The organism is Knoellia koreensis, from assembly GCF_013041615.1.
Lineage (GTDB): Bacteria > Actinomycetota > Actinomycetes > Actinomycetales > Dermatophilaceae > Pedococcus > Pedococcus koreensis.
This window is the reverse complement of the sequence record NZ_JABEPQ010000005.1, coordinates 169,680-285,022: the sequence shown is the minus strand read 5'-3', so window position 1 is coordinate 285,022 and position 115,343 is coordinate 169,680. Positions and strand designations below refer to the sequence as shown.

Annotated in this window: 86 protein-coding genes and 1 riboswitch (2 of these 87 cut by a window edge); of the genes, 49 read left to right on the top strand and 37 right to left on the bottom strand. The window is 71.0% G+C overall.

Annotation, left to right across the window (positions count from 1 at the left end; all coding sequences use genetic code 11):
- Nucleotides 1–381: the 5' portion of a MarR family winged helix-turn-helix transcriptional regulator gene (locus tag HJG52_RS18665; RefSeq protein ID WP_171245126.1), read on the bottom strand. The gene continues 72 nt to the left of window position 1, outside the view; the window shows 381 of its 453 coding nt (coding positions 1–381); the start codon lies at nucleotides 379–381; the stop codon falls past the left edge of the window.
- Nucleotides 382–524: 143 nt separating this feature from the next.
- Between HJG52_RS18665 and HJG52_RS18660 the strand changes: the two genes are divergently transcribed.
- On the top strand, nucleotides 525–1,751 hold the full coding sequence (locus tag HJG52_RS18660; protein WP_171245125.1) for an MFS transporter: 1,227 nt from the start codon (nucleotides 525–527) through the stop codon (nucleotides 1,749–1,751).
- Nucleotides 1,752–1,791: 40 nt separating this feature from the next.
- On the opposite strand, the gene HJG52_RS18655 is transcribed toward HJG52_RS18660, so the two are convergent.
- The 5 genes from HJG52_RS18655 to HJG52_RS18635 are packed head-to-tail and all read right to left on the bottom strand — an operon-like array spanning nucleotide 1,792 to nucleotide 8,015.
- The gene (locus tag HJG52_RS18655; RefSeq protein ID WP_346767841.1) at nucleotides 1,792–3,243 is read right to left on the bottom strand and encodes an FGGY family carbohydrate kinase; all 1,452 of its coding nucleotides are present in this window, start codon (nucleotides 3,241–3,243) and stop codon (nucleotides 1,792–1,794) included.
- Nucleotides 3,222–4,763, bottom strand: coding sequence for a mannitol dehydrogenase family protein (locus HJG52_RS18650; RefSeq protein ID WP_171245124.1), 1,542 nt, complete (start codon nucleotides 4,761–4,763; stop codon nucleotides 3,222–3,224). The genes HJG52_RS18655 and HJG52_RS18650 overlap by 22 nt, the downstream gene beginning before the upstream one ends.
- A gap of 20 nt (nucleotides 4,764–4,783) precedes the next feature.
- On the bottom strand, nucleotides 4,784–5,701 hold the full coding sequence (locus HJG52_RS18645; RefSeq protein WP_171245123.1) for a carbohydrate ABC transporter permease: 918 nt from the start codon (nucleotides 5,699–5,701) through the stop codon (nucleotides 4,784–4,786).
- Nucleotides 5,698–6,657: a carbohydrate ABC transporter permease gene (locus HJG52_RS18640; RefSeq protein ID WP_171245122.1), complete on the bottom strand. Its 960-nt coding sequence runs from the start codon at nucleotides 6,655–6,657 to the stop codon at nucleotides 5,698–5,700. The genes HJG52_RS18645 and HJG52_RS18640 overlap by 4 nt, the downstream gene beginning before the upstream one ends.
- A complete protein-coding gene (locus tag HJG52_RS18635) occupies nucleotides 6,657–8,015 on the bottom strand; it encodes an extracellular solute-binding protein (protein ID WP_171245121.1) in 1,359 nt (452 codons plus the stop codon). Before HJG52_RS18635 ends, HJG52_RS18640 begins: the two co-directional genes overlap by 1 nt.
- Before the next feature lie 137 nt (nucleotides 8,016–8,152).
- On the opposite strand from HJG52_RS18635, the gene HJG52_RS18630 reads away from it, so the two are divergent.
- From HJG52_RS18630 to HJG52_RS18600, 7 genes are all read left to right on the top strand, one after another.
- Complete coding sequence (locus tag HJG52_RS18630; RefSeq protein ID WP_171245120.1) at nucleotides 8,153–9,094, top strand: sugar-binding domain-containing protein; 942 nt, start codon at nucleotides 8,153–8,155, stop codon at nucleotides 9,092–9,094.
- A gap of 168 nt (nucleotides 9,095–9,262) precedes the next feature.
- Nucleotides 9,263–10,288, top strand: coding sequence for a LacI family DNA-binding transcriptional regulator (locus tag HJG52_RS18625; protein ID WP_171245119.1), 1,026 nt, complete (start codon nucleotides 9,263–9,265; stop codon nucleotides 10,286–10,288).
- 83 nt (nucleotides 10,289–10,371) lie between these two features.
- Nucleotides 10,372–11,646, top strand: coding sequence for a sugar ABC transporter substrate-binding protein (locus HJG52_RS18620; RefSeq protein ID WP_171245118.1), 1,275 nt, complete (start codon nucleotides 10,372–10,374; stop codon nucleotides 11,644–11,646).
- A 2-nt stretch (nucleotides 11,647–11,648) separates the two neighbouring features.
- A complete protein-coding gene (locus HJG52_RS18615; protein WP_171245117.1) occupies nucleotides 11,649–12,632 on the top strand; it encodes a carbohydrate ABC transporter permease in 984 nt (327 codons plus the stop codon).
- A 15-nt stretch (nucleotides 12,633–12,647) separates the two neighbouring features.
- A complete protein-coding gene (locus tag HJG52_RS18610) occupies nucleotides 12,648–13,469 on the top strand; it encodes a carbohydrate ABC transporter permease (protein ID WP_171245116.1) in 822 nt (273 codons plus the stop codon).
- 35 nt (nucleotides 13,470–13,504) lie between these two features.
- The gene (locus HJG52_RS18605; RefSeq protein ID WP_171245115.1) at nucleotides 13,505–15,154 is read left to right on the top strand and encodes a glucoamylase family protein; all 1,650 of its coding nucleotides are present in this window, start codon (nucleotides 13,505–13,507) and stop codon (nucleotides 15,152–15,154) included.
- 95 nt (nucleotides 15,155–15,249) lie between these two features.
- Nucleotides 15,250–17,115, top strand: a complete 1,866-nt coding sequence (locus HJG52_RS18600) for a glycoside hydrolase family 3 protein (RefSeq protein WP_171245163.1) — start codon at nucleotides 15,250–15,252, stop codon at nucleotides 17,113–17,115.
- A gap of 88 nt (nucleotides 17,116–17,203) precedes the next feature.
- Here the strand turns inward: HJG52_RS18600 and HJG52_RS18595 are convergent, their stop codons facing one another.
- A complete protein-coding gene (locus HJG52_RS18595) occupies nucleotides 17,204–18,262 on the bottom strand; it encodes an SGNH/GDSL hydrolase family protein (RefSeq protein WP_206071105.1) in 1,059 nt (352 codons plus the stop codon).
- A gap of 330 nt (nucleotides 18,263–18,592) precedes the next feature.
- Here HJG52_RS18595 and HJG52_RS18590 point away from each other — a divergent pair, with 330 nt between their 5' ends.
- The 4 genes from HJG52_RS18590 to HJG52_RS18575 all read left to right on the top strand — a co-directional run bounded on the left by HJG52_RS18590 (nucleotide 18,593) and on the right by HJG52_RS18575 (nucleotide 22,189).
- A complete protein-coding gene (locus HJG52_RS18590) occupies nucleotides 18,593–19,159 on the top strand; it encodes a hypothetical protein (RefSeq protein WP_171245114.1) in 567 nt (188 codons plus the stop codon).
- Nucleotides 19,156–20,409, top strand: coding sequence for a JmjC domain-containing protein (locus HJG52_RS18585; protein ID WP_171245113.1), 1,254 nt, complete (start codon nucleotides 19,156–19,158; stop codon nucleotides 20,407–20,409). Before HJG52_RS18590 ends, HJG52_RS18585 begins: the two co-directional genes overlap by 4 nt.
- 90 nt (nucleotides 20,410–20,499) lie before the next feature.
- The gene (locus HJG52_RS18580; protein ID WP_206071103.1) at nucleotides 20,500–21,450 is read left to right on the top strand and encodes a sucrase ferredoxin; all 951 of its coding nucleotides are present in this window, start codon (nucleotides 20,500–20,502) and stop codon (nucleotides 21,448–21,450) included.
- A gap of 31 nt (nucleotides 21,451–21,481) precedes the next feature.
- A complete protein-coding gene (locus tag HJG52_RS18575; RefSeq protein WP_346767840.1) occupies nucleotides 21,482–22,189 on the top strand; it encodes a M50 family metallopeptidase in 708 nt (235 codons plus the stop codon).
- A 15-nt stretch (nucleotides 22,190–22,204) separates the two neighbouring features.
- Here HJG52_RS18575 and HJG52_RS21085 read toward each other — a convergent pair whose 3' ends face one another.
- Nucleotides 22,205–23,833: a metallophosphoesterase gene (locus HJG52_RS21085; RefSeq protein ID WP_171245112.1), complete on the bottom strand. Its 1,629-nt coding sequence runs from the start codon at nucleotides 23,831–23,833 to the stop codon at nucleotides 22,205–22,207.
- A gap of 58 nt (nucleotides 23,834–23,891) precedes the next feature.
- Here HJG52_RS21085 and HJG52_RS18565 point away from each other — a divergent pair, with 58 nt between their 5' ends.
- Together HJG52_RS18565 and HJG52_RS18560 are read left to right on the top strand one after the other, a co-directional pair.
- On the top strand, nucleotides 23,892–24,569 hold the full coding sequence (locus HJG52_RS18565) for an HAD-IA family hydrolase (RefSeq protein WP_171245111.1): 678 nt from the start codon (nucleotides 23,892–23,894) through the stop codon (nucleotides 24,567–24,569).
- A gap of 50 nt (nucleotides 24,570–24,619) precedes the next feature.
- A complete protein-coding gene (locus HJG52_RS18560) occupies nucleotides 24,620–26,278 on the top strand; it encodes an FAD-binding dehydrogenase (RefSeq protein WP_171245110.1) in 1,659 nt (552 codons plus the stop codon).
- Nucleotides 26,279–26,375: 97 nt separating this feature from the next.
- Here the strand turns inward: HJG52_RS18560 and HJG52_RS18555 are convergent, their stop codons facing one another.
- Complete coding sequence (locus HJG52_RS18555) at nucleotides 26,376–28,046, bottom strand: DUF885 domain-containing protein (RefSeq protein WP_171245109.1); 1,671 nt, start codon at nucleotides 28,044–28,046, stop codon at nucleotides 26,376–26,378.
- Between the two features lie 107 nt (nucleotides 28,047–28,153).
- Between HJG52_RS18555 and HJG52_RS18550 the strand changes: the two genes are divergently transcribed.
- A complete protein-coding gene (locus HJG52_RS18550) occupies nucleotides 28,154–28,696 on the top strand; it encodes a hypothetical protein (RefSeq protein WP_171245108.1) in 543 nt (180 codons plus the stop codon).
- A gap of 94 nt (nucleotides 28,697–28,790) precedes the next feature.
- Nucleotides 28,791–30,071: an MFS transporter gene (locus HJG52_RS18545; RefSeq protein ID WP_171245107.1), complete on the top strand. Its 1,281-nt coding sequence runs from the start codon at nucleotides 28,791–28,793 to the stop codon at nucleotides 30,069–30,071.
- Between the two features lie 3 nt (nucleotides 30,072–30,074).
- Here the strand turns inward: HJG52_RS18545 and HJG52_RS18540 are convergent, their stop codons facing one another.
- Complete coding sequence (locus tag HJG52_RS18540; RefSeq protein ID WP_430413358.1) at nucleotides 30,075–30,710, bottom strand: bacterial proteasome activator family protein; 636 nt, start codon at nucleotides 30,708–30,710, stop codon at nucleotides 30,075–30,077.
- A gap of 138 nt (nucleotides 30,711–30,848) precedes the next feature.
- The gene (locus HJG52_RS18535) at nucleotides 30,849–32,483 is read right to left on the bottom strand and encodes an ABC transporter permease (protein ID WP_171245105.1); all 1,635 of its coding nucleotides are present in this window, start codon (nucleotides 32,481–32,483) and stop codon (nucleotides 30,849–30,851) included.
- 55 nt (nucleotides 32,484–32,538) lie between these two features.
- On the opposite strand from HJG52_RS18535, the gene HJG52_RS18530 reads away from it, so the two are divergent.
- Nucleotides 32,539–33,573, top strand: coding sequence for a hypothetical protein (locus HJG52_RS18530; RefSeq protein WP_171245104.1), 1,035 nt, complete (start codon nucleotides 32,539–32,541; stop codon nucleotides 33,571–33,573).
- A 136-nt stretch (nucleotides 33,574–33,709) separates the two neighbouring features.
- Here HJG52_RS18530 and HJG52_RS18525 read toward each other — a convergent pair whose 3' ends face one another.
- From HJG52_RS18525 to mobA, 7 genes are all read right to left on the bottom strand, one after another.
- Nucleotides 33,710–36,547, bottom strand: coding sequence for an ABC transporter permease (locus HJG52_RS18525; protein ID WP_171245103.1), 2,838 nt, complete (start codon nucleotides 36,545–36,547; stop codon nucleotides 33,710–33,712).
- Between the two features lie 11 nt (nucleotides 36,548–36,558).
- Nucleotides 36,559–37,278: an ABC transporter ATP-binding protein gene (locus HJG52_RS18520; RefSeq protein ID WP_171245102.1), complete on the bottom strand. Its 720-nt coding sequence runs from the start codon at nucleotides 37,276–37,278 to the stop codon at nucleotides 36,559–36,561.
- Nucleotides 37,275–37,928 (bottom strand): PadR family transcriptional regulator, encoded by a 654-nt coding sequence (locus HJG52_RS18515; protein WP_171245101.1) that lies wholly within the window; start codon nucleotides 37,926–37,928, stop codon nucleotides 37,275–37,277. Before HJG52_RS18515 ends, HJG52_RS18520 begins: the two co-directional genes overlap by 4 nt.
- Before the next feature lie 186 nt (nucleotides 37,929–38,114).
- Nucleotides 38,115–38,477, bottom strand: a complete 363-nt coding sequence (locus HJG52_RS18510; RefSeq protein WP_171245100.1) for a DUF1304 domain-containing protein — start codon at nucleotides 38,475–38,477, stop codon at nucleotides 38,115–38,117.
- 66 nt (nucleotides 38,478–38,543) lie between these two features.
- Entirely contained in the window at nucleotides 38,544–39,806 is a 1,263-nt protein-coding gene (locus HJG52_RS18505; protein WP_171245099.1) for an MFS transporter, read from the bottom strand.
- Between the two features lie 230 nt (nucleotides 39,807–40,036).
- Nucleotides 40,037–41,014, bottom strand: coding sequence for an NAD(P)H-quinone oxidoreductase (locus tag HJG52_RS18500; protein WP_171245098.1), 978 nt, complete (start codon nucleotides 41,012–41,014; stop codon nucleotides 40,037–40,039).
- Nucleotides 41,011–41,631 (bottom strand): NTP transferase domain-containing protein, encoded by a 621-nt coding sequence (gene mobA, locus HJG52_RS18495; RefSeq protein ID WP_171245097.1) that lies wholly within the window; start codon nucleotides 41,629–41,631, stop codon nucleotides 41,011–41,013. Before mobA ends, HJG52_RS18500 begins: the two co-directional genes overlap by 4 nt.
- A gap of 86 nt (nucleotides 41,632–41,717) precedes the next feature.
- On the opposite strand from mobA, the gene HJG52_RS18490 reads away from it, so the two are divergent.
- The gene (locus HJG52_RS18490; RefSeq protein ID WP_171245096.1) at nucleotides 41,718–43,184 is read left to right on the top strand and encodes an alkaline phosphatase PhoX; all 1,467 of its coding nucleotides are present in this window, start codon (nucleotides 41,718–41,720) and stop codon (nucleotides 43,182–43,184) included.
- A gap of 149 nt (nucleotides 43,185–43,333) precedes the next feature.
- Nucleotides 43,334–43,528 (top strand): hypothetical protein, encoded by a 195-nt coding sequence (locus HJG52_RS18485; protein WP_171245095.1) that lies wholly within the window; start codon nucleotides 43,334–43,336, stop codon nucleotides 43,526–43,528.
- A 2-nt stretch (nucleotides 43,529–43,530) separates the two neighbouring features.
- Here HJG52_RS18485 and HJG52_RS18480 read toward each other — a convergent pair whose 3' ends face one another.
- The 3 genes from HJG52_RS18480 to HJG52_RS18470 are packed head-to-tail and all read right to left on the bottom strand — an operon-like array spanning nucleotide 43,531 to nucleotide 46,677.
- Nucleotides 43,531–44,292, bottom strand: a complete 762-nt coding sequence (locus tag HJG52_RS18480; protein WP_171245094.1) for an IclR family transcriptional regulator — start codon at nucleotides 44,290–44,292, stop codon at nucleotides 43,531–43,533.
- Nucleotides 44,293–44,296: 4 nt separating this feature from the next.
- Nucleotides 44,297–45,007, bottom strand: coding sequence for a response regulator (locus HJG52_RS18475; RefSeq protein WP_171245093.1), 711 nt, complete (start codon nucleotides 45,005–45,007; stop codon nucleotides 44,297–44,299).
- Nucleotides 45,004–46,677: a sensor histidine kinase gene (locus tag HJG52_RS18470; protein WP_171245092.1), complete on the bottom strand. Its 1,674-nt coding sequence runs from the start codon at nucleotides 46,675–46,677 to the stop codon at nucleotides 45,004–45,006. The genes HJG52_RS18475 and HJG52_RS18470 overlap by 4 nt, the downstream gene beginning before the upstream one ends.
- A 103-nt stretch (nucleotides 46,678–46,780) precedes the next feature.
- Between HJG52_RS18470 and HJG52_RS18465 the strand changes: the two genes are divergently transcribed.
- From HJG52_RS18465 to HJG52_RS18450, 4 genes are read left to right on the top strand one after another with little or no spacing between them, the layout of a single operon-like run.
- Nucleotides 46,781–47,800 carry a Bug family tripartite tricarboxylate transporter substrate binding protein gene (locus HJG52_RS18465; protein ID WP_171245091.1) on the top strand — a complete coding sequence of 340 codons (1,020 nt, stop codon included), beginning with the start codon at nucleotides 46,781–46,783 and terminating at the stop codon, nucleotides 47,798–47,800.
- Nucleotides 47,797–48,312 carry a tripartite tricarboxylate transporter TctB family protein gene (locus HJG52_RS18460; RefSeq protein WP_171245090.1) on the top strand — a complete coding sequence of 172 codons (516 nt, stop codon included), beginning with the start codon at nucleotides 47,797–47,799 and terminating at the stop codon, nucleotides 48,310–48,312. Before HJG52_RS18465 ends, HJG52_RS18460 begins: the two co-directional genes overlap by 4 nt.
- Nucleotides 48,312–49,916, top strand: coding sequence for a tripartite tricarboxylate transporter permease (locus HJG52_RS18455; RefSeq protein WP_171245089.1), 1,605 nt, complete (start codon nucleotides 48,312–48,314; stop codon nucleotides 49,914–49,916). The genes HJG52_RS18460 and HJG52_RS18455 overlap by 1 nt, the downstream gene beginning before the upstream one ends.
- 6 nt (nucleotides 49,917–49,922) lie before the next feature.
- Nucleotides 49,923–50,315 (top strand): universal stress protein, encoded by a 393-nt coding sequence (locus HJG52_RS18450; RefSeq protein WP_171245088.1) that lies wholly within the window; start codon nucleotides 49,923–49,925, stop codon nucleotides 50,313–50,315.
- A 70-nt stretch (nucleotides 50,316–50,385) separates the two neighbouring features.
- On the opposite strand, the gene HJG52_RS18445 is transcribed toward HJG52_RS18450, so the two are convergent.
- Both HJG52_RS18445 and HJG52_RS18440 read right to left on the bottom strand, forming a co-directional pair.
- A complete protein-coding gene (locus HJG52_RS18445; protein WP_171245087.1) occupies nucleotides 50,386–52,956 on the bottom strand; it encodes an efflux RND transporter permease subunit in 2,571 nt (856 codons plus the stop codon).
- Nucleotides 52,957–52,959: 3 nt separating this feature from the next.
- Nucleotides 52,960–53,649: a TetR/AcrR family transcriptional regulator gene (locus tag HJG52_RS18440; RefSeq protein ID WP_171245086.1), complete on the bottom strand. Its 690-nt coding sequence runs from the start codon at nucleotides 53,647–53,649 to the stop codon at nucleotides 52,960–52,962.
- A 245-nt stretch (nucleotides 53,650–53,894) separates the two neighbouring features.
- On the opposite strand from HJG52_RS18440, the gene hutH reads away from it, so the two are divergent.
- Both hutH and hutU read left to right on the top strand, forming a co-directional pair.
- A complete protein-coding gene (gene hutH, locus HJG52_RS18435) occupies nucleotides 53,895–55,460 on the top strand; it encodes a histidine ammonia-lyase (protein ID WP_171245085.1) in 1,566 nt (521 codons plus the stop codon).
- 47 nt (nucleotides 55,461–55,507) lie between these two features.
- A complete protein-coding gene (hutU, locus tag HJG52_RS18430) occupies nucleotides 55,508–57,166 on the top strand; it encodes a urocanate hydratase (protein ID WP_171245084.1) in 1,659 nt (552 codons plus the stop codon).
- Nucleotides 57,167–57,202: 36 nt separating this feature from the next.
- Here the strand turns inward: hutU and HJG52_RS18425 are convergent, their stop codons facing one another.
- Nucleotides 57,203–57,703: an aminoacyl-tRNA deacylase gene (locus tag HJG52_RS18425; protein ID WP_346767839.1), complete on the bottom strand. Its 501-nt coding sequence runs from the start codon at nucleotides 57,701–57,703 to the stop codon at nucleotides 57,203–57,205.
- A 145-nt stretch (nucleotides 57,704–57,848) separates the two neighbouring features.
- Here HJG52_RS18425 and HJG52_RS18420 point away from each other — a divergent pair, with 145 nt between their 5' ends.
- The 7 genes from HJG52_RS18420 to HJG52_RS18390 all read left to right on the top strand — a co-directional run bounded on the left by HJG52_RS18420 (nucleotide 57,849) and on the right by HJG52_RS18390 (nucleotide 67,168).
- Nucleotides 57,849–59,603: a metallophosphoesterase gene (locus HJG52_RS18420; RefSeq protein ID WP_171245082.1), complete on the top strand. Its 1,755-nt coding sequence runs from the start codon at nucleotides 57,849–57,851 to the stop codon at nucleotides 59,601–59,603.
- 103 nt (nucleotides 59,604–59,706) lie between these two features.
- Entirely contained in the window at nucleotides 59,707–60,945 is a 1,239-nt protein-coding gene (locus tag HJG52_RS18415; RefSeq protein ID WP_240978196.1) for an allantoate amidohydrolase, read from the top strand.
- Entirely contained in the window at nucleotides 60,942–62,288 is a 1,347-nt protein-coding gene (locus tag HJG52_RS18410; protein ID WP_171245081.1) for a formimidoylglutamate deiminase, read from the top strand. The genes HJG52_RS18415 and HJG52_RS18410 overlap by 4 nt, the downstream gene beginning before the upstream one ends.
- Nucleotides 62,285–63,469 (top strand): imidazolonepropionase, encoded by a 1,185-nt coding sequence (hutI, locus tag HJG52_RS18405; protein WP_171245080.1) that lies wholly within the window; start codon nucleotides 62,285–62,287, stop codon nucleotides 63,467–63,469. The genes HJG52_RS18410 and hutI overlap by 4 nt, the downstream gene beginning before the upstream one ends.
- Before the next feature lie 119 nt (nucleotides 63,470–63,588).
- Nucleotides 63,589–64,575: a DUF4331 family protein gene (locus tag HJG52_RS18400; protein WP_171245079.1), complete on the top strand. Its 987-nt coding sequence runs from the start codon at nucleotides 63,589–63,591 to the stop codon at nucleotides 64,573–64,575.
- 173 nt (nucleotides 64,576–64,748) lie between these two features.
- Nucleotides 64,749–66,128, top strand: a complete 1,380-nt coding sequence (locus tag HJG52_RS18395; RefSeq protein ID WP_206071101.1) for a hemolysin family protein — start codon at nucleotides 64,749–64,751, stop codon at nucleotides 66,126–66,128.
- Nucleotides 66,128–67,168 carry a CNNM domain-containing protein gene (locus HJG52_RS18390; protein ID WP_171245077.1) on the top strand — a complete coding sequence of 347 codons (1,041 nt, stop codon included), beginning with the start codon at nucleotides 66,128–66,130 and terminating at the stop codon, nucleotides 67,166–67,168. Before HJG52_RS18395 ends, HJG52_RS18390 begins: the two co-directional genes overlap by 1 nt.
- Before the next feature lie 49 nt (nucleotides 67,169–67,217).
- Here HJG52_RS18390 and HJG52_RS18385 read toward each other — a convergent pair whose 3' ends face one another.
- A complete protein-coding gene (locus HJG52_RS18385) occupies nucleotides 67,218–67,496 on the bottom strand; it encodes a DUF4235 domain-containing protein (protein ID WP_171245076.1) in 279 nt (92 codons plus the stop codon).
- Nucleotides 67,497–67,592: 96 nt separating this feature from the next.
- Nucleotides 67,593–67,695: riboswitch (TPP riboswitch) on the top strand.
- A gap of 84 nt (nucleotides 67,696–67,779) precedes the next feature.
- Between HJG52_RS18385 and HJG52_RS18380 the strand changes: the two genes are divergently transcribed.
- From HJG52_RS18380 to HJG52_RS18360, 5 genes are all read left to right on the top strand, one after another.
- Complete coding sequence (locus HJG52_RS18380) at nucleotides 67,780–68,490, top strand: ECF transporter S component (protein WP_171245075.1); 711 nt, start codon at nucleotides 67,780–67,782, stop codon at nucleotides 68,488–68,490.
- Nucleotides 68,491–68,515: 25 nt separating this feature from the next.
- Nucleotides 68,516–70,783, top strand: coding sequence for an ATP-binding cassette domain-containing protein (locus HJG52_RS18375; RefSeq protein ID WP_346767838.1), 2,268 nt, complete (start codon nucleotides 68,516–68,518; stop codon nucleotides 70,781–70,783).
- A gap of 239 nt (nucleotides 70,784–71,022) precedes the next feature.
- Nucleotides 71,023–88,569, top strand: a complete 17,547-nt coding sequence (locus HJG52_RS21435; RefSeq protein WP_171245074.1) for a DUF7507 domain-containing protein — start codon at nucleotides 71,023–71,025, stop codon at nucleotides 88,567–88,569.
- Between the two features lie 52 nt (nucleotides 88,570–88,621).
- Nucleotides 88,622–89,050 carry a hypothetical protein gene (locus tag HJG52_RS18365; RefSeq protein ID WP_171245073.1) on the top strand — a complete coding sequence of 143 codons (429 nt, stop codon included), beginning with the start codon at nucleotides 88,622–88,624 and terminating at the stop codon, nucleotides 89,048–89,050.
- 48 nt (nucleotides 89,051–89,098) lie between these two features.
- Nucleotides 89,099–91,192, top strand: a complete 2,094-nt coding sequence (locus HJG52_RS18360; RefSeq protein WP_171245072.1) for an elongation factor G-like protein EF-G2 — start codon at nucleotides 89,099–89,101, stop codon at nucleotides 91,190–91,192.
- Between the two features lie 93 nt (nucleotides 91,193–91,285).
- Here the strand turns inward: HJG52_RS18360 and HJG52_RS18355 are convergent, their stop codons facing one another.
- Nucleotides 91,286–92,329, bottom strand: coding sequence for a LacI family DNA-binding transcriptional regulator (locus HJG52_RS18355; RefSeq protein WP_346767837.1), 1,044 nt, complete (start codon nucleotides 92,327–92,329; stop codon nucleotides 91,286–91,288).
- 151 nt (nucleotides 92,330–92,480) lie between these two features.
- Between HJG52_RS18355 and mmsA the strand changes: the two genes are divergently transcribed.
- The 3 genes from mmsA to HJG52_RS18340 all read left to right on the top strand — a co-directional run bounded on the left by mmsA (nucleotide 92,481) and on the right by HJG52_RS18340 (nucleotide 96,538).
- Nucleotides 92,481–94,106 carry a multiple monosaccharide ABC transporter ATP-binding protein gene (gene mmsA, locus HJG52_RS18350; RefSeq protein WP_171245156.1) on the top strand — a complete coding sequence of 542 codons (1,626 nt, stop codon included), beginning with the start codon at nucleotides 92,481–92,483 and terminating at the stop codon, nucleotides 94,104–94,106.
- A complete protein-coding gene (gene mmsB, locus HJG52_RS18345) occupies nucleotides 94,094–95,350 on the top strand; it encodes a multiple monosaccharide ABC transporter permease (RefSeq protein ID WP_171245071.1) in 1,257 nt (418 codons plus the stop codon). The genes mmsA and mmsB overlap by 13 nt, the downstream gene beginning before the upstream one ends.
- Nucleotides 95,351–95,440: 90 nt before the next feature.
- Entirely contained in the window at nucleotides 95,441–96,538 is a 1,098-nt protein-coding gene (locus HJG52_RS18340; RefSeq protein ID WP_171245070.1) for a substrate-binding domain-containing protein, read from the top strand.
- 350 nt (nucleotides 96,539–96,888) lie between these two features.
- On the opposite strand, the gene HJG52_RS18335 is transcribed toward HJG52_RS18340, so the two are convergent.
- The 9 genes from HJG52_RS18335 to HJG52_RS18295 form a co-directional block, all read right to left on the bottom strand.
- Nucleotides 96,889–97,521, bottom strand: coding sequence for a DNA-3-methyladenine glycosylase 2 family protein (locus HJG52_RS18335; RefSeq protein ID WP_171245069.1), 633 nt, complete (start codon nucleotides 97,519–97,521; stop codon nucleotides 96,889–96,891).
- A gap of 5 nt (nucleotides 97,522–97,526) precedes the next feature.
- A complete protein-coding gene (locus HJG52_RS18330) occupies nucleotides 97,527–97,913 on the bottom strand; it encodes a DUF488 domain-containing protein (protein ID WP_171245068.1) in 387 nt (128 codons plus the stop codon).
- Nucleotides 97,914–97,939: 26 nt separating this feature from the next.
- Nucleotides 97,940–98,083 (bottom strand): hypothetical protein, encoded by a 144-nt coding sequence (locus tag HJG52_RS18325; protein ID WP_171245067.1) that lies wholly within the window; start codon nucleotides 98,081–98,083, stop codon nucleotides 97,940–97,942.
- 75 nt (nucleotides 98,084–98,158) lie between these two features.
- Complete coding sequence (locus tag HJG52_RS18320) at nucleotides 98,159–99,259, bottom strand: glycosyltransferase (RefSeq protein WP_171245066.1); 1,101 nt, start codon at nucleotides 99,257–99,259, stop codon at nucleotides 98,159–98,161.
- A complete protein-coding gene (locus HJG52_RS21430; RefSeq protein ID WP_171245065.1) occupies nucleotides 99,259–99,714 on the bottom strand; it encodes a DapH/DapD/GlmU-related protein in 456 nt (151 codons plus the stop codon). Before HJG52_RS21430 ends, HJG52_RS18320 begins: the two co-directional genes overlap by 1 nt.
- A 161-nt stretch (nucleotides 99,715–99,875) precedes the next feature.
- Nucleotides 99,876–100,394 carry an SRPBCC family protein gene (locus HJG52_RS18310; protein ID WP_171245064.1) on the bottom strand — a complete coding sequence of 173 codons (519 nt, stop codon included), beginning with the start codon at nucleotides 100,392–100,394 and terminating at the stop codon, nucleotides 99,876–99,878.
- Nucleotides 100,391–100,786 carry an ArsR/SmtB family transcription factor gene (locus tag HJG52_RS18305; RefSeq protein ID WP_171245063.1) on the bottom strand — a complete coding sequence of 132 codons (396 nt, stop codon included), beginning with the start codon at nucleotides 100,784–100,786 and terminating at the stop codon, nucleotides 100,391–100,393. The genes HJG52_RS18310 and HJG52_RS18305 overlap by 4 nt, the downstream gene beginning before the upstream one ends.
- A gap of 212 nt (nucleotides 100,787–100,998) precedes the next feature.
- Nucleotides 100,999–101,829, bottom strand: a complete 831-nt coding sequence (locus HJG52_RS18300) for an aldo/keto reductase (RefSeq protein ID WP_171245062.1) — start codon at nucleotides 101,827–101,829, stop codon at nucleotides 100,999–101,001.
- A gap of 37 nt (nucleotides 101,830–101,866) precedes the next feature.
- Nucleotides 101,867–102,175, bottom strand: coding sequence for a putative quinol monooxygenase (locus HJG52_RS18295; protein WP_171245061.1), 309 nt, complete (start codon nucleotides 102,173–102,175; stop codon nucleotides 101,867–101,869).
- A gap of 265 nt (nucleotides 102,176–102,440) precedes the next feature.
- On the opposite strand from HJG52_RS18295, the gene dnaK reads away from it, so the two are divergent.
- The 6 genes from dnaK (at nucleotide 102,441) to HJG52_RS18265 (ending at nucleotide 108,139) form a co-directional block, all read left to right on the top strand.
- A complete protein-coding gene (dnaK, locus tag HJG52_RS18290) occupies nucleotides 102,441–104,333 on the top strand; it encodes a molecular chaperone DnaK (protein WP_171245060.1) in 1,893 nt (630 codons plus the stop codon).
- Nucleotides 104,330–104,914, top strand: a complete 585-nt coding sequence (gene grpE / locus HJG52_RS18285; RefSeq protein WP_171245059.1) for a nucleotide exchange factor GrpE — start codon at nucleotides 104,330–104,332, stop codon at nucleotides 104,912–104,914. The genes dnaK and grpE overlap by 4 nt, the downstream gene beginning before the upstream one ends.
- 47 nt (nucleotides 104,915–104,961) lie before the next feature.
- Nucleotides 104,962–105,984, top strand: a complete 1,023-nt coding sequence (locus HJG52_RS18280) for a DnaJ C-terminal domain-containing protein (protein ID WP_171245058.1) — start codon at nucleotides 104,962–104,964, stop codon at nucleotides 105,982–105,984.
- Between the two features lie 51 nt (nucleotides 105,985–106,035).
- Nucleotides 106,036–106,497 carry a heat shock protein transcriptional repressor HspR gene (locus tag HJG52_RS18275; protein ID WP_171245057.1) on the top strand — a complete coding sequence of 154 codons (462 nt, stop codon included), beginning with the start codon at nucleotides 106,036–106,038 and terminating at the stop codon, nucleotides 106,495–106,497.
- A gap of 194 nt (nucleotides 106,498–106,691) precedes the next feature.
- Nucleotides 106,692–107,783, top strand: a complete 1,092-nt coding sequence (locus tag HJG52_RS18270; RefSeq protein ID WP_171245056.1) for a glycerophosphodiester phosphodiesterase family protein — start codon at nucleotides 106,692–106,694, stop codon at nucleotides 107,781–107,783.
- An 83-nt stretch (nucleotides 107,784–107,866) separates the two neighbouring features.
- Complete coding sequence (locus tag HJG52_RS18265; protein ID WP_171245055.1) at nucleotides 107,867–108,139, top strand: ribonuclease E inhibitor RraB; 273 nt, start codon at nucleotides 107,867–107,869, stop codon at nucleotides 108,137–108,139.
- 30 nt (nucleotides 108,140–108,169) lie between these two features.
- Here the strand turns inward: HJG52_RS18265 and HJG52_RS18260 are convergent, their stop codons facing one another.
- Nucleotides 108,170–109,666: a glycoside hydrolase family 3 N-terminal domain-containing protein gene (locus tag HJG52_RS18260; RefSeq protein ID WP_346767836.1), complete on the bottom strand. Its 1,497-nt coding sequence runs from the start codon at nucleotides 109,664–109,666 to the stop codon at nucleotides 108,170–108,172.
- 267 nt (nucleotides 109,667–109,933) lie between these two features.
- Between HJG52_RS18260 and HJG52_RS18255 the strand changes: the two genes are divergently transcribed.
- Both HJG52_RS18255 and clpB read left to right on the top strand, forming a co-directional pair.
- Entirely contained in the window at nucleotides 109,934–111,121 is a 1,188-nt protein-coding gene (locus HJG52_RS18255) for an ROK family protein (RefSeq protein WP_206071097.1), read from the top strand.
- A gap of 151 nt (nucleotides 111,122–111,272) precedes the next feature.
- On the top strand, nucleotides 111,273–113,873 hold the full coding sequence (gene clpB / locus HJG52_RS18250; protein ID WP_171245054.1) for an ATP-dependent chaperone ClpB: 2,601 nt from the start codon (nucleotides 111,273–111,275) through the stop codon (nucleotides 113,871–113,873).
- 86 nt (nucleotides 113,874–113,959) lie between these two features.
- Here clpB and HJG52_RS18245 read toward each other — a convergent pair whose 3' ends face one another.
- On the bottom strand, nucleotides 113,960–114,796 hold the full coding sequence (locus HJG52_RS18245; protein ID WP_171245053.1) for a C40 family peptidase: 837 nt from the start codon (nucleotides 114,794–114,796) through the stop codon (nucleotides 113,960–113,962).
- 72 nt (nucleotides 114,797–114,868) lie between these two features.
- On the opposite strand from HJG52_RS18245, the gene HJG52_RS18240 reads away from it, so the two are divergent.
- Nucleotides 114,869–115,343: the 5' portion of an LppX_LprAFG lipoprotein gene (locus HJG52_RS18240; protein ID WP_171245052.1), read on the top strand. The gene runs 227 nt beyond the window's last position; only the first 475 of its 702 coding nucleotides appear in the window; it begins with the start codon at nucleotides 114,869–114,871; its stop codon lies beyond the right edge, outside the window.

The following is a 115,343-nucleotide window of genomic DNA, read 5'->3' as shown; positions in this document are numbered from 1 at the left end:
GGTCAGCGCCTCCTCGAGCACCCGGTCGTGGGTGGGGCGGGCGGCCTTGTGCAGCTTCGACCCGGCCGGGGTCAGCTCGGTGTAGATGCCGCGCCGGTCGTCGGCGCACAGGACCCGGCGCAGCAGCCCGCGGTCCTCGAGCCGGTTGACCAGACGCGTGGTGGCGCTGGGGGACAGGGCCGCGGCGCGGGCCAGCTGGCTGATCCGCATGTGCCACCCGTCCTGGCGCGACAGCGCGTCGAGCACGGTGAACTCGACCACCGACAGCTGGTGCCGGCTGGTCAGCTCGCGCTCCAGCGCGGTCTCGATGAGCCCGTGCAGTGCGGCCAGCGTGCGCCAGCCCTGGGCGCGCACCTCGATGGCGTCGTCGGCGATTCCCATGGTGGTCCTTCCGCAGTCATACCCCACCATCATAGCCCGCATTTGCAATAACCCGCGCGTGCAACTAACTTGAGTCCGCGCCGATAGTTGCACACGCGGCATACCGGCTCAGGAAAACTCCACCCACCACCCAAGGACACGTCATGCCACTCGGACTCCTCGCCCTCGCCCTCGGGGGCTTCGGCATCGGACTCACCGAGTTCGTCATCGCCGGGCTGCTCCCCGAGGTGGCCACCGACTTCCGCGTCGACGAGGCCGCGGCGGGCTGGCTGATCTCGGGCTACGCGCTCAGCGTGGCCGTCGGCGCGATCGGCCTCACCGCGGCGGTCACGCGCTTCAACCGCAAGCACGTCCTCACCGCACTCATGGTGCTGTTCATCGCCGGCAACCTCGTCTCGGCCATCGCCCCCACCTACGAGGTCATGCTCCTCGGACGCATCCTCGCCGCCCTCACCCACGGTGCCTTCTTCGGCATCGGTGCCGTCGTCGCCGCGAATCTCGTTGCGCCCGAACGCAAAGCCGGCGCCATCGCCATGATGTTCGGCGGGCTCACGACGGCCAACGTGCTCGGCGTCCCCTTCGGCACCCTGCTCGGGCAACAGCTCGGGTGGCGCTCGACGTTCTGGGCCATCACCGGCATCGGCATCCTCGCCCTCGTCGGCATGGCGACCCTCGTCCCGTCACAGCCGGCGGACCGCAACGGCGCCGGGCTGCGCGGTGAGGTCGGGGCCTTCCGGTCCGGTCAGGTGTGGCTGTCGCTGCTCGTGACGGTGCTCGGGTTCGGCGGCATGTTCGGTGCGTTCACCTACAGCGCCTACACGCTCACCGCGGTCTCCGGCTTTGCCAGCGCGACGGTCCCGTGGCTGCTGGTGCTCTTCGGCCTTGGCATGTTCGCCGGCAACTGGGCGGGGGGCAAGGCGGCCGACCGGTCGGTGCCCGTGACCCTCACCGTCGTGCTCGCGGCCCTCACGGTGGCCATGACCGTCTTCGCGCTCACGGCGTCGTCGCCGGTCATGGCGGTGGTGTCGCTCGTGCTGATGGGTGGGTTCGGCTTCGCGACCGTGCCCGGACTCCAGATGCGGATCATGCGGTACGCCGGGTCGGCGCCAACGCTGGCCAGTGGCGCCAACATCGCTGCCTTCAACGTCGGCAACGCCGCGGGTGCCTGGCTCGGTGGCCTCACCATCACCGCCGGGCTTGGGTACGCCTCGACCCTGTGGGACGGTGCGGCGCTCGCCCTCGGTGCCCTCGTGGTCCTCGTGGTCGCCGACCGCCTCGCCGCGCGCCGCCACGCGAACTTTGGGCCAAACTTCGCCAGTGCCGGGAACCTTCCACAGCAGGACGAACATCTCCCCAAAGTTCACGTCTGAGCACGGCGCGCTGACGTCAACGATCTTCCATTTGGGTGACTTACCGACGGTGGAGGGTGTCGCGGAGGGTGGCGTAACGGGCCAGGACCTCGGCTCCCCCCTGCGCGGCGTCGCCTTTCGGCGGGTCGAGGGTGGCCTCGTCGGCGACCGACCAGTCGGGCGGCTCGTCCGCGCCCGACAGCACCCAGGCCGCCTGGCGCGCTGCGCCGAGCCCGACGTACTCGCCCGGAGCGGGGACGACCACCGGCACCCCGAACAGGCCCGGCGCCACCGCCCGCACGGCCGCTGACGCGGACGCCCCACCGATGAGGACCACGCGCTCGACGGGCAGCCCGAGGTGGCGCAGGTCGTCGACCCCGGCCACGAGGTTGGCGAGCATGCCCTCGACGGCGGCGCGGGCGAGGTTCTCGGGGGTCGCGTTGGTGCGCGTCAGCCCGCCGAGAGTGCCGGTGGCGTCGGGGAGGTTGGGGCTGCGCTCACCGTCGAGGTAGGGCAGCAGGGTCAGCCCGCCAGCACCCGCCTCGGCCGCGAGAGCGAGCCGGTCCAGTCCGGCCAGGTCGGTGCCGAGCAGCTGGGCGGCGGCAGTGAGGACCCGCGCCGCGTTGAGGGTTGCCATGAGCGGCAGGTGCGCTCCCGAGGCGCTGGCGAACGACGCGATCAGCCCGCGCTCGTCGCGCACCGGCTCCGCGGCGTCGGCGAAGACCGCACCGCTGGTCCCCAGCGACACCACCACGTCACCGCGCTGCAGCCCCAGCCCGAGCGCGGCCCCGGCGTTGTCACCGGCCCCCGGGCCCACCACCAGGCCGGCCTCCGTCCGGCCGGCGACCTCGTGCGGGCCCACCACGTGCGGCACCCCGAACTCGCGGCCGAGCGCCATCCGTTGCAGGTCTGACCGGTAGGCGTTGCCCACCGAGTCGAAGTAGCACGTGCCCGACGCGTCACTGCGATCGGTCACCCAGCGCTCGAACCCGTTGCCCTGCTTCAGGATCTGCCCGGTCAGCCAGTCGTGCGGCAGCACCACGTCGGCGACGCGGGCGGCGTTGTCCGGTTCGTGCTCGGCGAGCCAGCGCACCTTGGTGATGGTGAAGCTCGGCAGTGGCGACATGCCCACCGCGTCGACCCACGCGCTGACGCCGCCGAGCTCGTCGGTGAGGTCACGGGCGGCCTGCGCGGAGCGGGTGTCGTTCCACAGCAACGCATCCCGGATCACCTCGCCGGACTCGTCGAGCGCCACCATGCCGTGCTGCTGGCCGCCCACGGCGATCGCCTGTACCCCGTCGAGCAGGCCGTCCTTGGTCGCCTCGAGGTAGGCGTCCCACCACCGGGCGGGGTCGACCGACGTGCCGTCGGGGTGTGCGGCGCGGCCGGTGCGCACCACCTCCCCGGTCGCGGCATCGACGACCACCACCTTGCAGGACTGCGTCGAGGAGTCGACGCCGGCGACGAGTCGGGGCGCCTGTGGGTCGTTGCTCACCTGGTCTGGTTGCTCCACGCCTCGAGCGTTTCACGGGCGCCCTTCTCGTGCAGGCTTTTCAGCGCCGCGAGGTATGCCGTGGTGAACCGTTCGACGTCGGCCAGGTCGCCGAACAGGTCGCGGTCGCGCAGGAAGGCCAAGGGGTCGTCCTTCTGGGCGGCAGCTGCGGCCATCACCTTGTCCTTCAACCGGTCGACCACGTCGATGGCGTTGCCCTGCTCGTCCACGCCCTCGGCATACCTCGCCCACGAGGCGACCACGAGCGCACTGAGCTCGATCTCGCCACCGGTGCGCAGGTTCTCCCTGATCACCGGGACGAGCCATTTCGGGATGCGGTCGGAGGACTCCGCGCACAGCCGCGCGAGCGTGTCGCGCACCTCGGGGTTGGCGAAGCGCTCGACCAGCTGGCGTCGGTATCCGTCGAGGTCGACACCCGGCACCTCCGGCAGCGTCGGTGACCCCTCGCGTTCCATGTAGGCGAGCAGGAACGTGGCGAACAGCGGGTCCTGGGCCACTTCGTGCGCATAGCGGTACCCCGACAGGTAGCCGAGGTAGGCCAGGGCCTGGTGGCTCGCGTTGAGCAGCCGCAGCTTCATCAGCTCGTAGGGCACGACGTCGTCGACGAGCTGCACGCCGGCGTCCTCGAACGGCGGGCGACCGGCCTCCCCGAAGGCGTCCTCCAGCACCCACTGCGTGAATGGCTCGCAGACCACCGGCCAGCCGTCCTCGACCCCGAACTCCTCGGCCAGCCGCGCGATGTCCTCGGGCGTGGTCACCGGTGTGATGCGGTCGACCATGCAGTTGGGGAACGGCACGTACGACTCCATCCAGTCGGCGAGCTCGGGATCCTTGAGCCGGGCGAACGCCGTCATCATCCGCTTCGCGACGTCGCCGTTGTCGGGCAGGTTGTCGCAGCTCATCACCGTGAACGGTGCCCGCCCCTGACGCCGGCGCCGGTCGAGTGCGGCCACGATGAACCCGAAAACCGTTGTGGGAGAGTCGCCACCCGTGAAGTCGGCGGCCAAGTCGGCCTGGATCGACGGGTCCTTCGCGTCGAACTCACCGGTCACCTGGTTGACGAGGTAACCGCCCTCGGTGATCGTCAACGACACGATGCGGGTGCGCTCGTCGGTCAGCCGGTCCACGACCGCGCCGGGGTCGTCGGGGGCGAACATCACCTCGGCGATGCTGCCGATGACCCGCGGCTCGAGCCGCCCGTCCGGGTGCTTGACCACCAGTGTGTAGAGGCCGTCCTGCGCCCGGAGGGTGTCGATAATGCGCCGGTCGTGGGGGAGGGCGCCGACCCCGCACAGGGCCCAGTCGAGTGCCTCCCCTTGGTTCATCAGCGCGTCCAGGTACATCGCCTCGTGTGCCCGGTGGAACCCGCCGACCCCGAAGTGGACGATGCTCGCCGCCAGCTTCGAGCGGTCGTATGCCGGGACGGCCACTCGCGCGTCGAGGTCACCGATGGTCTTGTCGGACAACGGAACTGGTGCGGCGCGGGGGCCAGCCTTCGCGCCCGCCGGGGACGGCGGCATACTCTCGTCGGCTCCTTCGCTCACTTGACGGCACCCATCGACAGGCCCTGCACCAGCTTGTCCTGGGCCGCGAAGCCCGCGGCCAGCACCGGCAGCGACACGACGAACGAGGCCGCGCACACCTTGGCGAGGAACAGGCCCTGGGAGGTCACGAACCCAGTCAAGAACACCGGGGCGGTCCCTGCCACCGTGCCGGTGAGGACGCGGGCGAGCAGCAGCTCGTTCCAGCTGAAGATGAAGCAGATCAGCGCAGCCGCCGCGATGCCCGGCATGACGACCGGGGCCACGATGTCACGCAGCGTCCGGGTGAGGGAGGCACCGTCGACCGAGGCGGCCTCGAGCATCTCGACCGGCACCTCGGCGAGGAACGAGCGCAGCATCCACACGGCGATGGGCAGGTTCATCGACGTGTAGAGCAGGATCAGCCACCAGATGTTGTCGAGGATGCCGACCTTCTGCGCGAACAGGTAGAGCGGCAGGATGCCCGCGACGATGGGCAGCATCTTGGTCGACAGGAAGAAGAAGAGGACGTCCGTCCACTTCTTCACCGGGCGGATCGACAGGGCGTAGGCCGCGGGGAACGCCAGCAGCAGCACGAGCGCCGTGGAGATCACGCTGGCCGTGAGCGAGTTGAGCAGCGGCGGCCACGGACCCGCGTCGAAGAACGCGCGGTAGCCGTCGAGCGACAACGGCGCGAAGACGTCCGGCGGGTTCTTGGCCGCGTCCTCCTCGCTGTGGAACGACGTGAGGATCATCCACAGCACGGGCAGCGCGAACAGGATGCCGACCACCCAGGCGGCGGCGGTGAGCAGCACCCCGCTGCGCGGCGGCTTGGCGTGCCGGATCTCCTGTGTGGGACCGGATCCCGGCACCGTGCCGGAGCGGCGGGCCGACCCGGTGGGCGTGCCCTCGGTCTCGGACTGGGCGGCGGTGCTCATCGTCCCTCCTCCTTGAACAGGCTGAACGCGGACCGCAGCGCCAGCGTGGCGATGATGATGGTGCCGATGACGACGACGACGCCGGCGGCGGACGCCCGGCCGTAGTCCTGGGCGGTGTAGAAGGTCTGGTAGATGAAGTACGGCAGGTTGGCCGTGCCGAGGCCACCGGAGGTGATGGTGAAGACGGCGTCGAAGTTCTGCACGACGTAGATCGCGCCGAGCAGTGCGGACAGCTCGATGTACTGGCGCAGGTGCGGCAGCGTCATGTTGGTGAAGATCTGCCACGAGCTGGCGCCGTCGATCCGTGCCGCCTCGACGACGTCGAGCGGGCGAGATTGCAAGCCTGCCAACAGGATCAGCATCATGAACGGTGTCCACTGCCACACCAGCGCGGCGATGATCGCGATGAGCGGGTTGTTGGTGATCCAGTCCGGCTGCGGCGCGTTCTCGCCGAAGACCGCCCGCAGCAGCCCGTTGAACAGGCCGTACTCGGGGTTGTAGAGCGCGTGCTTCCACAGCAGCGCGGCGGCCACCGGGACGATCAGGAACGGCGTGATCATCAGCGTGCGCACGATGCCCTGCCCGCGGAACTTGCGGTCGAGCAGCAACGCGATCAGCAGGCCGAGCACGAGGCTCACGAAGACGACGCTGACGGTGAGCAGGATCGTCACCCACACGGCGTTCCTCGTGTTGGTGTCGGTGAAGACGCGCACGAAGTTGTCGAACCCGGCGAACCCTCGCTCGTCCGGGTAGTACGCATTCCAGTTCATGAAGGAGATGACCAGCGTTGCGAGGAAGGGCAGCTGGGTCATGAGGATCACGAAGATCAACGCGGGCAGGAGGGGTGCGCGCCGCGACCAGTCGCCGGCCTTGCGCAGGGCAGGAGACGGGGTATGCCGCGTGGCCGGCTCGCGGGCGGCCGCCGGCTCCGGCGAGACCGAGGTGTCGGCAGCCATCACTGGTCCTTCCTCTTCTGGTAGCGCTCGGCGACGTCCTCGGCGAGCTTCTGCCCCTTGTCGAGTGCCTCGTCGACGGTGGTCTTCCCGGCGATGGCGGAGCTGACGTCCTGGCTCACCTGGGTGCCGAGGTCGGGGAACTCGGGGATGTCGACGAACTGGATGCCGATGGCGGGTCGGGGCTGGACGCCGGGGTTCTCGGGGTCGGCGGCCTCGATCGCGGCCTTGGTGGGTTCGGCGAAGGCTGAGGCGACCTTGAGGTAGTCGGCGTTCTCGTAGGTGGAGGCCCGCTTGCCGGCCGGCACCTTGGTCCACCCGAGCTGGCTGCCGACGAGCTCCTCGTACTTCTTGCCGCTGGCCCAGGAGATGAACTTCCAGGCGTTGTCCTTCTTGGTGCTGGCCTGTTGGATCGACCACGACCAGGCGTAGAGCCAGCCGGCGGAGTCGGTCTTGACGACCGGCGCCGGTGCGTAGCCGAACTTGCCCTTGAACTTCGACCCGTCGGCCTCGAGCGACCCGGCGGCCGAGGTGGCGTCGTACCACATGGCGACGTTGCCCTGGATGAGGTTGTTGAGGCACTCGGTGAAGCCGGCCTGCGGTGCGCCCTTCTCGCCGTGCTTGCGGACGAGGTCCACGTAGAAGTTGGTGGCCTCCTTGAACTCCGGAGCGTTGACACCCGGTGTCCAGTCCTGGTTGAACCACGTGCCACCGAAGGTGTTGACGACGGTGGTGAGGGGTGCGAAGAGCTGGCCCCAGCCGGGCTGGCCGCGCAGGCAGATGCCCTTCATGCCCGGCTCGGCCCCGTCGACCTTGGCGGCGATGTCGGCGACCTGCTGCCACGTCGGCTTGGCCGGCATCGTGATGCCCTTGGCCGCCAGGACGTCCTTGCGGTACATGAGGAACGAGGACTCGCCGTAGAAGGGCTCGCCGTAGACCTTGCCCTCGCTCGACAGCGAGGTCGTCATCGGCTTCAGGATGTCGGACTGGTCGAACTCGCTGTCCTGGGCGATGTAGTCGTCGAGTGGCGCGATCCACTTGGCCTTGGCGTAGATCGGGATCTCGAAGTTCGACAGCGAGGCCACGTCGTACTGGCCGGACTGGCTGGAGAACTCCTGGCTGATCTTGTCGCGCACGTCGTTCTCGGGCAGCACGGTGAAGTTGACCTTGATGCCGGTCTCCTTGGTGAAGTTGTCGGCGGTCAGCTGCTGCAGGTCGACCATCTGCGGGTTGTTCACCATCAGCACGTTGATGCTGTCCGAGCCGCCGCCCCCGGCTCCGCCGCCCCACCCGGCGCAGCCGGTGAGTGCGAGCGCGCCGGCTGTCGTCGCCGCCAGCACCGCGATCTTCGTGGTTCGCACGCGTCCTCCTCCGTCGCCAGTGACGGCGCCCGATGTGCTGCGCTTGACACGGTGCTCATATGAGCGCCACCATGCGCAAACGAGTAGTTCGAGTAAATCGGTGCCGGGTGGCGCTGTCAACGCCGAGAAGGTGGTCCGTGATCGACGAAGGCCCTGCCGAGCTGGTGCTCCAGGCAGCCGTGGCGCGCCGGCACTACCTGCAGAACCGGTCCAAGGTCGAGATCGCCGACGAGCTCGGCATCAGCAGGTTCAAGGTCGCCCGGCTGCTCGAGGCCGCCCGCGAACGAGGCCTGGTGCGCATCGAGATCGTGCGCCAAGGGGCGCTGGACGTCGACCTCTCGGCGCAGCTCCAGGAGCGCTACGGCCTGGGCCACGCCGTCGTCGTCGAGACGGCCGACCAGGACGCCGGAGCCGTGCGGGCCCAGCTCGGACGCGCCGCTGCCGACCTGCTCGCCGAGGTGCTCACCGACGGCGACGTGCTCGGCCTGCCGTGGTCGCGCAACGTCCACGCCATGGTGGGCGCGCTCGCCCGGTTGCCGCGCACCGAGGTGGTGCAGCTGACCGGTGCGATCGCGCTGCCGGACTTCGACAGCAGCGCCGTCGACATCGTCCGCCGCGCGGCCCGTCTCTCCGGCGGCAGGGCGCACGTCTTCTACGCGCCGTTCGTCCTCGACACCAAGGCCAGCGCCGACGCCCTGCGTCGCCAGCCGGCGGTCAGCCAGGGCCTCGAGGCCGCGGCCCGGGTGACCCACGCGGTCGTCGGCATCGGCCTCTGGGCGCCGGGGGAGTCGACCATCCACGACCTGCTCGACGCCGACGAGCAGGCCGAGCTGACCCGCGCCGGAGTCGTCGGCGAGCTCGCCGGCGTGTTCTTCGACAAGAGCGGAAAGCCGTTGCGCCCCAAGGTCGCTGCGCGCCTCATGACCATCGACCCGCAGGTCCTGAGTGGGTTCCGCGAGGTGATCGCGGTGGTCTCGGGTGAGGCCAAGGCACCGGCTGTGAAGGCCGCTCTCGAGGGCGGCCTCGTCCAGGGCCTCGTGGTGGACGCCCCGCTCGCCCAGGTGCTGCTCGCCGACTGAGGCGACACTCCCGCAAAACCCGCACTACGCGGCATACCTCGGGCTGATGAACCGACGTATGCCGTGCAACGAGGGTCTTGTCGTGCCCTTGCGCGACCCCGCGTCGCTGTGGCACGGTGGGGAACCGCACTAGATGTAAGCGCTTTCAAAGACGAGAGGCGGCTGGCCATGGCGGGCACCCAGGGGCAGAAGGGCGGGGCGACGATCTACTCCGTCGCCGAGCGCGCCGGTGTCTCGATCGCCACCGTCTCCCGGGTGCTGCAGGGCTCGGACAAGGTCTCCGCGAAGACCCGGCAGCGGGTCATGACCGCCGTCGAGGAGCTGCGCTACATGCCGCTCGGCGCCGCCCGCAGCCTCGCCGTCCGCCACCACGAGGCGCACGGGCTCCTGCTGCCCGAGCTCTCCGGTCCCTACTACTCCGAGCTGCTCATGGGTTTCGAGTCCCGCGCAGCAGAGCTCGGCCAGAGCGTCGTCCTCATGCTCGCCGAGGGCAAGGACGACGTCGGCCGTGCGGTGCGCAGCCTCGCCACCCGCGTCGACGGCATCGCGCTGCTCGCCTCGGCTGCCATCCCCGACTCCGTCCCGGAGACACTTGCCGGCAGCAAGCCGGTCGTCGTCATCGCCGGCGAGGCCAAGCCCGACGTCGAGGCCATCACGACCGAGAACGCCGCCAGCGCCAAGGCGCTCACTGCGCACGTCCTCGCCCACGGGCGTCGGCGCCTCGTCTTCGCCGGTGACCCCGACTCCGGTCCCGACATCAGGGACCGGTATGCCGGGTTCGTCGCCGCCCACGAGGACCTTCGCCTCACCGCGGCCGCACCCGTGCGCACCGACCTGCGCGAGAGCGCCGGTGCCGAGCTGGCCGACCGCGTCCTGGCCGGCGAACTCACGACCGACGCGCTCGTCTGCGCCAACGACGAGCTCGCCCTCGCCGTCATGAAGCGGCTGCGCCAGGGCGGGCGCACCGTTCCGGACGACCTGGCCGTCGTCGGCTGGGACGACGTGATGACCGCGAGGTACGTCGAGCCCGGCCTCACCACTGTGCGACAGCCGGTCCGCGAGCTGGGAGCCCTTGCGGCAGAACGACTTCACGCCCGAATCACCAGCGCAGACATCGTCGACGAGACCCAGGTCCTGCCCACCCAGCTGGTGCTGCGGGCCTCGTGCGGCTGCACGCCCGACCCGCTCGCCTGACCGACCCACGGCCCCGCGCTCGAGGTGAGCACGCGGCATACCGACCATCCCACCCCAGCCCCCCAAGGAAAGAGAGACACCCGATGAGACGCACATCCGCAGCAGCGGTGGCGACCCTGACGGCCGCTGCGCTCGCCCTGAGCGCGTGCGGTCGCGACAACGGCGGCGGTGCCGGCAGCAGCGAGACCGCCAAGGACATCTCCAGCGGCAAGGCCACCGGCACGCTCACCGTCTGGGCGATGGGCAACGAGGGCGACATCCTGCCCGACCTCATGAAGGACTTCGAGGCGGCCAACCCCGGCGTCAAGGTCAACGTCACCGCCATCCCGTGGGACTCGGCCCACGACAAGTTCACGACCGCGATCACCGCTGGCACGACGCCGGACGCCGCCATGGTCGGCAGCACCTGGATGGGCGAGTTCGCCGGGCTCGACGCGCTCGACCCGGTGCCGCCGTCGATCGACACCTCGGCCTACTTCGAGGGCGCGCAGAAGACCAACGAGGTGAACGGCACCAACTACGGCGTGCCGTGGTACGTCGAGACGCGGCTCATCTTCTACCGCACCGACCTGGCGAAGAAGGCCGGAGTCACCGAGGCCCCCAAGGACTGGGAGGGCCTCAAGTCGATGGCAAAGGCCATGCAGGACAAGGCCGGAGCGAAGTTCGGCATGGGCTTCCAGGCCGGTGGCCAGGGCTCGTGGCAGTCGATCATGCCGTTTGCGTGGTCCGACGGGGCGAAGCTCACCAAGGACGACGGCAAGGCATACAACTTCGACAGCCCGGAGATGCTCGAGGCCGTGAAGTACTACCAGAGCTACTTCACCGACGGCATCTCCGACAAGGCCGCCCCGGCCCAGCCGACGACGGAGCCGGACTTCAAGAGCGGGCGTGTGCCGATGTTCATCTCGGGCCCGTGGATGATGTCCGCCGTCGAGAAGGTCGGCGTCAAGAAGGACCAGTACGACGTCATGCCCGTGCCGGCCAAGACGACCTCGTCCTCCTTCGTCGGTGGCTCGAACTTCGCCGTCTTCAAGAAGTCGAAGAACCGCGACAGCGCATGGAAGCTCGTGCAGTGGCTGAGTGACCCCAAGGTGCAGGCCAAGTGGTACGGCATGTCCACCGACCTGCCGTCGGTGAAGTCGGCGTGGGACGACCCGGCGCTGTCCGGCGACCCGAAGCTGAAGAAGTTCGGCACCGCACTGGAGACCGCGCAGGCGCCGCCGAGCTTCCCCACCTGGGAGCAGGCCGTGGCTGGCTTCGACACCGAGATGGAGAAGGTGACCAAGCAGGGCGCCGACCCCGCGGCTGCGCTCAAGAGCGCCCAGCAGCAGGCCGAGTCGGTCGGCACCGGGCAGTAACGATGTCCTCCACCACCGAGGTGACCCCCTCCGGGGCGACGGGCCGCGGCTCGTCGCCCCGGGGGAAGGGTGGGGACACCCGGCCGGCGTCCAACCCCGGCGCCGGTGCCAGCCGCCGGCGCCAGGGCCTGGCGGCGTGGACGCTCGCGCTGCCGTTCTGCCTGCTGTTCCTCGTCTTCACGGCGTGGCCGGTGATCCAGTCGCTGTTCATGAGCTTCACCGACACCCGGTCGCGCGACCTGCGCACACCGTTCGCGGTGGACATCGTCGGGCTCGACAACTTCACCAAGGCGTTCTCGGACCCGATCTTCCGCAAGTCGATGCTCAACACGGCCTACTTCGTCGTGGTGGGCGTGCCGCTCACCATGGCGATGGCGCTGGCGGCGGCGGTGGCCCTGGACAAGGGAATCACCAAGCTGCGTGGGCTGTTTCGCCTCGGGTTCTACACGCCGGTCATCACCTCGATCGTGGCGGTGGCCGTCGTGTGGCGGTTCCTGCTCGAGCGCGACTACGGCCTCATCAACACGGTGCTCGGCTGGGTCGGCATCGACGGACCCAACTGGCTCGGCGACCCCAACTGGGCCATGCCCGGCCTCATCCTCATGGCGTCGTGGCGCAACTTCGGCACCGGCATGATCATCTTCCTCGCCGGGCTCCAGGCGGTGCCGTGGATGCTGCACGAGGCGGCCGCGATCGACGGCGCCGGTGCGTGGCAGCGGTTCCGGCACATCACCCTGCCGCTGCTGCGCCCCACGCTGCTGTTCGTGTCGGTGACCACCGCGATCGGCTACCTGCAGTTCTTCGAGGAGCCGTTCGTCATGACCAACGGCGGGCCGCTCAACAGCACCATCTCGATGTCCATGTACACGTACAAGCAGTTCGGCTTCGGCAACTACGGGCTCGCGTCGGCGATGAGCTACATCATCTTCGTCATCGTCGCGATCGTGACCGCCATCCAGTTCCGGCTGCTGCGCGAGAACACCTGAGGACGTGAGACTTCCATGACTCGCACCCGTTCCCAGTGGTGGCTGTATGCCGTCCTGACCATCGTCCTGCTCGCGGTCATCGCACCGTTCGTGTGGATGGTGCTCGGCAGCTTCAAGACCCAGGGCGAGCTGCTCCAGACGCCGCCGACGTGGTGGCCGCAGACCGCGACGCTCGACAACTACACGCGGCTGTTCTCCCGGCTCAACTTCTCGCAGTACTTCGTCAACTCCACGATCGTCGCCGTCGCCGTGACCGCGGGCAACCTCCTGTTCTGCTCGATGGTCGGCTACGCCCTGGCGATGCTGGACTTCCCCGGGCGGCGCACGCTGTTCCTCGTCGTGATGGGCACGCTGCTCATCCCGGGCGTCGTGACGTTCGTGCCGTTGTTCGTCCTCGTCACCAACGTCGGGCTCGCCAACAGCCTGCCCGGCCTGATCCTGCCGTTCCTCGTGAGCCCCTTCGGGGTGTTCCTCATGCGGCAGTACATCAGCGGGCTGCCACGGGACCTGCTCGACGCGGGCCGGGTCGACGGCGCGAGCGAGCTGCGCATCTTCGCGCGGATCTTCCTGCCACTGTGCGGGCCTGCACTGGCAACGCTGGGGATCCTCACGTTCCTCGGCTCGTGGAACAACTTCCTGTGGCCCCTCGTCGTCGCGCAGGAGGAGAGCAAGTACACGCTCCCCGTCGCGCTGGCGCTCTACTCCAAGGGGCAGAACTCGACGCAGTACGGCCTGCTGCTGGCCGGCGCGACCGTCGTCGTCATCCCCGTCCTCGCGATCTTCCTCGCCTTCCAGCGTCGCTTCATCGAGGGAATCGCCACCACCGGCATCAAGTGAAACCGCACCTGTCGCACCAGATCGGAGACTCACCCATGGCCCCCCACCTGTCCGTCCCCTCATCCCTCCCCGCGCCCACCCGCCGCCAGCTCCTCGTCGGAGCCTCAGCCGCAGCGGCCGTCGGCCTCGCCACCCCACGGGCGGCGAGCGCGTCCACGCTCGCCAGCCCACCGGCATACCTCAAGGGCAGTCAGGGGTATGCCGTGGAGTCCAGTCGGGTGCGCCGGTGGGCCACCGACACGTGGCGCAGCCTCGTCGCGATGACCGACCCGAAGACCGGCCTGCCCGCTGACAACATCCCCGAATCCCTTGCGGCACAGGACCGTTCGGGTTACACGTCGCCGACGAACATCGGCGGCTACCTGTGGTCGGCGATCGTGGCGCGCGAGCTCGGCATCATCAGCCGCGGTGAGTGCACGCGTCGGCTGCTGCAGACGCTGCGCACGGTCGAGCGGATGGAGCACCACACCCCCAGCGGCATGTACTACAACTGGTACGACGAGGCCACGGGTGAGGCGCTGCGCACCTGGCCGGGCAGCGGCGACAAGGTCTACCCGTTCTGCTCCAGCGTCGACAACGGCTGGCTCGGTGCCGCGCTGCGCGTCGTCATGGGCGCCGACACCGCCGCCGGCGTGCACGCCAAGCGGATCTTCGAGCGGATGCGGTGGGACGCGTTCTACAACCCCGGCGATGACCCGGCCCACCCGGTGCGCCCCGGTGGCCTGATCCACGGCGGCTTCTTCCCCTACGACCACAACCGTCCCGGTGGCGTCTACCGCGGCACGCACATCGGCGGCGAGGACGTCTGGCTCACGACCCACCACTACGACACGACGGTGTCGGAGACGCGGATCACGAGCTACCTCGGCATCATCACCGGCCAGATCCCGGGCAAGCAGTACTTCGGGATGTGGCGGACCTTCCCGGCCAGCTGCGACTGGTCGTGGCACGAGAGCCAGCCGGTGGGGGAGAACCGCACCTACTACGGCATCGAGGTCTACGAGGGTGCGTACGTCTACCGCGGCATGAAGATCGTGCCCGGCTGGGGTGGCTCGATGTTCGAGGAGCTCATGCCCGACATGTTCGTGCCCGAGGCGAGCTGGGCGCCGCGGTCCTGGGGCGTCAACCACCCGCTCCACGTGCGGGCGCAGCGCGAGCACGGGCTGCTCGAGGCCAAGTACGGCTACTGGGGCTTCTCGCCGTCGAGCAACCCCGCCGGGGGATACCGCGAGTACGGCGTCGACGCGCTCGGCATGGGCCCCGGCAACGAGCCGGGCAACCCCGGCAACGGCTACTTCTCCGACCAGGAGATGACCAACTACGACATCGGGTTCGGTGACTGCCGCCCCGCCACCAACCCGACGCCGACCTTCGGTGACGGCGTGGTGACGCCACACGCGTCGTTCCTCGCGCTCATGCATGAGCCGCAGGAGGCGTACGCCAACCTCGTCGGCATCGAGGACGAGCTCGGCGCCTACGGGCGCGGCGGCTTCTTCGACGCAGTGGCGGTGAAGTCCGGCCAGATCGCGCGGCGCTACCTGTCGCTTGACCAGGCGATGGTCATGGGCGCGATCGGAAACGTCATGGGCGACAACGTGATTCGGCGCGCCTTCGCCACGCGGGACGCTGAGCGCGCGCTGCGCCCGGTGATTGGTGTGGAAGAGTTCGGCGCCGGGCCCGTCTGAGACCCGCCCAGCTGGGTGCGCCCCCAGAACCCCCCTGATCCGGGGGCGCACCCGCTTCACCAACCGAGCCAGGGGCAGTGGACCGAAAGGGAGAGATGCAGCCCGCGCGCAAGACCTCGCCGGAGGGCGTGGAGTACCGGGACCTCAACGGCAACGGTGTCATGGACCCGTTCGAGGACCCGCGGCTGACCGTCGAGGAGAGGGTGGCCGACCTGCTGCCGCGTTTGTCCTTGGAGGAGAAGGTCGGTCTGATGTTCCACACGGTCATCGAGGCGGGCGCCGATGGCACGGTCAAGGAGGCGCCGGGCGCGATCAGCAAGTCGCCCACGAGCGAGGTCGTGCTGGGCAAGCACCTCAACCACTTCAACGTCCATGCGCTCGACGACGCCCGCATGGCGGCCCGGTGGTACAACGCACTGCAGGCGATCGCCGAGCAGTCACCCCACGGCATACCGGTCACCATCTCGACCGACCCGCGGCACGCGTTCATCGAGAACGCGGGGGCGTCTTTTGCCGCCAAGGCCTTCTCGCAGTGGCCGGAGGCGCTCGGGCTCGCGGCGCTGCGTGACGCCGACCTCGTGCGGGAGTTCGGCGACATCGCGCGGCAGGAGTACGTCGCGGTCGGCATCCGGATGTCGCTGCACCCGACCCTCGACCTGGCCACCGAGCCCCGCTGGGCGCGCCAGTCCGGCACCTTCGGGCAGGACCCCGACCTCGTGACCGAGCTCGGCGTCGCCTATCTCCTTGGCTTTCAAGGGGACTCGCTCGGCGCGGACTCCGTCGCGTGTGTCAGCAAGCACTTCCCCGGCGGCGGGCCGCAGAAGGACGGCGAGGACGCGCACTTCCCCTACGGTCGCGAGCAGGTCTACCCGGGTGACCGGTTCGCCGACCACCTCAAGCCGTTCCCGCCGGTCATCGAGGCCGGGACGGCGGCGATCATGCCCTACTACGGCATGCCCATCGACCTCGAGATCGACGGCGAGAAGATCGAGGAGGTCGGCTTCGGCTACAACAAGCAGATCGTGACCGGTCTGCTGCGCGAGAAGCTCGGCTTCGACGGCGTCGTCCTCAGCGACTGGGAGCTCGTCAACGACAACCATGTCGGCGACCAGGTGCTGCCAGCCCGCGCATGGGGTGTCGAACACCTGACCCCGCACGAGCGGGTGCAGCGGATTATCGAGGCCGGCACCGACCAGTTCGGTGGCGAGGAGTCGGTCGAGCTGCTGCTCGACCTCGTGCGCGACGGTCGGGTCAGCGAGGCGCGGATCGACGAGTCGGCCGCCCGCCTGCTCGCGGTGAAGTTCCGCCTCGGTCTCTTCGACAACCCCTATGTCGACGAGGAAGCGGCCGCAGTCACCGTGGGGCGCAAGGACTTTCGCGACGCCGGGTATGCCGCGCAGGCCAAGTCCGTGACCGTGCTCCAGAACGGAACGGACGGGCTCGCGCCGGTGCTGCCGCTCGCGCCCGCGGCCGCGACTGGGGAGGGTGCCCGTCGCCGGGTCTACGTCGAGAACCTCGCGCCCGAGGCGGCAGCCGGTCTGGGCGAGGTCGTCGACCGGCCAGAGGACGCCGACGTCGCGGTGGTGCGGCTGCTCGCGCCGTTCGACCCGCGGTCCGACCTGTTCCTCGAGTCGTGGTTCCACCAGGGCTCGCTCGACTTCCAGCCGGGGCTGGTCTCGCGGCTCGCGCGCATCGCCGCAGCCTGTCCCCTGGTCGTCGACGTCGTGCTCGACCGGCCCGCCGTGCTGACCCCGCTGCTGCCATTCGCCTCGGCAGTGGTCGGCAGCTACGGCACCAACGACCACGCCCTCGTGGACGCACTCACCGGCACGATCGCGCCGGTCGGCAAGCTGCCGTTCGACCTGCCGCGGTCCATGGAGCAGGTGCGCCGTCACGCCGAGGACGTCCCGGGCTACGACGACCCTCTGTTCCCCTTCGGCCACGGCCTTACCCTTCGGTGACGTTCGCGCAAAACGGGGGTTGCGTGCATGAAACGGGGCTTCCTGACCCTTGTTTCATGCACGCAACCCCCGTTTTACGGAATGGGGCTCAGCGGGTGGCGAGCTCCGCCTGCGCCTTGGCCTGGCGGGCCGACCACTGACGGTCGGCCGCGTCGATGCTGGCGCGGCTCGACAGGTCGACGCCGGCCTTCGCAGCGGCGGCCTTGGCCCGCGGGGTCGTGAGGTCCGGCGCGCGGAAGACCTCGGGCGAGATGGTGCGGTCGGCCGCGGCATACTGACGCTGCTTGGCGGCCTGGCCGGCGCCGGCCCGCTCGGCCTTGCGCAGCGTCGCAGCGTTCACCGTGAGCGCCGTCCCGGTGAGGGCCGGCGCGACGAGCGGCGCGTAGCCGTCCCGGTGCCCGGCGACGTTCGGGTGGTAGCTCTCGCTGACCGGGTTGGACAGGCCGTTGATCCACTCGGGACTGTCGCAGACGGCGTGCCCGATGAACCGGCTCGTGGGGTTGCTGAACGTGAATCCGCGCGCCGACGCGGCCGCCGAGATCTTGCTGTTGAGCAGGTCGGCGGTCTGGTTGAGGCGGCTCTCCTCGTCGGGGGAGAACCAGGTGAACGCGTTGCAGTCCTCGCCCATGAAGATGCGTGGGTAGCCGACGACGACGACCTTCGCGTAGGGCGCGCGGCTGCGGATCGAGGAGTACAGCGTCGACAGCCGGCCGGGCAGCGTGTTGTTGATGATGCCCTGGGCGGTGTTGATGGCTCCGTTGCAGTCGCTCATCCAGCCCGGCTGCGCGCACTCGGTGATCACGTCGGCAAAGCCGGCGTCGTTGCCGCCCACCGAGATCGTGACGTGCGTCGTGGCGGAGGTGAGCGCGGACAGCTGGGTGTTGGTCACGTCCGCGACCTTGGCGCCGGAGCAGGCGCGGAAGTTCAGCGGCAGCCCCTTCGAGCTCGCGACGAGCGAGGGGTAGGCGTAGACAGAGCGCTGGCAGCTCGTCCCGTCGTTGATGTAGGTGCGGGTCCCCGTGCCCGAGGAGTACGAGTCGCCTAGTGCCACATAGGAGTTCGCGGCCTGTGCTGGTGCGGCCGCCACGGTGAGTGCGGCCGCGACCCCCAGGATCGCCGTCACTCCGAACATCCGGGTCATCGCCATTGACATCTCCCTGCTGCTGCGTCGATGCGTGCTTCGCCCCGGGCGGGGCCTTCGCACCCTAGGAGCGCGGTGCCGGGCCGCGACAGGGTTCGTGGGGATGCCCATGCCAAGTCCTTACCTTTGCCAGACACGGCAGTCCGGGTATGCCGCGTGGTCGGCCGGGCGCCCCGGGTGAACGCCCGGGTGCGCGGCCGACCGGGGCCGGTCGACTCGGTGAAATCTGCGCCTGACCTGCGCCAATGGCTCGCTCAGGATGCGAGTCGCCGCGGGAGGGAATAGGAAAGGGAGGCGGCGTGACGTACGCGCTGCTCAGACACAAGGGAGACAAGGATGAGCGAGACTCCGACGACGCCCGGTCTTGACCCGGAGCAGAGCGGCGAGGGCGTGGCCGACGGCGGCGCCAACACCGGTGGATACGACGGCGGTGCCGATGGTGGTGCTGGCGGCGGTGCCGGTGGCGCCGATGGCTCCGGTGGTGAGGGCACCGCGGATGGCGGCGCGAACCCCGGTGGTCACGACGGCGGTGCCGATGGCGGCGCTGACGGTGGAGCTGGTGGCGCGGGCGGTTCCGGTGGCTCGGACGGCTCCGGTGGTGAGGGCACCGCGGATGGCGGCGCGAACCCCGGTGGTCACGACGGCGGTGCCGATGGCGGCGCTGACGGTGGAGCTGGTGGCGCGGGCGGTTCCGGTGGCCAGGACGGCGGTGCCGATGGTGGCGCCGGCGGCTACGGCGACAGCGGTTCGAGCGGTGACTCCGGCTCGGACAGCGGCTACGGCGACTCCGGTTCGAGCGGTGACTCCGGCTCGGGCAGCGGCTACGGCGACAGCGGCTCGAGCGCTGACTCCGACAGTGGCAGCGAGTCGAGCAGCGGCACGGGCAACGACCAGGGCCTGTGACGTCAACCGCCACACCTGAGCACCGGGTGCCTGCCGTCGACGGCGGGCGCCCGGTGCTGTCGCGACTGGTCCGGGTCGACGGCGAGGAGTTCGCCGACCGGATCTGGTCGCGTGAACCGCTCCTCAGCCGCGCCGATGAGCTCGGTGGGGCAGCGGGATTCGACGACCTCTTCTCGGCGGATGCCGTCGACGAGCTCGTCGCGGGCCGCGGTCTGCGCACGCCGTTCCTGCGCATGGCCAAGGACGGCACGACGCTGCCCGACCGCAGCTTCACCCGCGGTGGCGGCATCGGCGCCGCCATCGCCGACCAGGCCAGTGACGACGCGGTGCTTCGGCACTTTGCCGAGGGCTCGACGCTGGTGCTCCAGGGTTTGCACCGCACGTGGGGTCCGGTGCTGGAGTTCTCACAGCGGCTCGCGGCTGAGCTCGGTCACCCCGTGCAGGTCAACGCCTACATCACCCCACCCCAGAGCACGGGCTTCGCGGACCACTACGACGTGCATGACGTGTTCGTCCTGCAGATCGCGGGCGAGAAGCGTTGGCGCATCCGCCGTCCCGTCCACGAGCTGCCCCTGCGGGACGAACCGTGGACCGACCACCGGGCCGCGGTCGAGGCCGCAGCCCGGGAGGCGCCGGTCATCGAGGAGACGTTCCGTCCCGGCGACTGTCTCTACCTGCCGCGCGGCTGGCTGCACTCGGCGACGGCGCTCGGCGGCACCAGCATCCACCTGACCATTGGTGTCCACTCCTGGACCCGCCGGCACGTCGCCGACCGCCTCGTCGAGACCGCGGTGCGCGCTGCCAGCCGCGGACCGGGGCTGCGCGGTTCGCTGCCTGTCGGCGTCGACCTCGTGCGTGATGGTGCCGGTGCCGACGACGTGGAGCAGGTGCGCGCCGCGCTGGTCGAGGCGATCCAGGCCGTCGACGCGACCGACCTCGCGGCCGCTCTGGCCGCCCAGGCGCGAGCGGCGCAGCGTCCGGCGCCACTGGCCCCCCTGGCGCAGGCGGAGGCGGCCCGGGCCCTGACCGACGACACCGAGCTCGCCCTGCGTGACCACGTCGCGGCACGGCTCGAACCCGTGGCCGGCGGCCGCACGGTCATACGCAGCCGCACCGGCGTCGTGCCGGTGGAACACGCAGACCTCGCCTCGGTCGGAGCCCTGCTCGACACCGGTCGTGCGCGCGCCGGCGACCTCGGCATCGAGCTCGCCCGGACCTTGCTCACCAGTGGCGTCGTCGTCCCGGCCTGACCTCCGGCTCCGACCACGCCGACTGATGCGACCGCGACGCCGGGTCGGCTCGCTGTCGGCGTCACCAGCCGGCCGTGATGGACTCGGGTCGTGAGCGAGGTGACTGCTGGACAGGAGGCTGGGACGGAGCCAGCGTTCCGGTGCGCCACCGCTGCGCGCGAGCGCCGCGACCCGATGCTCGGTACGGCGGCTCCCGGCCGTCGCTGGCTGCTGGTCGAGTACCCCGCGGGCTGGGCGCGAGCGGCCCTCGACAGCCCCGACTTCCCACCGGGTGCGGCGCAAGAGCTCGAGCAGGCAGCGCTGTCCGTGCGCGGACGGGTCGTCCTCATCCGTCGTCCCGGGCGCCAGCCGAAGGATGCACCTCGGCGGTGGGGTGTGGTGGACCACGGGGGCGCCCAGCAGTGGGGCTGGTGGCGCGATGCCGACGACCTGACGGAGGCAGCCCGCGTGCTGCGCGCGGGTCCTGCTCCCACGAGCGGTGACGCGCAGGGCGAACCCGACCAGGCGGCATACCCGCTGCTGCTCGTCTGCACCCACGGGCGCCACGACGCCTGCTGCGCCATCCGCGGCCGTCCCGTCGCGGAGGCCCTGGCCCGACGGTGGCCGGAGCGCACCTGGGAGTGCTCGCACATCGGTGGCGACCGGTTCGCTGCCAACCTGCTCGTCGTGCCGGACGGCACGGTCTACGGCGGCCTGGACCCGGAGTCGGCTGTCCAGGTCGTCGACCGACACCTGGCCGGGCACGTGGATCCCGTTCACCTGCGCGGGTTTTCAGCGCACCCGCCGGTGGTGCAGAACGCGCTCGCTGCCGTCCTGCGCAGCCATGGTCCGGGAGCGCCCGACGACGTGACCCCGGGTCGCGTCGACCAGACCGGGCCCGACGAGTGGGTGGTCGAGGTCATGGGGCGTGGCGCGTCGCCGCCGCGCACCGTCGTGACCGTCACCCGTTCGACCCAGCCGCCCGCACAGCTCACCTGCCGTGGCGCAGCCGACACGACGGCATACGTGTATGCCGTGCGGCTGGGTCAGGACGGGCGCTGACCGACACAGGTCGGCCCTCTAGCCTGCCGACGTGGATGCGGTGCGCGAGGTGTGGGCGGCGGTGACGACGACGCAGGCACGTCCGGCGACCGGTGTCGTGCTCGTCGCAGCCGCCCTCGCCGCGGCGCTCGTGGTCGTCGGTGGCGTCTGGCCGGTCACGCGCCGCCTCGTGACGATCGCGCACGAGGGCGCGCACGGTGTGGCGGCGCTGGTGTCGGGGCGTCGGCTGAGCGGCATCCGGCTGCACTCCGACAGCTCGGGACTCACCGTGTCTCGCGGTCCGCGGACGGGTCCGGGCATGGTGTTGACGTTGGCGGCCGGCTACCCCGGCCCTGCGCTCATCGGGCTGGGTGCCGCGTGGCTGCTCTCCCGAGGGTATGCCGTGGCCGTTCTGTGGGTGCTCCTGCTCGCGATGGCGTTGCTGTTGCTGCAGATTCGCAACTTCTACGGGTTGTGGCTTCTGGTGGCGACGGGCGTGCCGCTGTTCCTTGTCTCGTGGTACGCGACCGGGCAGACCCAGTCGACGGTGGCATACGTCATCACGTGGTTCCTCCTGCTCGCGGCCGTGCGCCCGCCGTGGGAGCTCCAGAGTGAGCGTCGACGAGGAGGCGCGCGCGGGTCGGACGCCGACCAGCTCGCCGGCCTCACCCGCGTGCCCGGCGTCGTGTGGGTCGGGCTCTTCCTTGCCGTGAATGCCGCGTGCCTGGCCCTCGGGGCGAGCTGGCTGCTGGCCGCCTGACTACACCGGCCGAGGTCAGTTGGCCGGTGCGGTGACGCGTTCGGTGCTGCGCGGGGCGGTGGCCGAGCAGGTGCGCGGCTGCGCCGGGGCCTTGAGCTTGTCACCGGCCACGGTGGTCTGCGGCAGCTCGGCCTCGATGCGGGCGCCGTTGACGAGGGTGACGTCGTCGTAGGCGGGGCGGCCCTCGATGACATTGCGGAACTGGTAGCGCGTGAGGGACGCGAGCCGGCAGTCCTCACCGAACGCGGCGATGTCGAACGACGACGGCTGCCCGGTGAGCTCGGCGCCGTCCTCGCCCTGGGCGACGAAGTGGCTGAAGGGGCCGCCGCCGGTGAAGGTGCCGACACCGACGCGGTTGCCCTCGAGCTCGGCCTTGTGCAGGTGGCCGTTGACCCGTATGCCGCCATGCTGGTCGACGTCCTCGACCGCTGCCGGCTCGTGCGAGACGAGGACGTCGGGTGACGGACGGTCACCGAAGGCCCGGACGAACGCTGCGGCGGCGGGCTTCTGCTTGGCGGCGTTGTTGCGGTTGTCGTCTCCGAACCACCGCGGGTCGTTGAACCCCGCGATCCGCAGCCCGGCGATCGACTCGACCTGGTAGGTCGTGGCGTTCGGTTGCAGGAGAACGACATTCGGCACCTTGGCCAAGCGGTCGAGCAGGGCCTGGTCGGCTTCGGAGGTGGCGTCGTGGTTGCCCCGGACGAACAGGTAGGGGACGCCGAGGGAGCGGATGCCACTGAAGACCCCCGCCGCCTCGCCCTCGGAGGCGGTGCCGAAGTTGACGAGGTCACCGGAGTCGACGACAGCGTCGACGTCCTCCTGCTCGATGATGGTCTTCATCAGCGGGTACTGGTTTGCGCCGTGGACGTCCGACACGAACAGGATGCGTGCCGCGACCGGACGGCCCAGCGCCTGCGGTGCGTACTTCTCCTGGAGGGCAGCCGACAGCGCCAAGAGGTTCTTGAGGTACGGCGTCGTCTGCTCGGCCCGCTCCTCCACCCCGGCGAGCAGGTCGGCGTTGCGTTGCACCGTGCCCAGGATGCCAGTGGTCCTGAACGACTCCAGCTGCTCCGGGTGGTAGGTCACCGCGATCGAACCGAAGGTCGCGACCCCGGCGACGAGCCATGCACCGGCGACCAGGCCGACGGCTCGGCCCCACCGAAGGCGAGCCGGGTCGCCCCGCCGCCACACGGCATACCCGAGGAGCACGACGAGTCCGACGACCAGCGCACCGGCGGCGAACCGCAGCCCCATCGCGATCGCCGCGTCCCGCGCGGCCTTCTCGAGCTCGAGCGGGCCGGGCTCCAGGTCGCGCACGGAGACCCCAGGACGCGACAGCAGCTCGGTGATGCGCTCCTTGACCTGCACCTGGGCGAGCACACCGGGGGCAGGCACCGGGCCGGCGAACCGCATCCGGATGTCACCGAAGATCGTCGGCGACTGGATGCTCGACGCGTCCGTGGGTGCGATCGAAAGTCGAAGCGTGGCACCGTAGTTCAGCGTTCCGACCGATGTGGGGAAGAGGGTCGTCGCCGCGACGCCACCGGCCGTGCAGGCGACCGCGAGCCCGAGGAGCGCGGCCAGCCGCACCAGCCACCTGCGCACGCGCGAGCGGCCGGCCGGTGTGGGGTCGGTGGCGCTCACCGGTCCACCGTAACCACCGCTCGTCGGGCGGCGTCGCGGCCCTCATAGGGTGGAACGCATGCCGGGCGCACCCAACCCCTTTGCCGACCGCTCCTTTGCCGCCGTCCTCTTCGACATGGACGGCACGCTGCTCGACTCGACGCCGGCGGTGGTGCGCAGCTGGATCACGTGGGCGCAGGAGGAGGGCGTCGACCCGCGTGACCTCGCCGGCCACCACGGCGTGCCGGCCAAGGCGATCGTGGCGAAGTTCGTTGCGGCAGAACGCGTCACGGAGTCGTTGGCCCGCATCGAGGCGCTCGAGGTCGCCGATATCGCTGACGTCGTGCCCCTGCCGGGTTCGCGTGCGGCCAGCGCTGCACTCACCGTCGGTGACGCACAGCACTGGGCCATCGTCACCTCGAGCACCGCCCCACTCGCCGCCGCCCGGATCGCCGCAGCCGGGCTGCCCACCCCTGACGTGCTCGTCACCGCGAGCGATGTCGAGCGTGGCAAGCCCTACCCCGACCCGTGGCTCCTTGCGGCGCAACGGCTCGGTGTCGACCCGGCTGACTGCCTCGTCGTCGAGGACGCACCCGCCGGGCTCGAAGCCGCCCGCGCCGCGGGGTGCGCGACGCTCGCCGTCACCACGACGACATCGCGCGCAGACCTCGTCGCCGACGCCGTGGTCACCGACCTCGGCGAGGTCACCTTTGCGGTCGTCAACGACCGCGTGCAGGTGGGTATGCCGCGGGGGTGAGCCCGCGGCATACCGGCCCGTGGGGTGCCGCGCTGGCCTAGGTTGGGCCCATGGACGCTGACGTCATCGTCGTGGGTGCCGGTCTCGCCGGGCTCGTCGCTGCTGCCGAGATCGCCGATGCCGGGCGCACGGTGGTTGTCGTCGACCAGGAGAGCGCGGCCAACCTCGGCGGCCAGGCGCACTGGTCGTTCGGTGGGCTCCTGTTCGCCGACAGCCCCGAACAGCGGCGGATGGGCATCAAGGACAGCGCCGAGCTGCTGTGGCAGGACTGGCAGGGGACGGCGGGCTTCGACCGGCTGGACGACCAGGACCGGTGGCCGGTGCAGTGGGCCAAGGCGTACGTCGACTTCGCCGCGGGGGAGAAGCGCGCCTGGCTGCACGAGCAGGGGATGCGGTGGTTCCCGGTCGTGGGCTGGGCCGAGCGGGGCGACGGTGACGCCGGCGGGCACGGCAACTCCGTGCCGCGGTTCCACATCACGTGGGGGACCGGACCTGGGGTGCTCGAGCCCTTCCTCCGACGGGTGGGCGAGCACGTCGCGACTGGCCGCGTCGAGCTGCGGCACCGGCACCGTGTCGACGAGCTGGTGACGAATGACGGTGCTGTGACTGGGGTTCGGGGCAAGCGACTGTCCGACGACCCGGCGGAGCGCGGGCGTCCGACCAACCGGGACGAGGTGGGCGACTTCGAGCTGACCGCCCAGGCGGTCCTCGTCACCAGCGGCGGGATCGGCGCCAACCACGACCTCGTCCGCGCGGCCTGGCCGACGGACCGGCTGGGGGAGCCGCCGGAGCACATGATCACCGGCGTGCCGGCCTACGTCGACGGCCGCATGCTCGCCATCACCGAGTCGGCCGGTGGGCGCGTGGTCAACCGCGACCGCATGTGGCACTACGTCGAGGGCATCCACAACTGGGACCCCGTCTGGCCCGACCACGCCATCCGGATCCTGCCGGGCCCGAGCTCGATGTGGTTCGACGGCAACGGTGACCGGCTGCCCGCGCCGCTCTACCCCGGCTTCGACACCATGGGCACGCTGGCGCACCTGCGCCGCACGGGGCACGACCACTCGTGGTTCGTGCTGACCCACAAGATCATCGGCAAGGAGTTCGCGCTCTCCGGTTCTGAGCAGAACCCCGACCTCACGGGGAAGTCGGTCAAGGACGTCCTCGGGCGCGCGCGCGCGGACATGCCCGCGCCCGTGCGGGCGTTCCTCGACCGGGGTGTCGACTTCGTACAGGGCGACACGGTCGAGCAGCTCGTGGCCAGGATGAACGAGCTCACGCCGGACGCGCCCATCGACGCCGCCCACCTCGATCGCCAGATCCGTGCCCGAGACAGCCAGATCGACAACGCGTTCGGCAAGGACTTCCAGGTCACGGCCATCCGCGGGGCGCGAAACTACCGTGGGGACAAGCTGATTCGCACCGCGACACCCCACCGCATCCTCGACCCCAAGGCCGGGCCGCTCATCGCGGTCCGTCTCGGCATCGTCACCCGCAAGACCCTCGGCGGACTCGAGACGGACCTCAAGGGACGGGTGCAGTCGGCCGCCGGGGAGCCGGTGCCCGGCCTGTATGCCGCGGGCGAGGTCGCCGGGTTCGGCGGCGGTGGGGTGCACGGCTACCGCGCGCTCGAGGGCACCTTCCTCGGTGGCTGCCTCTTCAGCGGCCGCACGGCCGGCCGGGCCATCGCCGCCGCCACCGCCTAGGCGACACACCAGCAAAACCCACGCCAGGCGGCATACGTCGGGGTGGTAGCCCACCGTTTGCCGCGCAACGGGGGTTTTGCGCGTGGCGGCGTTCGCCTCAGGCGAGGCGGGTCTCGACGACCTGCTCGAGCACCGTCAGCGGCATCGAGCCGGAGTCGAGCACCGCGTCGTGGAACGCGCTGACCTCGAACGCCTCGCCCTGCCGCTGCTTGGCCTCGGCCCGGATGCGCAGCAGCTCGAGCCGCCCGATCATGTAGCTCGTGGCCTGGCCGGGGTGCGTGATGTACCGGTCGATCTCGGCCTGCACACCCTCGACGGCCATGGCGCAGTGTGCGGCCATGTAGTCGACCGCCTGCTGCCGCGACCAGCCGAGGGCGTGGATGCCGGTGTCGACGACGAGCCGGCACGCCCGCATCGAGTCCATCGTCAGCATGCCGAGCCGCTCGAGCTGGCCGGAGTAGAGGCCCATCTCGTCGGCGAGCCGCTCGGTGTAGAGGCCCCAGCCCTCGGCGTAGGCGTTGAAGTTGACGTGCCGCCGGTAGTCCGGCAGGTCGGTCAGCTCGGTGGCGATGGCGAGCTGAAGGTGGTGGCCGGGGATGCCCTCGTGGTAGGCCAGCGCCTCGATCTCGTGGCGCCCCCACCGCGACGGCGGCTCGGTGTTGACGAAGAACGTGCCCGGCCGCGAGCCGTCGTCGGCCGGCGGGTAGTAGTACGCGGCAGCGCCGTGGGTGGTCGCCTGGACGATGCACTCGGCCTTCGGCAGGCGGCCGAACCACTGCGGCATCGCCTCCCGCGCCTTGGCGAACGCGGCCTCCGAGGCGGCGACGATGTCCTCGGCGCTGGTGTGCCGACCCTCGGGGTCGCTGCGCAGCCGCTCCCGGACGGCCGCCGGGTCGTCGACCCCGAAGACCTCCTGGCCGAGCGCGGCATACTCCTCGTCGAGCTTGGCGATCTGGGCGAGCCCGATGTCGTGGATCTCTTGCGCCCCAAGGGAAGTCGTCGTGTGGTGGGCGAGGAGGGCGGTGTATGCCGCGGGCCCGCCGGGCACGTGGAGCAGCCCCACGTGGTCGTCGTCGCGGGCGATGGGAGCGACCTCGTCGCGCAGCACCTCACGGAAGCGGGCGAGCCCGGGCCGCAGCGACTCCTCGATCGCGGCGCGCAGCGACTGGCGCCACTCGTCGGCGTCGAGACCTTCGGGCGCGGTGGCGGTCGTGAGCATCGGGTCGTCGTCGAGGTCGGTCGCGAGCCACTCGTCGATCTGCCCCACGACCCCGTCGACCGCAAACCGTGCCGGCACCCGGCCGTTGGCGACGCCCTCGCGGTGGCGCTCAGCCAGGTCGGACAGGTGCTGCCCCATCGCGCGGTACTTCGCGGGCAGCGCCTCGGCCACCTCCACCGTCGGCAGCGCCAGCATCGGCGCGGTGATCTGCAGGTCGACCTGGATGCCGAAGATCGGGTCGGCTGACAGCTCCGCCAACCGGCCTTCCGCGACGTCGGCCTGGCTGTCCGCGTCGAACGCGACCATGTCGCGGGTGATCTTGTCCTGGTCGGTGAGCCCGTCGTCCGGGATCGCCCGCGCGCGTTCGGCGAAGCCGCGCGCCGCTGCGATCGTCGCGTCCTCCGCGGCGCGGGTGGCGTCCTCGAACCGGTCGGCGTAGCCGTAGTCGCCCATCATGTGGGCCCACGTCGGGCTGTTCGCGAACTCCCACTCGTGGAACTCGTCGGCCAGGGTGCGGACGGCGTCGCTGCCGGAGGTCGTGTCACTCATGGGCGTGACTGTATGCCGCGTGGCCGGCTTCCCGGCACCCGCGGGCGGGGTTTCGGTCCTGGTCGAAACCATTGCCTCGGCCGATTCTTGCCTCGACCATGCGGGCGATGACGCGCAAGCCGATCCTCGTCGGTGCCAACCCGGCGGTGCAGCTGTTCGACGACGCCGGTGCGTGCACGGCATACGTCTCGTGCTGGTGGGTCGACTGGTCCACGCACGGGCGCGGAACGGCCATCGTCCTGTGGCAGCCCACGGGCGTCACCGTCTACGGCAGCGACCGGGGGCTCGGGATGTGGCTGGCCGACCACTTCGTGCGGCACTTCCCCGAGCTCGACGGGCTGCCCTGGTCGGTGCCCCTCGTGCGCCGCGCCCGCGCCAAGGTCGAGATCGACCTCGCCACGGGGATGCGGGCGCAGGCGGGCGACCTGGCCGTCGAGGTCACCGAGGTGATGGACCGGCGCACGTTCGCCACCGACGACTTCCCGCTCGGCGGGGTGCCGCACAGCCTGAGCCTCGTCCTCGGTCCGTGCGCGGACGGCGCGATCCGCCTCAAGGGCCATCGACTGCCGGGCCGCGTCACGCGTGGCGGCACACCCGAGCGGCCCAGCAGCTCGGCGTTCGTGACCGAGGCCGAGGTCTGGCAGGCCTGAGTAGGGCGCTGGCTCCTTGGGCACCCGAGGCGACCACGCGGCATACCCGAATCTCGGTTGAGGTGAGCCCCACTTCAACCGTCAGACTGTCCTGGTGACCGCCCCCGCCACCTCGACTCCGCTGCGTTCCGACCGCGACTTCCGCCGCTACTGGACCGCGCGGATGGCTTCGCTCACCGGGTCGCTCGCGACGGCGGTCGCCATGCCGGTCCTGGTCTACCGGCTCAGCAGCTCGCCCGGGCTCACCGCGCTCACGACGATGCTGGAGGCGTTGCCCTACCTGCTGTTCGGGCTGTTCTCGGGTGTCGTCGGCGACCGGTTCGACCGCAAGCGCGTCATGGTCACGGCCGATTTCGCCAACGTCGCCATCATCGGGTCGGTGCCGGTTGCGTGGTGGCTCGGGCACCTCACCGTGCCGCACGTGCTGGTGGCCGGGTTCGTGGCGCAGGCGCTGTTCACGTTCTTCGACGGCGCGAACTTCGGCGCGCTGCCGGTGCTCGTCGGACGCGACCGGGTGGGCGAGGCGAATGCCGCGGTGTGGGGTTTCGGTGGTGTCCTCGACCTCACGGTGCCGGCCGCCGTCGGTGTCGCGCTCGCGGTCATGCACCCGGCCGACGTGCTGTTCTTCGACGCCCTCACGTTCCTCGTCTCGGCGCTCCTCGTGCGCTCCATCGGCCGGGCCATGTCGCTGCCCCGCGAGCGCGCCGCCGCAGCCGCCGGCCCCGGCGGAAAGCAAGCCACCGCAAGGGTTTTCGCCGAGATCCGCGAAGGGTTGTCCTTCCTCTGGCGTCACCCCGGCGTGCGGTCCAACACCCTCATCGGCATGCTCCAGTCGATCGCCGGCGCCGGCTGGGTCGCGCTGTGGGTGCCGTGGGCCGACCGGACTCTGGGCATCGGCACGTCGGGCTGGCGGTTCGGGCTGGTGTTCTCCGTGTGGGGCGTCGGCGGCATCGCGGCGTCCGCTCTCACGCCGCGACTGTTGCGCCGTTGGACCCCCGCCAGCCTGACCCTCGCCGCCATCCCTGTGTCGGCCGTGGCCGGCATCGCGGTCGCGCTCGCCACGAACTGGGTCGTCGCCTGCGTCCTCATGGTGGTGTGGGGCCTGGCCTACCAGGTGGTCATCATCAACTCGCTGACGTACCGCCAGCAGGTCACGCCGGAGCACCTGCTGAGCCGGGTCAACACCGCCGGCCGCATGCTGTCGTGGGGCGTCGGCTGGACCCTCGGAGCCCTCGTCGCAGGCCAGCTCGCCGAACGCCTCACCGTGCCCCACGCGATGCTGGCGCTGACCTGCGTCGGGGTGCTCGCCGCGGCATACGCCTGGCTGTCGCCCCTGCCGCGCATCGCGCGCGGCGACCTCGTCCCGGCGGGGTGAGTCCTAGAGATACTGGCCGGTGGGGCCGCTCGACTCACCCGAGTCGGTCGGTATGCCGGGTGCTCCCGGCATCTGCCCGGGCGCACCTTGCGGTGCGGCGCCGGGCGGGAGCGCGCGACGCATCTGGGTGAGCTGCTGCTGGGCGGCCATCTGCTGGGCGACGAGAGCGGTCTGGATGCCGTGGAAGAGGCCCTCGAGCCAGCCCACGAGCTGGGCCTGCGCGATCCGCAGCTCGGCGTCGGTGGGGGTGTCGTCCTCGGTGAAGGGCAAGGAGATCCGCTCGAGCTCGTCGATCAGCTCGGGCGCGAGACCGTCCTCGAGCTCCTTGATCGACCGGCGGTGGATCTCCGCGAGGCGGGCGCGACCGGCGTCGTCGAGCGGGGAGTTGCGCACCTCGTCGAGCAGCTGCTTGACCATCGACCCGATCCGCATGACCTTGGCCGGCTGCTCGACCTGTGAGGCCGGGTTGGCGGGACCGTCCTGGTCCTCGTCGGGCTGGGCGACGCCCATGCCGTCCTGGGTCACGACGACGACGCGCTGGTCACCGTCGTCCGGCCGACCCGACTGCTGACCGGACTGGGGGTCCGGCTGGGAGGTCGACTGCTGGTCGTGCTGCGGCTGCGTGGGCTGGTCGCTCATGTCACCCATCCTGCCCCACGGACCGGGCCCCGGCAGGCCCGCCCGCGCGCTTCCCGCAATACGGGGGTTGCTGACACAAAACGGGCGTCATTTGGCCCCGTTTCACGCCAGCAACCCCCGTTTTGGCGCCGAGGCGGGTCAGCTTGCGCGGCGGGTCATGGTCGGTTCGCGCCGGATGGCCGCCGCTGCGATGAGACCGGCGACCACGGGCACGACAACCGCCACGAGCAGCAGCCAGGGCCACGGCACCGAGAGGTAGGGCCCGTTGGTCCGGGTCGCTCCGGTCGCCGGGTCGGTGAACTGCCCCGTCGTCAGCGGGAACGCCAGCGCGGTGCCCGCGACGAGTCCGACCGCCACCCCGCACAGGGCGCCCAGCAGACCGGTCACCGTTGCCTGGACGGCGGCGAACCGACGCCGGGTCCCGCGGGTCGCTCCGACCGCGGCCAGGGTGCCCAGGTCGCGTTGCTGCTCGGCCAGCGACAGCGCGGTGGCGATGAGGGTCACGATGAGCACCAGGGCGGCTCCGACCCCCATGAGGACCCGCATGATCGTCGCGTCGTAGCGCTGGAACCCGCGCTCGACATAGAGGCCCTCACTCTCGGCACCGAGGGTCTCGTCGACCTGCTTCTCCGTCGCCTCGTCGATGGCTCCACCGTCGGGCGCGCGAAGCAGCAGCATGGTCTGCACCGTCGGCCAACCCAGTCGGCGAGCGGTCTCCGGAGTCACGAAGGCACCGGTCTGGGCCGGCATGGCGCCGTCGCCGCGGTGGACGGCGGCCACCGGCACGACGGGCAGCTCGTCGGTGCGAGTCGTCTTGACCTGGCTGGGCGCGTAGGTGGTCTGGTCCATGACGAACGTGCCCGACGCCAGCCGCACCGACCGCTCGTTCCGCAGCGACGGGACGGCCACCGCGATGGCCCCCTCGCGCACCGCGCGAGCCTGGTCGGCAGTGAGCCCGAGCCGCGCCGCGATCTCGGCCGCGGGCAGCACCCCGATGAAGGCGTTGTCGTAGGCCATCGTGCCGAGACGGATGCAGTTCTGGCCGGACCCGGTGTCCCAGATCGACTGCTCGGCAGTGCACCCGTCGGGGACCGCGGCGACGAAGGGCTGCGGTTTCGCCGGTGTCGGGGACATCGGCCCGGCCAGCGGGTCGTCGACGCCGCGGACGACGAGCAGCGGCGTCGCGCGCACCGTGCCGGCGACTGGACGCAGGGCGGCGTCGGCCGACAGCCGGCTCTCGGCGTCCCACGTCGAGATCGTGCCTTCGCCGGGCAGCGCCTGGGGCACGTACTCGGCCCGCTGCTGCCGGGTGTCGCTGGACAGCCCGATGCTCATGATCGTGATGGCGGCCACGGCCGCGAGGATCGCGGCCACCGTCGGCGTGGCCCGGCTGCGGTGGCGGGCCGCGTCCCGCGTCGCCATGCGGATCGAGATCGGCCAGCGTGCCGACACCCTGCCCAGGAAGACGAGCAGCGCCGGGACGAGGCACAGGACTCCCAGCACCAGCCCCACCGACCCGAACCCCACGCGGTAGTCGCCGCCGGACTGCATCGGCGCCCCGGTCAGCACCGCCGCGGCACCGACTCCGGCCAGGACGACGCCCACGATGGGCAGCGTGCGCCCGAGCGGCGGGGACACCGTCTGCCCGCGCATCACGCCGATGATGTCGAGACGGCCGAGCCGCATGGCCGGGAGCTTGGCCGCCACGAGGGCGCTCACGACAGCGCACGGCACGACGATGGCCAACGCCGACCACGGCAGGTCGAGTGGCACCGCGGCATACGGCGACTGGGGGTCGACCCGCGCCCACCAGCGAAGGCCGCCCCACGTGACGGCCAGCCCGAGCGCGGCGCCCCCCCAGGGCGGACACGACGCCGAGGAGCAGCGCCTGGGCGAGCACGGTGCGTTGGAGCTGCCGGACGTCGGCGCCATTGACCGCGGCGAGCGCGAGGGTGCGTCGTTGCCGGGCCGCGCCGACCGCGAAGGCCGGTCCGACGAGCAGAGTGGTGAGGATGAAGAGGCACACGCCCCCGATGACCGCGATCATGCGGTCGGTGCGCTGGCCGGTGTCGCCTGTGTCGCGCAGCTCGCGGGCGATCTCGCTCTCCGGTGGCGGGTTCGCCAGGACGGCCCGGCTCAGGACGGTGAAGCCGTACGTGTTGAGCCGCTTCACCTCCGCCCAGTCGACCGGGTCGCCGGTGACGATCCAGGAGGCGCCCCCGAACGAGGTGGCGTCGCTGCCGAACGCCTCGGGCAGAGCGGGGATGACGAAGTCGGGTGGGAGGCCCTCGGACAGTGCGGTCGCGACCCCGACGACGGTCACCTCGTGCGCCGCGCCGCCGGAGGACAGCGTGACCGTTCCAGAGGTGGGTATGCCGGCTGCCTCACCTGCCGGGGTCACGACCACCTCGTCGGGGTTGTCACCCCAACGACCGCTGGTGAGCTTGGCCTTGGCCCCGAGGTCGACCTGCCGCGGGTCGAGGACGAGTCCGTTGACGCGAATCCTCCTGTCTCCCTTGAGCATTCGCACCTGGATGTCCTGGCTGGCGACCACGGGTTGGCCAACGAGGGTGCTGAGGGCCTTGGCGTTGGCGGCACTGTCCTGACCGGCCGCGAACCCGGGAACCTGCGTGGCAGGACGCTCCTGGCCATAAGCCAGCATGCCCATGGCATCGGGGAGCTGGGCCACCTGCCCGACGTCCGGTCCGGTGAGCAGGGCCTGGCCCGATCCCATCTGGAGCATCACTCGGTCACCCGCGTCCGTCTCGCCCGTGGCGCTCAGGGTGGCGCCGCCGGTGATGAGGGCGACGGGGATCGCGACCATGAGGAACACCAGCACCGCTCGGCCCTTGTGGCGGCGTAGGTCCCGCCGCGCCATCCGCAACGCGACCCGCCAGGACGCCACCCACCTCGACCACCTCGTGGAGGTGAGGTCCGCCGGCGCGTCACCACGCGGCATACCCGCCGTGGTTTGTGACTCCGTCACGGTCGCCATCGCGTCAGCCTGCGCGGCGCGTCATGGTCGGGGCGCGACGGATCGCGACGGCCGCGATGAGTGCCGCGATGAGGGGGACGCCGACGAGGACGAGGCCCAGGTGGAGCCAGGGGATGACGGTGATCGGGTCCTGGTGGAGCTGCTCGCCGGTCTCGGGGTTCCAGGTCACGGTGGTGAGGGGGTAGGTGATCGCGATGCCGGGGGCGAGCCCGACCGCGATGCCGACGAGTGCGCCGAGGAACGCGACCGTGGCGGCCTGCGCGGCGGCGAACCGGCGGCGGGTGCCTCGGGTGGCGCCCACGGCGGCGAGGGTGCCGAGGTCGGTCTGCTGCTCGGCCAGCGCCAAGGCGGTCGAGATCAGCGTGACGATGACCAGCAGCAGGGCGAAAGCACCAAACATGACCGCCATGAAGAGCGCGTCGTCGCGGGTGAAGCCGCGCTCGACGTAGAGCGTGTTCTCGTCGAGGACCTCGGTCAGGGCCTTCTCGTCGGCTCCACTGATGGCACCGTCCGGGTTGCGCAGCAGCAGCATGTACTGGCCGACCGGCCACCCGAGCGTCGTGGCGGTCTTGTCGCTCACGATCCCGTGGTACATGGTCGAGCCGAAGGGAAGGCCCCCAACCACGGCGGGCACCTGGTCGGTGCGGGTCACGTCCACGGCGTTGGTGATGCCCTGGGCGTCTACCTTGAAGGTGCCGGCTGCCATGGCCACCTTTCCCCCGGCGACCAGGCCGCGGTCGCGGACGAGGATGCCGCCGTTCCTGATCCGTGTCGCGTCATCGCCGGTCAGGCTGGCGAGGCGGATGATCTCGTCGGCGGGCAGGACTCCGACCGTGTACTGCGAGTTCGTCCCGAGACGGCCGCACTTCGACCGACCGTCGGGGAGGGCTTCCGCGCCGGTTATCGACTGCTCTACGGTGCAGCTCGGCGGGACGGCAGTCACGAACCGGGTGGGCGCCGAGGGGTTGGTCGGGTCGTACGGCGCCGTGACCATGCCGAACCGGACCAGGCTCAGGGTCGGCGCCACCGAGCGGACCAGGCGTTCTGCGCTGGTGAGGTCGTCCTCGGTCTGGCTGCCGTTCGCGGGGTCGCCGTTGACGTAGAGCTGGCCCATGCCTGCGGGCAGCTGCGGGCGGTAGTCACGTCGTTGCTGCTCGCTGTCGCTGGCCAGCCCGATCCCGAACGTGGTCAATGCGATTGCCCCCGCCATGATCGCGGCGACGGTGGGGACGGCGCGCGTGCGGTGCCGTGAGGCGTCCCGGGCGGCGAGTCGAGGCGCGACCGGCAGGTTCGCGGTCAGGCGGCCGGCCGTCACGAGCAGGAGCGGCACGAGCAGCAGCGCACCCACCACGAGGACGATCGCCATCAGCATCACGGGGATCTCCGACGTCCGCCGGGCCACGGTCAGCACGAGACCGATGCCGCCACCGCCGGCCATCAGCGCACCCAGCACCGGCAGGATCCGGTTCAGGCGGGGTGAGACGTTCTGTCCCTTCATGACTCCGACGATGTCGAGGCGCCCGAGCCGCATCGACGGGATGAGTGCCGCGATGAGCACGCTCACGACGGCCATGAGCACGACTGCCACGACCGCCCACACGGGCAGCTCGAAGAACCGGAACGTGGTCCACGGCCGCACCGCCACCCAGCCCCACATGACGGCGCGCAACCCGGCGAGCGCAAGCACGGCCGCCACCAGCGCGGACAGGACACCGAGGACCAGCGCCTGGGCGAGCACGGTCCGTCGCAGCTGACGGGTCTCGGCGCCGTTGCTGGCCGCGAGAGCGAGGGTGCGCCGCTGGCGGGAGGCCGCCACGGCGAAGGCCGGCGAGACGAGCAGCGTGGTGACCAGCAGGAGCATGACGCCGCCCACCGCGACGGTCACGCGCACGTCGTCGGCACTGCTGTTGGAGACCTGCTGGATCTGCGGGGGCAGCTCGGCTTCCGTCGGTGGGTGCCGCAGCACGTCAGCGCTCATCACCTGGAACCCGTAGCCGTTGAGCCGCTTGACCTCCGAGTACGGGATCGCGGTGTCCCGGAGCACGAGGTAGCTCCAGTCCATCACGCTCGCGGCATTGAACGGCGCCGCCGTCACGGCGTCCGGCTGGCCACCCCAGCTGGTGAAGTAGTCGGCCACCCCGACGACGGTGACCCGGAAGTCCTTGCCGCCGGATCGCAGGAGGGCGGTGCCCGACGTCGGCATGCCGCGGCTGACCCCGAACGACGTGGCGACGATCTCGGTGTTGTCCTTGGCCCATCGCCCCGACCGCAGCACCGCCTTCGTGCCGAGGTCGACGCTCGCCAGGTCGAGGTTCTCCACGGTCGTGATGCGCGAGCGCCGGTCGTCGAGGACGCGACGCACCGTCTCCGACCCGACGGGGACCACGACACCGCCAGTGAGCCGCTCAAGAGCGGCGGCGTTGCCGGAGGTGCCACCAGCGCCCGGGTCGAAGCCCGGCACCGGGGTGGCCTCAGGCGGCGGCTGCTCACCGTCCGCGGTGCCATAGCCGACATCGGGGTCGGCGGTCTGCCAGACCACGCGTGCGTTCGGTCCGCGCAGCATGCCCTGCGCCGTGCCCAAGGAGACCGGGATGCGTTCGGCCGCCGTCACCATCCCTGAGGTGCTGAACGCCAGTCCTCCCACGAGCAGCCCGACTGGCAGCGCCACCATGACGAACACCAGCACGGCCCGCCCGCGGTGCCGGCGCAGGTCGCGTCGCGCCATCCGCAGCGCCACCCGCCACGATGCCACCCATCGTGACCACCGCGAGGACGGGACGTCCGCGCGGGCGTCGCCACGCGGCATACCGGCCGGTGCCTCGCGCTCCACGACCGCAGCCATGGTCGTGCGCCTCAGGCCGTCGGTTCGAGGAGCGACTCGGCCACGTCGCCGCCGGTCGAGTCGACGACGACCCCGTCGCGCAGGAACACGACCCGGTCGGCCCAGGCCGCGTGCCGTGCCTCGTGTGTGACGAGGAGACCGGCGGCGCCGGCGTCACAGCGTTCGCGCAGGACGCGCAGCACACCCTCGCCGGTGTGCGAGTCGAGGGCGCCCGTGGGTTCGTCCGCGAGCACCAGGCGGCGGTCGCCCACGAGGGCGCGCGCGATGGCGACGCGCTGCTGCTGGCCGCCGGACATCTTGTCGGGGTAGCGGTCGGCGAGCTCGCCGACGCCGACGGTGTTCAGCGCGTCGACCGCCCGTCGCCGCGCCTTGCCGACCCGCTGGCCGTCGAGCTCGAGCGGGAGGGCGACGTTCTCGGCGGCGGTGAGTGACGGGATGAGGTTGAAGTCCTGGAACACGAACCCGACCCGGCGGCGACGCAGCCGCGCCAGCCCGTCCTTGCCGAGCTGCCCGAGCGCCTGCCCCTCGATGACGACGGTGCCGGTCGTGGGGGCGTCGAGACCGCCCGCGAGGTTGAGCAGCGTCGACTTGCCCGACCCGCTCGGCCCCATGACCGCGACCAGCTCGCCGGCCGCGACCTCGAGGCTGACGCCGGCGAGCGCGGTCACCTGTGCCTCGCCGGTGCCGTGGATGCGGGTGACGTCCTCCAGTCGCAGGATCGTCTCGCTCATGACCGTGCCCCCTCCGTCGTGCGATCGGTGTCGTTCTCGTATGCCGCGGGCGTGCGTCGTGCGCCCGGCCCCCGGACCGCTTCGCGCACCAGCGTCGACTCGACGTGGTCGAGCCAGCGGACCTCGGCCTCACCGGCGAAGATGAGGTTCTCCAGGACGAGGAGCCAGGCGAGGTCGATGCGGCCCTGGTCGTCGCGCTTCACGCCGGGGTTGGCGGCCTCCGGCGTGGCGTCGTCGCTGGCGTTCATGGCCTGTTGCTTGAGCCGGGTGAGGTCGCGCAGGTGGCGCATCGTCGCGGTGCGCTGGGTCTGCACGACCGTCGGCACGTCGACCCCGTCGACGGTCACCGCGAGCGCGAGCTTGATGACCAGCTCGTCGCGCGGCGTCGTCTCGCGGTCGACCGGCGAGGTCCACCAGGCGGCGACCTCGCGCCGCCCGGTGTCGGTCAGCCGGTAGCTGATCCGCCCCTCTTCGTCCGCCCCGATTCCCTCGACCAACCCGTCGCGCTCGAGTCGGCCGAGGGTCGTGTAGACCTGCCCGACGTTGAGCGGCCAGGTGCCGCCGGTGCGGGCCTCGAACTCGGCCCGCAGCTGAGCGCCGTACATCGGTCGCGTCGCCAGCAGCGCCAGCAGTCCCTGCTTGACCGACATCCGGCCCCCTCATCCCCTGGGTGCGATTGCTCCCTGTGCGGTGTCCCCTATACCCGGTATCACACTCCGGGTGAGCACAGATATACCGGGTATACAGGGGCGAGTCAACCACCCGGGTGGCTTGCTTGCGTCTGCGTGAACGGTTGCCATGGCAACCGTTCACGCAGACGCAACGAGTCGGGGACCTCAGTGGGCGAGGAGGACGGCGGCCAGGGCGAGCGCACCGGGCAGGGCCTGCACCAGCAGGATCCGACGGCTCGCCGTCGCCGCACCGTAGAGCCCGGCGACGACGACGCACAGGCAGAAGAACACCTGGAACCCGAACCTCAGGTGCTCCGGGCCGACCAGCCCCCAGACCAGCCCGGCCGCGAGGAACCCGTTGTAGAGCCCCTGGTTCGCGGCGAGTGCCTTGGTCTGCTCGGCGAACTCCGGGGTCAGCCCGAAGGCCGCGCGTCCCCGCGGGGTGGTCCACAGCACCATCTCGAGCACGACGATGTAGACGTGGATCAGGGCGACGAGGGCGACCAGCACGGTCGCGAGGATGCGCATGGCGTCAGCGTCCCAGACCCGCCGCAGCTTTTCCGCGTCATGCGGGAAAGCAGCACTTCGCTCGCTCTACTGGACCGAGTGATGCTGAAGGTTCCCGCGTGACGCGGAAAAGCTGAGGTCTGGGGTGGGGGTGGTCCGGCGCAGCAGTGGTCCGGCGCCCAGGGCCAGCCCGAGCGTCGCGGCGGCCGAGGCGACCGTGACGACGAACGCCCCGTGGTGACCGTGCGTGTCGGCGAGTCGGCCCGCGAGAGCGGACCCCACGGCATACCCGAGGCCCGTCGCGGCGGCGAGCAGCGTCATCGCGGCGCCGACCCGGGTGGCCGGCACCGCGCGCTCGCCCATCGTGAAGTTGGTGATCATGTAGGGCGCCACCGCGAAGCCGAGCACGAGCACCGCCGCGACGAGTGCGCCGAGGGATCCGACGAGCAGCAGCGGCAGGGTCAGCACGGCCAGGGCGCCAGCGCTCGCGAGCATCCGCGTCGGCAGCCCGACCCGCTCGGGGACGGCGGCCAGCGACAGCCCGGCCACGACGCTCCCCACGCCGAGCAGCCCGTGGATCAGACCAGCCGCGCCGGTGTGGCCGCTCGCGATCGAGAGCACCGACGTGCCGGTCTGCACCGAACCGAACAGCGAGCCGATGAGCAGCTGCGCTCCCATGAGCACGACGAGCGCGGGAGTCAGCAGCCGGCCGCGCGGCGCACCGTCCGGACGGGCCGCGTGAGTGAGCCGCGCGGTGGGGTGGAGAGCGAACGCGCAGCCGAAGACGAGCAGCAGCACCGCCGCGAGGACCAAGCCGGCGCCGGGCGCGGCGACCGCGATGAGCAGGCCGAGCAGCATCGGGCCGAGCACGAAGGTCGCCTCGTCGGCCGCGCCCTCGTAGGAGAACGCGGTCGCCACGAGCTGGTCGCGCCGCTCGCCGGTGCCGGCGGTGATCGGTCGCCAGCGCACCCGGGCCAGCGGACCGATCTGGGGGAGAAACAGCCCCGTGACGGCGGCCGCAGCGACGAGCGCCCGGCTGGGTGCGTCGGCCGACGCAAGCGCCACGATGGCCAAGAGTCCGAGACCACCGACGACCGACTGCACGAGCACTACCGGACGCTGTCCGTAACGGTCGGCCAGCGAGCCGCCCACGGGCGAGCTGAGGGCGTTCGCGACGGCCAGCGACCCAGCGGCGAGGCCGCCCGCGGCATACGAACCGGTGGTCGAGGCGACCAGCAGCATGGCGCCCATCTGGCTCATCGCCAGCGGCAGCCGGCCGAGGAACGCGGTGACGACGTAGAAGGGACCGGCGAGGCGAAAGAGCCTGCGGTAGGCGGTGACGGGTGACACGGGTTGCTCGTCCTGTGCGGGGCGGGGGTACGCCGAAACTGGCGTGCGCCGCACCCGCCTCCAAGGCGCACAGGGAACCCTTTGCTGCCTCCAGTCTAGGCGCTGACGAGGAGCTCTCCCAAACCTGCGGTATGCCGGTCGGTCGGGTTCGCTCGGGAAGTGTGAGGTTCGCTCGCGTCAGTAGCCCGAGCGAACCTCACGTTCCCGCTTGACGCGGAAAAGCTGTGGCGTCAGGGGAGGAGCAGGAGCTTCCCGACGTGGCCGCTGGCCTCCATCGCGCGGTGGGCGTCGGCGGCGTCGACGAGCGGGAAGGTGCGGTCGACGACGGGCTTGACCCGGCCCGACTCGACCAGCGGCCAGACGTGCTCGCGCACCGCGGTCACGATCGTCGCCTTCTCTGCCTTGGGGCGGGCCCGCAGCGACGTCGCGATGACGGCCGCGCGCTTGCGCAGCAGGATCCCCAGGTCGAGCTCGGCCTTGGTGCCGCCCTGGAGGCCGATGACGACGAGCCGGCCGCTCGTGGCGAGGACGTCGACGTTGCGCGCGAGGTACTTCGCGCCCATGTTGTCGAGCACCACGTCGGCGCCGGCCCCATCCGTGGCTTCCTTCATGACCTCGACGAAGTCCTGCTCCTTGTAGTTGATGAGGATCTCGGCGCCGAGCTCGCGGCACCGCTCCAGCTTCTCGGCGGACCCCGCTGTCACCGCCACCCGGGCCCCCACCTCACGGGCCAGCTGGATCGCCATCGTGCCGATGCCGGACGACCCGCCATGGATGAGGATCGTCTGTCCCGGAAGGAGATTCGCCGTCATGAACACGTTCGACCACACCGTCGACACGACCTCGGGCAGGGCCGCCGCCTCCACGAGCGAAACCCCCGCTGGCACCGGCAGCACCTGCCCGGCCGGCACCGTCACGTACTCCGCGTAACCGCCCCCGACCAGCAGCGCGCACACCTCGTCGCCCACCGACCAGCCCTCGACCCCGGCGCCGAGCGCGTCGATCGTGCCGCTCACCTCGAGCCCCGGGTAGGGCGACGACCCGGGCGGCGGGTCGTAGAAACCCTTGCGCTGCATGATGTCTGCGCGGTTGACGCCCGCTGCGGCGACCTTGATGCGCACCTCACCGGGTGCAGGCTGGGGCTCGTCGACGTCGGCGAGGGTGAGGGCGTCGGCGTCGCCGGGTTCGCGGATCGTGATGGCCTTCATGACTCGAGCCTATGGCGCACCCGGTCGAGGTCGCCCGGGGTGTCGACGTCGAGGCTGCCGGGGGCCGCGACGGGGACGACGTCGAGGCGCAGCCGGTCTAGCACGCGCATGAGCGGCATACCCCGTGCGTCGCCTCCCAGCGCGGTCGCCAGGGCATCGCGCCGGGATGCCGCGAGCAAGGGTTGCAGACGCCCGTCACCGTCGCGCGCGACGACGGCGTCGACCTCCGCCGAGTCGTCGGTCAGCCGCGAGACCAGTTGTGGCACAACGGATCCGGCGAAGGGCATGTCGCCGCCGGCCACGACAACCAGGGGTGTCGAGACCCGGGGGAGGGCGGCGGCGATGGCAGCCGCGGGGCCGCCACCGGGCGGGTCCTCGCGGTCCCAGTCGACGGGTCGTGCGGTCGGTCGGGGCGCGCCGACACAGCGCACCGGCCAGTGCGCCGGCAGGCCGTCGAGGGCGCGGTCGAGCAGGGTGCGGCCCGCCACCACCGCGCGGGTCTTGTCCGACCCGAACCGGCGCCCCTCGCCACCGCAGAGCACGACCGCAGTCACCACCGGAGCCGCCTCCGGGGTCGTGGGCACGCGCGCGGAGTCGGGCGCATCGTCGCTGGTCACGGGCCCATTCTGCGTCCTCGCAGCTCTTCCGTCGCCGGGAGCCAAGGCATAGCGTGTCGAGATTCGCCGATCGAAGGGAGATTCACGTGGCGATCGAACGCAGGACCATTCTCAAGGGCGGTGCCGCAGCCGCCGGAGCGGTGGCGCTGGGCGGGCCATTCGCAGGTCTCGTCGCAGGGCCGGCAGCCGCGATCGGAGGTGCACCGTTCCGCGGGCTCCGGCCCATCCCGGACCAGCGCGACGGCAAGGTGCGTCTGCACCTGCCGGAGGGCTTCTCCTACCGCTCGTTCCACGACACCGAGCAGCCGGTCACGCTCGACGACGGGACTCTGCTGCCGGGCCGGCACGACGGCATGGGTGCCTTCGCCGGGCCGGGTGGGCTCGTCACCCTCATCCGCAACCACGAGGTCAACAACCCCGGCCCCGCCTTTGGGCCCGTCGGGGACCACACCTACGACCCGATGGCTCGCGGTGGCTGCACCCACGTCGACGTGACGAACCGCGGTGAGGTCCACGCGGCATACACCGCCATCAACGGCACGATGATGAACTGCTCCGGCGGCCAGATGCCTTGGGGCGCATGGGTGACGTGCGAGGAGACGGTGAACGGCCCGGACGTCGGGCCGGACTTCACCGGCGCGTCCAACGTGCCGCTCACCAAGCCGCACGGCTACGTCTTCGAGGTGCCCGTCGACGGCCGCGCCAGCGGTGAGCCGCTCACGCGCGCCGGGCGGTTCGCCCACGAGGCGGTGTCGTTCGACCCGCGCGAGGGACGTCTCTACCTCACCGAGGACAACTTCGCGTTCCCGTCGGGCTTCTACCGCTACACGCCCTCGACCAACCCGATGGAGTCCGGTCACCTCGCCAACGACGGTCGGCTCCAGATGCTCGCGGTCAAGGGCCAGCCCAACGCGCACCTCGAGGCGCACCAGCCCAAGGGCGCGACGTATGCCGTGGAGTGGGTCGACATCGACGACCCGGACCCGACGTACCCGTACACCCCCGGTCAGACTGCGCCGACACCCAACGACACGGCGATCGTCCACGTGGGCGACCAGGGCCGGGCCAAGGGTGCGGCCGGCTTCTCGCGGCTCGAGGGGCAGGTCTACAAGAACGGCGTCGTCTACTTCACCTCCACCCAGGGTGGCGGCCCTGCGATGACCGGGCCGGACAGCTCCGCCGGCTACGGCCGCGGGTTCGGACAGGTGTGGGCCTACGACACGCGCAGCGAGAAGCTGCGGCTGGTCTATGAGTCGCCGGGCAAGCAGACGTTCGACTTCCCCGACAACATCACCGTCAGCAGGCGCGGCACCCTCGTCGTCTGTGAGGACAACAACCAGGACAACTACGTGCGTGGCCTGAACCGCGGCGGCCAGCTCTGGGACATCGCGCTCAACCGAGTCCAGAGCTCACGTACCGGGCAGCCGCGCTACGACGACGAGTTCGCCGGGTCGACGTTCAGCCCGGACGGGTCGACGTTGTTCGTCAACATCCAGGCCAGTGCCGGCCTCACCTTCGCCATCTGGGGCAAGTGGGAGCGGATGGGCGTCTGACCTCGCAGTCGTGTGGGTGACGCTGCTCCATGGCGCACCGTCACCCACAGGACTCGGGTCAACCGGTCGGTGGACCCGTCGCCGCGCGCACCCGTGCGAGGGTTGAGACACGGGCCACGCCGGGTGGCCGCGGACGAAGGGGACGGGGAATGTCGAACTACCTGAAGGTCGCGTGGACGCTGACCATGCTGGTCGCGATCTGCGGTGTGCTGGTCGGGATGGCCGACCTGCCGGTCGCGGTCCTGGTGGTCGTGGCGATCGTCAGCGGTTTCTGGTGGGCGTTCGGCCGCGGGTTCACCGGTGAGGCCGAGGAGGGCCGCGGCCGCCAGCGCAACCGCGGCTGACCTCAGGGCCGGCCGCCGATCCGCGCAGTCAGGGTCGCGGCCGCGCGAGTCACGGCCGCCACCAACCGGTTCCGCTCGCCCGCATCGACGCCATCGGTGGGGAAGGTGAGGGCCACGCCCGCCACCGGGTGACCGGTGTGGTCGATGACGGCGCGGGCGACGGAGGACAGGCCGGGGCTGACGGTTCCCTCCTCCACCGCGTGCCCGCGCGACCGGATGGTCGTGAGCTCGCGCCGCAGCGCCGTCACGCTGGGGAACCCGCGGCCGTCCCGGTCGACGAGGGTGTCCCTGTGGGGGAAGAGCGCGCGCAGCTGGGCGGCGGGCAGCGCTGCCAGCATCGCGAGGCCGCTGGCGGTGAGGGGTGCGGGCAGCCGTACGCCGACGTCGGTGACGAGCAGCGGGCGTCCCGGCGCGCGTTCCTCGATGACGTAGAGGACGTCCCGCCCGTGGAGGACCGCGAGGTGGGCGTTGTGGGTCGTGGTGTCGACGAGTCGCCCGAGGAGGGGACGGGCTATGCGTTGCAGTGGCGCCTGGCGCTGGTATGCCGTGCCGAGCTCGAAGGCGGCCACGCCGAGCCCGTAGCGGCGCTCCTCCGGCAGGTGGGTGACGAAGCCGGTGTCGGTGAGCGCGGTGAGCAGGTGGTAGGTCGTCGACCGCGGCAGGCCGAGCTCGCGGGCGATCGTTCCCGCGGGCAAAGGCTCGGTGTGCCGGGCGAGCAGGGTCAGCACCTCGAGGGCGTGCCGGGCGGCGGGTGCGTTGGGCATGCGGTCAGACTCGCCGGTAGCGACGCTCGGGGCGTCCGGTCGTGCCGTACCTGAGGTTGACCTCGGCGGTGCCGATCCCGACGAAGTACTCGAGGTAGCGGCGGGCCGAAACACGTGAGATTCCAACGGTTTCCGCCGCTTCGGATGCGGAGAGGCTGCCTTCGGCGTCGGCGAGGGCGGCCTCCACCAGGGCGACCGTCTCCGGGCTCAGTCCCTTGGGCAGCACCGCCGACGGAGCCCGCGACGACATCGCCAGCGCCCGGTCGATGTCGTCCTGCCCACGGACCTGGTCGCCCGTGAGCAGCCGGTGCCGCGCGGCATACCGGTCGAGGCGCTCGCGCAGGTCGTCGTAGCCGAACGGCTTGAGCAGGTAGTCCACGACGCCGAGCCGGATCGCGCCGCGCACCGCCTCGACCTCCTTGGCGGCGGTGATGACGATGACGTCGCACTCGAGCCCCGCGGCGCGCAGGTCGGCGAGGACGTCGAGCCCGAACCGGTCGGGCAGGTAGAGGTCGAGCAGCACCAGGTCTGGCGTGAGGTCGCGGGCCAGCGCGACGGCGTCCGAGCCCGTGTGAGCGGTGCCGACGACCTCGAATCCCTCTGTGCGAGTGACGAATCCGGTGTGCACGCGCGCCACCATGAAGTCGTCGTCGACGATGAGGACGCGCGTCGTGGGTGCGCTTCGGGTGGGCCGGTTGGTTGCGTTGTCGGTCATCGCGCCACTGCCTCGGGCACCGGTGCGACGGTGAGGTATGCCGTGAAGACGGCACCGTCGGCGGTGTTGTGGAACTCGGCCTCGCCACCGCGGCGACGGCAGACCATGCGGGTGAGGGCGAGGCCGATGCCGTGCTCATCCGCTCCCGTCGCCTTGGTCGTCACGCCCTGGTCGAAGATGGTGGCAGCGACATCATCGGGCACGCCAGAACCGTTGTCGCGCACCGTGATCCGCACGGTCGTCGAGTCGTGCGCGATCTCCACCTCGACCCAGGCGTTCGGGCGTCCGGCGGCGGCGTCGATGGCGTTGTCCACGAGGTTGCCGACGATCGTCGCGACGTCGGCCGAGTCCTCGGTCTGGAGCCGGTCGAGGTTGGTGTCGTCGCTGATGCGCAGGTCGACCCGGCGCTCGGCAGCCACCGATGCCTTCGCCATCAGCAGCACCCCCACGGCGGGGTCACGGACGCGGCTGTTGACCGACAGGTCGAGGGACTGCCGCCGCTGGCTCACCGCGTCGACGTACCGGACCACTTCGTCGTACTCCCCGATCTGGATCAGTCCGCTGATGGTGTGCAGCTGGTTGGCGAACTCGTGCCCCTGCGCCCGCAACAGCTGGGTGCTGCTGCGGAACGACCCCAGCTGGCGCTCGAGGTCCGCGAGAGCCGTCCGGTCACGCAGCGTCGTGACCGTGCCGAGTCGCCGCCCGTCCTTCTCGACCTCCATGCGGTTCATCACCAGGACCCGGCCGCGGCGGACCACGACCTCGTCGGCCAGCTCCGGGCGGGCACCCTCGTCGCCATTGTCGTTTCCCGGCTCGCCGCGGTCCCCACCGCCGGAGGCGCCCTCCGTCGCCCCACCGGACAACACGGCATACAACCGGCCCTTGATGCGCAGGTCGTCCAGGCTCATGCCGATCGCGTGCTCGGGCAGGTCGAGGAGGCGCCGGGCGACGTCGTTGACGAGGGTGACCCGCTTGGCGGGGTCGAGCGCGATGACGCCCTCGGCGATGCCGTAGAGCAGTGCCTCGCGGTGCTCGGCGAGCCCGGTGATCTCCCGTGGTTCCATGCCGAGGGTCTGGCGCTTGATGCGGCGGGCGAGGAGCCAGGACCCGAGCAGGCCGATCGCGAGCGCCGTGCCGAGGTAGACGAGCAGGTAGGACGAGGCGTCGCCCAGCCGGTTCCAGACCGAGGGGACGTCCTCACCGATCATGACCGTGCCGAGCTGGCGGCCGGTGTCCTCCTCGAGCACCGGCACCTGCGACACGAGTTGTTTGCGACCGCCGACGTCCAGGGTCCCGGACCACCCCGCCCCGTAGGCCACCTCGGGACGCGGCAACGGCAGCCGGGTGTCGTCGAGGGTGGGGTCGGTGGAGACGCGGATCTTCTCGTCGGCGTCGGCGAAGCTCACCGTGGAGACGCGGTACTGGGTCAGCACCGACTGGGCGAGGGTGGCCAGCGCCGTCCGGGTCTCCGGCACCCGCAGCGAGCTGCGCACGAGCGGGTTGGCGCCGAGCTGCTCGGCCGTCGCCGAGACGCGGCGGCCCTCGACCCGGGTGAACGTCGCCGACGACTGCGCGACCGACAACGCACCCACCGTCACCGCCACCGCGAGCACGATCACCACCTGGAGGAACAGCAGCTGTCCCGCCAGGGTCGCTCGCCGCGCACGCATGACCACTATGAACTCAACCTTCACTGCTGACGAAACGGAGACGACCGGCCGGTGGGCCGACACGATTCAATCGCTCGCCCCCGCACAGCGAAAGGTCTCAATGATGAGTTCCCGTTCCATCGTCCGATTCGCGGCCCTCGCCGCAGCCGCCGCACTCGCCCTGTCTGCCTGTGGCGCCACCAAGAACGACGCCGGTGGCTCATCGTCGTCGTCCGGCGGCGGTGACGGCAAGCCGGCCTCGGGCCTGCAGCTGATGGTGCCCAACGCACCCGGCGGTGGTTACGACACCACGGCTCGCACGGCCGCCAAGGTCATGGAGAGCCAGAAGATCACCGGCAGCGTCCAGGTCTTCAACCTGCCCGGCGCGGGCGGCACCGTTGGCCTCCAGCGGATCGTCAACGAGAAGGGCAACGGCAAGCTCGCCATGCAGATGGGGCTCGGTGTCGTCGGCGCGGCATACACCCAGAAGTCGAAGGCGACGCTGGCCGAGACGACCCCGATCGCCAAGCTCATCGAGGAGGCGGGCGCGATCGTCGTGCCCAAGGACTCGCCCTACAAGGACATCAACGCCCTCGTCGCCGCGTGGAAGGCCGACCCGAAGAAGTTCGCCGTCGGCGGTGGCTCGTCGCCCGGTGGTCCCGACCACCTGCTCCCGATGCAGCTCGCCAAGACGGTCGGCATCGACCCCAAGGACGTCAACTACGTCACCTACGACGGTGGCGGGGAGCTGCTGCCGGCGTTGCTGGGCAACAAGATCAAGTTCGGCGCCAGCGGGTTCGGCGAGTTCCTCGACCAGGTCGAGGCCGGCGAGGTGCGGGTGCTCGCGGTGACGAGTGAGGAGCCCGTCGAGGCCCTCAAGGACGTGCCGACGCTCAAGTCCTCCGGCATCGACCTCGTCTTCACCAACTGGCGCGGCATCGTCGCCCCTCCCGGCATCTCCGACAAGGACAAGCAGGTCTGGATCGACGCGCTGACCAAGATGCACGACACCCAGGCGTGGAAGGACGAGGAGAAGAAGCGCGGGTGGACCGACGCCTTCGAGACCGGTGACGAGTTCGGCACCTTCCTCAAGCAGCAGGACCAGGACGTCGCCGACCTGCTCAAGCAGCTCGGGTTGGCATGAGCCTGCAGGACTCCCGTTCCCGAGCAGGGATCAAGGACCGCGCACAGCTCGGTGTGTGCGCGGGCCTTGCCCTGCTCGGGGTGGCCCTGCTCGTCGACGCGAGCCGGATCGGCCACGCCGCGAGCAGCAACGACCCGGTGGGTCCGCGCGCCGTCCCGATCGTGCTGGGTGTCGCGTTGCTCGTGGTGTCCGCCTTCTACCTCGTCGACATCCTCAAGGGTGGCCGCGGCGAGGAGGAGGAAGGTGAGGACGTCGACCTGACCCACGGCGCCGACTGGAAGACGCTGGGCCTGCTCGCGTTCTTCTTCCTCCTCAACGCGGTGCTCATCGACTACCTGGGCTGGGTCATCAGCGGCTCGATCCTGTTCTGGGGCAGCGCATTCGCCCTGGGCAACCGGCACCACATCCGCGGCCTCGTCGTGGCCGTCGCCCTGGCGCTCATCACGTTCTACGTGTTCGCGATCGGTCTCGGCGTCAACCTGCCGGCCGGCATACTCCAAGGAATCCTCTGATGGACAACCTGAACGCCCTGCTGCAGGGCTTCGGCGACGTCCTCACGCCGACGAACCTGCTGTTCGCGTTGGCGGGCGTCATCATCGGCACCGCCGTCGGTGTGCTGCCCGGCATCGGCCCGGCCATGACGGTCGCCCTGTTGCTGCCGGTGACCTACGGCCTCGAGCCGGCGCAGGCCCTGATCATGTTTGCCGGCATCTTCTATGGCGGTATGTACGGAGGGTCGACGACCTCGATCCTACTCAACACCCCGGGTGAGTCGTCGTCGGTCGTGACGGCCATCGAGGGCAACATGATGGCCAAGGCCGGCCGGGCCGCGCAGGCCCTTGCCACGGCGGCGATCGGCTCCTTCATCGCGGGCACGATCGGCACGATGCTGCTGGTCCTCGTCATGCCGCAGATCGTGAAGTTCGCGGTCACGCTGGGCTCGCCGGAGTACCTCGCAATCATCGTCGTCGCCTTCGTCGGGGTGTCCGCGGTGCTCGGGTCATCCCGGATCCGCGGCCTCGCCTCGCTGCTCATCGGCCTGTCGATCGGGCTGGTGGGCATCGACCGCGTGACAGGGCAGCAGCGGTTGACGCTGGGCATCCCGCAGCTGGCCGACGGCATCGACGTCGTCGTGGTGGCCGTGGGCATCTTCGCGGTCGGTGAGGGCCTGTGGGTCGCCGCCCACCTGCGTCGCAAGGCCGCCGAGGTGATCCCGGTCGGGCAGCCCTGGATGGGCAAGCAGGACTGGAAGCGCTCGTGGAAGCCGTGGCTGCGCGGCACCGCGTTCGGGTTCCCGTTCGGGGCGATCCCGGCGGGTGGTGCCGAGCTGCCGACGTTCATGTCGTACATGACCGAGCGCAAGCTCTCCAAGCACCCGGAGGAGTTCGGCAAGGGCGCGATCGAAGGCGTGGCCGGCCCCGAGGCCGCCAACAACGCCTCGGCCGCGGGCACGCTCGTGCCGATGCTCGCACTCGGCCTGCCCACCAACGCGACCGCGGCGATCATGCTGGCCGCGATCCAGGGCTGGGGCATCGAGCCGGGCCCGACGCTGCTCGCCCGCGAGCCGAAGCTGGTCTGGGCCCTCATCGCCAGCCTCTTCATCGGCAACACGATGCTGCTGTTGCTGAACCTGCCGCTCGCCCCGGCCTGGGCCAAGCTGCTGCAGATCCCGCGCCCCTACCTCTACGCGGGCATCCTCTTCTTCGCGTCGATGGGTGCGTATGCCGTGCAGGGGCAGCCGTTCGACCTCTACCTCTTGCTCCTGCTGGGCCTGCTGGGCTTCGCGATGCGCCGGTTCGGTCTGCCCGTGCTGCCGATGATCGTCGGGGTCATCCTCGGCCCGCTCGCCGAGCTGCACTTCCGGCGCTCGTTGCAGCTCAGTGGTGGCGAGTGGTCGGGACTCCTCGGTGGGCCGGTGGCGTGGGTCGGCTACGGCATCGTCGTGCTGGTCCTCGCCTGGCCGCTCATCGCCGCGATCGTCCGCCGGGTGCGTGGCGACGACGGCGGCGACGGCGACGGGACGAACGGCCCGGCCGGCAGTGACGGGCGGGACCCGCTCAAGAGTGCCACCACTAATTTCGGGCGTGGTGGCAACGTTCCAGACATGGGGATGTGAGCCGAGATGACCGTTCTCGTGGGGTACGTCCCCAACAACTATGGCGAGGCCGCCCTCACCGCGGCCGTCGAGGAGGCCGGGCGCCGGCAAGAGCCGCTGCTCGTCGTCAACATGTCGCGTGACGACGTGCTCGCCGACGCGCACCGTGCCGGTGAGGAGCAGCTCGACCGGGTCCGCCGTGACCTCGACGAGCTCGGCCTGACCGCCGAGGTGCGCCGGGTCGAGCACGGCAACGACCCGGCCGAGGCACTGCTCGCCGCGGCACGGGACGTCGATGCCTCGGTGCTCGTCATCGGGCTTCGGCACCGCACGCCGGTGGGCAAGCTCATCCTCGGCTCGACCGCGCAGCGCGTCCTGCTCGACGCCAGCTGCCCAGTCCTGGCGGTCAAACCCGCCTGACCAGACAGCGACGCCCGCCGACCGAGATCCCCTCCCAGTCGGCGGGCGTCGCCGTGCGTGGCGGACGGCCTCAGACGGTTTCGTATGCCGGCCGGTCGCCGGCCGTGGCGGGCTCGCCTTCGCTGTCGTCGCCGCGCTCGGACTCGGTGCGGGCGAGGTGGCGGGTGAGGCCGGTGCCCTCGATGTCGAGGTTCGGCAGGAGCCGGTCGAGCCACCGGGGGATCCACCACGCCTTGTCGCCGAGCAGGTGCATCACCGCTGGTATCAACGTCATTCGCACGAGGAAGGCGTCGACCGCCACACCGATCGCGAGGCCCAGTCCGATGGGCCGGATCATGGTGAGGTGGGCGAAGACGAAGCCTGCGAAGACCGAGATCATGATCGCGGCGGCCGCGACGACGACCTTGTAGCCCTGCCGGAACCCGGTGCGGACGGCACGCCGCGACTCCTCCCCATGGGCTCGTGCCTCGTGCATGCCCGAGACGAGGAACATCTGGTAGTCCATCGCCAGGCCGAACAGCACGCCGATGAGCAGCGTCGGGAAGAACGGCATGATCGGGCCGGGTCGGCTGACGCCGAGCAGGTCGCCGAGCCAGCCCCACTGGTAGACCGCGACCACGGCGCCGAAGGCGGCCGCCACCGACAGCAGGAACCCGCCGGTTGCGACGAGCGGCACCAGCACCGACCGGAACACCGCCATGAGCAGCAGCAGCGACAGCCCGACGACGAGCAGCACGTAGAGCGGCAGGGCGCTCGCGAGGCGTTCGGAGATCTCGATGTTCGCCACCGTCTGGCCGGTGATGCCGAGGCTCTCGCCCTGGCCCAGGTCGGAGCCGAGCTCGTCGAGGTTGTGCACGAGGTCGACGGTGCGTTGCGAGGTGGGTCCCTCGGTGGGGACGACCTGGAAGGCGAGGGTGTCGCGGTCCGCGCTCACGCCGAACGGCACCACCTGCCGGACGCCGTCAAGGTCGGCGAGCTGCTCGCCCACACGCAGCTGCGTGGGCGTGACCTCGGCCTGGCTGATCGGGTCGTCGAGGCTGACGACGGCGACGATCGGACCGTTGGCTCCGGGACCGAAATTGTCCTCGATGGTGACGTAGGAGTGGAAAGCGCTGGAGTCCTTGGGTTCGCTGCTGCCGTCAGGCAGGCCGAGCCGCAGCGACAGGGCGGGCAGCGCCAGGAGGGCGATCAGCGCAACGGTGCCGACGATGGCCAGCCATGGGCGGTCGGTGACGACCTCGACCCACCGACCCCGTGCGCGAGGTGACCCGGCGTGCTTGCCGCCGTCCGCGGCATACCCGGCCTTGGCCCAGGCGCGCTTGGACAGCACGCGGCGACCCATCAGGCTCAGGACGGCCGGCGTCAGGGTGATGGCGACGAGGACGGTGGCGACGACGGTGCCGGCGGCCACGAGACCCATCTGGGCGAGGATCGGCAGGCCGGACACGGTGAGGGCGGCGAGGGCGATGACCACGGTGGTGCCGGCGACGACGACCGCGTTGCCGGCCGTGCCGGTGGCGAGTCCGATCGAGTGCTGGAGCTCGACACCGCCGAGGAGCTGCTGGCGGTGCCGGTTGACGATGAAGAGGGCGTAGTCGATGCCGACGGCGAGGCCGAGCATGAGGGCGAGTGCGGGCGTCATCGAGTTCATGTCGAAGAACGCGGTGGCCGCCATCGCGCCGACGATGCCGACGCCGACCCCGACGAGGCCGACCAGCAGGGGGAGGCCGGCGGCGACGAGGGTGCCGAGCATGAGCAGCAGCACGATGCCGGCGATGACGAACCCGACGATCTCCCCGACCCCGATGAGGCTGCGGGTCTGCAGGATGTCGGCGTTGTAGTCGACCCGGACACCGTCGTCGGCCAGGGCCGCGCCGATCTCGGGGACGTGGGCACGCACCTCGGGGGACAGCTGCGACACCGACTGGTCGAACTGGATCTGCAGCATGGCGGTGCTGCCGTCCTTGCTCACGAAGCGCAGGCCGTCGCTCAGGTCGAGCATGCGCTGGCCCTGCTGCACCTGGGCGCGGGCCTGCGCGATCTTCGCGTCACCGGAGTCGAGCTGCGCCTTGAGGTCGGCGTTGCCCTGGGCCCGGTTGGGGATCTGGGCGCGCAGCTCCTGGGCCTTGGCGCTGTCGCCCTGCCCGGCGCGCTCGAGCTCGGCGAGGTCGGCGCGCGCGGTCGCGAGGTCCCGGGTGGCGAGGCGCAGGAAGTCGTGGCCCTTGTCGAGCTCGGCCTGCTGCTTGTCGATCTGCGCCTGCCCGTCGCGGACCTTGGCGGCGCCGTCGTCGAGGCGGGCCTGCTGCTCGAAGGGGTTCATGACCGACTGGACGTGCGGGGCCTTCTCCCACTGCGCGAGGGTCTGGTCGATGGCCGTGCGTTGGGCCGGGGTGAAGGCGCCAGCGCGCTCGTTCTCGATCGTGATGGTCGCGATGCCGCCTGAGCTGGCGGGGATCTCCTGGCCGAGGTCGTCGATGACCTGCTGGAACTGCGCGCCCGGGATCGTGATCTGCGAGGTCGGGGGCGTGGAGAACGCAGCCATGAGGCCGCCGAGGACGCCGAGGACCAGGGCCCAGACGGCGATGGTGCGCCAGGCGTGGCGGGCGGTGAGGCGCCCGAGCCGGTAGAGGAAGGTGGCCATGGGTCAGGACTCCCGGGTGGAGGTGTCGATGGGGGTGGTGAGGTCGGCGTCGGGGGTGGCCGGCTCGGAGAACGCGGTGTAGAGGTGGCTGAACGCCTGCCGCAGGAGCTCGAGGTGGAGCCAGCGGGTGTCGTCGTCGACGACGCCTCGTGACTGGTCGAGCCACGCCAGGGTCGCGACCGTGCCGGCGGCCATGACCGAGCGCGCGACGACCTCGGCGTAGATCGGGTCGGCGGCGTCGGCCAGCCGTGCCATCACGGCCTCGGCGACCTGCGCGACCTCGGCGGCCTGCGCGTCGACGAGGAAGTAGCGGGCGGCGGGGGAGGTGGCGGCCTGCGAGAAGCAGACGACCGCCTTCTCCAGGACCTCGGCCTCGAGTGGCTCGGTGAGGATCGCCGCGAGCGACTCGCGCATGGTCTCGGTGCTCGGGCGGGCGAGGAAGCGGTCGACGAGCCCTGCGATCGCCTCGCGCATCGGTTCCTGGAGGACGAGCTCGACGCGCGGGTAGTAGTTGAACAAGGTGCGACGGGAGACGCCCGCGCGCTCGGCGATGGCGTCGGCGGTCGCGGCCTCGAAGCCGCGCTCGGCCACGATCTCCCACGCGGCCTCCTCGAGCCGGCGCGCGGTCTGCGCTCGGTTGCGGGCGCGCAGCCCCTCGGGAGCGGCGGTGGGTCGGTCCGGCGTCGTGCTCATGTCTGCACCATAGAGCAACTTTGCACGACCGTGCAACTTTTCCCAATTGGATCGTCGTCGACGTCGGTAACCCACCCAAATGGAACGTGGTTGACGTCGGTAACCCACCCAAATGGAACGTGGTTGACGACCAGGCGGCAGATCGGGCCTTCGGGCCGGGGTAGCGCGCAACTCGTCTCGCATCCGAGACGGTATGCCGCGTGCGCGGGGCGCGCACGCGGCATACCGTGCGCTGCAATGGGGGCATGACGACCACTGCACCTTCCGTCGCGACGGTCACCGTCGGCGGCAGCCCCCTCACGATCGACGACGTCGTCGCCGTGGCCCGGCACGACGCCCGCGTCGAGGTCGCGCCCGAGGCGCTCGAGGAGGTGCGTCGCACCCGGTCGGTCGTCGAGGCGCTGGCCGATGACGAGGTCGCGCACTACGGGGTGTCGACCGGGTTCGGGGCGCTCGCGACCCGCCACATCCCGGTCGACCTGCGCGCCCAGCTCCAGCGCTCGCTCGTGCGCTCGCACGCCGCGGGTGCGGGCGAGGAGGTCGAGCGGGAGGTCGTGCGCGCGCTGATGCTGCTGCGCATCGCCACCCTCGCCTCCGGTCGCACCGGCATCCGCGAGGAGACCCTCACCACCTACGTCGCCATGCTCAACGCGGGCATCACGCCGGTCGTCCACGAGTACGGCTCGCTCGGCTGTTCCGGAGACCTCGCCCCGCTCTCGCACTGCGCGCTCGCGCTCATGGGTGAGGGCATGGTCCGCGACGCGGCCGGCGAGCCGATGGAGACCGCGAAAGCCTTTGCCGCGGCAGGGATCTCGCCGGTCGAGCTGCGCGAGAAGGAGGGCCTTGCCCTCATCAACGGCACCGACGGCATGCTCGGCATGCTGGCCCTCGCCATCGCCGACCTTCGCCGCCTCGTCACGACGGCCGACATCGCGGCCGCCATGAGCGTCGAGGGACTGCTCGGCACGGACGACGTGTTCGCCGCCGACCTGCACGCCCTGCGACCCCAGCCCGGCCAGGCCAAGTCCGCCGAGAACATGCGAAAGGTCATGCAGGACAGCCCGATTCGCGAGTCGCATCGCGACCCGGCCGCCTGCACCCGCGTCCAGGACGCCTACTCGCTGCGCTGCGCCCCCCAGGTGGCCGGCGGCATGCGCGACACCCTCGACCACGCCGAGCGCGTCGCCGGCTGGGAGCTCGCCTCGACCATCGACAACCCCGTCGTCACCCCTGACGGGCGCGTCGAGTCCAACGGCAACTTCCACGGGGCGCCGGTCGCCTACGTCCTGGACTTCCTCGCCATCACCACCGCTGACCTCGCCTCGGTCAGCGAGCGGCGCACCGACCGGTTCCTCGACAAGGCCCGCAACAACGGGCTGCCTCCGTTCCTCGCCGACGACCCCGGCGTCGACTCGGGCCTGATGATCGCGCAGTACACCCAGGCAGCGATGGTGTCCGAGCTCAAGCGGCTGGCCGTCCCCGCCTCGGTGGACTCGATCCCCAGCAGTGCCATGCAGGAGGACCACGTCTCGATGGGCTGGTCCGCCGCCCGCAAGCTGCGTCGTGCGGTCGACGCCCTCGAGCGGGTGCTCGCGATCGAGCTCGTCACCGCCGCCCGCGGGCTCCAGCTCCGGGCGCCACTCCAGCCGGGTCCCGCGGCCGCCGCCGTGATCGCCGCCCTCGCCGAGGGCGGACGCGTCGACCCGGGACCCGACCGCTTCCTCGCCCCCGACCTCGAGTCGGCCTACGAGCTGGTCGTCGACGGCACCGTCGTCGCGGCGGCGGAAACCGCCACCGGCCCCCTCAACTGAACCACGCGGCATACCGAGTCTGTCGAAAACCGTTCAAGGAGAACGTCATGGAAGGTGCACGTCCCGTCCGCGCCCCGCGCGGCACCGCCCTCACGCACGCCACCCACTGGGGTGCCGAGGCCCCCTTGCGGATGCTCATGAACAACCTCGACCCCGAGGTGGCCGAGCGACCCGACGACCTCGTCGTCTACGGCGGCACCGGGCGGGCGGCGCGCGACTGGAAGTCGTTCGACGCGATGGTGCGCACCCTCTCGAACCTCAAGCAGGACGAGACGATGCTCGTGCAGAGCGGCCGCCCCGTCGGCGTCATGCAGACCCACGAGTGGGCGCCGCGGGTGCTCATCGCCAACTCCAACCTCGTGCCGGACTGGGCGAACTGGCCGGAGTTCCGTCGGCTCGAGCAGCTCGGTCTCACGATGTACGGCCAGATGACGGCCGGCTCGTGGATCTACATCGGCACCCAGGGCATCGTGCAGGGCACCTACGAGACGTTCGCCGCGATCGCGGAGAAGAAGTTCGGCGGCACCCTGGCCGGCACGCTGACCCTCACCGGTGGCTGCGGCGGCATGGGTGGCGCGCAGCCGCTCGCCGTGACGCTCAACGAGGGCGCCTGCCTCATCGTCGACGTCGACGAGTCGCGGCTGCGGCGCCGGGTCGAGCACCGCTACCTCGACGAGGTGGCCGACAACCTCGACGACGCCATCGACAAGGCCTTGCGCGCCAAGGAGGAGCGGCGCGGCTGGTCGGTCGGCGTCGTCGGCAACGCGGCCGAGGTCTTCCCCGGGCTGCTGCGCCGTGGTGTGGCCATCGACATCGTGACCGACCAGACGTCGGCGCACGACCCGCTTTCCTATCTGCCGGAAGGGATCTCGGTCGAGGACTGGCCGGAGTATGCCGCGAAGAAGCCGGAGGAGTTCACCGACCGGGCGCGCGCGTCGATGGCCAAGCACGTGCAGGCCATGGTGGAGTTCCAGGACGCCGGTGCCGAGGTGTTCGACTACGGCAACTCGATCCGTGACGAGGCCCGGCTCGGCGGCTACGACCGGGCGTTCGAGTTCCCCGGCTTCGTGCCGGCATACATCCGTCCGCTCTTCTGTGAGGGCAAGGGCCCGTTCCGGTGGGCGGCGCTCTCGGGCGACCCGAGGGACATCGCGGCGACCGACCGAGCGGTGCTCGACCTGTTCCCCGACAACGAGCGGCTGCACAAGTGGATCAAGGGCGCGCAGGAGCGAATCGCCTTCCAGGGCTTGCCTGCTCGCATCTGCTGGCTGGGTCAGGGCGAGCGCGACAAGGCCGGTCTGGCGTTCAACGAGCTCGTCCGCACCGGCGACGTGAGCGCCCCGATCGTCATCGGTCGCGACCACCTCGACACCGGCTCCGTGGCCAGCCCCTACCGCGAGACCGAGGCCATGCTCGACGGCTCCGACGCCATCGCCGACTGGCCGCTGCTCAACGCGCTGGTCAACACGTCCTCCGGCGCGAGCTGGGTCTCGCTGCACCACGGTGGCGGCGTCGGCATCGGCCGCTCGATGCACGCAGGCCAGGTCTCCCTCGCCGACGGCACCGAGCTCGCCGCGCAGAAGCTCGCCCGTGTCCTCACCAACGACCCCGCGATGGGTGTCATCCGGCACGTCGACGCGGGCTACGACATCGCCGAGCGCACCGCCGAGGAGCAGGGCGTGCGGGTCCCCATGCGCGAGGGCTGAGCCCCGCGCGTCCGCCGGAGTTGCCGGCGTCTCGGCTCAGCCCACCGGGTCGGTGACGTCGGCGACCTGCGCGCCCAGCGCGAAGATGACGTCGTCGGCGTATGCCGTGGCGGCCACACCCGGTGCGCCTCCACCGATCGAGATGTCGTGGCCGGTCATGGTCGAGTCGGCGAGCACGGGCCACGCGGTCGTCGCCCCGAACGGGGTGATCGTGCCGCGCACGTAGCCGGTGACCTCGCGTGCCTTCTCGGCATCCGGCATGGAGAGCCGGTTGACGCCGAGGTAGGTGCGCAGCTTGGGCCAGGAGATCTCGCGGTCGCCGGGCACCAGGACGAACAGGTAGTCGCCCTTGCCCCGCCGGACCACCATCGTCTTGATGACGTCGGCCGGTCGAACACCGCGGGCGGCCGCGGCCTCCTCCAGCGAGCGGACGCGTCCGTGGCGGGTGATCGTGTGGTCGATGCCGCTGTCGGCCAGGGCACGGGCGGCGCGTGCGGCGCCGTCGTCGGCGGCGTCGCCGTGGGGGAGTTCGGTCACGCCTCGATGGTAGATCGCCCCAAACCACCCCAATGGTGGAACCGCTGCGTTGCGGCTACGTGGTACCAAACGCACGTCGTCTAGTGCAGGGAGTGTCATGGGCCGCCACACCAGCCGGGTTCACCGTGCCCGCAGGACCCGACGGATGCGCCGCGGACGCTGGGGCCTGGCCCTGGTCGTCACCTGCGCCAGCGTGCTCGTCGGACTCGTCGTGCCCACGTGGGCCAGCGCGTCCAGCTGCCTCGACAACGCGATGCCCGTGCTGAAGCGGGTCAACCCCCAGACGACGTCTTCGATCGACACCATCTGGCTCGCCGAGGCCGTCTCGGCGGCCTCGCGGTACGGCTACACGCAGGACCCTGGTGTGGAGTACCAGGCCTCGTGGTTCCCCAACCCGGGTCTGCGTGGCATCCACCGGCTCTACAAGCAGGGCGACTTCCGCATGGTGCCGGCCGGGGCCCAGCTCGACGCCGCGGTCGCCGACGGGTACGTCGACCAGGGTGCCTGGTTCTACGCCTACCCGCAGGAGCAGAGCGGCTGCACGGCCGTGCGGACCTTCGAGAAGGACGGCCGGCACCGCATGGCCGCCACGGACGCCTCCCGGCGGGCGCTCGAGGCGCAGGGCTGGCAGGACCTGGGGGTGGCCTTCTGGACCGAGCCCACCGAGGCGGTCCCGCCCGCACCCTCGACCACGACACCGGCGCCGACCACGACCTCGGTCACGCCAACGCCCACCACCACCACGGCGACGGCCACGAGCACGACCACGTCGAGCACGCCGCCTGCACCGTCCAGCACGACGACGGTGCCGCCGACGAGCACCACGACCACCACGACGCCCAGCACGACGGCCACGACCACGTCGACGCCGAGTGCCACGACCACCACCACGACCATTACGCCCCCGCCGACGACCACCACCACGCCCCCGCAGCCCCCGCGCCCGGTCGGCAACGCGGCATTCACCATCGCAGTCATGCCCGACACCCAGGAGGAGACGTCACGCGGCCTGAACTGGGGGCGCTTCGACCAGCGGGCACGCTGGCTGGCCGAGAACAAGTCGGCCCTCAACCTCGCCTTTGTCGGCGCGTCCGGTGACGTGACCAACTGGGGCTGGGTGGAGCCGCAGCAGCTGTCCATCGTCAGCGACGGCATGCGTCGCGTCGAGGGCGCCGCCCTGCCCTACGCCCTCCCGTTGGGCAACCACGACACCCGCGCGGTCGGCTGGGACGGCATCCCCGGCAGCAGCGGTTACGGCGGCTCGGCCTACCAGTCCAACCCCGAGTGCCAGCAGCGCTTCCTCGTCTCCGACTGCCAGAGCGCCAAGCTGGTGCGCCACACCGAGGAGTTCAACCGGGTCTTCACCGCGGCGCGCTACCGCAACGTCGGCGGCGCCTTCGAGCCCGGCAAGGTCGACAACGTCTTCAGCACCTTCAACGCCGGGGGCAAGCGCTGGCTCGTCCTCACCCTCGAGCTGTGGCCGCGCCCGGCCGCCATCGAGTGGGCCCGCAACGTGGTCGAGCAGTACCCCGACCACAACGTCATCATCCAGACCCACAGTTACCTCAATGGCGACGGGACGATCGGCCAGGACAACGGCGGGTACGGGTCCACGTCACCGCAGTACCTCTACGACCGGCTGGTGTCGCAGTACCCCAACATCAAGATGGTCTTCTCCGGCCATGTCGGCTCGGCCGCGACCCGCACTGACCGCGGGGTCAACGGCAACACGATCTACTCGTTCCTGACCTGCATGCACGACCGCAACGCCAACCCGGTGCGCCTGATCGGCGTCGACCCTGCCGCGGGCACCATCTCGACGAAGGTCGAGGTGCCGTGGACGGGCACCGAGCTGTCGCAGTATGCCGTGACCTTCCGCGGCGTGACCTTCGTCGGCTGAGCCGGACGGTCGGCGTCGATGGCGCCGACCGTCTGGGATCCGAGACGCAAATCGGCTGGCCCGCGCTCCAGCGGCGGCGCCGGATGTGGGATCGTCCTGCGTGATGACCAGTCCACGCCGCCACCGGGCCAGCGCCACGTTCGAGTCGATGTGGTCTGCGCTGGAGCCGGTGGGCCGCCATGCACCGTCCGGTGGCTACCGCCGGTTCGCCTGGACCCGGGCGGACCACGACCTGCGTGAGTGGTTCGCCGGCGAGTGCGCGGCTCGAGGCCTGGACCTGGTCGAGGACCGGATGGGCAACCAGTGGGCCTGGTGGGGCAACCCCGACGAGGCGGCACGGGCGGGACGCAAGGGCGTCGTCACCGGCAGCCACCTCGACAGCGTGCCGGACGGGGGTGCGTTCGACGGGCCGCTCGGCGTCGTCAGCGCACTGGCCGCTGTGGATGCCTTGCGGGACAAGGGCTTCCAGCCCGATCGACCCATCGGGATCGTCAACTTCGTCGACGAGGAGGGTGCCCGGTTCGGGGTTGCCTGCGCCGGGTCGCGGGTCATCACCGGTGCCATGACGGCCCGCCGCGCCCGCAGTCTCACCGACGCCGACGGCGTCTCCATGGCCGAAGCCCTCACCGCCGCCGGCCGCGACCCGCACGACATCGGCCGTGACCCCGAGACGCTGGACCGGGTCGGCGCCTTCGTCGAGCTCCACGTCGAGCAGGGCCGGGGACTGGTCGACCTCGACCACCCCGTCGCGGTCGCCTCCGACATCTGGCCGCACGGCCGCTGGCGGCTCGACTTCGGCGGCGAGGCCAACCACGCCGGCACCACCCGCCTCGAGGACCGCCAGGACGCCATGCTCGGGTATGCCGGCGCCGTCCTCGCCGCGCGCGAGGCCGCCATCCAGCACGGCTGCGTCGCCACCATCGGCAAGGTCGCGGTCACCCCCGGTGGGGTCAACGCGATCCCGAGCCACGTGACGGGCTGGCTCGACGCGCGGGGGGCCAGCCCGCGGGCCGTCCGCCGGGCCGTCGCGGACGTCCGCGCCATGGTCGAGCAGTCCGGCGGCGAGGTGATGGAGGAGTCCTGGACCCCGTCGACGCCGTTCGACTCGGCGCTGACGGCTCGCCTGCAGACCCGGCTCGGCGGCATACCCATCCTCGGCACCGGCGCGGGACACGACGCGGGAATCCTTGCCAACGCAGGGATTCCGACCGCGATGCTGTTCGTCCGCAACCCCACGGGCGTCTCCCACTCACCCGCTGAGCACGCCGAGCTCGGCGACTGCCTCGAAGGCGTCGCCGCACTCACTGCGGTGCTCGAGGACCTCGCGGGCGACACCCCATGACCCGGACCAGCTGGTGGGCCGAGCACGCCTGGCTGCCCACCGGCGTCGCCACCGACGTCCGGCTCGAGGCCCAGGACGGTCGCCTCACCGTCGTGCGGCCGCACTCGCGGCCGCGGGAGGGCGACGTGCACCTGCCTGGCGTCGTCCTCCCCGGCCTCGCCAACGCCCACAGCCACGCCTTCCACCGGGCGCTGCGCGGACGCACCCACGGCGGCGGCGGCAACTTCTGGACGTGGCGCGAGCTGATGTATGCCGTGACGCGTCGCCTCGACCCGGACAGCTACTACGCGTTGGCGCGGGCGGTCTATGGCGAGATGGCCCTCGCAGGGATGACGGTCGTGGGGGAGTTCCACTACCTGCACCACGACCAGGCGGGGCAGCGCTACGCGGACCCGAACGCCATGGGCGCGGCGCTGGCAGCGGCAGCGCGGGACGCCGGGTTGCGGCTGACGCTGCTCGACACCTGTTACCTCGCCGGCGGCCTCACCGGTGACGGGCACCTGCCCCTCGACGACGTGCAGGTGCGGTTCACCGACGGTGACGTTGACACGTGGGCGGCCCGGGTGGCCCGGCTGGAGGCGGACGTGACCGACGCGACGACCCGGGTGGGTGGCGCGGTGCACTCGGTGCGTGCCGTGCCGAGGGACGAGCTGGCCGCCATGGGTGAGGTGACGCGAGGGCGGGTCGTGCACGCCCACGTCAGCGAGCAGCCCGCGGAAAACCTTGCGGCCCAGATGTTCTACGCCCGCACGCCCACCGAGCTGCTGGCCGACGCCGGCCTCGTGACCGACCGGTTCACGGCCGTGCACGCCACGCACCTGTCGGACGACGACGTGGCCCTGCTGGGGGAGGCAGGCGCCACAGCCTGCTTCTGCCCCACCACGGAGCGCGACCTCGCGGACGGCATCGGCCCGGCCCGCGCGCTCGCCGACGCCGGCGCCCGGTTGTCGCTCGGGTCAGACCAGCATGCGGTCGTCGACCCGTTCGAGGAGCTGCGCGGGCTGGAGATGCACGAGCGGCTCGAGAGCAACGAGCGCGGCCGGTTCACGCCCGACGAGCTGCTCGCGGCGGCGACCGTGGAGGGGTACCGCAGCTTGGGCTGGGACGACGGCGGTGTCCTCGAGGTCGGCCGGCTCGCGGACTTCGTGGCGGTACGCACCGACACGGTGGGCACCGTGGGCTCCAAGCCGGGGCAGATCGCTTACAGCGCCACCCGCGCCGACGTCGACACCGTCGTGGTGGGTGGCCGGACCATCGTCGAGAGAGGCGAGCACACGAGCCTGGGCGATGTTGCCGAGCTGCTGGGTGCCGCCCTCGCCAGCGTGAGGGAGCACCAAGGATGAGCAGCACCCTGGTCAGCGGCATCGGCGAGCTCGTCACCTGTGACGGCACGGGTGAGGACGGGCTCGGGCTGCGGCGCGACGCCGCCATCGTGGTGGAGGACGGCCTCGTGGCCTGGGTCGGGGACGCCTCGTCCGCCGGTTCGGACGCTGCCACGACCACCGACCACCGGGTCGACCTCGACGGGCGGGCGCTGGTGCCCGGCTTCGTCGACTCCCACGCCCACCTGGTTTTCGCCGGTGACCGGGGCGCGGAGTTCGCCGCCCGGATGGCCGGAGCCGCTTACGACGGTGGGGGAATCGGCGTCTCCGTCGCGGCAACGCGAGCGGCGACCGACGACGAGCTGCGCACCCTGGTCGCGGCGCGGGTCGCCGAGATGCGGGCCCAGGGCACGACGACCGTCGAGGTCAAGAGCGGCTACGGGCTCACCGTCGAGGACGAGGCACGCGCCCTGCGCATCGCTCGGGAGGTGAGCCCGGAGACGACGTTCCTCGGGGCGCACGTGGTGCCGGCCGAGTACGCCGCCGACCGCGCGGCATACCTCGCGCTCGTCACCGGCCCCATGCTGCAAGCCGCTGCCCCGCACGCGAGGTGGGTCGACGTCTTCTGCGAGCCCAACTCGGCCCACGCGTTCACCGGTGACGAGGCACGCGAGGTGCTCATCGCTGGCCGCGACGCTGGCCTCGGGCTGCGTGTGCACGGCAACCAGCTCGGTCACGGACCCGGCGTGCAGCTCGCCGTCGAGCTCGGCGCCGCGAGTGTCGACCATTGCACCTACCTGTCCGACGCCGACGTGACGGCCCTCGCCGACGCCGCCGACACCACGGTGGCCACCCTGCTGCCCGGGGTGGAGTTCTCGACCCGGTCCCCTTACCCGGACGCCGCGGCGCTGCTTGCGGCCGGAGTCTCGGTCGCCCTCGCCACCGACTGCAACCCGGGCACCTGCTACTCCAGCTCGATGCCGTTCGTCATCGCGCTCGCCGTGCGCGAGATGGGGCTGACGCCTGGGCAGGCCGTGTATGCCGCGACCGCAGGTGCCGCGAAGGCGTTGCGCCGCAACGATATCGGGCGGATCGTCGTCGGCGCGCGTGCCGACCTCACGGTGCTCGACGCACCGTCGCACGTGCACCTGTCCTACCGCGCGGGGGTGCCGATCGCGCGGGCCCTCGACCTGCCCGACTGATTGAGACCGAGCTCGACTCAGTCTGCGCAGTTCTGCGGTTGCCGCAGGCGGTCGCGGTCAGGAGGATGCGAGGGCACGGCTCCCGCTTGACCCCACCTGCGATGAACGGAGTTTGTCCCATGTCCCACCACCTCAGCGGTCCCGACCTGCGTTCACCGAAGGACGACCCGCGCCTCGACCAGACCGACCTCTTTATCTTCCCGGCGAAGACCGAGGGCCGGACGGCGATCATCCTCGACGTCAACCCCGATCCGGCTAACGCGCCGGGCCTGCACCCGGACGCCGTCTACCAGGTGCACATCGACACCGACGGAGACCTGCAGCCGGACATCACCTACCACTTCACGTTCTCCGAGCTGGACGACGCAGGCCAGACCGTCTCGGTCCTGCAGGCCAAGGGCGCCGAGGCCGGCGGGCTCGAGCCCGTTGGGCGCACCCTCGCCGACGGTCTCGTCGTCGGCATGTCCGGTGAGGTCACCGATGACACCTCCGAGGATCACCGCATCGCCGTCGCCCTGCGCAGCGACCCGTTCTTCGCCGACCTCGAGGGCATCATCGACAACTTCAACTTCACCGGCCGTGACGCCATGGCCGAGGCCAACGTCTACGGGCTCGTGCTCGAGGTGCCGGACTCCGAGCTCGGCGACGGGCCGATCGGTGTGTGGGCGCGGGTCGCGCTGGAAGGTGACAGTGGCTGGGAGTCGATCGACCGCGGCGCCAACCCCTCGGTGACGGCCTACTTCAACCAGGACAACGACGAGAAGATCGCCTACAACCAGGGCACCCCCGCCACCGACGAGGCCGACCACCTCGACCGGTTCGTCGGCGTCCTCGAGCACCTCGGCAACTGGGAGGCCGACAAGGCGCGCGAGACCCTGCTCGCGACCATCGTCCCCGACACGCTGCGCTGGGACCGCAGCAAGCCCACGGCATACCCCAACGGCCGTGCCCTCACCGACGACGTCACCAGTGCACGGCTGGCGATGATCACGAACGGCAAGATCACCAGCGACAACATCCCGCCGCACACCGACCTGTCCGACGACTTCCCCTACCTCGGGGAGCCGCACTCGGCCGTCAGCAAGGACAGCTTCCCCGAGCAGTAGCCCCGCCAGCAGCGAGCCCCCGCCCGGACCGTTGGGCGGGCGGGGGCAGCCGGGTTAGGCTGGCACCTCTTTCCACCCGTGACGATCCAGCCCTGGCGACCGGACCGTCCAGGGCGCGGGTGGACGAGCGGAGGTTGCAGGGCGCCCGTGAACACCAGTGACGGGCCGTGCTGATGGTTGTCCTCCAGCTGCTCGCCGGACTCCTGACGATCGCGGTCATCATCGCTGCCAACGGCTACTTCGTCGCGCAGGAGTTCGCCTTCATGGCGGTCGACCGTCAGCGCCTCAGCGCGGCGGCGAGCGCCGGTGACGAGGCTGCCGCGCGAGCCCTGGCCGTGACGCGCCGGACCTCTTTCATGCTGTCCGGCGCGCAGCTCGGCATCACCGTCACGGGGCTGCTGGTGGGTTTCGTCGCCGAGCCCTTGGTGGGTGCCGCGCTCGGCCAGCTGCTCGGGCACGCCGGCGTGCCGGCGGCGCTGGGCATCTCGGTGGGCACGACCGCCACCCTGCTCCTGTCCACCATCGTGCAGATGATCTTCGGCGAGCTCTACCCCAAGAACCTCGCCATCGCCGAGCCGGACCGGCTGGCGCGCCGGCTCGCCCGGTCGACGGTGGTCTACCTGCGACTGTTCGGGTGGATCATCACGGTCTTCGACGTGGCGGCCGACCGGTTGCTGCGCCTCCTGCGGATCGAGCCCCTGCACGACCTGGACAGCAGCGCCACCGCCCAGGACCTCGAGCGGATTGTCGCCGAGTCGCGGGACAGCGGTGACCTCCCGGCAGGTCTGTCCCTGATGCTCGACCGCATCCTCGACTTCCCCGACAAGACCGTCGAGCACGCGTTGGTGCCGCGATCGCAGGTCGACACCGTCGGGCCCGACACGACCCTCACCGAACTGCGCCGGCTCATGGCCCAGGGGCACAGCCGTTACCCCGTGGTCGACGGGCAGCAGGTGGTGGGACTGGTGCAGCTCGGCGACCTGCTGCGCGCCCGCGGTCACGAGGTGAGCGTCGCCGAGCTCGCCCGCGACCCCGTCGTCGTGTCCGAGTCGATGAGCCTGCCGGATGCCCTGCGTGCCCTCGAGGACGCCGGGGTCAAGCTCGCCTGCGTGGTCGACGAGTACGGCGACTTCAGCGGGATCCTCACCTTCGAGGACCTGGCCGAGGAGGTGGTCGGCGAGCTGCACGACGAGCACGACACCGACCTCGCCCCCCTCGTGGTGGCGCGGGACGGGGCGTGGGTCGTCGACGGGCAGGCACCGGTCGACGAGGTGGAGCGGGCCGTCGGCCACGACCTCCCGGAGGGCGACTACGAGACGCTCGGCGGCCTGCTCATCGCCACCGCCGGTGAGCTGCCGAGCGCCGGTCAGGTGGTGCGGGTCGACCTGCCCGGTATGCCGTGGGAGGACCCCGGCGCGCAGCGCGTGCGGGCCGTGGACCTCGAGGTCCTGGAGGTCGAGCGGTACGTGCCGAGCCTGGTCCGGCTGTCCCTCGTCACGGATGACGAGGTCGACGGCGCCATCGACGCTCCGAGCGACGGTGAGGAGGACTGATGCTCACCAACCCGTTCGTGGTCGTGGCCGTGACCGCCGCCCTCATCGTCGCCAGCGGCTTCTTCGTGGTCATCGAGTTCGCCCTGCTCGGCGCTCGCCGGCACCGGCTCGAGGAGCTTGCCGCGACCAGCGCCTCGGCCCGGGCTGCCCTGCGGGGCTCGCACGAGCTGACCGTGATGCTCGCGGGTGCCCAGCTGGGCATCACCGCCTGCACCTTCGCCCTCGGGGCGGTCACCAAGCCCGCGGTCGATGGCGCGATCCTGCCGTGGTTCGAGCCGTGGCTGCCCGACTGGGCCGCGGACGTCGTGGCCTTCGTCCTGGCCCTGCTGTTCGTGACGTTCCTGCACCTCGTCCTGGGGGAAATGGCGCCCAAGTCCTGGGCCATCACGTTCCCCGAGCGCGCGGCGCTGCTGGTCGGCCGCCCCGCGCGGGCGTTCGTGCGTCCCCTGCGCCCCCTGCTGACCTGGATCAACGACCTCGCGAACCGGTTGGTCCGGGCCTCCGGAGTCAACCCGGTGCAGCGGGCGGAGGGCGGTGGCCGCGACCCGGACACGTTGCGGCACCTCATCGAGCACTCGGTGCGTGTGGGTGCGCTCGACCCCGAGTTCCACCCGCCGCTTGCGGGAGCGATCGGGCTGGAGTCCGTGACGATGGGTGAGCTCGTGGACCCGCGCCGCCCGGTGGTGATGGTGGCGCCCGACGCCACGGTGGCCGACGTCCAGGCGCTGTCCGCCCGCACCGGACACATGCGAGTCCTGGTCGCCGGCCCCCAGAGGCCATCGCCCGGCGGAGACGGTCCCGGCGGGCAGCCGCGCGTGGTGCACGTCCGCGACACCCTGCTCGAGGACGCCACGGCGTCGGCCCGTGGGCTGTCTCGGGCCGCCCACCTCGTCGAGCAGGACCTACCGCTCCACGAGGGCCTTGCCGCCATGAAGGCTGCCCGCGAGCAGCTCGTGGTCGTCGTGGACGGCGACCGTCAGGTCGGCGTGGTGACGGTCCAGGACATCCTGACGCGGGTGGTTCCCGGTTCCGCACCGTGACCTGACCGCATACGTGCGACCTCGGGAGTGGGACCTCGGGAGTGCGACCTCAGGCGTCGCCCTGCTGCATCGCCTTGGGCAGGTGGCCGGCCGACTTCTGGTAGTACTCGGCGGCCTTCCGGGTGGCCAGCACCTTGGCCGCACCCGCGGCCAGACCGGTCAGCGCGGCGAAGGCCAGGGCGTCCTTCCACGGCGTGCGGGGGTCGCGCGGGTCGATGACCGCGTCGCGGCCGGCCTTCTTCCAGACCGTGGTGACGAGCTTGTTGGCGACGATGCCGGCGAGCACGGCCGAGCCGGTGCCGATCACGCGCCACACGAGGGGACCCATGTGTTTCTGCCTCCGAGGTGTTCAGGCTTGGTGTTCCGCGTTCGAAGTCGGGAGACCTTCCCCTCCACCCTGCCACAGGCAGGAGTACAGTGACTCGGGTAACGACAGGGGAGCGCGCAAGCGCTGAGAGTGCGGGCAACCGCAGACCCTCACACCTGATCCGGTTCGCACCGGCGTAGGGAGTCGAGTTCTCAGGCACCTGTCGGGCGACCGCGTCCCACCGGGTGCGTTCTCCCGGCCGGGGTCTCCCCGAGGTATCCACCGGATCCCACGGGAGAATCAGATGAGCACCACCAACCGATCCGCCGGCAACCCCGGCACCCAGCCCTCGGCCGGCACCTCCACGGCGTCGTCGAGCAACCCGGCGCGGTTGCGGCCGGGTAGCGTCCGCGCGTCGATGCCGCTCACCGGCTGGCGCACCGTCGACCTGTTGACCATGGTCTTCCTCGGTGCCGCGTTCGGCATCGCCTACTGGGGCTGGGGCCTGGCCTACCGGGTGCCGTCCGAGGCGCTCGGATCCGCCTTCGCCCCGATCAGCGCGCTCACCTACGGCCCGTGGCTGCTCGCCGGTGTCGTCGGCGGCCTCGTCGTTCGTCGTCCCGGGGCGGCGTTCGGCTGCGAGGTGATCGCGGCGCTGGTCTCGATGCTTCCCGGCACCGCGTGGGGGGCCGACACCCTCTACTCCGGCATCATCGAGGGCCTGGGCGCCGAGCTGGTCTTCGCGATCTTCGGCTACCGCGCCTTCGGCCTGGTGGTCGCCATGCTGAGCGGTGCGCTGAGTGGGTTCCTCGAGTCGATCTGGGAGCTCTACCGGTTCGGCTACCTCAGCACCTGGCAGGGGTCGTGGTGGGTCGTGTATGCCGCGTGCTTCGTCGTCTCGGGCGTCGTCCTCGCCGGGGTGCTCGGCTGGCTGCTCACCCGGGCCCTGGCGAGAGCCGGTGCGCTGAACGCGTTCCCGCCCGGCCAGGAGCTGCGGGAGAGCCGCGCTGTCTGACCTCCACGACCTCGCAGCCGCCGCCGTGACCACCGCGTCCGGCGGCGGCCGGGTCGAGGTCCGCGACCTCACCTGGCGTCCCTACGGGCGACGCGACCCGATCATCGCCGGGCTCGACCTCGACCTCGCCGCGGGGGAGCGGCTCCTGCTCGTCGGCCCCAGTGGCTCGGGCAAGTCGACCCTGCTCCGGGCGCTGGCCGGTGCGCTCGAGGCCACCGCCTCCGGCGACCTGTCGGGGAGCGTCACCATCGACGGCGCTGCACCGGGTGCGCGACCCGGGGCGGTCGGCCTGGTCTTGCAGGAGCCCGGCGCTGGTGTGGTGTCGGCCACCGTCGGTCGCGACGTCGCCTTCGGGCTGGAGAACATCGGTATGCCGCGTGCCGACATGCCGGCCCGCGTCACCTCCGCGCTCGCCGCCGTCCGCCTCGACCTGCCGCAGGACACCCCGACCCACGCGCTCTCCGGTGGTGAGCAGCAACGGCTCGCGCTGGCCGGGGCCCTCGCGCTCGAACCGTCGCTGCTGCTGCTCGACGAGCCGACCGCCATGCTCGACCCCGTCAACGCTGCCACCGTGCGCGACAGCGTGGAGCGGGTCGTCACCGATCGCCACCTCACCACGGTGGTCGTCGAGCACAAGCTGGGGCCGTGGGTGGCGTTCGCCGACCGGATCCTCGTGCTCGACGCCGACGGGCGCCCCGTCGTCGACGGCGATCCGGCCACGGTGCTGGCCGAGCACGGCGAAAGCCTTGCGGCACAAGGGATCTGGGTGCCGGGGTTCCCTGCGCCGCAACCACGCGGCATACCGGACGGTGTTTTCACCACGAGCGCGACTGGTGCCGGGATCGTCAGCCTCGCGGCCCGTGACGTCACCGTCGGACGGACCGTCCGGCGGCTCGACGGGTCGACCCGACGCAGCATCGCCGTCGCCGACCAGTCGTTGGAGGCGCGCGCCGGTCAGGTGCACGCGCTCGTCGGGCCCAGCGGTGCCGGCAAGTCGACGCTCCTGCTCACCCTCGGCGGTCTCCTCGACCACGACAGCGGCACGGTCGCCGCGAACCACAGCCTCGTGCCCGCGCGCCACGCCGCCACCACGAATGAGGCGGACCCGCGCACCTGGTCGACGACCGAGGTCGCCGCCCTCGTCGCCTGGGTGCCGCAATGGGCGTCCTCGACCATCGTGGCGGGCACCGTCCTGCAGGAGGTCATGACCACCGCGCGGGCGCTCGGACAGGTCGAGGACGAGCCGCTCGCCCGGGCCCGCGCACTGCTCGGCGTCGTGGGCCTCGCACACCTCGAGCAGGCCGACCCCCGACACCTGTCCGGCGGGGAGCAGCGCCGGCTGGCGATGGTGTCGGCCGTCGTCCACCAGCCGGAGGTGCTGCTCGCCGACGAGGCCACGGTCGGCCAGGACCGGCTGACCTGGGCTGCGGTGATGGGCATCGTCGAGGCGATGCGTGACCGCGGGTCGGCCGTCGTCCTCACCACCCACGACGAGGCGGTGGTGGAGCGCGCCGACCGCACCACCACCATCACCCGCCCGGCACAGCCACCGGACCCGCCGGCGCCGAGGCGGCCACTCGTCGCGCGCTGCGGGCCGCTCGCGCTGATCGGCGCGGCCGCGCTCGCGATCCCGACCGGCATCATCCCGGCCCACTGGTCGGTCAGCCTCACCGTGCTCGCCGTTCAGCTCGCCCTCGCGGTGGTGGGGCTGTCGGCCCCGGGTCGCGGCCCCGCGCCACCCCGCCGGGTGCTGGGTACTGCCTTGCGGATGGTCCCGGCCGCCATCGGCGCGGTCTCGGTCGCGTGGTCCACGTGGCTGCTCGGGTCACGCGACCTCGAGGTCGCGGCCACGGCCGGGCTGCGGGTGCTCATCATCGTGCTGCCCTCAGCGGTGCTCATCCGCTACGTCGACGCCGACGCGCTCGCCGACCACTTCGGCCAGCTGCTGCGGCTGCCCGCCCGGCTCGCGGTGGCCATCGGCGCCGGACTGCAGCGGGTGCACACGTTCGGCGACATCTGGGCCGAGATCGCCCGCGCCCGCCGGGTGCGGGGAATCGCCGCCCGCGCCTCCTCACCCCGGTCCGTCATGGCCGAGCTGTGGGCGCTGACCCTCGGGATGCTCGTGCGCTCCCTCCAGGCCGCGGCCGAGCTCGCCGTGGCCATGGACTCACGCGGGTTCGCCACGGCGCGCCGGCGCACCTGGGCGTTGCGGGCGACGTGGACCCGGGCCGACCTGCTGCTGCTCGTGGCGTCCTGCCTGCCCCTGGCGGTGGCCCTGGTCGCCTCCCGGTGACCCCGAGCACGGGTTCCGAGGGCCCCTGGTCTAGTCCTTTTGGTCAGACTTGTGGGGTTAACTCCTTGAAGCGTCACCTACCAGCCCTTGACCAGTCCTTTACCGGTGGTGCGGGACGCTAGGGTCCGTACGTTCTTGGACGCCCCCTGCGAACCGTGGATGCCGCGACGCGCAGGCATGCGCTTCCAGCAGGGAGGACGTTGGTGAGCATGTCTGTGGATCAGACAGTAGGGCGAGCGGTGCATCTGCTCGCATGGGATTCCGCGCGCGGCGTGCGCGCGCTTCGTCGTGTCGCGAGCCTGGTCTCGGTCGCGCTCGTCCTGTCGATGCTGACCTTCGTCGTGCAGGTCATCCAGAACCCCACCCCCGCCGCTGCCGATCAGAACCCGACGAGCTGCGGCACGGTCAGTGCGCTGCAGAACGGCAACTTCGAGACCCCGGTGGTCCCCAACGGCGCAGGCACCAATGTCCTAGAGGGAACCCCGGGCCTGTTCTGGAACACCACGGCCACCGACAACCTCATCGAGTACTGGCGCGGCACCATCACGACGTCCAACGGCGGGCTGTCGATCTCCCCCCAGAGCGGCAGCCAGTGGGCTGAGCTCAACGCCACCCAGGCCTCGGCGCTCTACCAGGACCTCCCGACCGTGCCGGGCACGACGATGCGGTGGTCGCTGTGGCACCGCGCGCGCAGCACCAACACCGTCTCGGGCGACCAGACCAACACCATGTCGGTGAAGATCGGGTCCACTGGCGCACCGGTCGAGCAGCGTCAGCTCACCACGTCCGATGCGGCGTGGGTCAACTACACCGGCACCTACACGGTGCCTGCCGGCCAGACGACGACGCGGTTCCAGTTCGAGGCAATCACCGGCAGTGGTGGACCGACCCTCGGCAACTTCCTCGACAACATCACCTTCGGCACGGCTCCCTGCATCATCCTCGACAAGCAGGTCGTCGACGACAACGGCGGCAACACCGTGCCGGGCGACACCCTCACCTACACCGTCAAGGCCACCAACAACGGTGGTGATGCCGCCCTCACCTCTGCCATCACCGACGCCATCCCGCCGGGCACGACCTACGTCCCGGGATCGATCACCGTCGACGGGGCTGCCAAGACCGACGGGGCAGGGGACGACCAGGCCGACTTCGGCAACAACACCGTCACCGCGAGAGTTGGCACCGGAGCCACGGCGACCACAGGCGGCACGATCGCGGCGGGGTCGTCCAGCACCATCACGTTCAAGGTCAAGGTCAACGCGAGCGCAGCCGCCGGCGCGTCCATCGCCAACACGGCGAACGCCACCTACAGCTGGGCCGGTGACAACGTCACCCGCACGTCGACGTCGCAGACCACGACCAACACCGTGCAGACCGAGGGCATCACCCTGGCCAAGTCCGCCGGGACGCCGGTCGACGCCAACGGTTCGGGCCGGCTCGACGCAGGGGACACGGTCGCCTACACGTTCGTCGTCCGCAACACCGGCAGCACCGCCCTGTCCAACGTCGTCGTGAGCGACCCCAAGGTCGGCCCGGTGAGCTGTCCCAGCACCAGCCTTGCCTCGGGTGCGTCGATGACGTGCACCAAGACCTACACGATCACCCAGCCCGACATGGACGCCGGAGCGGTCAACAACACCGCAACCGCCAGCGGGCGACCCGCCGGTGCCGTCGCCGACGTCAGCGCCACCTCGACGGCCACCACCAACCTGGCCCCGACCGGGACGCTGGTCCTCGACAAGTCCCACGGCACGATCACCGACCCCGACGGCAACGGCCTCGACGCGGGCGACCAGGTGCCCTACACCTTCAAGGTCACCAACACCGGCACGGTGACGCTCACCGGCGTGAGCGTCACCGACCCGAAGGTCGGCACCGTCACCTGCCCGACGACGACCCTCGCCCCCGGCGCCAGCACGACGTGCACCGCGAGCTACACCCTCACCCAGCCCGACCTCGACGCCGGGCGCGTGGACAACACGGCCAGCGCCAGCGGCAAGACCCCGCTGGGTGCCACCGCCACCGGCACCGACACCGACACCACGCCGCTGCCGTTCACCGGCACCCTCGACCTCACCAAGGCGGCGAACAAGTCGTCGGTCTCGCAGGTCGGTGAGTCGATCACCTACACGTTCACGGCGACCAACAGCTCGAACCGCACCATGACCGGCGTGCGGATCACCGACCCCAAGGCCGGCCTGTCGGCCCTCAGCTGCACCCCGGCCCAGCCGGCGACCCTCGCACCGGGCGTCAAGCTCGTCTGCACCGCGACCTACACGGTCACCCAGTCCGACCTCGACGCCGGGGCGGTGACGAACACGGCCACGGCCACCGGCACCCCCGCGAACGGCACTGCCGTCACCTCCGCCCCCAGCACCGCGACGGTCCCCGCGGTTGACGCCGCCGCTATCGACCTCACCAAGACGGCGCTCGGGCTCACCGACGTCGACGGCAACGGGCCCGACCAGGGCGACACCATCACCTTCGGCTTCACGGTCCGCAACACCGGCAACACGACGCTGAACGCGATCACCGTGACCGACCCGATGCTCGGCACGATCACCTGCCCGCAGACCTCGCTGGCCCCCGGGGCCACGATGACCTGCACGTCGGTCACCTACACCGTCACGCAGCCGGACGTCGACGCGGGCGCGGTCAACAACACCGCCACGGCCAAGGCCACCTCGGCGCGTGGCACCGCGGTGCAGGACCCGTCCTCGACGAGCACCTCGCTCGCCCGCACGGCCGTCATCGGCCTGACGAAGTCGGTCGCCAAGGTCAATGACGTCAACGGCAACGGCGTCACCGACCCGGGCGACACGGTCCAGTACTCCTTCACGGCCACCAACACCGGCAACACCACCCTCAGCTCCATCACGGTCAACGACCCCAAGCTGGGTGGCACCGTCACCTGCGCCGCCGGGCCGCTGGCTCCCGGTGCGTCCGTCACCTGTACGCCCGCCCAGACCTACACCGTCACGGCCGCAGACCAGACCGCAGGCAAGGTGACCAACACGGCGACGGCGTCGGCGACCTCGAGCGCCGGCACCGCGTCGTCCAACCAGGCCACCGCGACCGTCACGGTCGCCACCCCGGCCAGCCTCAACGTCACCAAGACGCAGGGCTCGACCAGTACCGTCGACCCCACCACGGGCCGCTTCACCGTGACCTACACGGTCACCGTCACCAACAGCGGCCAGACCCCGACGACCTACGGCGCGCTCACCGACACCCCGCAGTTCGCCAGCACCATCGCCATCGACGGCGTGATCTGGAGCGGACCGGTCAGCGGCTCGAGCTCGACGGCGGGACCCTGGGTGCTCGCTCCCGCGGGCACCGCGATCGGGGGCTCCACGACGCAGACGTATGCCGTGACCGTCACCGCGCACTCGACGACCACGACGGCCGCGACCGCCTGCGGCGGTCCCGGCACCGGCCTGTACAACTCCGTCGCGCTCCCCGCGGGACAGGAGAAGGGGGCCACCACCGACAACGCCGCCTGTGTCGCGCCACCGGCCGCCCCGACCACCTCGATGTCGCTGACCAAGTCGGTCGCCTCCGTCCAGGACGTCAACGGCAACGGCCTCACGGACGCCGGTGACAAGATCACCTACTCGTTCCTCGTCCGCAACACCGGCACGGTCGACCTGACCGCCACCACGGTCTCCGACCCCAAGCTGGCCGGCGCCGGGATCACCATCACCTGTGCCGACCCCGTCCTGTCGCCCGGTGAGACGACCGTGTGCGCGCCGTCCGCGGCATACACGATCACGGCCTCTGACATGGCGGCCGGCACGGTGACCAACACGGCCACGGTGACGGGCACGCCGCCGAACAACCTGCCGAAGCCCACGGCGACGTCGTCGACCAGCACCCCGACCCAGACCGCGTCGATGACCCTGGCCAAGTCGGTGGGGACCGTCAACGACCTCGACGGCAACGGGCGCGACGCGGGCGACACGGTCGTCTACACCTTCCAGGTCACCAACACCGGCAACACGACGCTCGGCAACGTCGTCGTCAACGACGCCCGCCTCGGCCTGTCCGGCTACGCCTGTGGAACCGGCAGCCTCGCGCCCGGCGCCTCGCGCACCTGCACCGCGACGTACACGTTGACCCAGGGCGACATCAACGCCGGCTCCATCACCAACACCGCGAGTGTCGTCGCCACCCCACCCGGCGGCGCCACCCCGGTGAGCGCCACCGGCACCGCGACGCTGACCACGACCGGCACCAACGGCATCGAGCTCACCAAGACCGCCTCCAGCGTCATGGACGCCAACGGCAACGGGGTGGCCGATGCGGGCGATGAGATCGAGTACTCGTTCAGCGTCCGCAACACCGGGACGACGACCCTGACCAACGTCCTCATCGACGACGCCAAGCTGAACCAGGACGACCTACTCTGCACCGCCGGCCCGCTCGCACCCGGGGCAACCGCCACCTGTCGCACCGGTGTCGCCTACATCATCACCCAGGCCGACGTGAACGCCGGCGCCGTCACCAACACCGCGTCGGTGACGGCCACGCCGCCCTACGGCACAGTCCCCACCGACACCGACTCCACCAGCACGAGCATCGACAACCTGGCCTCGATCGACCTGACCAAGACGCCCGGCCAGGTGGTCGACGCCAACGGCTCCGGTCGGGTCGACGCTGGGGACACGATCACCTACACCTTCACGGTGCGCAACACCTCCAACGTCCCGCTGACCGGTGTCGTCATCAACGACACCAAGCTCGGCCTCACGAACTACCAGTGCGGGACCGGCACGGTCGACCCCCTCACGACGATCACGTGCACCAGCCCGGCATACCGCCTGACCCAGGCCGACATCGACGCCGGACGCGTCGACAACACGGCCAGCGTCCGGGGCACCGACCCGAACAACAACACCGTCAGCGACAGCTCCACCGCCTCGGTCACCTTCACCCCGGCCGCGTCGGCTTCCCTCGTCAAGACCGGTGGGGCGGTCAACGACCTCGACGGCAACGGCCCGGACGCCGGCGACACGATCGTCTACACCTTCGCCGTCACCAACACCGGCGCGCAGTCGCTGTCCTCGATCACGGTGAGCGACCCCAAGCTCAACCTGTCGGGTTACCTGTGCAGCGCGGGCCCGCTCGCCCCGGGCGCCACCGTCACCTGTCAGGCGCCCACCCCTTACGTCCTCACCCAGGCCGACGTGGACGCCGGCCGGGTCGACAACACGGCGACGACCACCGCCGTCCCTGCCCTCGGTGGCAGTGTCACGGCCCAGGACGCCGAGACGGTCACCGTCACCCCGCGGTCGTCGCTGACCTTCGACAAGGCGTCGCGCGACGTGGTCGACGTCGACGGCAACGGCCCCGACGCGGGCGACACCGTCTCCTACTCGTTCACCGTCACCAACACCGGCGCGGCCAGCCTGAACAACATCCGGGTGACCGACGCCAAGCTCGGCCTGAACGGGTTCCTGTGCAGCGCAGGGCCGCTCGCTCCGGGCGCAAGCGTCACCTGCACGAGCCCGGCCTACACGATCACCCAGGCCGACGTCGACGCCGGCCAGGTCGTCAACACCGCGACAGCCACCGCCACGCCGAGCACCGGTGGCACCGTCACCGGCAGCGACCGCGAGGTCTCGCCCCTGACGCCGGTCAACTCGATGAGCCTCACCAAGACCGGTGGCGCGGTGAAGGACGTCGACAGCAGCGGCAGCCCCAGCCCCGGCGACACGATCGACTACACCTTCACGGTCACCAACACCGGGTCGGCGACGCTCAGCAACGTCACGGTCACCGACAGCAAGCTGGGCCTGTCGGGGTGGCTGTGCACGGCGGGGCCGCTGGCCCCCGGCGCCACCGCGACCTGCGCCGCGCCTGTCACCTACCGGCTGACCCAGGCCGACATCAACGCCGGCAAGGTCGACAACACCGCGACCGCGACGGCGGTGGCCGCGTCCGGCACGAGCCCGCGCGCCAGCGACTCCGAGACCCGACCGGTCACCCAGGTCGCCGGCATCGACCTCACCAAGACGGCCGGCGCCCCGACCACATCCGGCGGGCGTCTCCCCGGGTCCACCGACGCCGGTGACACCGTCACCTACACCTTCACGGTGCGCAACACCTCCAACGTCACGCTCACCGGCGTCACCATCGACGACCCGAAGCTGAACGTCACCGACCTGACCTGCGGCACCACCACGCTCGAGCCGGGGCAGACCACCACGTGCACCCGCACCTACACGTTGACCCAGGGCGACGTCGACGCGCTGCGCGTCGACAACACCGCCACCGTCACCGGCCAGGACCCGCGCGGTGCCGATGTCACCGACTCGGCGACCGTCTCCACCCCGGTCGCCCCCGCGAGCTCGGTCGACCTGGTCAAGACCGGTGGCACGCCGACCACGGCGGGCGGCACCGACCCCAACCGCACCGACGCGGGCGACACCGTCACCTACACCTTCACGGCCACGAACACTGGCGGCACGTCGCTGTCCACGCTCACGATCACGGACCCGACGCTCGGCCTCACCGACTACTTCTGCGCCGACGGCTCGATCGCGCCCGGGGCGACGGTCTCCTGCACGGCCACCCACTCCCTCACGCAGGGCGACATCGACGCCGGACGGGTCGACAACACCGCCACCGTCAATGGCACCTCACCGACCGGCCCGGTCACCGACACCGCGAGCACGACGGTCACCGTGCCCCAAGCCGGCTCGCTCACAGTCGACAAGCGCGACGCCGGCATCGTCGACAACGACGGCAACGGCGCCGACCAGGGCGACACCATCAGCTACACGTTCACCGTCACCAACACCGGCACGACCACGCTGGCCCCGGTGACGATCACCGACACCAAGCTCGGCCTCACCGACTTCCAGTGCGTCGCCTCGCTCGCGCCGGGTGAGTCGACCACCTGCGCTGCCCCCGCGGCATACGTCCTGACGCAGGGCGACGTGGACAACGGCGTGGTGCACAACGACGTCACGGCAAAGGGCAACGCGGCCACGGGCACCGACCCCACGGCGACCGACGCCAATGACGTCCCGATCACCAACCTGGCCAGCCTCACCCTCGCCAAGGATGCCGGACCGGTCGCCGACACCAACGGCTCCGGGCGCCTCGACGCGGGTGACACCGTGAGCTACACGTTCCGCGTCACCAACACCTCGAACGTCACCCTCACCGGTCTGACGGTCACCGACCCGCTGCTGGCGGGCGCGGGTGTCGGGATCGCTTGTCCCACAACGACTCTCGCGCCGGGGGCATCGACGACCTGCACCTCCGGCGCCTACACCCTCACGCAGGCCGACATCGACCGCGGCCGGGTGGACAACACCGCGACCGCAACCGCGCGCAACCCGCAGGGCGGCACGGTCACCGCAACCGACCCTGCGACGGTGCAGCTCACCCCGGCCAGCTCCGTCCGGCTCACCAAGTCGGCCGGCGCGATCTCCGACGGTGACGGCAACGGACCCGACGCCGGCGACACGATCGCCTACACGTTCACGGTGACCGACACCGGTGCAACCACGGTGACGAACCCGCGCATCGCCGACGCCAAGCTGGGCCTCAATGGCTTCGCCTGTGGCACGACCAGCCTCGCGCCCGGTGCCTCGACCACGTGCACTGCGACCTACACGCTCACCCAGGCCGACGTCGACGCGGGCGCGGCCACCAACACCGCCACCGTCACGGTCGACACCCCCACAGGCACGGCGACCGGCAGCGACGGCACCACGACCACCGTCACCCCGCGAAACTCGATCGTCCTCACCAAGACCGCCGGCAGCATCGTCGACGTCGACGAGGACGGCAGGCCGAGCGAGGGCGACACGGTGGAGTACACCTTCACCGTCCAGAACACCGGCGCCTCGACCCTGAGCGACGTCACCATCGACGACGCCAAGCTGGGCCTCTCCGGCTTCGTCTGCACGCCCGGCCCCCTTGCCCCGGGCGCCTCCACGACGTGCCAGGCCACCAAGGTCTACGCGCTCACCCAGGACGACGTCGACGCCGGCACGGTGGAGAACACCGCGACCGCCTCGGCCACCGCCTCCGCCGGTGCGAACCCCGCCGACACCGACAGCGAGACCCTCACCATCGACCGGGTCACGAGCATCGAGATCGACAAGACGTCCGGCACGCCGACGACGGCTGGCGGTCGCCTGCCGGGCGTCACCGACGCCGGTGACACGATCACCTACTCGTTCACGGTCACCAACACCGCCAACACCCGGCTCACCGGTGTGGCGGTGAGCGACCCGATGCTCGCCTCGGCCGGCGTCGCGATCACCTGCCCGTCGACCAGCCTCGCGCCGAACGCCTCGATGACCTGCACCTCGGCGCCCTACTCCCTGACCCAGGACGACATCGACACCGGACGCGTCACCAACACCGCGAGCGTCGATGGCACGAGCCCGACCGGTCCGGTCACCGACAGCGCCGTGGAGACCCGGGTCCTCGCCCCGACGAGCACGCTGTCGCTGGACAAGGCGGCCGGCCCGGTCGCCGACGTCGACGGCAACGGCCCGGATGCAGGCGACACGGTCACCTTCACCTTCACGGTCACCAACACCGGTGCCACGACGGTCGACACGGTCACGGTCACCGATGAGCGCATCAACGTGACGGGTATGCCGTGTGGTGCCGGCCCGTTGGCGCCGGGCGCCTCGCGCTCCTGCACCTCACCTGCCTACGTCCTGACCCAGGCCGACGTGGACGCCGGCGGCTTCCGCAACGTCGCGACCGTCTCGGCCGTGCCGCCGGGTGGTGGCACGCCCGTGACCGCAACGGACGACGCCGTCGTCACCGTCGGTTCGTCGCCGGCCGTTGCGGTGTCGAAGACCGCTGGTGCTCCGACGGTGGCGGCCGGCCGACTCGACACTGTCACGGATGCCGGTGACACGGTCGAGTTCACGATCACCGTCACCAACACCGGCAACGTCACGCTCAGCCCGGTGCGGGTGACCGACGAGCTGGTCGGCTGGTCGGGTCGCGTCTGTGGCGGCGACGACTCACTCGCCCCCGGCGAGAGCACCACGTGCACGGTCACCCACACCGTCACCCAGGCCGAGATCGATGCGGGCTCGGTGACCAACGCGGCGAGTGCTGTCGGCGCGACGCCCACCGGGACCTCGGTCACGGCCTCCGACGACGTCACCGTCCCGCTGGCCCCGACCAACGCCATCAGCTTCACCAAGAACTCCTCGGGTGTGCGTGACCTCGACGGCAACGGCCCGGACGCCGGCGACACGATCGACTACACGTTCACGGTCACGAACGACGGCTCCACGACGTTGGCGCCAGTGACCATCGACGACCCGATGCTCGGTCTCGACGACTTCAGCTGCGCCCCGTCGCTCGCACCGGGTGCCACGCTCACGTGTGAGGCCCCTGCGCCCTACGTGCTGACCCAGGCCGACGTCGACGCGGGTGCGGTGACCAACGCCGCCACCGCAACCGGTGACGCGCCGACCGGCACCGACCCCACTGACGACGCGGCGACCACGACCGCGCTCACCAACGTCGCGGCGCTGCGCCTGGTGAAGACAGCGGGTACCCCGACGGTCGCTGGTGGGGACCTGCCGACGGTCACCGACGCGGGTGACACAGTGACCTACAGCTTCACCGTCACCAACGACTCCAACCTCACCCTGACCGGGGTCGAGGTCGCCGACCCCATGCTGGGCGACGTGACCTGCGACGCGGCGACGCTCGCGCCACGCGCCTCCACCACCTGCACGGCAGCTCCGCACGTGCTGACCCAGGCAGAGATCGACGCCGGTCGCGTCGCCAACACCGCCACGGCCAGTGCGACCCAGCCCGACGGCACCGGTGTCAGCGACGCCGACACCGCGACCGTGACCATCGACGGCAGCAACTCCGTCGACCTGCGCAAGACTGCCGGCGAGCCCACCGTGGCGGCGGGAAGCGACCCGCAGCGCACCGATGCCGGCGACTCGATCACCTACGCCTTCGCGGTGACTAACACCGGCAACCAGACCCTGAGCACCGTCACCGTCGCCGACGCGCGGCTCGGTGTCACCGGGCTGGCGTGCGCACCGACCCTTGCGCCCGGTGACACGGCCACGTGCACCGCGACCTACACGCTGACCCAGGCCGACCTCGACGCCGGGGTCGTGCGCAACACCGCGACCGCGACGGCCACTCCCCCCGGCGGCGCCACGCCGGTCACCGACGATGCGACGGCGACCTCGACGCTCCCCACCAGCCCCGGCATCGCCATCGACAAGGTGGCCGGAGAGCCGACCGTGTCCGGTGGACGTCTCGGCACGACGACCGACGCCGGCGACACCATCACCTACACCCTCACCGTCACCAACACGGGCACCGTCACGCTGCGGGACGTCGAGATCACCGACGAGAAGCTCGGCCTGGCTGGTGTGCCCTGTTCGGGCGCGAGCACGCTCGCGCCCGGGGCGTCGGCCACCTGCACCTTCACCTACACCCTCGCCCAGCCGGACATCGACGCCGGCGGCGTGACCAACATCGCCAGCGTGACCGGTACCCCGCCGAGTGATGCGGCCGTCACCGCCAGTGACAGCGCGCGCGTCGACATCCCGGCCAGCAACTCGCTCACCCTGACCAAGTCGGGTTCGGCGGTGCGCGACCTCGACGGCAACGGCGCCGACGCCGGCGACACGATCGTCTACACCTTCACGGTCACCAACACCGGCTCCACCGTCCTGGCTCCGGTGACGATCGACGACACCAAGCTCGGGCTCGACGACTTCCTCTGTGTCGCGTCCCTGGCGCCCGGTGCAAGCGTCACCTGCCCGGCCCCCAGCCCGTACGTGCTGACCCAGGCCGACGTCGACGCCGGAGCGGTCGACAACACGGCGACCGTGTCCGGTGGCGCGCCGAACGGGCCCGACGCCACCGCGACCGACGACGAAACCGTGGACGTCGACAACGTCGCCGTGCTCACGCTCACCAAGACCGCGGGCGCGCCGACGACGGCGGGTGGCCGGCTCGGCGACGTCACTGACGCCGGCGACACGATCACCTACTCGTTCGTCGTGACGAACAGCTCCAACCTCACCATCGACGACATCGCCGTGAACGACCCGCTGCTCGGCGCCGTGACCTGCACCCAGCAGAGCCTCGCTCCCGGCGAGTCGACGACCTGCACGGCAGCTCCCCACGTCCTGACCCAGCGCGACATCGACGCTGGCAGCGTGAGCAACACGGCCACCGTGCGCGGCACCGACCCGGCCGGTGGCGCCGTCACCGACACCGACTCGGCGCTCGTGGTCATCGACCCGGCCAGTGCCCTCACCATCGACAAGACCGCCTCGGCCATCGACGACCGCGACGGCAACGGCCCGGACGCCGGTGACCGGATCACCTACAGCTTCACCGTGACCAACACCGGCAACACCACCCTGTCGATCGTCACGGTGAGCGACCCGACCCTGAAGCTGACCAACCTGCAGTGCGAGGCCGTCCTGTCCCCGGGCGAGTCGGTCACCTGCACCGCGCCGCACGACATCACCCAGGCCGAGGTCGACCGCGGCAGCATCACCAACACCGCCACCGCGACCGCCAACCCGCCGAACCCCGACGACCCACAGGTCAGCGCGACCGACACAGTCACCACGGCCGTCCCGGGCCGGCCCGCCGTCACCATCGAGAAGACGGCCTCGGTGCCGACCCTGACCGGTGGCCGGCTCTCGACCGTCACCGACGCGGGCGACACCGTCACCTACACGATCACCGTGGAGAACACCGGCACCGTCACGCTCGACCCGGTGCTGATCACCGACGCCAAGCTCGGTGTGGCTGACGTCGCCTGCGACGGCCAGAGCCGCCTCGCGCCCGGAGCAAGCGCGACGTGCAGCTTCCGCTACGTCCTCACCCAGGGCGACATCGACGCCGGTGGCGTGGACAACACTGCCTCCGTCGAGGGGGCGGGTCCGGACGGCACCGTCGTCGACTACGAGGACGTCGCCCGCGTCGACCTGCCGGCCACCAACGCGGTGACCCTGTCCAAGAGCGCCTCGGCCGTCGTCGACAACGACGGCAACGGCCCGGACGCCGGCGACACGATCACGTACACGTTCACCGTCACCAACACCGGCGCCACCACCTTGGCCCCGGTCACTATCAGCGACAGCCGCCTCGGCGGCACCTTCGAGTGCGTCGCCACGCTCGCGCCGGGCGACTCCGCGATCTGTGCCGGCCCCGCGGCATACGTCCTCACCCAGGCCGACGTCGACTCCGGTGCGGTGACCAACACGGCGACCGCCACCGGCGACGCCCCCGTGGGCGCCGACCCGACGGCCACCTCGAGCGCGACGGTCGATGTCGACAACGTCGCGGTCCTCGTCCTCGACAAGCAGGCGGGTGCACCCACCGCCGACCAGGGCAGGCTCGACACGGTGACCGACGCCGGTGACACGATCACCTACCGGTTCACCGTCACCAACGAGTCCAACCTCACCCTCACCGGGCTGCGCCTCAGCGACCCGCTGCTGGGCGACATCACCTGCGCGGACACCACGCTGGAGGCCCGGGCGACGACGACCTGCACGGCTACGCCGTACGTCCTCACGCAGACCGACATCGACCGTGGCCGCGTCGACAACCTTGCCACGGCCACGGCCCAGGACCCGTCGGGTGACGATGTGGGCGCGACGGACACCGTGTCGGCGCCGCTCACGGCGCGCAACGGCGTCGAGCTCACCAAGACCGCCGGCCAGCCGACTGTCGACGGTGGCATGCTCCCGACGACGACCGACGCCGGTGACACCATCACCTACACGTTCACGGTCAGGAACACCGGTTCCCAGACGCTGTCGCCCGTCACCATCGACGACGACAAGCTGGGCCTGACGGACTTCGCGTGCGCCGCGTCGCTGGCTCCCGGCGATACCGCCGAGTGCACCGCGACGCTCACCCTCGACCAGGCCGACATCGACCGCGGCTCGGTGACCAACACGGCAACCACGACGGGCACGACTCCGGCAGGCGACACGGTCGCCGCGACCGACACGATCACCACGCCGGTCGACGGGGCCGCTGCCCTGGAGTTCACGAAGTCGGCGTCGACGATCGTCGACAACGACGGCAACGGCGCCGACGCGGGCGACACGATGACCTTCACCTTCACGGTGCGCAACACCGGTGCCCGCACCCTGGGCCCGATCACCGTCGACGACGCCAAGCTCGACCTCGGCGACTTCCCGTGCATCACCACTCTCGCCCCCGGCGACACCGCCAGCTGTGAGGCGCCCACCTACGTCCTCACCCAGGACGACGTCGACGCCGGTGTCGTGGCCAACTCTGCGACGGTGACCGCAGCGGTCGCCGGCGGTGACCCGGTCGAGGACGCCTCCTCCACCAGGACCCCACTCGACAACCTCGCGACGATGACCCTCGACAAGGTCGCGGGTGTGGTGGCCGACTCCAACGGCAGCGGTCGCCAGGACGCGGACGACACGGTCACCTACACCTTCACGGTCGCCAACACCTCCAACCTGACCCTCACCGGGGTGGCAGTGACCGACCCCATGCTGGGCGCCGTCACCTGCCCGTCGACCACGCTGGCGGCTCGGGCCACGATGACGTGCACGGCCGCGCCGCACGTCCTCACCCAGGACGACATCGACCGCGGGCGCGTCGACAACACGGCCACCCTCACGGCTACGTCGCCGCAGGGCCCCGTCATCCCGGTGGACGCCACCGAGGCCGTCGAGCTCGACCCGGTCAGCTCGATGACGTTCGTGAAGAACGCCGGTGCGCTCGTCGACCTCGACGGCAACGGTCCGGACGAGGGTGACACGATCAGCTACTCGTTCACCGTCGCCAACACCGGTGCGACCACACTCGACCCGGTCACCGTGAGTGACCCACTGCTCGAGCTGACGGGTATGCCGTGTGGCAGCGCCCCGCTCGCACCCGGCCAGTCGCGCACGTGCCCGGCTCCGGAGCCGTACGTGCTCACCCAGGCCGACGTCGACCGGGGTTCGGTGACCAACACCGCCACCGGCACGGGCACGCCGCCCGCGGGCGCCGACCCGGTGAGCGCGGGCGACGACGAGACCGTGACCTTCGAGCCTCGGTCGGCGCTGACACTGACCAAGAACGACTCGGCGGTGCGCGACCCCGACGCCAACGGCGCCGACGCCGGCGACGAGATCGACTACTCCTTCACCGTCACCAACACCGGGGCCACGACCCTCGCGCCGGTCACCATCGACGACCCGCTGCTGGCCCTCGACAACTTTGTCTGCGTGGCCAGCCTCGCGCCCGGCGACACGGCCACGTGCCCGGCGCCCGCGGCATACACGCTCACACAGGACGACGTCGACGCTGGGTTCGTGCGCAACGTCGCGACGGCGACCGGCGACTCCCCGCAGGGCGTCGACCCGGAGGCCACCGACGACGTCACCACCGACCTCGACAACGTCGCCACTCTGGTGCTCACCAAGACTGCCGCTGCGCCGACCACGGCCGGGGGCCGACTGCCCGACGCCACCGACGCGGGCGACACGGTGACCTACACGTTCACGGTGGAGAACACCTCCAACCTGACCGTTCAGGGCATCGCTGTCACCGACCCCAAGCTGTCCGGCGTCACCTGTGAGGCGACGACGCTCGCACCGCGCACCAGCACGACGTGCACCGCGGCGCCCTATGTCCTCACCCAGGCCGACATCGACACGCTGCGGGTCGACAACACCGCGACGGTCGCCGGCACCACCACCCAGGGTGAGCCGGTCAGCGACGACTCGACCGAGGTCGTGACCATCGAGCCGGCCGACTCGGTCGCACTGGAGAAGACGGCCGGACCGGTCGTCGACGGCGACCGGAACGGTCCCGACGCCGGCGACACGATCACGTACACCTTCACGGTGACCAACACGGGCAGCCGCACGCTGGCCCCGGTGACGGTCGACGACCCGCGGATCGGCGCCGAGGACATCCAGTGCGCGGCCACGCTGGCGGCCGGGGAGTCGGTGGAGTGCACCGCGACCTACACCCTGACCCAGGCCGACATCGACGCCGCCACTGTGACCAACACGGCCACCGCCACCGGCACACCGCCGAGCGGTGGACCGGTCGACAGCAGCGGTTCGGAGACGTCGACCTTCACGCCCGTCAACGCGATCACCATCACCAAGAACGCCTCGGCCGTCGTCGACCTCGACCGCAACGGGCCCGACGCCGGTGACGAGATCCGCTACAGCTTCGTGGTGCAGAACACCGGCGCCCAGACGTTGTCGCCGGTCACCATCGACGACGCCAAGCTCGAGCTGGCCGGGTTCGTGTGCGCGCCGACGTTGGCCCCTGGTGAGACGGCCACGTGCGAGGCTCCCGAGGCCTACGTCCTCACCCAGGACGACGTCGACGACGGTGTCGTCACCAACACGGCCAGGGTCACCGGCGGCGCGCCCACCGGCCCGGCTGTCACGGACACCGACGGCACCACCACGGACCTCGACAACGTCGCCGCCGTGGTGCTGGAGAAGACCGCCGGTCCGGTGGTCGACGCCAACGACTCGGGCCGCCAGGACGTCGGTGACACCGTCACCTACGAGTTCACCGTGACGAACAGCTCCAACCTCACGTTGCGCCAGCTCGCGGTCAGCGACCCGCTGCTCGCCGCTGCCGGCATCTCCGTCGACTGCCCGCAGACGTCGCTGGCGCCCGGCGCGTCGATGACCTGCACCGCCGAGCCCTACGTCCTGACCCAGCCCGACATCGACCGCGGCCGGGTGGACAACCGCGCGACAGTCACCGGTGTCGACCCGGCGGGCTCCGGGGTGGAGTTCAGCGACACCGAGTCGGTCGTGCTCGATGCGGCCAGCTCGCTCACCGTCACCAAGACCGCCGGTGACGTGGTCGACGCCAACAGCTCGGGCCGGGTCGACGAGGGTGACACCATCACCTACACGTTCCTGGTCGAGAACACCGGTGTGACGACCCTCGACCCGGTCACCGTCACCGACGCGAAGCTGGGCCTGAGAGGTATGCCGTGTGGCGACGGCCCGCTCGCCCCCGGCGCGTCGCGGACGTGCACGGCCCCGGCATACGTCCTCACCCAGGACGACGCCGACGCGGGCGCGGTCACCAACTCGGCCACCGCGAGCGGTCATCCTGTCGGTGGCGGGTCACCGGTCACGTCGGAGCCCTCGTCGGTGACGACGCCACTCGGCGCCACGAGCTCGATCGCGCTGGTCAAGACCGCCGGGTCGCTGCAGGACGTCGACGGCGATGGCCGACCGTCCGTCGGTGACCGGATCGGTTACACCTTCGCCGTCACCAACACCGGGGCCACCACGATAGGGCGGGTCACCGTCAGCGACACCATGCTGGGCCTGGACGACTTCGTCTGCTCCGACGCCCCGCTCGCGCCCGGCGCCTCGGTGACGTGTGCGGCACCCCGCGACCACGTCCTCACCGTCGGCGACATCGACGCAGGGTCGGTCGACAACACCGCCACCGCCACCGGCACCCCAGTGCGCCCGGACGGCACGACGGGCACGCCGGTCACCGCCACCGACGACGAGACCGTCGAGCTCGACCGCGTCTCCGGTGTCACCCTGGTCAAGGAGGCCGGCGACCTCGTCGACGCCAACGGGTCCGGGCGGCCCGATGCCGGCGACACCCTCGCCTACACGTTCACCATCACGAACACCTCCAACGGCACCCTCACCGCTGTGCGGCTGACTGACGCCAAGCTCGGCGTCACGGACGCACCGTGCGGTGCGGCGACCCTGGCGCCGGGTGCGCGGACGACCTGCACGGTGACCTACGTGCTGACCCAGGCCGACGTCGACGCCGGCCAGGTCGTCAACACCGCCACCGTGGCGGCCACCGACTCGGCGGGCCTGCCCGTCGACGCCACCGACACGGTGACGACCCCGGTCACCCACGTCGCCGCGCTCGAGCTCGTCAAGGCCGGCGTGCTGCGCGACGGTGACGGCGACGGGCTCGCCGACGTGGGCGAGACGGTGGACTACGAGTTCACGGTCACCAACACCGGCACGGTCACCGTCTCCGGTCTGCGGGTCACCGACCCGAAGCTCGGCGACGTCACCTGCCCCGTCACGGCGCTCGCGCCGGGGGCCTCCGCGACCTGCACGGCCGGCGCCTACACCGTGACGCAGGCGGACGTCGACGCCGGGTCGGTGCAGAACAACGCCACGGCCAGCGGCACGCCCGCGGGTGGCGGCGAGACGGTGTCCGGGACGAGCTCGACCAGCACGCCCACGGACACCCGCACCGGCATGCAGCTGACCAAGACCGCGACACTGCTCGAGAGCGACGGTGACGGCGTCGCCGACGCCGGCGAGTCGGTGCGCTACGAGTTTGCGGTGACCAACACCGGCACCACCAGCCTCGTCGACATCCGTATCACCGACCGCATGGTCGGGCTCGACGCCGCCCTGTGCGACGCCGGCCCGCTGGCCCCGGGCGACACCGTCGAGTGCACCGAGCTCACCCGCGTGCACCAGGTGACCGCCAGTGAGACCACGGGTGATGCGTTGCGCAACGTCGCCACCGCCACGGCCGAGCTGGTGGGCGGTGGTGGCGCCATCGACGACGCCGCTGCCGTCGAGACCCCCACCGCGCCGACCCCGCCGCCTCCGGCGCCCCGGCCCCCGACCCCGCACGAGCCGCTCGCGTTCACGGGCAGCAACATCCTGGTGATGCTCGGCCTCGCCTTGGCCCTGCTCGCCCTCGGCATCCTCCTGCTCGGTGCCCGCCGCGGGCTCGCGCCGGTGGTCGGCCGTGGCCGCCACCGGGCGCCCGACCGTCGCCCCTGACCCGACCCTGAGAGAATCGACCGAAACCGACCCCGAGGAGACAGCCCCACCCATGCGTCTGCGCACCACCGTCCTGACCGCAGGCTGCGCCGCCTCCCTGCTCGCGCTCGGCGCGTGCTCTGGCGACGGCCGCACCGACGACCCGACCGTGACGACTGGGCCCTCCACCGTCACCGCGGCACCGAGGACGAGTCAGCCGGCCGGCGCGATCGCCGCGCTGAGCAAGGTGTCGTGTGAGTTCACCGACGGGGCGTGGTCGTTCAAGGCCACCCTGAAGAACCCCGACAAGGAACGCACCACCTTCACCGTCATGGTGGCCGTGGCCAAGACCGAGGGCGGCACCGTCGTGGGTTCCAAGACCTTCACCGAGACCCTCGACCCCGGCCAGAGCAAGGAGCTCGCGGCGGCGAAGTTCGTCAAGGGCAAGGAGAAGGGGAACACCTGCGTGCCCAGCGCGACGAAGGCACCGGCGAAGTCCTGACCTGCCGTTCCTCTTGTCCCACCGGGGCATTCGGAGCATCGTGGGGCCATGAACCGTCCCAGTGACGCCTCGGGGCCCACGTCTCCCGACGGCATACGCAACGTGGTCCTGGTGGGGGCGAGCGGCGCCGGCAAGACGGCGGTGTTCGATGGTCTGGTGGCGGCTCGGATTCCGGGCCGCCGCTCTCGTGAGGGGACCGATCCGACTCTCGCGCTCGCCGCCGCGACCCTGCCGGGGGACGTGACGATCACGGTCCTCGACACCCCCGGTCACCCCGACTTCGTGGGCGAGGTGCGGGCCGGGTTGCGTGCCGCGGACGCGGCGGTCTTCGTCGTGTCGGCCGCCGATGGTGTCGACGAGGCGTCGCGGATGCTGTGGCGCGAGTGCGCGGTCGTGGGTATGCCGCGTGCGGTCGTCGTGACCAAGCTCGAGCAGGCGCGGGCGGACTTCGACGCCACCGTGGACGCGTGCCAGCGGGCCTTCGGCGACGCGCAGCCGTTGGCCCTGCCGCTCGTGTCCGCGGACGGGCGGGTGACCGGGTTGCTCAACCTGTTGCGGCGCACCGTGACCGAGCACGCGGACGGCGCGGCCACCGACCGCGAGCCCACGGCCGATGAGGGCGAGCTCATCGACGCCCAGCGCGGCGAGCTGCTCGAGTCGGTGATCGAGGAGTCCGAGGACGAGGGGCTGCTGGAGCGCTACCTCGGTGGCGAGGAGGTCGACGTCGACGCGGTGTCGGAGGACCTGCGGCTGGCCATCGCGACCGGGCGGTTCTTCCCGATCATCCCCACCCATGCCGAGAGCGGTGCCGGCATCCCGGAGCTGATCGAGCTGTGCGAGAAGGGATTTCCGTCTCCGTCGGCCTCGGCGCTGCCCACCGTCTTCACCCCTGCGGGTGGTTCCTTCGGCGACGTCACGTGCGACCCGGACGGCCCGCTCGTGGCCGAGGTGGTCCGCACGACGACCGACCCGTTCGTGGGTCGCCAGTCGCTGGTGCGGGTCTTCTCGGGAACGCTGCGACCCGACGAGCCGGTGCACATCTCCGGGCACCTCCAGCACTTCGCCGACCACCTCGTCGAGGAGCATGCCGACCACGACAGCGACGACGAGCGGGTCGGACCGCTGTCGGCACCGCTGGGTGACGACACGTCGCCGGTGGGCCAGGGCATCGCCGGATCGGTCGTCATCGTGTCCAAGCTCGCCGGGGCGGAGACGTCAGACACGTTGTCCCGCAGGGAAAAGCCCGCGCTCGTGGAGCCGTGGGTGCTGCCGGTGCCGTTGCTGCCGGTGGCGATCCACGCCGTGTCCAAGGGCGACGAGGACAAGCTCGCGACGGCCTTGCAGCGGCTGGTGGCCGAGGACGTCACGATGCGACTCGAGCACAACGCGGAGACCCACCAGCTGGTCATCTGGGCCATGGGGCCGGCCCACGTCGACCACCTCATCGCCGCGCTCGACTCGCGCTACCACGTGGCGGTCGAGGTCGAGCCGGTGCGCACCTCGCTGCGCGAGACGTTCGTGCGCCCGACCAAGATCCAGGGCCGGCTCGTCAAGCAGTCTGGCGGGCACGGGCAGTATGCCGTGTGCCACCTCGAGATCGAGCCGCTCGAGCGGGGTGCCGGGGTGGAGTTCGTCGACAAGGTGGTCGGCGGTGCGGTGCCGCGGCAGTTCATCCCGTCGGTCGAGAAGGGTGCGCGGTCCCAGCTGGAGAAGGGGGTGCTGGCCGGCTATCCCGTCGTCGACGTGCGAATCACGTTGGTGGACGGGAAGGCCCACTCGGTCGACAGCTCCGACATGGCCTTCCAGACGGCGGCGGGGATGGCGCTGAGGGAGGCCGCCAACGACTCGACCGTCTCGATGCTCGAACCCGTCGACGAGGTGCACATCGAGGTCGGCGACGACGCGGTCGGCGCGGTCCTGGCCGACCTGCGGGGGCGCCGCGGGCAGGTGCACGGCACCGAGCCGGCCGAGGTGGAGGGACGCACCGTCGTGCATGCCGAGGTGCCGGCGCACGAGCTGTCGCGCTACCCGATCGACCTGCGGTCGGTGTCCCACGGCACCGGTACCTTCACCCGCGCCTTCCGCCGGTACGACTACATGCCGCCCGCGCTGGCCCGTCAGGTCACCGGCACCTCCTCCTGACCTCAGCCCCCGCTGCGCTCTGGCGCGATCTGGATGGGTGTCCAGGTGCTCGGATTCCCGAGCGTTCGGGCACCCAAAGCCGAACCGGGAGGGTCAGTGGGGTGGCCTGATCTCGCCGGATCCCCGTCGCACCAGCTCGAGGTCGATGTCGACGGCGCGCGGCGGCGAGGTGTCGCCGTCCAGCCGCGCGAAGAGCCGGCTCACGACCTCAGCGCCGATGGCGTCGACGTCCTGGCGCACGACGGTGAGGGGCGGGTCGAGCACGTCGGCCAGGGCAAAGTCGTCGAACCCGACGAGGGCCGTGGCGTGGGCGACGCCCCGCTCGCGCAGGGTCCGGACTGCACCCTCGGCCACGGCGTTGCGGGCCGCGAAGATCGCGGTCGGAGGATCGGTCGAGTCGAGCAGGCCGTGCACGGCACGCGCGGCGTCCGCCGCCGACCGCAACCCGGTCACGACCAGTCCCGGCTCGAGCGCGACCTCGCGCGCGGCCAGCGCACGCTCGTACCCGGCATACCTGGCCGCTGCGGTCTCGATCCGCAGGTCGTCCCCCAGGAAGGCGACCCGGCGATGACCGTGGTCGAGCAGGTGGGTCGTCGCCAGCGCACCGCCGCGCGCACCGTCGACGGCGACCGAGTCGACCGAGATGCCCTGGGGGTGCCGGTCGACGCAGACCGTCACCAGGCCGGCGTCGAGGTCGGGTTGCAGGTAGGCCTGTGACGCGGTCGCCGGCATGAGGACGAGCCCGTCGACGCGGCGCCGCACCAGCCCCTCCACGATCTGCCGCTCCCGGGCCGGGTCCTCGTCGAGGCTCGAGGCGACGACGGCGATGTCGCGTTCGTGCGCAGCCACCTCGATCGCGCGCAGGACGCTGGCGGAGTAGGCGTTGCTGAGGTCCTGGAGGAGGGCGGCGACCGTGCCCGTGCGCTGCTCCGTGCGACGCAGGGTGCTCGCGCCGAGGTGGTGCCGGTAGCCGAGGGTCGCCACCGCCGTGCGCACCCGCTGCGCGACGTCGGGGGAGACCGACGGCTCCTGGTTGACGACGCGCGACACGGTCTTGACGCTCACCCCGGCGAGCGCCGCGACGTCGCGCATGGTGGCGCGGGGCGCTGGTCGCATCGGCGTCGATGTCACGGTCACGACTCGCTCGGTGTGGGTGGGTTGACTTGACGGGCGTCCTGACTAAAACTCGCCCTGACAACGTTGTCAAGCATGGACGGTGCGGCCGGTGGGCGGCGCCCTGGACCCTCGACGAGGAGGCTGCGTGAGCGACAACGGGACGATCCTGGAGATGAACGGGATCAGCAAGACGTTCCCCGGCGTCAAGGCCCTCTCCGACGTCACCCTCGCAGTCCGACGCGGTGACGTGCACGCCATCTGCGGCGAGAACGGCGCCGGCAAGTCGACCCTGATGAAGGTGCTGTCCGGGGTCCACCCGCACGGCAGCTACGAGGGGGAGATCCTCTTCGAGGGCGCCCCGGTGGAGTTCCGCAGCATCCGTGACTCCGAGCACGCCGGCATCGTGATCATCCACCAGGAGCTCGCGCTCATCCCGGAGCTGTCGATCGCGGAGAACATCTTCCTCGGCAACGAGGAGACCCGGCGCGGCGCCATCGACTGGGTAGCGACCAACAACCGCGCGCGGGAGCTGCTCGCCCGGGTCGGCCTCAGCGAGGAGCCCGAGACGCCGATCAAGAATATCGGGGTCGGCAAGCAGCAGCTGGTCGAGATCGCCAAGGCGCTGAGCAAGCAGGTCAAGCTGCTCATCCTCGACGAGCCGACCGCCGCGCTCAACGAGGAGGACTCGCGCCACCTGCTCGGTCTGATCCGCGGGCTCCAGGCCCGTGGCATCACCTGCATCATGATCAGCCACAAGCTCAACGAGATCGAGGAGATCGCCGACGCGATCACCATCATCCGTGACGGCAAGACGGTCGAGACGCTCGACGCGCGGCAGGGCCCCGTCGACGAGGACCGCATCATCCGCGGCATGGTCGGGCGGTCCCTGGAGTCCCGCTTCCCCGACCACACCCCGAACATCGGCGAGACCTTCTTCGAGGTCCACGACTGGACCGTCGCCCACCCCGACGTCCCCGAGCGGCTCGTCGCCAAGGGGTCGGACTTCTTCGTGCGCCGCGGCGAGATCGTGGGCTTCGCCGGCCTCATGGGCTCGGGTCGCACCGAGCTCATGCGCTCCCTCTTCGGCCACAGCTACGGCACGTTCCTCAAAGGTCGAATGGTGTTGAACGGCAAGGAGGCCCGGCTCCGCTCGGTGCCCGCCGCGATCGACGCCGGCATCGCCTACGTCACCGAGGACCGAAAGGTGCTCGGGCTCAACCTGCTCGACGACATCAAGACCACGACCGTGTCGGCCAAGCTCAAGAAGATCGCGAACCGCTTCGTCATCAACGAGCGGTCCGAGCGCCAGTCGGCCGAGGAGTACCGCAAGGCGCTGCGCACCAAGGCGCCGTCGATCGACTACGGCGTGGCCAAGCTGTCGGGTGGCAACCAGCAGAAGGTCGTGCTGAGCAAGTGGCTCTTCACCGACCCCGACCTGCTCATCCTCGACGAGCCGACCCGCGGCATCGACGTGGGGGCCAAGTTCGAGATCTACGGCATCATCCAGCGGCTCGCCGACGAGGGGAAGGGCGTCATCGTCGTCTCCTCCGAGCTGCCGGAGCTGCTCGGCATCTCCGACCGCATCTACACGATCTCCGAGGGGCGGATCACCGGCGTCCTCGACAAGGGGGAGGCCGACCAGGAGACGCTGATGCGGCTGATGACCGCGACCAGCATGAAGTCCCGCGCCGCTGAGCGCGCCGAGGCGGCACAGGTGGCCGCCGACACCCCTGACACCACCGCCACCGACGGCCACGCCGAGGCCACCGCTCCCGAGGAGAGTGCATGGACAAGCTGAAGCAGATCTTCGGCGGAGACACCCGCCAGCTGGGCATGATCTTCGCGCTGGTGGCGCTGATCCTGTTCTTCCAGTGGAGGACCGGCGGCCTCACGCTCAAGCCCGAGAACGTCATCAACATCTTCCAGGGCAACAGCTACATCCTGGTGATGGCCATCGGCATGGTGCTCGTCATCATCGCCGGTCACATCGACCTGTCCGTGGGCTCCGTGGCCGCGTTCGTCGGCATCAGCGTCGCCATCGCGATGCGCGACTGGGGCCTGCCGTGGTGGGGCGGCATCCTGTTCGGGCTGGCCATCGGCGCGCTGGTCGGCGCGTGGCAGGGCTTCTGGGTCGCGGTCGTGGGCATCCCGGCCTTCATCGTCACCCTCGCCGGGATGCTCATCTTCCGTGGAGCCAACCAGGCCGTCGGCAAGTCGCTCACCGTCCCGGTGGGCAAGGACTTCCAGGTCATCGGTGCCGGCTACCTGCCGGAGGTCGGACCCAACACCGGCTACAACAACCTCACCCTGCTCCTGGGCCTCCTGCTCTGCGCGGCGATCATCGGCGGGACGCTGCGCACGCGGCGCAACCAGTCCAAGATCGGTGCCCACCTCGAGGCGGGCTGGATCGTCGCCGTCCGCATCGGCCTCATCTGTGTCGCGATCATGGCCGCGGCGATGCTGATGGCCTCGGGTCGAAAGGGCACCTCGTTGCCGGTGTCGGCGATCATCCTCGGTGTCCTGACGCTGGTCTACGGGTTCGTCGCGACGCGCACGATCATCGGTCGCCACGTGTATGCCGTGGGCGGCAACCGGCAGGCCGCGGAGCTCTCCGGGGTGCGCAGCCGCCGGATCAACTTCTTCGTCATGATGAACATGTCGGTGCTCGCGGCGCTCGGCGGCATGATGTTCGTGGCCCGCTCCAACGCCTCCGGCCCGTTCGACGGTGTCGGCTGGGAGCTCGACGTGATCGCGGCCGTGTTCATCGGCGGCGCCGCCGTCAGCGGCGGTGTCGGCACCGTGGTCGGGTCCGTGATCGGTGGTCTCGTGATGGCGGTGCTCAACAACGGGCTCCAGCTGCTCGGCGTGGGCGCCGACCAGACCCAGATCTACAAGGGCCTGGTCCTGCTCATCGCCGTCGCCTTCGACGTCTACAACAAGAGCCAGGGCCGACGCTCGATCATCGGCATGTTGATGAAGAACTCCGGCGGCGGTGGTCGTGCCGCAGCCGGTGACACCGAGGGCGTCAAACAGCAGGCCTGACCCCCCGTCCAGGGTCAGGGCCGGCCGGTCCCTGGCCGTCTGTTCCACCAGCGGTACCCCCAACCCAGCAGAACAAGAAGAGGAACCCACATGAGAGTTGTGACCAAGACGATGGCCGTGGCGGCCGTCGCCGCGCTCGCGCTGGCCGGCTGCGGTCGGTCCGACGACGGCGGCTCCGGCGGTGGCTCGGGCAGCGGCAGTGGGGACAAGTTCCCCGCCGACTCGCTCATCGGCGTCTCGCTGCCGCAGAAGACGTCGGAGAACTGGGTCCTCGCCGAGAACCTGTTCAACACCGACCTCAAGGCCGCTGGCTTCAAGCCCGACGTGCAGTTCGCCAACGGCGGCGTCGGCGAGCAGCAGAACCAGATCCAGTCGATGGTCACCAAGGGCGCCAAGGTGATCGTGGTCGGCGCGATCGACGGTTCGCAGCTGGGCACCCAGCTCAAGGCGGCCAAGGACTCCGGTGCGGTCGTCATCGCATACGACCGGTTGCTGCTCAACACCGACGCGGTCGACTACTACGTGGCCTACGACAACTTCAAGGTCGGTGTCCTCCAGGGCAACGCGCTGCTCGAGGGCATGGCCAAGAAGAAGCCCAACGGCCCCTACAACATCGAGCTGTTCGCCGGGTCGCCCGACGACGCCAACGCCAAGGTCTTCTTCGACGGTGCCATGAGCGTCCTCAAGCCCAAGATCGACGACGGCACCCTCAAGGTGGTCTCCAAGCAGACCGACTTCAAGCAGGTCGTCACCCAGGGTTGGAAGGCCGAGAACGCGCAGAAGCGCATGGACACCCTGCTCTCGGGCAACTACTCCTCGGCCCCGATCGACGGCGTGCTCTCGCCGAACGACACCCTGGCCCGCGCGATCATCACCTCGACCAAGGCCGCCGGCAAGCCGGTCCCGGTCGTCACTGGTCAGGACTCCGAGGTCGAGTCGGTCAAGTCGATCATGGCGGGTGAGCAGTACTCCACGATCAACAAGGACACCCGCAACCTGGTCAAGGCCACGATCGAGATGATCCAGGCGATCCAGAAGGGCCAGGAGCCGAAGATCACCGACACCAAGCAGTACAACAACGGTGTCAAGGTGGTCCCGGCCAACCTGCTCGAGCCGCTCATCGTGACCAAGGAGAACGCCAAGGAGGCGTACGCCAACGACCCGACGCTGTCCAAGCTCACCAACTGAGCCGCAGGCACCATCAGCTCGGCGGGCCCGGTCACCCCTCTCGCGGTGACCGGGCCCGTTCGCGTGTCCGCCCCACTTCGGGCCGCCGAGGCCTGACGCAGGGCGCCCGGTCGAGCCTCAGTGGCCCGAAGTCGGGAGCGTCCTCGAGGACGTCCTCGTCTCGGCCCAGGGCGGTCAGGCCTCGCTGCTGCCGGGCTCACCACCGAGTCCGGCGTCGCCACCGGCCTCCAGCGCCGTTGCTGACGTCGACGATCTTCCATTTGGGTGACTCGTCGACGTCAACGATCTTCCATTTGGGGACTTGTTGACCGGGAGGGCGCGCGTGCGACGCACTGGCGCGCGCCGTCAGGTCACAGCGGCGGGGTCTCGACCCGGCCGCGCCGGCTGAGGTAGCCGTGCCACAACAGGCGCGCGGCCGTCGAGCGGTGGGGCCGCCACCGCTCACCGAGCTCCTCGAGCCGCGCCTGGTCGGGCACCTCCTCGAGGCCGAGCGCCTCGGCCACCGCCACCTGCAACGCACGGTCGCCGACCGGCCACAGGTCCGGCCGACCCAGGCAGGCGAGCAGGTAGACATCGGCGGTCCACCGGCCGATCCCCGGCAGGGAGGTGAGCCGGGCGCGGACCTCATCGTCCGGCATACCCGCCAACGCCTCGAGGTCCAGCGAACCCGACTCGACCGCCTCGGCCAGCGCCCGCAGGTAGCGGTCCTTCTGCCGCGACACCCCGTCGGCGCGCAGCTCCTCCGGCGTGGCGGCCAGCAGCGCCCGCGGCGACATCGTCCCGATCCGCGCCAACACCTTGCGATAGGCCGCCGCCGCGCTCGCGAGCGACACCTGCTGCTCGAGGATGAACAGCACGAGGCTCGCAAACCCGGGGTCACGCAACCACAACGGGGGTATGCCGTGTGCCCGGGTGATGGCGGCCAGCGCCGGGTCGGCGGCGGTGAGGGTCGCGACCGTGCGCCGGAAGAGGTCGTCGTCCACGCGCGCTACCGGACGCTTGCGCCGGCCTCGACCAGCAGCTCGCGCAGGACCGAGCGGTGGCACCGGGACTCGTCCACGCAGTAACAGCCGACTGCCAGAGCACTGGTGTGCGACAGGGCGGCCAGCAGCTCGACGAGGTGTCGAGGCCCGGGCTCGGCCATTTCGCGGCGGTAGGCGCGAACGAACCTGCGCCACTCGCCGTCGGTTGCAGCCGCCTGGGCCTGCGTGACCAGCCCGGCGCTCGGGCTCAGCTCCGGCAGCCAGGTGTCGTACCAGTCCCCACTCGCGAACTCGGCCTTGGGCACCCCCCGGGGAGGGCGCCGCACGGTCCCGATCCGCAGGCCCTCGTCCGCAGCTCGCGGCGTCCCGAGACGCACCACGCTCACCGGCATGGCGACCACTGTGCCATCACGGGGCGTCAGCCGGCGCGCAGCCGCCGCTGCTCGGCCCGCAACGTCTGCACCTGCGACCAGTAGTCGGCGCGGTGGTCCGTCGCCGACCGAGCGGGTCGGTCCTGCTCGTCACGCACCACCCGCAGGTGGTTGCCTCGTGTCTTGGCCATGCACCAGAAGGTAGGACCCACCACCGACAGCGTTGTCACCCGAGCCTGAGCGGTGCGCCAGGATCGACGGCCCCATCACGCCGGGCCGGCCCCCAGGGAGCGGTAGAGCCCGAGGACCTCGTGGATGTGGGCGTCGAGGGTGTAGCGCTCCCGGTGGGCGCGTGCCGTCTTGCGCACGGTCTCCACGTCGGCGGCCCGCAGCGAGGTCGACAGGTCGTCGAGGGAGTCCAGGACGATGCCCACGCCCTCCGCCTCGACCCACCGCGCCAAGGCCTTGTGCGGGAGCGTCAGGACACCAAGACCCGCACCGACGTACTCGAACGCCTTGTTGGGCAGCACCGTCTCGAGGTGCGCGTCGTTGAGGGTGGCGTTGAAGCCGGCCCAGCCGACGTCGTAGCGGGGCAGCATCCGCATGAGGGCACGCGTGGGCATCGGCGGATGCAGCGTGAGGGAGTCGAAGCGCTCGGCGAGCCCGCGGTATGCCGCCATCGGCTCGCGTCCGCAGTGGACGTCGAGCCGTACGCCCGGAGTACTGGCGATGGCCGCGAAGATCTCGCGCAGGTCGTAGTGGCCACCGCAGGTGGAGATCGTGCCTTCGTAGACGAACCGCAGGGGTTCGCCCACGTCCTGCTCGTGCGTCTCGAGCTCGTCCGGCAGCGGTGGCAGGTCGCGCGCCAACGCGAAGTTGGGCACGACCAGGTGAGGTGCCGGCACGGCATACCTGGCGGTGATCTCCTCGAGGAGGACGTCGGAGACCGTGATGAGGGCGTCGCTTCCCTCGATCGCGGCGCGTTCGGAGGCGATCGGGTCCGGCGGGTCGGGAAAGCCGTCCTCGTACGGGGTGGCGCGCAGGCTCTGGAAGTCGTGGACGTCGTGGACGATCGGCACCCGCCCGCCCGCGACCTCCAACGCCGCGACCGTGAGGGTGTCGGGCAGGTTGTGGGAGTGGATCACGTCCGGGCGCACCCGCTCGACGACCCGGCGCAGGTCGTGCGTGGGGTCGGGTGCGAGCAGGTGCCAGGCGTCGAACAGCTCGTCACCCTCGCCGTAGAAGTCGCTCAAGGTCCTGCCCTGGTAGGCGAACTCGAGGTGCAGGCCGGGCACGCGGGCGCGCAGGGCCACGGCATACTTCAGCGTCTTGATGCAGGGCTGTCGCTGGAGGAAGAGGACGCGCATCAGTCGCGCGTCCTGATGGGAGCGGCCGGGAGGCCGACGCTGACGCTCATGGCGGGAAGGTCCTTGGTGACCACCGAACCCGCCCCCACGATCGCGCCGTCACCGATCGTGACGCCGGGCAGGATCCGCACCCCCATGCCGATCCAGACGTTGTTGCCGATGGTGACGGGGCGCGACTCCCAGCCCTGGTCGATGGTCGGTCGATCGTGGTCGCCGCTGCGGTGGTTGGCCGTGTGGATCATGGTGCCCGGGCCGACCCCGACGTCGTTGCCGATGACGAGCCCGCCGTACCCGTTGACCCAGCACCCGAAGTTGAAGCGGACGTTGTCGCCCAGCTCGATGTTGCTGCCGTTGAGCCAGACGATCTGGTCGAGGTACATGCACCCCTCGCCGACACGCTTGGCGTCGCTCGGCCGGAACGGGATGACCCGTTTGGAGCTGTCCGTGATCATCATGGGCGTCGTCCTCCGCGCGGTCGGGACGGGGCGCCTCTTCGCCCACGCGCTTCCCACCACTGGGCGAAGGGACGTTCCCCGTCCGTTTCAGTCAAAGCGCGGGGCGGCGCACTCGCAAGCTGGACGGGCCTCTGACCTGCGACGATGCGCCCAGCGGCGGTTCAGGTGGCGGTCTGGTACTCCGGCGTGAGCTCGGTCCAGCGCTCTTTCCACGCGGTGGCGGGCTCGTCGGCCGACCAGCCGTCGGGGTGGGCCGTGGCGTCGGTGGAGAGGGCGCGGCCGAGATCCTCGAGGTGGGTCTGCCAGCCGGCGCCGTAGAAATGGAGCTTGTCGCCGGGCAGCCCGCGCTCCTCGACGACCAGGCGGGTCTTGGGCCCCTCGGCGGTGAGCCAGGCCTCGATCTGTGTCTCCTCGTCGGTGCCCGCCTCGCCGGTCAGGAGCAGGTGGTGCGGCGCCTCGCAGGTGTCGATGCGCAGCGGTCCGTTGGCGGTGCTGGTGAAGAGCACCTCGACCGTGCCGCCCTCGCGCAGGTCGCCGGAGACTTGCGCGATCCAGCGCGCGAGGCGCTCGGGCTCGGTGCACGCCGACCAGAGGTCGGCGATGTCGGTGTCGTAGAGGTCCTCGACGCGGACGGCTCCGCGGCCGCCGTCGAGCTGTCGCATGGTTCCGGTGGTGGTCATCCTGTTGCCTTCTTCCGTGGGGTGGTCTTGGTGGGCTCCTCGTTGCTGCCCGGGATTTCATTGCTGCGCAGCGCTTTTCGCGCCCGCGACGTGCCGCGGGCGATCTCGGTGTGCAGCGCGTCGAGTCGCTGCTCCCAGAGGACGCGGTATGCCGCGAGCCACCCGTCGAGCTCGACGAGCGCCTCCGGTCGCAGGCTGTAGATGCGCCGCTGGGCGTCCTGGCGCACCTCGACGAGCTCGGCCTCGCGCAGCACCCGCAGGTGCCGGGAGACGCCGGGCCGGGCGATCGGGAGCAGGTCGGCGAGCTCTCCGGCCGTGGCCGGGTGGTCGCGCAAGGTCTCGAGGATCGTTCGCCGGCTCGGGTCGGCCAGGGCCTGGAGTACTGCGTCCATGGCCGTAACTGTAACCAGTTGGGTACGTACCCGCAAGGGTAAATACGCTGCCACTTCGGGCCACTGACGCTCGACCTGGCCCGGCACACCGAGCCGCAGTGGCCCGAAGTGCGGAAGGCGTTCCACTTCGGGCCACACAGGCTCGATCTGGACCGCAACACCGACCCTCAGTGGCCCGAAGTGCGCAGTGGAGGGAAGGGCTCAGGTGGCGATCAGAGCATTTCCAGCGGTCGTGGTCCGGCGGGCGGGAAGGCCCGGTCCAGGGCGTCCAGGTCCTCGCGCGTCAGGTCCACCTCGAGTGCCGCGGCGTTGTCGTGCACGTGCTCCGGGCTGCTCGCCTTGGGGATCGTGCAGAGCCCGTCGCGGCGCAGCACCCAGGCCAGGGCTGCGGCTGCCGGGCTGATGCCGTGCGCAGCGGCGACCTCGCCGAGCGTCGGGTCGCCGAGGATGCGGCCCTGCTCGATGGGGGAGTACGCCATCACCAGCAGGTCGTGGTCGGCGCACCACGGGAACAGGTCGTACTCCGGCCCCCGCCGCGACAGGTTGTACAGCACCTGGTCGGTGGCGAGTCCCTCACTGCCGGGCACCTGCTCGAGCTTGGCGAGGTCGGTGTGGTCGAAGTTGCTGACGCCCCAGTGCCGGATCTTCCCGTCATCGACCAGTTGCTGGAAGGCCGCGAGCGTGTCCTCCACGGGGTGCGAGCCCTGCCAGTGCAGGAGGTAGAGGTCGATCCGGTCCGTGCTCAGGCGCTCCAGGCTGCGCTCGCACGCAGCCACCGTGCCGGAGCGAGATGCGTTGGACGGCAACACCTTGCTGACCACGAACACCTCGTCCCGGTGACCCGCGAGCGCCTCTGCGAGCACCTCCTCCGCGGCGCCGCCGCCGTACATCTCGGCCGTGTCCACCAGGGTCAGGCCCAGCTCGATCCCCGTGCGCAGCGCCGCGATCTCGTCGCCGCGCCGGCCCGGGTCCTCGCCCCAGCCCCAGGTGCCCAGACCCAGGACCGGGACGGAATCCCCGCCCGCCAATGCGATTCGTCGCAACTGTCGTCGCCTTCGTCTCCGCGCGCGCCCCGCCGGGTCAGCTGTCGCCGGGCAGCTTGGCCGCGAGCACGTCCATCTTCCGGATGCTCGGCTCCGCACTGAACAGATCCCCACCCCGCTCGGCCAGGGCTTGGCCGACACCACCGGCCAGGTGGGTGCTGCGGGCGTCGCCGTCGGGGAACACGTCGAAGATCCCGAAGGTCGACTCGTCGAACTGCAGGGCGAACCACGCCCGGGTGCCCTCCTCCTGCTCGACGACGGAGCGTGCGTCCCGGAGGAACTCGGCGACCTCGGCCTCCTTGCCGGGCCGTGCCTCCACGATCACTGACAACGCAACCTTGACCATGCTCGCTCCTTTGACCGATGGGGTGTTCCTGACTCGCATCTCTCCCTACCCTTCGCGCGGGCCTTTCATGCGAGGTCGAGCCGACTCCCTGGCGCCCCGCCGGCCCCACCTCGGAGAAAAGTTCGGCGGGACGGGAACAACACCCCCACGCTCAGAGTTGAGTCAAGTGAACTCAAGTTTGCAGCGTCGACTTGCCGCACGGCATACCGGCTCCTAACTTGAGTAGCAGTAACTCAACCCACAGTTCGACACAGGGAGAATCACCATGGCACGAGCGGTCGGCATCGACCTCGGTACCACCAACTCGGCTGTCGCCGTCCTCGAGGGCGGGGAGCCGACGATCGTCGCCAACGCGGAGGGTGGACGCACCACCCCGTCCGTCGTGGCCTTCAGCAAGTCCAACGAGGTCCTGGTCGGCGAGATCGCCAAGCGCCAGGCCGTCACCAACGTCGACCGCACGATCCGCTCGGTCAAGCGCCACATGGGCACCGACTGGACCACCGAGATCGACGGCAAGAAGTACACCGCGCAGGAGATCAGCGCCCGCATCCTGCAGAAGCTCAAGCGCGACACCGAGGCCTACCTCGGCGAGGAGGTCAGCGACGCGGTCATCACCGTCCCGGCCTACTTCGACGACCACGAGCGCCAGGCCACCAAGGAGGCTGGCGAGATCGCGGGCTTCAACGTCCTGCGCATCATCAACGAGCCGACCGCGGCCGCCCTCGCCTACGGGCTCGACAAGGGCAAGGAGGACGAGCTCATCCTCGTCTTCGACCTCGGTGGTGGCACCTTCGACGTGTCCCTCCTCGAGGTGGGCAAGGACCCGGAGGACGGCTTCTCGACCATTCAGGTCAAGGCCACCAGCGGTGACAACCAGCTCGGTGGTGACGACTGGGACGAGCGCATCGTCCAGCACCTGCTCACCACGGTGAAGAACAACACCGGCGTCGACCTGTCCAAGGACAAGATCGCCATGCAGCGTCTGCGTGACGCCGCGGAGCAGGCCAAGAAGGAGCTGTCGTCCGCGACCAGCACCAACATCTCGCTGCAGTACCTCTCGATGAGCGAGAACGGCCCGATCCACCTCGACGAGACGCTGACCCGCGCGCAGTTCGAGCAGATGACCAAGGACCTGCTCGACCGCACCAAGCAGCCGTTCGAGAACGTCATCAAGGACGCCGGCATCAAGGTCTCCGACATCGACCACGTGGTCCTCGTCGGTGGCTCGACCCGCATGCCCGCCGTCAGCAACCTGGTCAAGGAGATGACCGGCAAGGAGCCCAACAAGGGCGTCAACCCCGACGAGGTCGTCGCCATCGGTGCGGCCCTGCAGGCCGGTGTCCTCATGGGCGAGCGCAAGGACGTCCTGCTCATCGATGTCACCCCGTTGTCGCTCGGCATCGAGACCAAGGGCGGCCTGTTCACCAAGCTGATCGAGCGCAACACCGCGATCCCGACCAAGCGCTCCGAGGTGTTCTCGACCGCCGAGGACAACCAGCCGAGCGTGCTGATCCAGGTCTTCCAGGGTGAGCGCGAGATCGCCCAGCAGAACAAGGCGCTCGGCACCTTCGAGCTCTCCGGCATCGCGCCCGCGCCGCGCGGTGTGCCGCAGATCGAGGTCACCTTCGACATCGACGCCAACGGCATCGTCAACGTGTCCGCCAAGGACCGTGGCACCGGCCAGGAGCAGAAGATCACCATCTCCGGCGGCTCCGCGCTGTCGAAGGAGGAGATCGAGCGCATGGTCAAGGAGGCCGAGGAGCACGCGGCCGAGGACAAGAAGCGGCGTGAGGAGACCGAGGCCCGCAACACCGCGGAGCAGCTGGTCTACTCGACCGAGAAGTTCCTCGCCGACAACGCCGACAAGCTCCCGGCCGACGGCCGCGGGCCGGTCGACGAGGCGCTCGCCGACCTCAAGGAGGCCGTCAAGCCCGACAGCGGCGCCAGCCCCGAGGACATCTCGGCCAAGAGCGCGAAGCTCTCGGAGGAGTCGCAGAAGCTGGGCACGGCGATGTATGCCGCGTCGGCCGAGTCCGACGCAGCCGGCGGCTCCGCGGGTGCGGGCGCAGGTGACGCCTCCGGTGCGTCCGACAGCGGCTCGTCCGACGACGACGTCGTGGACGCCGAGGTCGTCGACGACGACGAGGAGAAGAAGTGACCGACCAGGCAAACACGCCTGACGGTGCCGAGGGTGCGGAGGGTGCAGCTGCCGACCAGGCCGCTGCCCCCTCCGCCCCCGAGGCGGCGCCCGAGGGTGACCAGAAGCCCGCTGAGGGCGCGCCGGTCGCCGACGGTCCCGACCACGAAGCCCTTGCGGCGCAACGGCTCGAGGACCTGCAGCGGCTGAACGCCGAGTACGTCAACTACAAGCGCCGGGTCGACCGCGACCGCGCGGTGATCCAGGAGCGCGCGGCCCAGTCCGTGCTCGAGGCGCTGCTGCCGGTGCTCGACGACATCCAGGCCGCCCGCGACCACGGCGACCTCGCTGGTGGCCCGTTCGCCGCGATCGCGGACAAGCTCGAGAACTCGCTGCGCAAGTTCGGGCTCGAGCGGTTCGGCGCCGCAGGCGAGGAGTTCGACCCGAACGTGCACGAGGCCCTCATGCACACGGCCTGGCCTGCGGACGGGTCGGTCCCGGCGACCGGCACGACCACCGTCGTCCAGGTCCTGCAGCCGGGCTACAAGAGCGGCGAGCAGGTGCTGCGCGCCGCCCGTGTCGCGGTCGCCGACCCCGAGTGACGGCATACCCCAACCCATCGACGTCCCACTGAGAGGAGGGCGCACGCATGGCCAGCCAAGACTGGTTCGAGAAGGACTTCTACGCCACTCTCGGCGTCCCCCAGGACGCCGACGAGGCGGCGATCAAGAAGGCGTACCGGAAGCTCGCCCGCAAGTACCACCCCGACCAGAACCCCGGTGACGCTGCGGCGGAACAGAAGTTCAAGGAGATCGGCGAGGCCAACTCGGTCCTGTCCGACCCCGAGCAGCGCCAGGAGTACGACGCCATCCGCCAGATGGCGCGTGGCGGCGCCCGCTTCACCGCGGGCGGTCCGGGCAGCGGCGGCCAGGGCGGCTTCGAGGACGTGTTCTCCTCGATGTTCGGCGGCGGTGGGGGCGGTGGCACACGAGTGCGCTACTCCACCGGCGGTGGTGGCGGCCAGCCCGACCTCGAGGACCTGCTGAGTGGCATGTTCGGTGGGGCCTCGCCCTACGGCGGACAGCAGGGGTATGCCGGGTACGGCGCCCCTCGCGGGCCGCGCAAGGGAGCGGACCTCACCGCCCGTACGACCTTGTCGTTCCGCGACGCAGTCGAGGGCAAGACGGTCACGCTGGGCACCAGCGACGGTGGGCACATCACCACGCGAATCCCGGTGGGGGTCAAGGACGGTCAGAAGATCCGGCTGCGCGGCAAGGGTGAGCCCGGCGAGGCCGGCGGCCCCGCGGGCGACCTCATCCTCACGGTCAGCGTGGAGAAGCACCCGGCGTTCGGGCGCGACGGTGACAACATCACCGTCGACCTGCCGGTGACGTTCGCCGAGGCGGCGCTCGGGGCCACGGTCTCGGTGCCGACCCTCGACGGCAAGCCGGTCAAGGTGCGCATCGCACCCGGCACGCCGAGCGGGCGGGTGCTGCGCGTCAAGGGCCGGGGTGTCCCGAAGAAGGACAAGCCCGGCGACCTCATGGCAAAGGTGCATGTCGTTGTGCCGCAACGCCTTTCCGATGAGGCCAAGGACGCCGTCGAGGTGCTCAAGGCGCAGGACGCAGGTCACGACCCGCGTGCGGAGCTGTTCGAGGAGGCCCGGCGCTGACGTACCGGCCACGAGACGGGTCGGCAGGACTGATCGGCAGGACAGCAGGACATGGCAGAACAGGTTGACTTTCGGCCAGACGACGACGCCCCGATCTACGTGATCTCGGTGGCGGCGTCGCTGGCCGGAATGCACGCCCAGACCCTGCGCCAGTACGACCGGCTGGGTCTGGTCATCCCGTCGCGCACCCGAGGTGGCGGACGCCGCTACTCGGGGCGCGACGTGGCGCTGCTGCGCGAGGTGCAGCGGCTCTCCCAGGACGAGGGCATCAGCCTCGCAGGCATCCAGCGCATCCTCGCGCTCGAGGACCAGGTGACGGCTCTGCAGTCCCGCGTCCGAGAGCTGCGGACCGAGCTCGACGAGACCCGCGCCGCGGCTGGCCAGCCCAGCCGCCGGTCGCGGGTCTTCGCCGTCGGGCCGGCCGGTGACGTGACACCGCTGCGCGCCGGTCGCCAGCCCACCGGCAACGCCGGAGCGCTGGTGCTGTGGCGCCCGCCCGGCGCGCCCCGCTGACCTCGCCGCAGGGTCAAGAGCGGCCCGGTACCGTGTGGCAATACGGGGGTTGCGAGCACGAAACGGACTGCATTTTCCCGGGTTTCATGCACGCAACTCCCGGTTTGCGGAAGCCGTGCCAGTCGGCGGCTGCGCACCGAGTGTTTCCCTCGGCTTCACCGCCGGGCCCACGGCGGCGCCTAACGTCGCGAGGCATGACCTCCGCACGCAGACTCTCCGCTCTGGCCGCCACCGCCGCGGTCACCTTTGCCCTGTCCGCCGGGTCGGCCACCGCGGCTGTCGCCGGGACACCCGGCCCCAAGGTGCTGCCGCAGAAGACCCAGTTCGACCTGCAGGCCCACCGCGGCGGGCTCGGCCTGACGACCGAGGAGTCGCTGCCCGGGTTCGCCAAGGCACTGCGCATGGGCGTCAGCACCCTCGAGCTCGACACCCAGATCACCAAGGACGGGGCGGTCGTCGTCACCCACGACCGTCAGGTGAGCCGCACCAAGTGCCGCGACACCGCACCCGTCACCCCCGGTGACCCGCAGTTCCCCTACGTCGGCGACTACATCAAGGACCTCACCCTCGCGCAGGTCAAGACCATGGACTGCGGCTACCAGCAGCTGCCCGGCTATCCGCAGCAGGAGGTCGTCGCCGGCAACCGGCTGGCCGAGCTGCGCGACGTCCTCGCCCTCGTCCGTGACACCAAGGCCAACCAGGTCAAGCTCAACATCGAGACCAAGGTCGAGGCCGGGGCGCCGGAGCAGACCGCACCCCGTGAGCTGTTCGTCCGCCGCGTCTTCGAGGAGATTCGCGCGTCGGGCATCGAGAAGCAGGTGACGATCCAGTCCTTCGACTGGGGCGCGCTCATGGCGATGCACGAGCTCGCGCCCAAGTGGCCGCTGGTCGCCCTCACCAACTACGACTTCCTCCAGGTGGGCAAGCCCGGCGCCTCGCCGTGGCTGGGCGGCATCGACGCCGACGACTTCGGCGGTGACTTCGTCGCCGCTGCCGCGAGCATCGATGGCGTCACCACCCTGTCGCCCAACTACGGCTTCCCGCAGAACGGCACCGTCGGCCAGCCCGGGTTCCGGTTCTACGCCGACAAGGCGATGGTCGACGCCGCCCACGCCCGCGGCCTCAAGGTGGTCCCGTGGACCGTCGACGACCCGGCCACGATCGAGGCCCTGATGGACGCCGGTGTCGACGGCGTCATCACCGACTACCCGAACCGGGTGCGCGACCTCATGGCCGAGCGCGGGATGCGCCTGCCCAAGGCCTACCCCGACGCAGCCGCGAGCTGACGACCGCTCCCGAGGCCGAACATCCTCAGCGCGTGGGCGTGCCACCCGAGGTGGTGGCTTGCCCACGCGGCATACTCGCTGGCATGAGTGAGCACCTCCTCGTCTTCCCCGACCGCGACGTCGCCGAGCAGGTGGCGTCCGAGCTCGCCGACGAGGGCTTCACCGAGGTGCGGGTCGTGCGGGAAGCCCTTGCAGGAGAAGACGACTCGGAGTCGCACGAGTGGGCCGTCCACGTCGTGGAGACCAACATCGCCGACGAGACGGGCCCGGTCGAGCAGGGCCTCCGCGACCGGTTCGCGACGCTCGTCGAGGAGCACGACGGCTGGTACGACCCGGACCCGCAGACCCGCCGCTGACCCCTGCCGACGGGACGCTGACCGGCGACGTCAGCGCGCGAGCAGGTCGACGACGGCAGCCCCGCTCGCCCGGGACGCGCCGTGCGTCACCACCAGTGCCGTCCCGTCCGCGGGGCGCCACCCCGGCCAGCCAGTGTCGATGACGACCGCGTCCGGGCGGGCGGCGAGCACGTGCTCGAGAGCCGACGTCATCCAGGTGTGCCGGTGGGCGTCGCGGGTGACCACCCACAGCGGGTGCCCCTCGGTGCCGGCCACCGCCGCGCGCGGGTCGTCCGCGGGGCCGATCGAGTGCACCGGCACCTCACCCCACCGGTCCCGCGCCGCGGCCACCACCCCGGCCGGGGTCTCGTCCCCGACGGCGAAGTTCTGGCTGGCGTTCAGCTGGGCGATGACCGGTGCCTGCGCGGTGGTGGTGGGCGTTCCGCTGACCTCCAGTGCGCGTCGGGCCGCTTCCAGCCCGGCCCTCCGACCGCTCGTGACCACGGGCGGGCCCGCCGCCCGGCGCAGGTCGTCTCGCAGCGCAGCAGCGGCGCTGACTCGCCCGGCTGCCTCGACCAGCCGCGCTTCCGGCAGCCTGCCCTGCGCCACCGCATCGACCAGCGCGACGACGACGGCGTCGCAGGTCTCGGGATCGGCCAGCCCACCACCGACGCACAGCGCGTCGACACCGGCGGCGACGGCCAGCACGCCGCCCTCGGCGAGGCCGACGGTCGAGGAGACCGCGCCCATCTCCAGACCGTCCGACACCGCGAGCCCGGCAAAGCCCAGCTGGTCGCGCAGCAACCCCGTCATGACGTCGGGCACCAGCGTCGCCGGGCGGTCGTCCGGCCACCCGCGCAGGCGGATGTGGGCGCTCATCACCGCGGCGCAGCCGGCCGCCACGGCGGCACGGAAGGGCTCGAGCGCCGGGCTCGTGGCCTCGTCGCCGAGCTCGGCCTCCGGCACCGCGAGGTGGCTGTCGACGTGGGTGTCGCCGTGGCCGGGGAAGTGCTTGGCACAGGCCAGCACGCCCGCCGACTGCAACCCCCGCACCCAGGCCGCGGTGTGGCGGGCGGCCAGCGCCGCATCCGACCCGAAGCTGCGCACGCCGATCACCGGGTTGGCCGCATTCGTGTTGACGTCGGCGTCGGGGGCGTAGTCGAGATCGACGCCCACCTCAGCCAACAACGCACCGATCTCGGCGGCCACGCGCTCGGTCAGGCCGACGTCGTCGACCCGGCCCAGCGCCAGGTTGCCCGGCCACGACGACCCGGTCCGGTACTCGAGGCGGGTGACGTCACCGCCCTCCTCATCGACGGCCACCAGCGCGTCGGGGTTGGCGCTGTGGACCTGTGCCGTGAGCCGCGCCACCTGCTCGGACCGGGCGATGTTGCGGGAGAACAACGCCACCCCGCCGAGCCCGTCGTCGAGCCGGCGCCGCACCCAGTCCGGCAGCTCCAGACCGACGAAACCGGGCTGGACCAGCGACAACGCCAACCGGGCGAGCTCACGCGAACGCCCGCCCACGGCATACCCCGGCTCGTGCACGCCCCACCCCTCTCGAGCCCCCGCCGCCAACAGGCCCCGGAACGCGTTGCGCCGCCCTCGAAGGCGGAGGGAAATGCCTGAGGGCGGCGCAACGGTGGGGGACGGAGCCTGAAGGCTCTGGTCGGAGGGAGACTCCCCTCGCAGGGGGTAGAGCGGAGCGCTCCCTCCGACAGTCGGACACCGTAACAGGCCGGGACATATCTGGAAAGAGTGTTGTCAGTCCGGTTTGTCGGGCGTGAGGTGTGTCCCTCACCTACAGTGTCGCTCGTGTCGACCGCGGGCACTGGTTCGGGAGCGGGGGCCGGGGGCGGACCACCGGGTACCCCGCGGCTGCTGCGTGAGATCAACGTCCGCGCAGCCTTCGCCCTCCTGGTCGAGCGTGGCCCCATGTCGCGCACCGAGCTGGCGGCGCTCACGGGGCTGTCGAAGGTGACGGCCGGCCAGCTGCTGGCCCGCCTCGACGAGCTGGGCGTGGTCGAGGTCGTCGGCACGCGCGCCGGCGGGCGGGGCCCGAACGCCGACGTGCACGGGGTCGTCGCCGCCGCCGGGCACGTCGTGGGCGTCCAGGTCGACCAGGACCTCGTCACGGCGGCCACTTGCGACCTCCTCGCCAACCCCGGACCGTCCATCGAGCTGTCGGCGTCGGAGAGCGGGCTCACCGACGACCCGGTCGCCCTCGTCCGGACCGCCGTCGCCCGGGCCGTCGCCGCCGCCGGGGTGCCCGAGGACTCGGTGCGGGCGGTCGTCGTCGGCATCGCCGGCATCGTCGACCCCCGCACCGGTGACGTGGCGTTCTCCTACGACCACCCGCAGTGGGGCGCCGGGGTGCGGGCGGCGCTGGAACGCGACCTGGGCCGGCCCGTCACGGTCGACAACGACGTCAACCTGCTGGCCATCGCCGAGCAGCGTGAAGGGGTCGCGGTCGGCGAGCAGGACTTCGTCTACCTGTGGGTCGGCGGCGGGGTCGGGTGCGCGATCGTGCTCTCCGGCGCGGTGCGGCGTGGGACGACCGGTGCGGCGGGTGAGGTCGGCTACCTGCCCGTGCCGGGCGTGGCCGCGCCCGGGCACATCGGTCGCCGCGACAAGGGTGGGTTCCAACAGCTCGTCGCCGAGGAGGCGGTGCTCGCCCTCGCCCGCGAGCGGGGGTATGACGCCACGACCCTGGCCACCGCCGTGGCCTCGGGTGGTCGTCCCTTCGTCGAGGAGCTGGCTGCGCGACTTGCGCTCGGGGTGGCCGCAGTGGCCGTGGTCGTCGACCCGCGGCTGGTGGTGCTGGCCGGACCGCTCGCCGAGGCGGCCGGGCCGCAGCTGTGCGACATGGTCGCGCGGGACGCGGCCGCGGTGGCGCCCATGCAGGCACGGGTGGTCGCCGGTCGCGTGCCCGCCCTGGGCGTGATGCGGGGCGCCCACCTGGTCGGGCTCGAGACGGCACGCGAGCTGCTGCTCAGCGGCTGACCGGTATGCCGCGGGGGCGGGCACCCGTGCGCCGGTCACCCGGGTGACCCGCCGGCATACCCGAAAAAACTCAAAGTTGAGTGGAACAGACTCAACTTTGACGGTGTTGTTCCGAGTAGACCAATCACCCACCACAGGAGAACATCGACGCATGGAGCTGAAGCCGACTGCCAAGGTCGCCGAGGCGCTCGCGCTCGCACAGCGCGAGGCGCAGCAGAACGGCAACCCCGAGATCACGCCCGACCACATCACGAGCTCGGTCATCCGGCTCGACACCCCGCAGGCCGACGCGCTGCTGCAGGCCGCCGGCACCGGAGCGCAAACCGTTCTGGCCCAGGCCGATGCGCGCATCCGCACGCTGCCGTCCACCTCCGGCTCCGCCCAGGCGCCGACGTTCGGCCGCGCCGCGCTGGAGGTGCTCCAGCAGGCCGACACCCTCATGAAGGCCAAGGGCGACACCTATCTCGCCCTCGACCTGCTGTTGCTCGCGCTCGCCGAGACCGGCAACCTCGCCGCCGTCGAGAAGCGCGGCGCCAAGGACATGGAGGCCAAGATCGACGCCCTGCGTGGCGGTCGCAAGGTCACCAGCGACACCCCGGCCGAGGAGGGTGAGGCGCTCGCGAAGTACAGCACCGACCTCACCGAGGCCGCTCGCGACGGCAAGCTCGACCCGGTCATCGGCCGCGACAGCGAGATCCGCCGCGTCGTGCAGGTGCTGTCGCGCCGCACCAAGAACAACCCCGTCCTCATCGGCGAGCCCGGCGTCGGCAAGACCGCCGTCGTCGAGGGACTCGCCCAGCGCATCGTCGACGGCGACGTGCCGGAGTCGTTGCGGGACAAGACATTGGTGTCCCTCGACATGGGCGCGATGCTCGCCGGCGCGAAGTACCGCGGCGAGTTCGAGGAGCGCCTCAAGGGCGTCCTGGAGGAGATCAAGGACAGCGACGGCCGCATCATCACCTTCATCGACGAGCTGCACACCGTCGTCGGTGCCGGGGGCGGCGGCGAGGGCGCGATGGACGCCGGCAACATGCTCAAGCCGATGCTGGCCCGCGGCGAGCTGCGGCTCGTGGGCGCGACCACGCTCGACGAGTACCGCCAGTACATCGAGAAGGACCCGGCCCTGGAGCGCAGGTTCCAGCAGGTCTACGTCGGTGAGCCCTCGGTCGAGGACACCATCGCGATCCTGCGCGGTCTCAAGGAGCGCTACGAGGCGCACCACAAGGTCGAGATCGAGGACTCCGCGCTCGTCGCGGCGGCGCTGCTGTCGAACCGGTACATCACCGGGCGCCAGCTGCCCGACAAGGCGATCGACCTCGTCGACGAGGCCGCCTCGCGACTGCGGATGGAGATCGACTCCTCGCCTGTGGAGATCGACGAGCTGCGCCGCACCGTCGACCGGCTCAAGATGGAAGAGCTGCACCTCGTGAACGAGAAGGACGACGCGTCCAAGGAGCGGCTCAGCCGGCTCCAGCAGGACCTCGCCGACAAGTCCGAGCAGCTCGCCACCCTCAACGCCCGCTGGGAGCAGGAGAAGTCCGGCCTCAACAAGGTCGGTGACCTCAAGGCCAAGCTCGACGACCTGCGCACGCAGGCCGAGCGGCTCCAGCGCGAGGGCAAGTACGAGGAGGCCTCGCGCCTCATGTACGGCGAGATCCCGCAGGTCGAGGAGCAGCTCGCCAAGGCCAACGAGGAGGAAGTCGTCAAGGGCCTCGACAACCCCGACCTCATGGTCAAGGAACGGGTCAGCCCCGACGACATCGCCGAGGTCATCTCGGCTTGGACCGGCATCCCCGCCGGCCGGCTGCTCCAGGGCGAGACCGAGAAGCTGCTCTCGATGGAGTCGCTCATCGGCGCCCGGCTCATCGGCCAGGAGGCTGCGGTCAAGGCCGTGTCCGACGCGGTCCGCCGCTCGCGGGCCGGCCTCGCCGACCCGAACCGGCCGACCGGCTCGTTCCTCTTCCTCGGCCCGACCGGTGTCGGCAAGACCGAGCTCGCCAAGTCGCTCGCGGACTTCCTCTTCGACGACGAGCGCGCCATGGTGCGCATCGACATGTCGGAGTACTCCGAGCGGCACTCGGTGGCGCGGCTCATCGGTGCCCCTCCGGGCTACGTCGGGTACGAAGAGGGCGGCCAGCTGACCGAGGCCGTGCGGCGCCGCCCCTACTCGGTGGTGCTGCTGGACGAGGTCGAGAAGGCGAACCCCGAGGTCTTCGACATCCTGCTCCAGGTGCTCGACGACGGCCGGCTCACCGACGGCCAGGGACGCACGGTCGACTTCCGCAACGTCATCCTCGTGCTGACCAGCAACCTCGGCAGCCAGTTCCTCATCGACTCCACGCTGCCCGACGAGGAGAAGCGCAAGCACGTCATGGACGTCGTGCGCTCGAGCTTCAAGCCCGAGTTCCTCAACCGGCTCGACGAGATCGTCATCTTCGACCCGCTCAGCAGCTCGGAGCTGGCCCACATCGTCGACCTGCAGGTGCGCGAGATTCAGAGCCGCCTGGCCGACCGCCGCATCACTCTTGACGTGTCCGACGGGGCACGCGAGTGGCTCGCGGTCACCGGCTACGACCCGGCCTACGGCGCGCGCCCGCTGCGCCGGCTGGTGCAGAAGGAGATCGGCGACCGGCTCGCCCGCGCGGTCCTCGGCGGCGACGTCCACGACGGTGACACCGTCCACGTCGAGGAGAACAACGAGGGCACCGGCCTGGTCATCAAGGAGGACGCCAAGGCGACCACCGGCAGCTGACAGCGCTGGGACGCAAGACAAGAGGGGTATGCCGCGTGGGCGGCATACCCCTCTTGCGCTGCCCTTGGCGACGCAGAGGTGAGGGGTCAGCGGATGGGGCGCACCACGTAGGGCATGACCCCGGCCTCGCGGGTCGAGAACGCACGGACCCGCACGTCGGGGCCGCTCACCCGGTTGGCCTCGACGATCTTGCCGTCACCGATGTACAGCGCGACGTGGTGGATGCGACTGGCCGAGCGGCTCGAGTCCGACCAGAACACCATGTCGCCGGCCTTGAGTGTGGACAGCGGCTTGCGTGGCCCGTCGGCGTACTGGCTGCGTGAGGTGCTCGACAGCCGCAGGCCCGCGCCCTGGTAGAACGCGTACTCCATGAGGCCGGAGCAGTCGAAGCCGACCGTCTGCCGGTCGTCGATTCCGCTGGGGCTGCAGCAGATCCCCTTGGTCGGGCCGGCGTAGTTGCCCCCGCCCCAGGAGTAGGGGTACTTGCCCGTCATCGACTTCGCCGCGTCGATCGTGGCCTTGACGCGGGCGCTGGTCGAGGTGTTGGTGCCCGGGCAGAGTGGGGCGACCAGCCCGTCGGAGCCGGTGCGCACGTAGGCGTCACTGACGAAGCCGCCCGACCCCACCTTGTCCCAGACCCGGCTCGTGCCATAGGTGCCGGTGACGCTCTGCCCGTAGGTCTGGCAGACGATGGTGATGCGCGCACCGTCGGCGCGTGAGCCGACGGCCGCCGAGGCCGAGGTCGGGCGCTCGCGCACGGTGAGGCGCGGCCCGGGGTCGCCCTTGGTGTTGACGACTCCCGTCGTGGTGTCGGCGGCGGCCGCCTGCGCGACGCAGGCCGCGGCGGCCGGCACGACGACGAGGCCGAGGGTGGCAACTGCGGTGGTGAGGAGGCGTCGGCGCCTCGTGGTGGTGGTTCGCATGGGCCCCGACGGTAGGTGCGCAAGCGCGTGGCGACCATGGGGAGCGCTCCCCGGCCGGATAGCGTTGGGGCCATGCGTCGAGGGGCTGTGGCGAGCGTCGTGACCGTCGTCGTGACGGGTGCTGTCGTCCTGGCCGGGTGCAGCGGCGGCGGGGACAAGAAGACCGCCGACAAGCCACCCGCCGAGCGGCTGGCGGCGGCCCGCGCGACCCTCGAGAAGGCGCCGGCCGTCAGCTTCACCCTCGAGTCACAGGGCTTGCCCAGCAAGGCGATCGGGGTCTCGGGCGCCAAGGGGACCGGCCTGTTCACGCCGCCCTCGTTCAAGGGCACCCTCAACGCCACCATCAACGGGGTGACCGGCACGGTCGAGGTGATCGCCGTCGAGCAGGACGTCTACCTGAAGTTCTTCACGCCCGGCTACAACAAGATCGACCCGAAGACCTACGGGGCACCCAACCCGGCCCAGCTGTTCGACACGAAGACCGGTGTCACGAGCCTCGTCGGCGACACCACCGACCTCAAGGCCGGTGGCCGCACCCGCGACGGCG

Excerpts from the sequence above, each read along its gene's own strand:
- HJG52_RS18465 (WP_171245091.1), top strand. The coding sequence starts at position 46,781 with ATGAGTTCCCGTTCCATCGTCCGATTCGCGGCCCTCGCCGCAGCCGCC.
- HJG52_RS18340 (WP_171245070.1), top strand. The coding sequence starts at position 95,441 with ATGAGAGTTGTGACCAAGACGATGGCCGTGGCGGCCGTCGCCGCGCTC.
- HJG52_RS18365 (WP_171245073.1), top strand. The coding sequence starts at position 88,622 with ATGCGTCTGCGCACCACCGTCCTGACCGCAGGCTGCGCCGCCTCCCTG.
- HJG52_RS18485 (WP_171245095.1), top strand. The coding sequence starts at position 43,334 with ATGTCGAACTACCTGAAGGTCGCGTGGACGCTGACCATGCTGGTCGCG.
- HJG52_RS18440 (WP_171245086.1), bottom strand. The coding sequence starts at position 53,649 with ATGAGCACGACGCCGGACCGACCCACCGCCGCTCCCGAGGGGCTGCGC.
- HJG52_RS18380 (WP_171245075.1), top strand. The coding sequence starts at position 67,780 with ATGAGCACCACCAACCGATCCGCCGGCAACCCCGGCACCCAGCCCTCG.
- HJG52_RS18520 (WP_171245102.1), bottom strand. The coding sequence starts at position 37,278 with ATGAGCGAGACGATCCTGCGACTGGAGGACGTCACCCGCATCCACGGC.
- HJG52_RS18625 (WP_171245119.1), top strand. The coding sequence starts at position 9,263 with ATGGCGGGCACCCAGGGGCAGAAGGGCGGGGCGACGATCTACTCCGTC.
- HJG52_RS18265 (WP_171245055.1), top strand. The coding sequence starts at position 107,867 with ATGAGTGAGCACCTCCTCGTCTTCCCCGACCGCGACGTCGCCGAGCAG.
- hutH (WP_171245085.1), top strand. The coding sequence starts at position 53,895 with ATGACGACCACTGCACCTTCCGTCGCGACGGTCACCGTCGGCGGCAGC.
- HJG52_RS18455 (WP_171245089.1), top strand. The coding sequence starts at position 48,312 with ATGGACAACCTGAACGCCCTGCTGCAGGGCTTCGGCGACGTCCTCACG.
- HJG52_RS18275 (WP_171245057.1), top strand. The coding sequence starts at position 106,036 with ATGGCAGAACAGGTTGACTTTCGGCCAGACGACGACGCCCCGATCTAC.
- HJG52_RS18450 (WP_171245088.1), top strand. The coding sequence starts at position 49,923 with ATGACCGTTCTCGTGGGGTACGTCCCCAACAACTATGGCGAGGCCGCC.
- HJG52_RS18245 (WP_171245053.1), bottom strand. The coding sequence starts at position 114,796 with ATGCGAACCACCACCACGAGGCGCCGACGCCTCCTCACCACCGCAGTT.
- HJG52_RS18415 (WP_240978196.1), top strand. The coding sequence starts at position 59,707 with ATGACCAGTCCACGCCGCCACCGGGCCAGCGCCACGTTCGAGTCGATG.
- HJG52_RS18660 (WP_171245125.1), top strand. The coding sequence starts at position 525 with ATGCCACTCGGACTCCTCGCCCTCGCCCTCGGGGGCTTCGGCATCGGA.
- mmsB (WP_171245071.1), top strand. The coding sequence starts at position 94,094 with ATGGACAAGCTGAAGCAGATCTTCGGCGGAGACACCCGCCAGCTGGGC.
- HJG52_RS18550 (WP_171245108.1), top strand. The coding sequence starts at position 28,154 with ATGACGCGCAAGCCGATCCTCGTCGGTGCCAACCCGGCGGTGCAGCTG.
- HJG52_RS18395 (WP_206071101.1), top strand. The coding sequence starts at position 64,749 with ATGGTTGTCCTCCAGCTGCTCGCCGGACTCCTGACGATCGCGGTCATC.
- HJG52_RS18270 (WP_171245056.1), top strand. The coding sequence starts at position 106,692 with ATGACCTCCGCACGCAGACTCTCCGCTCTGGCCGCCACCGCCGCGGTC.
- HJG52_RS18650 (WP_171245124.1), bottom strand. The coding sequence starts at position 4,763 with ATGCCGCCGTCCCCGGCGGGCGCGAAGGCTGGCCCCCGCGCCGCACCA.
- hutU (WP_171245084.1), top strand. The coding sequence starts at position 55,508 with ATGGAAGGTGCACGTCCCGTCCGCGCCCCGCGCGGCACCGCCCTCACG.
- HJG52_RS18280 (WP_171245058.1), top strand. The coding sequence starts at position 104,962 with ATGGCCAGCCAAGACTGGTTCGAGAAGGACTTCTACGCCACTCTCGGC.
- HJG52_RS18410 (WP_171245081.1), top strand. The coding sequence starts at position 60,942 with ATGACCCGGACCAGCTGGTGGGCCGAGCACGCCTGGCTGCCCACCGGC.
- HJG52_RS18305 (WP_171245063.1), bottom strand. The coding sequence starts at position 100,786 with ATGGACGCAGTACTCCAGGCCCTGGCCGACCCGAGCCGGCGAACGATC.
- HJG52_RS18525 (WP_171245103.1), bottom strand. The coding sequence starts at position 36,547 with ATGGCTGCGGTCGTGGAGCGCGAGGCACCGGCCGGTATGCCGCGTGGC.
- HJG52_RS18385 (WP_171245076.1), bottom strand. The coding sequence starts at position 67,496 with ATGGGTCCCCTCGTGTGGCGCGTGATCGGCACCGGCTCGGCCGTGCTC.
- mmsA (WP_171245156.1), top strand. The coding sequence starts at position 92,481 with ATGAACGGGATCAGCAAGACGTTCCCCGGCGTCAAGGCCCTCTCCGAC.
- HJG52_RS18420 (WP_171245082.1), top strand. The coding sequence starts at position 57,849 with ATGCGCCGCGGACGCTGGGGCCTGGCCCTGGTCGTCACCTGCGCCAGC.
- HJG52_RS18595 (WP_206071105.1), bottom strand. The coding sequence starts at position 18,262 with ATGGCGATGACCCGGATGTTCGGAGTGACGGCGATCCTGGGGGTCGCG.
- hutI (WP_171245080.1), top strand. The coding sequence starts at position 62,285 with ATGAGCAGCACCCTGGTCAGCGGCATCGGCGAGCTCGTCACCTGTGAC.
- dnaK (WP_171245060.1), top strand. The coding sequence starts at position 102,441 with ATGGCACGAGCGGTCGGCATCGACCTCGGTACCACCAACTCGGCTGTC.
- HJG52_RS18610 (WP_171245116.1), top strand. The coding sequence starts at position 12,648 with ATGACTCGCACCCGTTCCCAGTGGTGGCTGTATGCCGTCCTGACCATC.
- HJG52_RS18470 (WP_171245092.1), bottom strand. The coding sequence starts at position 46,677 with ATGCGTGCGCGGCGAGCGACCCTGGCGGGACAGCTGCTGTTCCTCCAG.
- HJG52_RS18555 (WP_171245109.1), bottom strand. The coding sequence starts at position 28,046 with ATGAGTGACACGACCTCCGGCAGCGACGCCGTCCGCACCCTGGCCGAC.
- HJG52_RS18515 (WP_171245101.1), bottom strand. The coding sequence starts at position 37,928 with ATGTCGGTCAAGCAGGGACTGCTGGCGCTGCTGGCGACGCGACCGATG.
- HJG52_RS18460 (WP_171245090.1), top strand. The coding sequence starts at position 47,797 with ATGAGCCTGCAGGACTCCCGTTCCCGAGCAGGGATCAAGGACCGCGCA.
- HJG52_RS18615 (WP_171245117.1), top strand. The coding sequence starts at position 11,649 with ATGTCCTCCACCACCGAGGTGACCCCCTCCGGGGCGACGGGCCGCGGC.
- HJG52_RS18590 (WP_171245114.1), top strand. The coding sequence starts at position 18,593 with ATGAGCGAGACTCCGACGACGCCCGGTCTTGACCCGGAGCAGAGCGGC.
- HJG52_RS18645 (WP_171245123.1), bottom strand. The coding sequence starts at position 5,701 with ATGAGCACCGCCGCCCAGTCCGAGACCGAGGGCACGCCCACCGGGTCG.
- HJG52_RS18560 (WP_171245110.1), top strand. The coding sequence starts at position 24,620 with ATGGACGCTGACGTCATCGTCGTGGGTGCCGGTCTCGCCGGGCTCGTC.
- HJG52_RS18510 (WP_171245100.1), bottom strand. The coding sequence starts at position 38,477 with ATGCGCATCCTCGCGACCGTGCTGGTCGCCCTCGTCGCCCTGATCCAC.
- HJG52_RS18445 (WP_171245087.1), bottom strand. The coding sequence starts at position 52,956 with ATGGCCACCTTCCTCTACCGGCTCGGGCGCCTCACCGCCCGCCACGCC.
- HJG52_RS18330 (WP_171245068.1), bottom strand. The coding sequence starts at position 97,913 with ATGCCGGTGAGCGTGGTGCGTCTCGGGACGCCGCGAGCTGCGGACGAG.
- HJG52_RS18475 (WP_171245093.1), bottom strand. The coding sequence starts at position 45,007 with ATGACCGACAACGCAACCAACCGGCCCACCCGAAGCGCACCCACGACG.
- HJG52_RS18390 (WP_171245077.1), top strand. The coding sequence starts at position 66,128 with ATGCTCACCAACCCGTTCGTGGTCGTGGCCGTGACCGCCGCCCTCATC.
- HJG52_RS18565 (WP_171245111.1), top strand. The coding sequence starts at position 23,892 with ATGCCGGGCGCACCCAACCCCTTTGCCGACCGCTCCTTTGCCGCCGTC.
- HJG52_RS18310 (WP_171245064.1), bottom strand. The coding sequence starts at position 100,394 with ATGACCACCACCGGAACCATGCGACAGCTCGACGGCGGCCGCGGAGCC.
- clpB (WP_171245054.1), top strand. The coding sequence starts at position 111,273 with ATGGAGCTGAAGCCGACTGCCAAGGTCGCCGAGGCGCTCGCGCTCGCA.
- HJG52_RS21430 (WP_171245065.1), bottom strand. The coding sequence starts at position 99,714 with ATGATGATCACGGACAGCTCCAAACGGGTCATCCCGTTCCGGCCGAGC.
- HJG52_RS18360 (WP_171245072.1), top strand. The coding sequence starts at position 89,099 with ATGAACCGTCCCAGTGACGCCTCGGGGCCCACGTCTCCCGACGGCATA.
- HJG52_RS18480 (WP_171245094.1), bottom strand. The coding sequence starts at position 44,292 with ATGCCCAACGCACCCGCCGCCCGGCACGCCCTCGAGGTGCTGACCCTG.
- HJG52_RS18540 (WP_430413358.1), bottom strand. The coding sequence starts at position 30,710 with ATGAGCGACCAGCCCACGCAGCCGCAGCACGACCAGCAGTCGACCTCC.
- HJG52_RS18325 (WP_171245067.1), bottom strand. The coding sequence starts at position 98,083 with ATGGCCAAGACACGAGGCAACCACCTGCGGGTGGTGCGTGACGAGCAG.
- HJG52_RS18500 (WP_171245098.1), bottom strand. The coding sequence starts at position 41,014 with ATGAAGGCCATCACGATCCGCGAACCCGGCGACGCCGACGCCCTCACC.
- HJG52_RS18320 (WP_171245066.1), bottom strand. The coding sequence starts at position 99,259 with ATGCGCGTCCTCTTCCTCCAGCGACAGCCCTGCATCAAGACGCTGAAG.
- HJG52_RS18640 (WP_171245122.1), bottom strand. The coding sequence starts at position 6,657 with ATGGCTGCCGACACCTCGGTCTCGCCGGAGCCGGCGGCCGCCCGCGAG.
- HJG52_RS18295 (WP_171245061.1), bottom strand. The coding sequence starts at position 102,175 with ATGGTCAAGGTTGCGTTGTCAGTGATCGTGGAGGCACGGCCCGGCAAG.
- HJG52_RS18605 (WP_171245115.1), top strand. The coding sequence starts at position 13,505 with ATGGCCCCCCACCTGTCCGTCCCCTCATCCCTCCCCGCGCCCACCCGC.
- HJG52_RS18400 (WP_171245079.1), top strand. The coding sequence starts at position 63,589 with ATGTCCCACCACCTCAGCGGTCCCGACCTGCGTTCACCGAAGGACGAC.
- HJG52_RS18620 (WP_171245118.1), top strand. The coding sequence starts at position 10,372 with ATGAGACGCACATCCGCAGCAGCGGTGGCGACCCTGACGGCCGCTGCG.
- HJG52_RS18600 (WP_171245163.1), top strand. The coding sequence starts at position 15,250 with ATGCAGCCCGCGCGCAAGACCTCGCCGGAGGGCGTGGAGTACCGGGAC.